The sequence below is a fragment of the Paenibacillus sp. FSL W7-1279 genome (assembly GCF_037969845.1).
In the GTDB taxonomy this organism is placed as follows: domain Bacteria; phylum Bacillota; class Bacilli; order Paenibacillales; family Paenibacillaceae; genus Paenibacillus_AQ.
On record NZ_CP150215.1, the window covers coordinates 1,385,858 to 1,501,200 of the forward strand.

Genomic DNA, 115,343 nt, shown 5'->3' on the forward strand with positions numbered 1-115,343 from the left:
TGGCGTAGCTGCATCCGGCGACGACGCGAACGTCGAGGATGAGGAATCCGATAGCGAAGTGGACAAGGACTTGTCCTTGGGACGCTAGCACTGCCAAAGTGAGGCTCCATAGCATGAGTGCGGCATTTGCGCATTCGGTTTCATAGCTGTGACCGCTCCCAAGTGGAGCGGTCATTTTGCGTTAATCACCCAGTCGAATTCAAAGATGTTTATACAAGTTAATCCTATGTGGTGGATTAATCAGTTTGTGATATGATTTAAAAGAGAAACGGTATTCAACGACAATAAGTTGGAGGTTGTGGCTATGACAAAGGATAAACAATTAACCAAACTTATTAGGCTGACTGGCGAAAGAGCAAGACTTGAGGCCAAAGTAAACGAATCTTATGTTGTATATAAAGATGATTTTGGCAAACTGGTAAGGGAGTATTCTAATGGGGAGAAGGAATATGTCTCGGGAAAAGACAGTTGAACCAACAACGATGTTTGTTTTTGCCGGAAACAACGGGAGTGGGAAGAGTACGATTCGTAATCTCATCATCGACCGAATTGGGGTGAGTGTAAATATTGATCCCGATGCACTGGCTAGGCGTCTGAGCCCGGAGCAACCTGAATCAGCCCGCGTTTCAGCAGGAAAAGAGGCAATAAAATTAGCTCGAGAATGCCTACAATTTCAACGGGATTTCTCCATAGAAACGACGCTCTCGGGTGGGTACGCCATTAGGCTTATGAAGGAAGCAAAAGCAAATGGTTTCCAGGTCACCATGTTTTATTGGTGATCCAAATCTTAATGTTGAACGAGTAGCCGGCAGAGTTCGTAATGGGGGTCACCACATCCCTGCCAAAGATATCATGCATCGGCATCATTCTTCTATGCAAAATCTTCTCCAATACTTGGGCCTGGTTGATCATCTACTAGTGATAGATAATAGCGCACTAAGTGGAGAAATTGTTCTGGAAGCAGAATTCGGAATAATTAAGCATAGGGAAATTAATTTGCCGAATTGGGTTTTACCTATCGTTAATCAACTGAAAGCGTTGGAAAATTAAATCAAAAAAATTGTACTAAACAAATACCATACGCTCAAGCCGCTCCCATTCAAACGGAGCGGTCATTTTGCGTTAATCCATAAACCGGCGTTTCCGTAAGGCTGCTATCCGGAGTTAGGCTGAAGCTTTGCGTGAACCCGTCAGCAGCCAGCCCAATGAAATGCCGTATAACAGATGACCGGCCAGCCAGAATAGGAGGGCAGCGAGGTCAGTTAATTCCGGCGTACGGTTCGACAAAACGGTAGTCGGATACAGGAGAAGTCCTACGGCCAGACAGACCAAGGAAACCCAAGACAAGCTTCTCCCCCTAGGCCAGTTCTTTGATTTCAGAAAGATGGCTAGAAGAATGCTCAGCAGGACGGAGATGACGAGGTGCAGCGCAAACTCGATCAGTTCAGGAAGCTTCAGCTCCTTCAGAACGGGCACGTAATCGACGTTCAGGAGCAGCGTATAGACCTTCAGCGTGGTGATATGCTCGATGATCTTGAGGAACAGCCCAAGAAGAATGCCCGCCGTGATGCCTGCCCAGACCGGTCCGTTCAACCTGAATATACTCCACATGAACGACGCCCCCTTTTTTTTGTTCATTGTATAATACCTGTCGATCCGATGTGAAACGAATATTCGCAGTACAACATGGAACGAATTGAGCGAGTACGAGGGCAGGCGGATAAAGGTGAATCCCCCTTTCCGCTCTTCCTGAAGCCGCCTGGCGAGGTGAGGAAGAGCTGGCTCTCCTCCGGCGAAGAAAGCAAACCTTGAAGGCTGCCGGCAGCTCAGCTATGCAAGAGCCATCGGCTTAACGTGCAACCCAGTCTTGTTTAGAAATTGTATAGTTCGGTCCTATATTCTAGTTCTATAGACTTATACAGCTGGAGTGATAGGATGACAGACGAGTATTTTGACGAGATGCGCAAGTTCGGCCACGAGGATGAGATGAGGTACCGGATATTGATGCGAGGGGTAAAGAACCTGCTGGAACAGAGAAAACGTGAAAAGTCCAAGCTGTTCAAAGTACTCCCGCATCGCCAAAGGAAAAAAGACCTGCGTGTAGGTAAATGGTCATGATGTATCGATAACGGAGCAGTTGTGAGCAATGGCAGACAAATCCATGTTTTAGACTTATTCCAAATACAGTGACTGCCCTGATGGCTAGGGCGGTCTTTCTTTGTGTCGGCAAGTTTCCAGAACGCACGTTGTCGGTTGTTGTTTTCAAAAATGATCGGTGAGTTAAAGCCGATACACTTATTCAGTCTCTCCGCCGTTCCGGCTGCCCTCATGTCTTGGTTTGCAAAGACCTGTTTTAGATAATAGCACCATACTGCGAGAATAGCCCAAATAAAAAAAGCCGGCTCCTCCCGCTTGAATGCGGAAGGGAGCCGGCTTAATTACATGTATGCTACACTGGTGCCAGTTCAGGGGCGGGTGGCGTAGTTAGTTGTTTTGGTTCCGCTGGTTCTTGCTTGACGGCTGAAGGCCTGCGCATGCCTTTTCCGCGCGGGACGCACATCGGGGTCCCGTACAGCGGGTCCGGAATAATCTCGCACGGCAGTTGGAACACGGTTTGCATCAGCTCGGAATTAATGATTTCTCCCGGTGCGCCCTTGGCCTTGATGCTTCCGTCGCGAATGGCGACGATATGATCGGCATAGCGGCAGGCCAGATTGATATCATGCAGCACCATGACAATGGTCCGTTGCTCTTGAACATTTAATTCATACAGCAGATCGAGCACTTCGATCTGGTGGGTTAAATCCAGATAGGTGGTCGGTTCATCAAGCAAAATGAGCGGCGTCTCTTGTGCCAGCGTCATCGCGATCCAAGCCCGCTGGCGTTGGCCGCCGGATAACGAGTCAACCGTACGGTCAGCCAGTTCAGTCAAACCTGTGGATGCCAGCGCCGCCGCGACGGCTTCCTCATCCTCGCGCGACCATTGACGAAGCCAGCTCTGGTACGGATAGCGTCCTTGCTTTACCAGCTGCATCACTGTCAATCCTTCCGGGGCGGTAGGTCCCTGAGGCAAAATTGCGAGCTTACGCGCCACGTCCTTCGTGGACAAGCTTGCGATATCGGCTCCATTCAGTACAACCGAGCCACGCTGCGGTTTCAGCAGCCTGGCCATGGAGCGCAGCAAAGTGGACTTGCCGCAGCCGTTGCTGCCGATAAATACGGTGATTTTACCTATTGGCACGGTTAAATCCAGATTTTCGAATATAAAGTCTCCCCCATAGGACAGACCCAATCCCTTTGCTTCCAGCGTATTCATGACGCCAGCTCCTTTCGGTTCTAGAATCGATTGCGGTTACGATACAGCAAGTAGAGGAAGAACGGCGCGCCGATCGCGGCGGTGAATACACCTGCCGGTACGTCTCGCGGCAGAAATGCCGTCCGTGCTACCAGGTCGGCGACAAGCAGTAGAATCGCACCGATCATGGCGCTGACCGGCAGTACGCTTCCGAAGTTGGGGCCTACCAGCCTGCGGGCCATATGTGGTGCCATCAGTCCGATGAAGGCGATGGCGCCGCCGATCGAGATGGCAGCTCCGGCCAGAGCTACACTGAGTCCGATTAGGATCAGACGCTGCTTCTGAACCTGGGCGCCTGTGCTGCTGGCAACGTCGTCTCCTAAGGCTTGAATGTTCACATTGCGGGCCTGCAGCCAAGTAAGCGGTAGAAGTACGGCTACCCAAGGCAGCAGGGTCATAACGTCCTTATCCCAGGACATGCCGTAAATGCTGCCTGCCATAAAAGTAAGGGAGCGGTCGGCCAGCTGCAATGGTCCGGATATGATCAGCATGTAGGAGATCGATTTGATGGCAGCCGATACTCCGATACCGATCAAGACAAGCCGCAGCGGCGATACGCCATTTTTCCAGGCGAGCACGTACAATAGACCGGTAATGAAAAAGGCACCAAGGATGGCGAATAGCGGCATCCAATGGATCGATACGGTGCCCGTAAATATGAAGATGAAGAGAACCGCCCCAAGCGATGCTCCCTCCGTTATGCCGATGACATCGGGGGAGGCCAGGGGATTGCGGATGACGCCCTGCAGAATAGCCCCCGCCACCGCGAGAGCGGCGCCGATCAGCACGGCGATAATAATTCGAGGCAGCCTCAGCTGCATGACGATGACCTGCTCCATGGGCGGAGCATCGCCGAACAATGCCTTTATGACATGAAGCGGCGAAACAAACTGGCTTCCCGTTCCTGTGCTAATAATCATGGCGGCGATGCAAAGCACGAATAGGATCAGGCATACCCATAGTGTTCTTCTCTCCAGCATAAACGATACTTTCGCGTTCCTGGAGCGGAATATGCGGTGTTTACTCATTGTGCTCGTCTTCCTTTCCTGGCTATATACACGAAGAACGGCACGCCGATGATTGCGGTCATCACGCCAACCGGGACTTCCTTCGGCATGGCAATATATCGGGAACCGAGATCGGCCGTCACCAGCAAAAGTGCGCCCAGCACCGCGCTGTAAGGCAGAATCCAGCGATAATCATTTCCTATTAAATACCGAACGATATGCGGGATGATGATTCCGACGAATGCTATAGGTCCAGCAGCGGCAACGGAACCTCCAGCCAGCAATATAACGGCCGCTGCCGCTAACAGCTTAATGAGGGCTGTTTTTTGCCCAAGGCTCTGGGCGATGTCGTCACCCATGGAGAGGGCGTTCAGATGACGGCCCAGCAGGAGTGCAGCCAGCATGCCAACGGTCATGTACGGCCACACGGCTGCGAGTTGGTTCAAATCGCGTCCGGCTACCGAACCGACCAGCCATACCAGCACCTGGTCGAACATTTTGCCATCGGAGAGCATCAATCCCTGCGTCAGGGAATGGAAGAAGGCGGCTATGGAGGCACCCGCGAGGGTGATTTTTACCGGCGTCATGCCGTCCCTGCCGATGCTGCCCAGGAAAAACACAATACCGCCGCTTACCGCGGCTCCGATCAGCGCGACCCAGGTAAGGGATTGGAGTCCGCTGATGCCCAGCCAACCCGCCGACATAATAATGAAGAAGGCCGCACCGGAGTTTACGCCCAGCGTGCTGGGCGATGCAATCGGATTGCGCGTGATGACTTGCATGAGCGCACCCGCAACAGCGAGGGATGCTCCTACGGCAAGCGCAATGAGCGCCCGGGGCAGTCTTGCTGTGAGAATGATCAGATGCTCGTTGCTCCCGTTGAAGTGAGTGAACGATTCCCAAACCTGATGAAGAGGTATGTTCGTTACTCCAAATGCGATGCTGCCCATGACGGCAGCAGCCAGCGCCAATAGCGATATGAATAGTCCGAATACGCGCATATATACTCACTTTCTTAAGTCCATGAATAATTAAGTTCATATGAATTTTAGGTGAAGGGACCCCATCTGTCAATGAGCTTGATAATCATTCTCATAAATATCTTGATATTTTTCATGAAACCCTTTATAGTTTTGAATCAGTGATTGATAATGATTTTCAAGTAGAGGGATATGACACAAGGGGGATTTAGATAGGAATGGGAAAAAAAGTGGCACATAAACCAACGAGAGGCCTCAAGTTTAGCTTGCTGGCTCTGATCATGATCGTGATTCTTGCCGGGTGCGGAGCAAGCCCCGCAAAAGAAAATGCAAACAACGGGGGCAGCGACACAACGAAAACCGCAGAGGGCAACAGCGGCGCTGCAGCCGGCGGCGAATCGTATGAAGTTACGCATGCCATGGGGACGGAAACGATCAAGGGAACGCCTCAAAAGGTTGTCGTCCTTACGAACGAAGGAACCGAAGCGCTTCTCGCATTGGGCGTGAAGCCTGTAGGTGCCGTTAGATCCTGGACAGGCGACCCATGGTATCCGCATATTAAAGACCAGATGGAAGGCGTTACCGTTGTCGGGGAAGAGAGCCAGCCGAACATCGAGCTGATCGCCGGCCTGCAGCCGGACCTGATTATCGGCAACAAGATGCGTCAGGAGAAAGTATACGAGCAATTGAAGGCGATCGCGCCGACTGTTTTTGCTGAGGATCTTCGCGGCGAGTGGCAGAACAATTTTGAGCTGTATGCCAAAGCGCTGAACAAGGTATCCGAAGGCGAAGAGCTATTGGCTGCATACGACAAGCGGATTCAGGATTTCAAAGAGAAGGCTGGAAGCAAGCTGGATGAGACCGTCTCCGTGGTCCGTTTCATGGCTGGCAAGACACGGGTATACCACACCAATACGTTCTCGGGCGTTATTTTCGATAAAATCGGCATCGCCCGCAACGACATGACCAAGAACGCCAAGGACGATTTCGTTGACGAGATCACGAAGGAGCGTTTACCTGAGGTGGAAGCCGACAGACTATTCTACTTCACTTATGAAACCGGGGATGGCGGCGCCAACCAAACCGAGCAGGAATGGATCAACGATCCACTGTGGAAAAACCTGAACGTCGTCAAGAACGGCCAGGCCCACAAAGTGGATGATGCCATCTGGAATACAGCAGGCGGCATCCTGGCAGCGAATCTGATGATTGACCAGCTTCAGGAGTTTTACGGCATTCAGTAATGAATGAAGACGAATGCAGCAGGCTAGTATTGTCGTATAGCGGATGATGCTAGGAAAAAGCAAAAAAAGGAGGCATCCCTCAAGATCTAAGATCTTTTGGAATGCCTCCTTTTTTGTATCGCCGCGTGGATAGTATCGCAGCGTGGATAGTATCGCAGCGTCGGCAACATTGTAGCGTCGGCAGCGACGCGCGTAGGTAGTACCACTACGTTGGCAATCACAGCCTAGCCAACATCGTCGCATTGCAGCGTGGTCAGTATCGCAGCGTCGGCAACATTGTAGCGTCGGCAACATCGTCGCATTGCAGCGTGGCCAGTATCGCCGCGTGGTCAGCATAGCCAACATCGCCGACCGCATAACAGCGTCGGCAGCATCGCCGCTATGCAGCGTGGCCAGTATCGCTGCGTGTGCAGCACCACCGCCTCACCGCTTATGTAGCTACGTGCACACCACTCACCGGCACAGCTTTGCCAGCTCCGTTCTTCGTACCGCTTCCCCTGACCTGTTAACGGACACCAGTTCCCTTATTTGCCTGATTCGGGCCCGATTCTTAAATCTAACGGACACAGGATCCCTTATTACCGCAAAAAGGTATCTATTTACCATCATATTCTAGAAATAACGTATCTGGTGTCCGTTAGCTCTCGAAAATTACGCCTTTTCAGCTAAATAACGTACCCTCAGTCCGCTTGCCTCGAGCAAGTCGCACTAAGACTAGTAGTCACATCAAGGCCAGTAACACCAATCCCAGCAGTAGCTCCAAGATCAGTAGTCGAACCAATACCAGCAGTAGTACCAGGATCAGTAGTAGCACTAAGATCAGCAGTAGCACTAAGACCAGCAGTAGCCTAGAAGTAGCCTCAATACCTGCAGTTAGTAACAAGGCCACCTGTTAACGGACACCAGATCCCTTATTTGCCTGATTTGGTCCCAATTCTTAAATCTAACGGACACAGAATCTCTTATTACCGCAATAAGATGCCTATTTGCCATCATATTCTATGAATAGCGTATCTGGTGTCCGTTAGCTCTCGAAAATTACGCTTTTTCAGTTAAATAACGTATCCCCAGTCCGCTTGCCCTCCGAGCAGTCGCACTAGACTAGTAGCTGCATCAAGATCAGTAATAGCACCAAGCCCAGCAGTAGCACCAATACAGCAGTAGCATCAATACCAGCAGTAGCACCAATACCAGAAGTAGCACCAAGATCAGGAGTAGCCTAGAAGTAGCCTTAACGGACACCAGTTCCCTTATTTGCCTGATTCGGTCCCAATTCTTAAATCTAACGGACACAGGATCTCTTATTACCGCAAAAAGGTGCCTATTTACCATCATATTCTAGAAATAGCGTATCTGGTGTCCGTTAGCTCTCAAAAATTACGCCTTTTCAGCTAAATAACGTATCCTCAGTCCGCTTGCCCTCGAGCAGTAGCATCAATACCAGCAGTAGCACCAATACCAGCAGTAGCACCAATACCAGCAGTAGCATCAATACCAGCAGTAGCATCAATACCAGCAGTAGCATCAATACCAGCAGTAGCATCAATCCCAGCAGTAGCATCAATACCAACAGTAGCATCAATACCAGCAGTAGCACCAATCCCAGCAGTAGCACCAATCCCAGTAGCATCAATCCCAGCAGCAGCTACATACTCTGTGTTCACCCAGTTTCTACCTCTAAACCATAGCTACTCTGAGTTACCCGGTCCCTACATCGATCATAATCGACAGCCATCCAAGCATACCCCTGGGGAACCGAACCACCCATGTTCTCCCTGAAATAACGCTTTTGCTTCCCTTCACCTTGTTACGAAATCTTCACCACGATTTCCGCTCCGGCAACATAGGTCATTGCTTTCATGTAATCCGGGTCTTGGGCGCGTCGTTCCATCTCTTCGGGCGTGAGGTCCTCCATTCGCGTCTGAATCCACCATAAGTTGCCGAACGGGTCCCGTACCCGTCCCACCCGGTCGCCGAAGAACAAACTCGTTGGCTCCGTCACCGAGACGGCTCCTGCGGCGAGCGCTTGCTGGTAAGCAGCATCGCAATCCTCAACATATAAGCGGAGGTACGCCGGGCTATCCGGCCATTCCGGCTTCGCGTCAAACATCATGACGACGGCATCCCCGATTCGCACCTCGGCATGGCCGATGACACCATCGTCAACATAGACGCGGGCTAACTCTTCGGCTTGAAAAGCCTGCTCCAGGAATTCAATCAGCGCTGCGGAGTTTCTTGAGATGATCCACGGTGTCACGGAGGTGTAGCCATCCGGAATGGGGTTAACCGCTTTTGATGGGTTCGTCATAAATAAGCTCGCTCCTTTAAACTTCATTTTTTTGAATAACGTTTATGTACTCATTATGTAGGGGAATACATGACAACCCAGCGTCAGTGTTTCTGAAACAAGTGTTGGGTAGCCGGCGTTTTTTATTCGCGAAAGACATCTGCCACCGTACAACATCATGATCCACCGATCACGGAAGATTTCGCACGTGGGGTTCTGTCCGCGAACCGTTAACGTTTGACAGCATCTACAAACCTATGTACAGTATTAGACAAAAGAATAGGAAGTCCACTAGGGGAGCCGTTAGCGGCTGAGACAAGAGCGTATCTTGGACCCTTTGAACCTGATCTAGTTCGTACTAGCGTAGGAAAGTGGAGCCTTCGTATATAAGGTCTTGGTGCGTTTTTGGCGCACTCGGGCTTGTTGACGAAGCCGCTCCAGTTTTCGGGGCGGCTTTTTAGCGTTGCCTGGAAAGTCGTGTCTTATGGACTTCCTGCTCTTCAATATGTTGGAGGAGGGGACAAAAATGAGTTTTACGCAAGAGCTCCGTCAGCAGGCGGGAGGCATTTTTCAAGCAATCTTCGATCATCCCTTTGTAAAAGGCATTGCCGAGGGGAAACTGGCGCGGGAACAACTGATCCACTATGTGAAGCAGGATTTTGAGTATTTGAACGCCTACATGCGAATTTACGGCATCGCCATATCCAAATCGACCAGCCGCGAAGAGATCGCAACCTTTAACGAACAAATCTCATTCATCCTGCATAGCGAGGTGCATCCGCATCAGAATTTTTGCGCAGCCGCCGGGGTGACTTACGAAGAGCTTCAAGGCTATCCGCTGGCTCCGTCCGCGCATCACTATATCCGTCATATGCTGACGGTGGCGCATGAGGGCAGTCTGGGCGAGATTATGGCCGTACTGCTGCCTTGCCCGTGGACCTACCTGGAGATTGGCCGCAAGCTGCTGGATGAAGTGAAGCCGGATGAATCCCATCCGTTCTACGACTGGATTTATTTCTACGGCAACCGGGGGGAAGACGCGACAGCCAAGTTCTGCAGCCGTGTCGATGAATGGGCGGAGCGTGCGACGGCAGCCGAGCGAGAACGGATGAAGGAGCATTTTATGCTGAGCTGCCAGCTGGAGTATATGTTTTGGGATATGGCTTATAAGCAGGAGGAATGGCCGGTGCCGCTGCAGGCTGCGGTGCTGTAAGGAGACCTAACTAGCTCATAAATTCCAATATAGCGAAGAGAGGCTGATTCATATGCATACATGGGAAAATGAAGTTTCGGCGCTTTTAACAAAGGTACGGCAGACGAGCCCCCTCGTTCACAACATGACGAACGTGGTGGTTACGAATTTTACGGCTAACGGCTTGTACGCGCTGGGCGCGTCGCCGGTCATGGCTTACGCGCCGGAGGAAGTGGCAGATATGGCCGCCATCGCAGGCGCGCTCGTATTGAACATCGGCACGCTGAACCGCGAGCTTGTGGATGCGATGATCATAGCTGGACAATCGGCGAACGCACAAGGCGTGCCGGTCCTGCTGGACCCGGTCGGTGCGGGAGCAACCCGTTTTCGGACGGAGTCGGCGCTGCGGATTCTAAGCGAGGTGAAGGTGTCGCTCGTGCGCGGGAATGCGGCTGAAGTCGCTCACCTTGTCGGGGAGGCCCGCGAGATCAAAGGCGTAGACGCTGGCAACAGCACGGGCAGTGATCATGCCGAGCTGGCCGTGCGGGCTGCGCGCGAAGTAGGCACGATCGTGGCCATTACCGGTGAAGAGGACGTGATTACCGATGGAAACGAGGTACGTATCATTACCGGCGGGGATGCTCTCCTCACGAAGGTAACCGGTGCAGGGTGCCTGCTGACCTCGGTGCTGGGTGCCTTTGCCGCAGTGGAAGCAAACCTGCTGCTTGCCGGTACGGCGGGCCTGGCCTTCTACGGGGCCGCGGCGGCGAGAGCTGCAGAGCGAACCGCGGACCAGGGACCTGGAAGCTTCCAGATTGCTTTCCTGGATGAGCTGGCAAAGCTTCATCCGGGCTCGCTGGAGGGCTATGCCGCTGTCCGGGAAGCGGAAGCGTCCGCTGCAGGTGGCGCACGATGAGCAGCAAGTCTCACGTTCCTCGGGCACTGACGATTGCGGGGTCTGACAGCGGCGGCGGTGCCGGCATTCAGGCTGATCTGAAAACCTTCCAGGAGCTCGGCGTATACGGCATGTCAGCGATTACGGCGATCACGGTGCAGAACACATTGGGGGTTCACGGCGTATATCCGCTGCCTCCCGAAGCAGCCGCGGAGCAGATTGAAGCGGTTGGCTCGGACCTCGGAGTCGATGCATTGAAGACAGGCATGCTGTTCAATGCCGAGATCATTCGCCTGGCTGCTGACCGGATCCGGGCATTCGGCTGGGAGAAGGTCGTTGTGGATCCCGTGATGATCGCCAAGGGCGGAGCAGAGCTGCTGCAAAGCGAAGCAGTGCAGGCTTTAAGAGAGGATTTGCTGCCGCTGGCGTTAATTGTCACCCCCAATATACCGGAGGCCGAAGTATTGGCGGGGATGCGTATCCGCACGAAGGAAGATCGGAAGGAAGCGGCGAGACGTATCCAGGATCTGGGGCCCAAGATCGTTGTGATCAAAGGCGGCCATGACGAGGGAATGACCGGCGGCGGTGAAGTTGCGGATCACGAAAGAGACAGGGGATCAGCTATGGCGGCGGGTACGCAGCAGGAAGAGTTGTCTCAGTCCGAAAGTACGTATCGCCAAACAAGAACCGCCAGCCATAACGGGGAGTTTTATGAGGGACGCTCCCCCATGATCAAGAACGATGACAGATTCGGTAATCCCGACAGTCCTTCAGTCATGGACCTCGTATACGATGGTATCGCCTTTACAGAATTATATGGACAACGAATTCATACCGTTCATACGCATGGTACCGGCTGTACTTTCTCTGCCGCGATTACCGCAGGCCTGGCCAAAGGCTTGAGTGCATTCGATGCCATTCAGAACGGGCGCACATTCATCCAGGCGGCCATTGAGGACGGCTTAAACCTGGGACAGGGACACGGCCCAACGAATCATTGGGCGTATCGTCGCCGCCATCAGGAGGTGCTGCGATGACGGGCAGAGTGACACCCGAGATGATGAGGCAGCATCTACGGATGTATCTCGTACTTGGCAGCGTGAATTGCATCGTCGAGCCAAGCCGGGTCGTGCAGGATGCATTGGCCGGCGGCACGACCATGGTCCAGTTCCGCGAGAAGGGACAGGGCGCACTTGTTGGCGAGCCGATGATCCGGCTGGCTCGCCGGATCCAGGATCAGTGCCGCCAAGCGGGCGTACCCTTCATCGTCAATGATGATGTGGAGCTGGCACTGAAGCTGAACGCCGACGGCGTTCACATCGGCCAGGACGATGAATCTGCGGCTTCGGTACGTGAGCGGATCGGCAATCGGATTCTGGGCGTCTCGGCCCATTCTGTTGAGGAAGCCAGGCGCGCCATTCTCCACGGCGCCGATTATCTTGGTATCGGCCCGATCTATCCGACCCGCTCGAAGGATGATGCCAAGGCTGTGCAGGGCCCAGCGATCCTTCGAGAAATGCGCGAAGCTGGCATCCATCTGCCGATTGTAGGAATTGGCGGGATTACCGTGGAGCGCGTGGAGGAAGTGATGGGGGCGGGTGCGGATGGCGTCGCCGTGATATCCGCCGTGACGGGAGCGGAGTCGGCGCGAGAGGCTGTGGAGGCTTTTATAGGAAAGATACGCTGTGCAACCGAACGAATTTTTTAAAATGTAAGAGGATCATGATAAGGATCATGAACAAGAGTGTCGAATTTCTTCGGCACTCTTTTTTTGTTTACGTCAGATTTTATATTACTGTATATGTTCAGCTTATCCCTCAACATGCCATTCTTTGGGTCCATTCTCGCGTTCCATACCAGATCAGATTGCCATAGCGACCCGGATATGATATACGTAGGACAATGTACCTGCTCCACGAATAGTGAGCTCTCCAAATAAGTTGAATAGGAGATCGGAATGAATAATAGGCAAAAAGAGATTTTTCGTAATTTATTAATGGAACCGAACCGGCTGTGGCTCGTTCAGGATCTGGCGGATCAGACCGAGTGCTCGGAGAAGACGATCCGAAACGATCTGAAGGTGATTGAAGAATATATAGTTCAGCACTCCAGTGGCCATCTGGTGAAAAGGCCGGGACTTGGCGTTTATCTGGAGATCGGAGAAGCGGATCAGGCTGATTTATTCCACCGCTTGTATTCCAACGAGCGTACCACCGAGGATGAATCCGACGAGGAAAGGGTGCTGCACCTGGCCTATCGGCTCTTGATGAACGCGAAGCCCGTAACCCTGCAGAACCTGGCTTCGCCGTTTTACGTGAACAAGGCAATTATCCGTCGGGATATGGAAAAGATTGGGGACTGGCTGCGCAGCTTTGATCTGAGCTTAATGACGAAACAGCGTGTAGGTTTCATGATTGAGGGCACGGAGAAGAACAAACGGATGGCGCTGGCGCGGTTGAACCAACTGATCAACCGTCCGGAGTTGACGGGACAGATGATGCGTAATCAGTATGAACCGCATGAGATTGCAACCGTATACAATGAGTTGAAGGCGTTGCAAAAGCAGCATCAGCTCCGCTTTACCGATGAAACCTTTGAAAGCCTGATGCTGCATATTCTGCTCATGGTCAAACGGACCAAGCTGGGACAGCCGATTTCGCTCTCCGAGCAGGACATGGCCTTTTTGGAGAACAAAGCGGAATTTGAATGGGCGATAGACTTTTTGAGGCAGCTGCAAAAGCTGTTCGCTGTACCTTTTTCCAAGGAAGAAACCGCATATCTAACCCTGCACCTGCTTGGAGGGAAGTTCCGATACACGCAGGAGGACGGAGGCGCTGGGCGGAGCGATCTGGCAGACAGCCACCCTCTGCTGCCCCAATTGGTTGAACAACTGATTCGGCGGATGTCGGAGCTGAATATGATCCCTTTTTCCAAGGACCAGGTATTATTGAACGGGTTGAAAGTGCATTTGTACACGACCATGAACCGTCTCCATTACGGTCTGGCTGTGTCCAATCCGATGCTGGCTGAGATCAAAAAGATGTATCCCTATATGTTCGATCGGGTCATCATGGCACTGGAAGAGGTAGGGGGAGCGCTCCATCTGCACTTTCCCGAAGAGGAAGCCGCATATTTGACGCTGCACTTTCAGGCGTCTGTGGAACGGCTTCACCAGAATGAAAGCCACCCTCAGAAGGTCATTATTGTGTGTCATATGGGCGTTGGGATGTCCCAATTGCTTCTCGCGAAGGTGGAACGGAGATTCCCGTCCGTGCATGTGGAGGCAACGATGTCGAGAGCGGAAGTGCAGGATTATCTGGCTGCTCATGAGGTGGATCTTGTCATTACGACCGTTGATCTGCCCGAGCTAAAATCACCACATATCCTCGTCTCCCCTTTGCTCGAGGCCGGTGACGAGCGGAAGCTGGAGCAAGCGATCCGGCGGATCGATGAGCCGGACAGCAGGACGGCTGAGGAATCGGTCTTTTTGAAATATACAACTCCTTTTCTGGTCTTTCCTCGGCAGGAGGTAAAGCGTCCAGAACAGTTAATCGCCAAGTTTGCGCAAATGCTGGAGGACAAAGGGTATGTCGAGACAGGGTATACGGAAAGTGTGCTGGATCGTGAGTATATGTCTGCTACGACGATTGGGGGTGGCATTGCCATCCCTCATGGCAGCTCGGAGCGGGTTAAACAGTCCTGCATCGTTGTTGTGACTTTGAAGCAGTCGATTCCCTGGGGAACCGAAAAGGTAGAGCTTGTGTTCTTGCTTGCGATTAAACATGATGAACTGAAAGAGATGCGGCAGCTATTCAGAGAATTGTCGCTGATCAGTGAGCAGCCGGCTTTGGTCAGTGCGTTGACTAAGGAGACGGATGTGATGCGATTGCTGAGTACGTTGAAAGGGTAACATTCGTATTAGAAACTGTGAAGATGAAGCAGGACGGTATACGTCCTGCTTTTTACATTTTTTTGGGATCCTTACAAAGTAATTGGAATAAGCATCGCAGCATAGGCTCCGCTATGTGGGGATATTTTATTGCGAAATAAACCTGTTTTTCCGGAAGTTCCGGTAAAAAGTTCATCCGATAACAGCGTTTTCAGCGTGTACACTATAAATGTAAGCGGGAACATGACAGCAAAGGAGAATGACGATCATGAAATTATTAGCGATTACTTCATGTCCTAACGGAATTGCACATACGTATATGGCCGCTGAGAATCTGCAGAAGGCAGGCGCTAAGCTTGGCGTTGAGTTGAAGGTTGAGACCCAAGGTTCCATTGGCGTGGAGAACCAATTCACGGAGCAGGATATCCGCGAAGCCGATGGCATTATTATCGCGGCGGATAAGACGGTGGTGAAGGACCGGTTTGTGGGTAAAAAACTGCTTGTCGTTGGTGTGCAGGATGGTATCCGTCGTCCAGAAGAGCTGATCCAACGGATGATGAAAGGGGATGTGCCCGTCTATCAAGCACAGTCCAAGTCTGCTGCTGAAGATATGACAGGAGAGAACAAACCTAAACAAAATCCGGTCTACCGTCACTTGATGAACGGCGTATCCTATATGGTACCGTTTATCGTAATCGGTGGACTGCTCATTGCAATCGCACTGACGATGGGCGGCGTAAAGACGCCGGGTGGGCTGGTTATCCCGGAAGGTTCGATCTGGAAAACGATTGAGAGTATCGGCGCGGCTGCGTTTACTTTCATGGTTCCGATCCTTGCCGGTTTTATCGCAATGAGTATTGCGGACAGGCCGGGTCTTGCACCAGGTATGGTCGGCGGGTTCATTGCTGCCAACGGCAGCTTTTATGGAAGTGAAGCGGGAGCTGGATTCATCGGGGGGATTATTGCCGGTTTCCTGGCGGGTTATGTTGCACTTGCTATTAAAAGGATCAAGGTTCCTCGCTCGCTGCAGCCGATTATGCCCATTATCGTTATCCCTGTACTGGCTTCACTAGTTGTAGGGTTAATCTTCGTCTTTGTGATTGGTGCTCCCGTTGCGGATCTGTTTGAAGCGTTAACCGTCTGGCTAGCAGGAATGCAAGGTACAAGTTCGATTCTGCTCGCGCTTATTCTGGGCGCGATGATTTCATTTGACATGGGGGGTCCCGTGAATAAGGTTGCGTTCCTGTTCGGTTCGGCCATGATCGGTGAAGGAAATTATGTGATTATGGGCCAAATTGCCGTTGCCATCTGTGTTCCTCCGATTGCCATGGGACTGGCAGCAATGATTAACAAAAAGAAGTTTACACCTGCGGAACGTGAAGCAGGCAAAGCAACATTTACGATGGGACTGTTCGGTATTACCGAAGGAGCGATTCCATTCGCGGCGCAAGATCCTCTACGCGTCATTCCGAGCATCATGGTCGGATCGATGACGGGTTCGGTGGTTGCCATGTTTGGCAGTGTCGGTGACAGCGTAGCCCATGGCGGCCCGATTGTAGCCGTGCTCGGTGCCGTTGATCATGTGTTGATGTTCTTCCTCGCTGTCATTGTCGGCGCAGCCGTATCGGTTATCATGGTGAGCCTGCTCAAGAAAGACGTTTCAGCTGTGACTCCGGCAGTTGTTGGAGAAGGAGCGATAGAGGATCCTGCCGAAGCAGGTGGAGCGTCCGTAGTAAATGTGGATGCACCTTTGGCTGCGGACTCAGCCGAAGCGGTTCCAACCGTAATGAATAACGGTACAGCAACGGAAGTTTCTGCTATCCGCGTTGAGAAATTGACGGATATTGTTACACCGGATCTCATTAACCTGAATCTGGTCGGAACGACACAGGATGCGGTGATCGACGAAATGATCGGTGTATTGGAGCGGAACGGGGCGGTAAGAGCTGACGGAGATTTTAAACAGGCCATATTAGCCCGGGAACAAGAAAGCTCCACAGGCATCGGCATGAATATTGCGATTCCTCACGGTAAATCGGATGCTGTCTTGAAACCAAGCGTGGTCTTTGGTATCCAGCAGGATGGTGTAGACTGGAAGAGTCTTGACGGCAGCGAAGCCAAACTGATCTTTATGATTGCCGTGCCGCGTAATAGCAAGCAGAATGCGCATTTAAAAGTGCTGCAAATGTTGTCCCGCAAGCTGATGGACGATGATTTCAGAGAAGCGCTCTTGGCGGTGACAACGAAGGAAGAGGCCTATCAATTGCTCGATCAGGTGCATTAATTCAAGATGCTAAAGTGACTCCACCTAGCCATTGGTTGGTGGGCAAAAGTAGCCAAGGAGCTTGGCTTATCGCAGAAGGATAGTGGCTGATCTATTGGAGATAATCCTGCCGTTATCTCATCATATTAGGGATTTATGAAGCGATTCCAATGAAGCCAGCCCCGCACAGAAATGAGCGGGGCTGGCTTCAATTTTGCGCATGCTTGAACCGGAGTAGGCATTTCTCCTTTCCATGTATTTGGCACTCATATCTGTATATCTGTCATCTGATCTATTATGGGTATGTTATGCTGTCATATTTTGCATAATGACAATGATATCCAGAATATGATAAAGTTTGTTCGTTCCGTGTCCAATGGATTTTGTCCGTTTAGAGTGGACAATAAACGAAAATAACATCTGTGGGTGATAACAGCATGAACATGAAAAAACTTGGCTTACTTCCGAAAATCCTTATAGCCATTTTGCTCGGCATTGCGCTCGGATCGTTCTCACCGGAATGGCTGGTTGCCGGATTAGCTACCTTTAGCGGGTTATTTGGAAACTTTCTTGGGTTTGCCATACCTTTAATTATCATCGGATTCATTGCTCCCGGGATCGGGGAGCTGGGAAGAGGAGCCGGTCGCCTGCTGGGCGTAACCACGGGCCTTGCTTATCTCTCCACCATAATCGCGGGACTGCTGGCATTCTTGGCAGCGACGCTATTGTATCCGTATATGTTGGAGGTTGGCGGTCTGGTTAATTCCTACACCAATCCGGAAGAGGCGCTGCTGGAACCCTTTTTTAAAGTTGACATGCCGCCTGTATTCGGGGTGATGACTGCCCTGCTCCTTGCCTTTACACTGGGGCTGGGAGCGGCTGTAATCAAGGGGCAAGCCTTGCAGAAGGTCATGGTTGATTTCCGCGAGATTGTTGAGAAGCTGATTGCCTCGATCATCATTCCGCTGCTGCCATATCATATTCTCTGCGTGTTTGCTAACTTAACCTATGGCGGGCAAGTGACCATGATCCTGTCGGTATTCGCCAAAGTATTTATTATGATCATTGTCCTGCATGTGCTGTTCCTGATCATACAATACTTGGTTGCTGGTCAAGTCGCGCATAAGAATCCGTTTGCCATGCTGAAGAATATGCTGCCAGCTTATTTTACGGCGATAGGTACGCAGTCTTCTGCCGCTGCCATCCCGGTTACGCTGCGCCAAACCAAGCTGAACGGAGTCAGTGGGAAGGTCGCTGATTTTGTCATCCCGCTATGCGCAACTATTCATCTATCCGGCAGCACGATTACGCTGGTAAGCTGCTCGATGGCCGTCATGCTGCTGACAGGGATGCCGACATCCCTTGGCATGATGTTCCCTTTCATTCTGATGCTGGGCATTACGATGGTTGCTGCTCCCGGAGTTCCCGGAGGCGCCGTTATGGCGGCACTCGGCTTGTTGGAGTCCATGCTGGGCTTCGATACGACGCTAACGTCGCTCATGATCGCCCTCTATATTGCGCAAGACAGCTTCGGAACGGCTTGTAATGTAACCGGAGATGGAGCTATCGCCGTGATTACGGACCGCGTGAGCAAATCTGAGCCTGCGTGAATAACGTAAGCACGGATTACTACTTTACATCGCGAATGTATCAGAATCCAGCACCCTATATGAGTTCAGGAGAAGCCTGCCCATTCCTAAGAGATGGGCAGGCTTCTTATTGATTTTTTCTGTACGATCGTCCTAAAATATAATCATTAATACTAAAAATAAAATGGATGACCAAAAGGAAATGTCGTTTATTGAGAAGGCTCGCCGTGCGCAGATCGTGGCATGCGCGATCGAAACCATTGCCGAGGTCGGTTATGCCCAAGCTTCGATAGGTCAAATCGCCAAGCGTGCCAACGTTAGCAAAGGGGTGATTTCCTATCATTTTGCGGGCAAGGATGAGCTCCTGGAGCAGGTGGTGACGGAGTATTATATCGCCTATGAGTCCTTTATGCAGCCGATTCTGCGTAGCGAAGCTTCTCCCAGAAACAGGCTCAAGAAGTATATTGAAGCGAATTTGGAGTTTATCGCGGAGCATCGGAAGATGGTTTTTGCCGTTGTGGAAATCGTGACGGGCATGTGGACAAAGGAGGGGAAACCTCGTTTTTCGGCGGATATGGATGAAGGTGTGTTTCAACCAATCGAGGCGATTCTGCATGCAGGGGCGAAAGAAGGAACCTTTCGAGAATTCACCCCGTTATCCTCCCGAGTCATGGCGCTCGCTATCCGGCATGCCATCGATGGATTCAGCCTGGAATTGATTAGAAACCCCGATCTTCACATAAAGGCATATGTGGAGGAGCTGATTACGATCTTTGATCACGCCACGCGCAAATAAGAACGCTCCCAAGGAGGTGAAAGCATATTGATTTATTATGAGGTGGAATGCTTTTGCTGCAAGAAGACATTTCGGCTGTACGAAGGAAGCGTGGGATATAAAAATTTCAAGGAAAACCAGAAAGGGAAATATTCCTGCGAGTCATGCAATCACAGCGTACGGCTGGAGGCGATTTTTAATCTCCTTAGGAAATAAGAAGGAAGAAAAACAATAAAAAGATTAAGCTCGTGAACTGTTTGAATGGGGGGAGTCAAACGACGCCTACAGTTAGACGTACAGTGCGCAAGACTAGCGAGTGTCGGCTGAACCGACACTCTTTTTTGCATACTTTTGCAGATCTATGCATCGCTAGGGAATTTTCGACTGAGTCGTTACTCCACATAAAGAGTACCTGGAACCTTTTCTAAGTTATTTAAATTGAAGTGGAATGACTATCTAACAAATGACGAAGAGGTTGACCTATGTCTAAGATACTTGTACCTACTGATTGAGGTGCTGCAGGCAGTGTCGGATCAATTCGACAGGGCCTCTGATCAGCTGGAAGCGAACAAAAACACGCTGAATCAACAGATTCAGATGCTGACGTCGTGTTGGGATGGGACGACATGTTCGAGATTTTATTATGAGTTCGAGCAGGCTTATCGCGACATGAAATTGACGATCGAGCATATGCAGCTGACCAGTCAGGAATTGAAGAGAATTGCCTATAAATTCATGCAGGTGGACAATGAGCAGGGCCAATTAGATCCCAGATGTGCGGCTCCACAGATCTTAAACCCTGCAGGGACGAGCAATGTCCACTATGGTAAGGCCATTGAGGTAAAGTCGTTTGGTGACCAACTTAAAGATCTGGGTGATGAAGCCAAAGACTTCGCGAAAGGTGCGAAATCGGGGGCCGCCGAGATGTGGGGGGCGGTTGAAGATAAGACAAACGCCTTGGTCGAAGACCCGATCGGAACCGGTAAACAGATGGCTTACGATGTTACAATAGGGACTGCCGAGGAGGTCTTGAATACGACCATATGGGGTGCCAAAATGGCATTTGACGTTGGCGACACCCGAGAGAAATTCGATGAAAGGATACAGGCCGAGCAAGAGCGAATGAATGAGATGGGGAAATCAGCCTATCTAGGGCAGCAGGGAGCCATGGCTTTAGGCGCTTTTGCTCTTAACCGGATTGGGATAAAGAACATGCCCAATCTCATGCCTGATTCGGGGGGAGATGGGGGTAAGGGTCAGGGAGCTGACATTAAGGCCAATCCGAATGGTACTATAGTTAAGGATGGAAATAAAACGATATATACGAATCCAGCAGGTAATGAACTAACTTGGGTTGATCAACATCCCAAAAATATTAATCGTGATATTGATAATGCATTACAAAGTTCAAACGTGGGTAAAGCAACCGAAGCAAAGGTTGCGGATTTTGTAAGAAAAGAAGTCGAAGTAAAAGGATTTGGACAAAAAGTCTTAAAGGATAATGGTGAATCTGCTGGTGATTTAGATGTGGTTACTAATAATGCAATTATAGAAGTTAAGGCATCAATTAAATCAGTAAAAGAAGATCAATTTAATAAACTAATTGACGCTGGTCAAGATAACTTCTTTAATTCAGATCATAAAAAGGTTATTTTGTATATTGATAAGCCGATGAATAATCTTAGGCCAGAGCACAAGACCATGCTTGAAGAAATAGAATCTAAAGGTGTTATTATTGTTAATTCATTAGTTGATTTAAAGGAGGTTATAAAATAAAGTGGGAACTTCTGCTTCTATATTAATGAGCCCCCAAAAGTATACGCCTGATCGACTATTAGCGGATACTATAATTTCTGCTTATCATGCTGATGTCATGTTGAACTTTCATAATAGTAAAAATTATGCTAACAATGGGCAGCTGCTATCTACAACATTGAATATCAACGATAAAAATGTGCGAGATAATAATTACTCATTTATACTTTATGTGGACGCAATAGATAATCCCAACCTTAATTTTTTCTATTATGAAGATGTTGGTTTAGAACCTGATAAGAAGTTATATCAAGTTGGAACTATTGAAGAAATTTTCGGTGTTGAAGAATTAGTATTCCGATTTATATATGAATATCTTAAATTGAATCCTGATGATTATTTCTGGGTTGCTGAATATGATTGGGTTTATAGTTGGGGAGATATGCAAAAAATGAAATCACTACCATATGATCCTGATTGGTGTTATAAGAATCCTAATACGATATAGTCATTGGGGATTTTCTTGCGAAAGTTCATTTATAAAGAATAAGTTCGTGGATCGTGTTAATGGGAGATAAAAAAGTTTATTTGAGAATCTACAGTGTTATGAACATTGCGAGTACCGAGTGTCGGCTGAACCGACACTCTTTTTTGCATACTTTTGCAGATCTATGCATCGCTAGGGAATTTACGACTGAGTCGTTACTCCACATAAAGAGTACCTGGAACCTTTTCTAAGTTATTTAAATTGAAGTGGAATGACTATCTAACAAATGACGAAGAGGTTGACCTATGTCTAAGATACTTGTACCTACTGATTGAGGTGCTGCAGGCAGTGTCGGATCAATTCGACAGGGCTTCCGATCAGCTGGAAGCGAAGACTTTAAAACCATGTGAGGATGAAATGAAATGTATGAGTATCACGGATGGGCAACCATTAGAGAAAGTTCCTCATTTGAAGATGATGAGGAAAAGTACTCGTTCATTGTTCAAGATATTCGAAAGTATTTCGATGAGATAGAGTGGCCCTCCGGAGTATTGGATTTAAGAGCAGTAAATGGTGATTATCAAGTTTGGATAGCAGGCCTTAATAATCACAAACCTGTGACAAAGCATAATCCAATTGAGGTTTTAAGGAAGATTGGGGAGCTGGCTCCAGGATCATATGGTGTTCTGTATATAAGAGATAGTGACGATGCAGAACTTTTCAATGAATTCAAGGTCTACACTTTAATTCGCGGAGAAATCATGGAGCATAATGATCCTTTTCTATCCCCATTTATACCTAAAATAGAGGATGCTTACGAGGATTAACACAATTAAGGAATAGCTTCCAGATGACACGCTTTATGTATGATTTGAGGGAAAGTGATGTTGAAAGTATCCTGATTGGTGTTATACGAAGCAGATATAGTCTAAAATAAAGAAGTTGAAACTGTTGATCACACTGGAAAACCAATTGGTGAATTAGATGAGATAGACTTGAATAATGGTATTTTCTATGAAGATAAAGCAGCTAAGGGATTGGGTAAACCAACAAGAAGAATTGAAAATATTGCAGAAGCTGCAGCCACCAGAGCTAATAAAAATGGGGATCCGAACATACCAACACAGGATCGAATAAAAGATATTCGGACTTTCATCTTTAGACTTGATGGTAGGGATGGAATCGTTGTTTTTATAGGGGAGTACGATGCACAAACACATTCACATTCGAATGTGTTTTTTATTTTCTATAAATATGGTTGCAACTCTAGTTTATTTACATTTTTTTGTGCAATATTTACTCTAGGAGAATATTACCTTAATATTTCCGGTTTACTATAAAATAGGAACTTATAGCGTTTTGCGGACCATATTCTGAAAGTGACGATAACTAGGAGGAATCATAGTGAAGAAGCTACTACCAAGTATTATGGCAGCATCTATTGTTTTCAATGCAGGTGCTTTTTCAGGATCAGCTCAAGCAAAACTGGATGAACATCTATTCTCCAAAGATCCAGGTCTTACTTTTGATGTCATCAGTGACATTCAAGGGGATTACAATGACTTTAAGCATGTACTTAACGATATGAAACAGGTAAACCCTGCTTCGAAAGCATTAATCGTGAACGGTGATATTACGGACCGAGGTTGGGATTTTGAATATCATGCCGTACAACAGGTGTTAGATCATAATCCTCATCCAGAACATGTTTGGTACAGCATAGGAAATCATGAGTTTTATAAACCGAAATGGGCAACACCGAACAAATTAGCGCAAAACACGTGGCCGAATAATACGCCGGAATCCGAAATGCTCCAAAATTTTTATAACTTTACTGGCGAGGAGAAAGTCTACCATAAAAAAGAGTTAGACGGATATCCGTTCCTTTTCTTAGGAACCGAAAAATATATGCACTACCATGATGCGTCTTTGTGGGATGAGGTTTATCTTAGCGATGAGCAGCTTGATTGGTTAAAGCAGAATCTTGAGGAATATTCCAAGAACGATCCAAATAAACCGATCTTCCTCTTTAGTCATCATATCCTTAAGGACAGTATTTCAGGCTCCAATCAATCGCCGTATACAGGTGATTACTTAGACCAGGCTAAATTAGAAGCCATATTAAAGGACTATCCGCAAGTCATTCTTTTTACAAGCCACAGCCACTGGGATCTGAATCTTCCGGATTGGGCAGGTAAAAAGGTAGTAGAAGGTGGAGATCAACGTGGTTTTACTGTTGTGAACACAGCTGGGATTCAAGCGGGCTGGGCATCGGCAGGGCCTAATGGTGGTGAAGTGTCGACGGGCAATGATTTTAAACAGGGACTTCAGGTTGAAGTGAACGGAAATGATGTAAAGATCAAAGCGTATGATTATAAAACAGATAAAGTCATTAAAGAGCTGGGTGTGCATCATGGTACGGTTGCTCAATTACCACCTCATGTTAAAGCCGATGATGAAAAAAATGAACTCATTGGTGCTACCCAATACATGGAATACTCTGGGAATGGGAATGGGAATGGTCGCTGGGTTGACTATGATCCTAAGAACCCTCCGAAATTTGAAGGAAACCAAAATGTATTCGTTCGCCATAAAGGTGAAATGAACCTGGAAGATGGATTATCTAAAAAGGTGACTTTCAAAAAATAATGTTGAAAAGAAAGAACAGAGCGTTGATTCTATCAACGCTCTGTTCTTTGGGTACACCAATGTCGTTAAGCCCTCTGAATGATTTTTTTATCCTCGATTTCATATACGGTATCGGCTACATTCTCTATCAAACGGATATCGTGCGATATGAAAATGATCGTTCCAGCATAGTTCTTCATCAATTGTTCCAGCGCTTCCACTGCAGGGAGATCCAGAAAATTGCTGGGTTCATCCATCAACAGGATGTTATATCTCCCTAACAACAGTTTGGCAAGCTGCAATTTCATGAGTTCTCCGCCGCTTAAAACGGATAAATCCTTGCGAACATCTTGCTGAGAAAATCCCATGGATGCCAAGACAGCGCGAATTTCCGATACCTCATAATCACAGTTTTCTAACATGAACTCCATAACACCCTGATCACGGTCAAACTTGTAACCCGTTTGGGCAAAATAGCCGATTTCCGCTTTAGGGGATACGGAAATACCATGCTCACGGTGGAGAATCATCTTGAAGAGCGTCGTTTTACCTGATCCGTTCGCGCCGGTGATCACGATCTTGGCACCTAATGGAAACTGGAAGGAAGCCTTCTCGAATATCGCCTTGCCCTCAAACTGTTTGCAAATCTCTTTCCCGGTGATCGGAAACGGATGATGAAGCTCTAAAGCTTTGCTTTGCCGAAAACGGATGGATCGCATGGCTTCAGGAGGTTTCACATCACCGAGCGCTTCGATTCGGTGCTCCATATGTTTAGCGGCATTATGGAGCTTTTTTTGTTTGCTGCCCGTTGATTTTTGATGAGCCAGGCGACCGCCGTTATCGGAGCTGTTTTTTCGCGATGCGCCCTTGGCCTTTTGATCCACCTTCCGAGCTTGATTGTGCTTTTCAGTAATGGCTTTCTCTAGCCGCTCCCGTTCAGCAGTAAACTGCTTATATTTTGCAGCCTGGCTATGCCGTTCCTCTTCCTTCTGGCGCAGGTAATCGGAATATCCGCCCCAGTACTCCGTGATTTTCCCCTCATTCAACTCCCAGATCTTATCAACGACTTGGTCAAGGAAATAACGGTCGTGACTGATGATGAGTAATGCGCCCGAATAATATTTAAGCTGGTGGATCAAAAAGTCTATGCCATCTCGATCCAGGTGACACGTCGGTTCATCGGCAAAGATTCCGTGCACCTCACCGGACAGGGCCTGTGCTATTTTTAGCCGTGTTTCTTCACCGCCGCTCATATTCTCCGCTTCGAAGCTTTCAATTCCCAGCTTGCCGATTAAAGCGTAGTCCTTGATCTCTTGCACCATGACATCATCCAACTGGGGAATATAACTGAAGTTGCCTTCCCGAATAAGTTTACCGTGGGACAAAGGAATTTCCCCCAGCAGCACTTTTAGCAGTGTGCTTTTTCCTGCTCCGTTCGCGCCAACCAGACCGATTCGGTCATAGTCGTAAAGCTCCAGTTCGTCAATGTCCAGAACATCGCGCCCCGAATATTCCACCAAAATATCTTTTGCTTTTATCAATAATTCCATCATTATTGCCTCCTTCAAAAATCGCAGTTTTCTGTTCGCAGGATCGCCTGCGATTGAAGAAGAGAGGTTTAAATAAAGAAGTACCAATGCATGGATCTCATAAGAATTGCCCCTTTTCATATTTACTTGTCTAAATTTCGGATAGACGGAAGCAGCACGCATAGAACTGCAATTCCTATGGTGCACACCCCAGATAACATAAACCACGTATGAATTCCAATTCGATCTGCAAAAATACCCGACACGATTAATCCGATCGGCATGGCGAAGGACATCATGCTGCCCAATAAGCCGAATACACGCCCTAAATACTCAGGTTGAATTTTCTCTTGGATCAGAGCCATCTGTACACCATTGTAAAATGGACTTGAAAAGCCCATCAACGCACTGCACAGAACGAAGATCAGGAAGCCGTGGATCGGCAGCAGGCCGGATATGAACAAAGCAATTCCCATCAACGATATGGAAAAAATGATGCTCATCGCTCGGTTCTTGAAGCCGCCCCACACACTAAGCAACAAGCTGCCAATCAACATTCCAGCGGCAAAGACGATTTCTACGATCGAAGCGTGGGTTGCCGTCCCTCCAAAATAACTCATGCTCATTAAGGGAAACAATGCGTTGATTGGCATGAAGACAAACATATATAGCGCACCAATCCATAGCAATGAAAATAACCCCTTAGATTCCCGGAAAATACGAAATCCTTCTTTTGCTTCCTCGAAAAACTTCCCTTTCACATCTTCGACCAGCCTAACTTGCTTCGGAATAGCAATCATCGCCACAGTGATGCTGGCAATCACTGCACCCAATACATCCATGGCAATAATGGCGTTTAATTCCCATGTTGCATATAGGAAAGCTCCAATAGCTGGGCTCAGAATATAACTTACAGATTGTACCGATTGGCTGTAACCAGCGCATTTCGTTAATTGATCTTCCGGTACCAGTAAAGGCGTTACGGCACTCAAAGCAGGCGTGTGAAAAGCCGTTCCGATACTACGGACAAACAATACGATCATCACGACCCATACCGGCAGCTCGATGAAGAGTGCGACCATGGCCAAGGCAGCACCAGCGGCTGCAACCATGAGGTCTGCACCGATCATAACCATTTTTCGATTCCAACGGTCAACCAAAACACCGATCATGGTTCCCAACACGGCCTGAGGTAAAAAACCAACCATGGTCGCCATGGAGAGCACCATAGCTGATCCTGTAGTCTCGGTTAGGTGCCAAATGATGGCCATTTGAAGGACGGCACTCGTAATTAGTGAAACCGCCTGACCTGTCCATATCGTAAAGAAATTTCGCTTCCAATTTTGTTGTATCATGTCTATACTCCCTGTATTTTTTATTGTCCGGCTGTTTTTGGCAATAAAAAATACAGATCCGAGTCCACAACGGGGCTTAAATCTGCATGGATAATGAGAGAGAAGATGGCGATATAAAGGCATAGCAAAAAAAAGCTATCCGGATCGCGATCTATGTCTACATACGCAGGAAATAAGCAGCTCAAAAAAAGCCCACATTTGTGGTTGGAAAATCCGCTTTTTTATTGCCAGCTTATCTTATACGCATGGAATGTAACATAGATAACGAGCCTCCTCATAAATGATACGTTGAATGATAACATTGGCTGCCACACCTGTCAATAAAATAGTTGTAAAGGGAAGACCGGATATTCCAATCCAAATTGATGTTGATTTTACAGCACTCCAAAGACGATCATTACCCCTAAAACCCCCACGTTCTCCCAGCTCCCCCCATCGTAAAACGATCACAAAAAAGGCCAACCAGAAGATTCTGGCTAACCTGATGCTACGAAAACTCCCGTAAATCAGGAGTTAATTATCATATTGAATGCCGACTCAAAAGCTGTCTGTGATGAGCGTGGCGATTATGAGCAGGCATTACGATATGTGGCGTTATATTCTGACTTGAGCTGGGTTAAAGAGGTCTCGGAAGAGGCACTTGCAATTAAGGAAAATTTTAAAATGTGGGCTATAGCAAATACATATTTATATAAGGTAATGATGGGTGATTTTGAAATTATTGATGAATATGTGGAATTTATTGAAACGAAAGAAGATGAGATTTTGCCTGCGTTAACCAAGATTGTTCAAGCTGCTAATCGTTTTCAATTCAATATAGATCATGTTCTACTAAAGTTTGAAGATCATATTTCGTCATTAAATCAAAAGGACAACGGCACATATAATTATTTAGTAAGGGCAGAGCGATATGTGCGATTTCAGGCTGAATTGTCACGTTATTATTTTATAAAAGGAAGATATGATGAGGGAGCTAAAACTGCTTTGGATGGGCTTGCGTCCGCTATTGAAATTCGCAATGAAAACGCGACACTGCAATGTGTAAAATTATTTGAACAGTTCAGACATGGAGTATCTGATGCAGCTCAGCAACGATACAATGATTTATGGGAACAGTTGGAGTACCGTGGCCTTTACGGTTGGTAATTCCCATGAGGTAATTTGGTGGGTATAGTAGAGTCCTTGGACTAAAAGCACATTAATGGATGATAATAAAAACCAAGCATTCACAGGGATTGTCCCTAAATGCTTGGTTTTTTTCTGTTCATTGCTTCAGCGGCTTCTCCAACTGTTCTTGCACCCAGATATGATCATATTCATGGGTCCAGGTTGCCCCGCCCACCTCAACAAAACACAACCCCAACCCAAAAAAACAAAGAGGCTGTCATGGTATAACTTCTATAATGGAGGTTATTAGACGGTTGGGCCGATGGCCGGCCAGCGAGGAGGGCGTGTATGAAGCGGGACGAATACATGGATGGGGCCGGTTTGGTGCAGGAAAGGTCCAATGTTCTCGCAAGCAATAAGCTGCAAAATGATCATGATCGTAACCGTCGGATAGCCTGGTGGCGGGAAGCTCGCTTTGGGCTGTTCGTGCATTGGGGGCCTTATTCGATGCTGGGCGGGAAGTGGAACGGCCAACGGGTGGATGCAAATTATGCGGAGCATATCCAGTTAAGGGGAAAGATTCCGGTGGCCGAGTATGCGGAGGCAGCGGCCGGGATGAACCCGGAGGCTTTTGATGCGCATGAATGGGCAGCGCTGGCCAAGCGGTCCGGGGCAAAATATATGATCGTGACGGCGAAGCATCATGATGGGTTTGCGATGTACGATTCCAAGGTCAGCGAGTATTCGATTACTCGCCACGCTCATTTTCCAAGGGATCCGATCAAGGAGCTGGCAGAGGCCTGCGAAGCGGAGGGGATTCGCCTTGGAATCTACTATTCCCATGCCATGGATTGGCATCATCCCGATTCACAGGGGAACACGCTGGATTACCCGGATAACATCGGCGCGTGGGATCCGCTGGAGGATTTGCTCGAAGATGAAGATAAGCGGCGACGCTTTGAGCGTTACCTTCACGAGAAAGCTCTTCCTCAAGTAGAGGAGCTGCTGACCGACTACGGTCCGATTGGTTTGATGTGGTTTGATTGCGGTCATAAGATCAGCGACGAACATGCCGTGTGGTTCCATGATCGGGTACGCCGGCTGCAGCCGGATTGCTTGATTAACAAGCGGCTGCGGGATGACCGGTTTGCGGATTACGGCAATCCGCATGATAACCAGCTCCGGTTCCATCCGGTGCAGTCGGACTGGGAATCGATTCATACGCTGAATGATTCCTGGGGGTTCCGTTATGACGATGCCAACTGGAAGAGTCCGGATGAACTGATCGAACAGCTGCTGCGCGTGGCAGCTGCGAACGGCAATCTGGTACTGAATATCGGGCCGCTCGGAAGCGGAGCGATTGACGGTACGTCGAGACGCCTGCTGGAGACGGTGGGCAGCTTTCTGGAGCGGAACGGCGAAGCGATATACGGCACGAGCGGCAGTCCGATCGGTAAGCCGCAGTGGGGTTATTGTACATGGAAGCCGGATGAGAATCTCTTGTACCTGCTGGTGAGAGAATGGCCGCAGGATGGTTTACTGGTACTGCCCGGTATCGCTAGCGGAGTTCAATATGCGAGCCCTATCGGAACGAGAGCGAAGGAGGACAACCTGCCGATTCGACAGCTTGGGACATGGGATTGGCAGATTGATGTGCGTTCGGTACCTCAGGACGCCTATGCGACGGTGATCAAGCTGAGGCTGGATGGAGCGTTGGAGACGAATCTCACTCCAAGGTTTATATCCCAGATGGCGAATACGTTCTGGGCTTATGATGGTGTTATCGAGGGCGATGGTCTGCGATACGATAACGGAAAATGTGGTCATGACGGCGTTACCGGCTGGACCACACCTTCTGCGGCTGTTCTATGGACGTTTCGATCGGAGGAAGAGACACCGATTCTCTGCCGGGTCATGGTCACTTATTCTGCAGGAGCCGATCAGGCGGGTGGACGGTTTGAATTGTCCCTGGATGAACGGAAGCTCGCTTATACCGTTTGCGATACGGGTGGCGACGGATGCTGGGGAGAATTTGAAATGGGTCAACTGGCCATTCTCTCGGCAGGCGTACACCGTCTTGAAGTACGGGGGCTATCGCTGGTATCGGATTCCTTAATGAATTTGCGCAAGGTTACGCTACTACCCGTGAAGAGGAGTGAGGATTCATGAACATCGTATTTGCTCCTGCACCGGTTGCAGGAGGCTTTCGAATGCCGGGTTATTGGATATGGTGCGGCAGCGTCATCAAGGGTGAGGACGGACGGTACCATATGTTTGCTTCACGCTGGCCGAAATCCTTGCCCATGCATCCCGGCTGGCTTGCGGCCTCGGAGATCGTCCGTGCGGTCTCCGACCATCCTGCCGGACCGTATGTATACGAGGAGACGGTGCTCGGGGCCAGATCGCCGGCCTATTGGGACGGATGCAGCGTGCACAACCCACATATCGTGAAGGTTGAGGGCTCGTACGTGCTCTATTATATGGGCACGACGTTTCCGTTTCCGCTGCCTGAAGAAGGGGTGCCGCTGCTTCCGAATGATCCGCTCGTCGTGGTTGCCAGGGCCAACAAACGGATCGGCGTGGCGACTGCCCCTTCCGTAACCGGCCCGTGGACTCGAAGGGATCATCCGGTTCTGCTGCCCCGCCCGAATTATTTTGACAGCTTCTTGGTGTCTAATCCGGCCCCCTGTCTTCATGAGGATGGTTCGGTGAAGCTCATCTATAAATCCCGTCCCTATGAAGGGCATTCCTATGGCAACATGCAGCTGGGTTTGGCCTGCTCGGAATCGGTATACGGGCCTTTCGCTCGCCAGCCTGAACCGCTGTTTCCCCCAGCCATTCATATTGAAGATCCCTTCGTTTGGCGCACGGCTCGCGGGTACGAGATGATTGCCAAGGACATGGACGGCTCTATCTGCGGAGAGCGTTATAGCGGAGTCCACGCTTGGTCGGCGAACGGGGAACAGTGGGAGATGACAACCCAACCAGGAGAACCGGTTTACTCTCGCAGAGTACGGTGGGATGATGGCACGGAACGGCTAATGGGTAACCTCGAACGACCGTTTTTACTCATGGAGGACGGTCGTCCAGCCTGGATGTTTGCCGCGACCTCGGACGGAACCAACGGATTTCACGACTGTACGGAGACCTGGAATATGGCGATTCCAATTCGGGAAATCGTGGAGAACGACGACGAGTAAGAGCGAAACGTATCCGAAACGGGGCATCACATAAAAAGATCCTGAAGCGGATGTATTCTTGTATCCCATGAATCGCTATTTAGGGGGAATTATAAACTTAAATATATAGGCGCGATCCATATTGTTGGGGAAGCCCCGATCATTGGAAGCATGCGCGGTGCAGCGGCCATGCCCGTGTACGGCTGCGTGTACACCCCTTGCAAGCCCTACTGCTTAACATGGCGGGTTTAGACATAGACCATGTTAAGCAGCAGGGCTTTTTTCTCTATTTCCGCCCCGCTACCCGCGATCACCTAACACAATCGTAAAAAAACACATCGACAAACAAATGCCGCCATTGTTGGTATGGGCCTCCGCTTATACGATGAATACGAAGGAAAACTTACAACGGGAGGTCCTTATGGCGAACATCAACCCAAGCACGCGGCTAACACCGTCAGCGCGGAGCCGGGAATGGTTATCCAGCTTTCGCAAGTACAAGGCGATATACCTCATCTCGATTCCGGGCATCCTCTATTTTCTGGTATTTAAATATGTCCCTTTATTCGGCAGCGCCATGGCATTTCAGGAGTACAACTTATTCAAAGGCATATGGGAAAGCCCATGGGTGGGGCTGGATCAGTTCTACCGAATGTTTCAGTACGAGGAGTTTCTGCGGATCTTCTGGAACACCCTGCTGATCGGGATGTACAGCATTGTATTTGCGTTTCCGGTACCGATCCTTCTGGCCTTGCTGTTAAACGAGATTCGTCTTGTCCTGTACAAGCGGGTGCTGCAGACGGTCATTTACATGCCCCACTTTCTGTCCTGGGTCATTATCGGGGGGATTGCGGTAGGCATTCTGTCTCCGACCACGGGGATCATTAATCAGATTCTGATGTGGGTGGGACTCGAACCGATTTACTTCCTTGGCGAGGAAAGCTATATTCGCAGCATTCTGATCGGATCCGGCATTTGGAAGGAAGCTGGCTGGGGAACGATTATTTATTTGGCGGCGCTGGCCGGGATCAACCCGGATCTGTATGAAGCTGCACGCGTAGATGGTGCGAACCGGTGGCGCCAGACTCTGGCGATAACGATTCCGTCGATTCTGCCCACGATTATGATTCTGTTCCTGCTGAACATCGGCAATTTCCTCGATTTCGGGTTTGAGCGCGTGTTTGTGTTCCTGAATGCCTTGAACGAGAATAAAGGCGACATTCTGGATACGTACATTTACCGCGTTGGTCTTCTCGGACAGCAGTACAGCTACACCACGGCCATCGGCCTGTTCAAATCTCTCATCGGGCTGCTGCTCATCGTGGGCGGTAACGCCATAAGCCGCAAAACGACCGGAAATTCCTTATACTAGGCAGGTGACCGAAAACATGATAAAACGATCAAAAGGCGAATCCGTATTCGAAATTTTCAACTATATCTTTCTGGCGGTTGTGTCGGCTGCCATGATATTCCCAATCCTGCACGTTGCGGCGCAATCGCTCAGCAGCGATGTGGCCATTTCGCGGGGAGACGTCGGCCTGTGGCCGGTTGAGTTCACCCTGTCCAACTACGCGATTGTCTTGAACGATACTTCCGTATGGCGTTCTTTTATGATCAGCGTATTCGTGACCGTCGTGGGGACCGGGATCAACCTGATCGCAACGGCCTCGCTGGCCTATCCGCTGTCGCGCAATGAATATCGGGGACGAAAAGTCATCCTTATGCTCGTGTTGGTTACTTTTATTTTCAGTGCGCCCCTGATTCCGAATTATCTGCTCATTAAATCGCTGAACATGCTGGATACGGTATGGGCCCTGATCATTCCGGGCGCGATCAGCGCGTACAACCTGTTCATCATGCGCTCGTTCTTCATGAATCTGCCGAACGAAATTATTGATTCGGCCCGGATCGACGGGTGCGGGGAGCTGCGGATCATATCGAGCATTGTGCTGCCTTTGTCCAAGCCGGTCATGGCGACGATGGGGTTGTTTTACGCCGTTGCGCATTGGAATTCGTACTCGTCGGCTCTATACTATATCAATAGCCGTCAGCTGTTTCCGCTCCAGGTTCGTCTGAGGGAGATCGTCATAACCGATCAGATGGGAGAGATGGACACCACGTTTGAAAATCTGGCGAATATGTCCCCGGAGGGCATCAAGATGGCCACGATTGTGATCGCTACGCTGCCGATCATCCTGGTTTACCCGTTCCTGCAGAAATATTTTATTAAGGGCATGCTCATCGGTTCGATCAAATCTTGATCGTAAAAGAACACAATCCCATAATAAGAACGCCAATACTGCATATGAGGGTTATGAGCTACGATGAAATGGATTTAACGAAAGCGCTTACCTCATGAATGAGCCACTTGTCTATTTTTCGTGAAAAAGGGGAGAGGTTGATGAAAAAAAGTTGGACGGTCTTACTGATCAGCGTCATGGTGATGTCACTGCTCGCGGGGTGCGGGGGAAAAGCGGAAGAGGGAGCTGTCAGTCCCAAGCCGGAAGAAACGAAGCAAGGCACAGACTCCAGCAAGCTGGCCTTCTCGATTTCTTTTTCCACGGGCGGCAACACCTACATCGAATCGTCACCCGATATCAATAAGGACAAATGGGTGCTGAAGCTGGAGGAGATGACGAACACGGATCTCGATATTCGCTTGATGTCCCACAAGGAATTTGATCAGAAGATGAGTCTGATGTTTGCAGGCAACGAAATCCCGGACGTTGTGGGCAATATGCGGGGAGGTCCAACGACAGGGTCCATGTCAGGCTCGGTGGAAGCCGGGGTGTTCATGCCGCTGGATGACCTCCTTAAGGAGCATGCTCCGAACTTGATGAAAATGGTCACTCCGGCAGCGTGGGAGGAAGTATCCTATAACGGCAAAATCTACGGCATCCCGGCCTGGCTGGAAAATCCGTCCCGCCGTGCCACTTTCATTCGCACGGATCTGATGGAGAAGGCCGGCATCAAGGAAGCGCCTAAAACCGTGGAAGAGTACCTGGATATGCTGCGTGCCTTTAAGAAGCTGGGTGTAGAGCACCCATACCAGTACCGTGAGGGCTTTAAATATGCGGATACTTTCCTTGGGGCATACGATGTGCTGCCGTTCCAGTTCATGGAGCTGAATGGGGAGGTCGTACCGAAGTTCTTCGATGTTGAGAACATGACTAAGGCGCTTCAGACGTATAAGACGATGTACGATGAGGGTCTAATCCCGAAGGATTTCGCTTCGCTCTCTCAGGAGGATTACGGACGCAATATCAATGCCGGCAAATCCGGGATGTGGGCCTCCAACGGCGAGGGACTGATCGGGTTCCGCACCAAGCTGAAGGAAGTGGATCCTTCGATGAAGGTGGATATTTACCCGTCCCCGACCGGACCGGACGGCAAGGGCGGACTCGGCTTATACAGCTCGGTATCGACCACGTATTATATCAATAACAAGGTTGGAAAAGAGAAGGCCATCGAAATCATTAAATTCCTGGATTGGATGCTGACGGAGGAAGCCGATATGTTCTTCTCCTTCGGGATTGAGGGCGAGAATTACACGATGGAGAACGGGAATGTCAACTATAAGTGGCCTGTGACCAAACAAGAGGTCGATGAGGCGGGCTTCCGGGCCAACCAGCTGTGGTTCGTTCATGAGCTGACTTACAACAAGAAGCAGACGGCCCTTACCGAGGATGGTCAGGACGTGATCAAGGCATTCAGCGATGTGCTGGGCAATGAAGGCCGCGGCGGCATTACGTTCATGGCCAATCTGAACAGCTTCTCCAAGTTCCCGGATTTGGCTTCGACCGGTGATACGGGACCTAAATTCATCCTGGACAGCATGGTGAAGATGATTTACGGCAAACAGCCGATCTCCGATTGGCCGAAGGTGCTGGAGGAATACCGGGCCAAGGGCGGGGATGAGATCATCAAGGAAGCGACGGAGCGCTGGAAGAACAAAGAGAATGTGGTAGACCGTACGAGATAACATCCAAGATAGGAAGCAGGGCATCTCCTGTTTGTCCCTTAAATCGTGTACAATAGATCCAATATGTAAGCGTTTAAACAAAAATGAGCGAAGGATGAAAAATCAAGGTATCCGCCGGTCTTACCATCACAGGTATCCGCCGCGGATACCTTATTGTTCCATTGATGTTTGCCTCATACTTATTCTTTTACATACAGGAGGCTAAAATGATATGCGGTTGCTTATTGCTGACGACGAACCTGTAATCCGAAGAGGGCTGGTCAAGATGGCGGAGACCTACCGTCTGCAGTTTGATGCCATCGACACGGCCGTGAACGGTGAGCATGCGCTCTCCCTCATCAAGGAATTCGAGCCGGATGTACTGCTTACCGATATCCGCATGCCACGTATGGGCGGGTTGGAGCTGTGTCAGGAGCTTCATGAGCAGTACGGGCACATTCAAATAATCGTTATATCGGGTTATGGCGAATTCCAATATGCGCAGCAATGCCTGGCTTATGGGGTTAAGCATTATCTGCTAAAGCCGGTCACTGGCGTAGTGCTGCACCAAACGTTTGACGCGATTGTCAAACACCGCAATAAAGGTATTGTATCGCTGGCTTCCTATGTCGATTGGATTGAAAATATCGGGCAGGAGATCTGGATGCTGCAGACTGAACAGCTCGATCGGCTGTTGCTCGATTGGAGGGCGCATCTGCAGGCGGCGGGACTCAGTGTTCCACAGCTTCAGCAGCTGCTGGATGATGCGGTGGGCATGATTTTCCGTCGTCTCGTCTCGAAGGGGTACATGGAGGTTTCGGTAATTGAACCCATCGGTCACCACACGGTGCAGGAGCAGCTGTTGAACGAGTTCGAGCTGAGGGTCAAGCAGATGACCGCCGATCTGGTAACGCAGCGGTGGGGGAATTTCAAGAACCCGCTGGATGAAGTGAAATCGTATATCGACACGCATCTGTCCGAGGAGATCACCCTTGAGGAAGTGGCGGAAATGGCCGGTTATACGCCGACGTATTTTAGCGCGATGTTTAAGAAGATGACGGGCGATACCTTTGTAAGGTACCGGATTCACCGGCGAATGGAGCGGGCGAAGGAGTTGCTGGCCCTGCCGCATATGCGGATCATCGACGTGGCGGCAAATGTCGGTTACGAGGATTACCCCCATTTTACGAAAATGTTCAAGAAGGTAACGGGACATACGCCGACGGAATATCGGACGATGCTGGGCTTTAACGGATGAAAAATAAACTGTATCGCAAGTTGTTTCTGTACTTTGTATCCATCATTGTGCTGACTACCTTGTTGATCGGCATCGTTACCTACACGCGCTCATCAGCTGAGCTGGACCGCCAGCTGGACCGGCATATGTCGCAAATCGTACAGAATGCCTTGAACCATACCGATCTGTACATTAAATCCTACGACCGCACGATGATCTCCTTATTGACCAACCGGGAATTGAAGAAATTCGTGGATTTGCCTAACCCGGCGGACCATTACGAGTACTATCAAATCAGCTCGACGATCAAGGATACGGTATTCCGTCCCCTCATGGATCGGGGGCCCGAGCTTCTGACCATGTATCTCCTGTCTTACAACGGAAATGCCACGTACAGCTTCGGCTCTGATTTTACGGCCCCGGTATTCAGTGCAGAGGAGAAGGCGAAGCAGCTGACGGACCTCCGCAATACGACGAAGGATGAAAGCGGTCTCATGATTCATACGGAGAGCATTATACCAGGACGCAGCGGCAGCGTTGTACGCATGACGAGACTGATCAAGGGTCTATCCTCCACAGCGGAAAAAGGCGTGCTCGCCATGGAAGTGCGTTCTCAGGAGTTATCCTCCCTCTGGAAGGGAATTGATCTTGGCGAACGCGGATACTTCTATATCGCGGATGCCAGCGGCCAAGTAGTCTACCAGCCTGAGGGGCTGGTGCATAACGCCTCGTCTCCGGCCGAGGATCCGAAGCTGACTGCCGCCATTATGGGCGCAGACGAGGAATCCTTCAGATATACGACGGCTGATGGAGATCAGAGGGTGTTTATGACGCGGATGTCTCCCTATTCCGGATGGCGTCTGGTGGCTTCGATGCCGCTGGAGGAGTGGCGCAAGCCGATTGCCAGCATTCGTTCTACGGTCTGGACGATCGGCTTTATCAGCCTCATTGCCGCTTGCCTGCTTGCTTACCGCTTTACTCGGTCCATTACGCAGCCCATCCAGACGATTATCCGCGGGATGCGCCAGACGGAGCAGGGGCGGTGGATTCCCTTGGAGCTTCCTAAACGCGAGGACGAGCTGACGGAAATGATGCAGCGGTACAATCTGATGGTGACCCGGCTGTCGGAATTAATCGAGCGGGTATACGAGACCGAGCTGCAGCAGCAGAAAACGATTATCGAACGGCAGAAGGCCGAATTCCAGGCGCTTCAGCTCCAGATCAATCCGCATTTTATGTACAACACGCTGGAGACCATCGTATGTTATGCCGAGGTCGAAGGTTCATCGGAGATTACTGAAATGGTGTCCTCGCTTGGCTTTATGATGCGGTATTCCTTGCTGACGTCGCTGGAGGAAATCACGATCGCGAATGAGCTCAAGCATGTGTTGAACTACATGACGATCATGAAGCATCGGCACGGCCTGGAGTTCGATCTTCGGGTGGAGGTACCCCATGAGCTGCTTCTATATAAAATGGTGCGATTGACGCTCCAGCCCTTAATCGAAAATGCATTCCAGCATGCCTTTCCGGACGGAATCGAAGCATCGCAGTACATCATGATCTCTGCCGGATGCAATGATGATTCCTTCTGGGTCAGCGTGACGGATAACGGCATCGGCATGACGGATGAACAGCTGCGCGAGGTTGCGGCACGGCTGTCCTATGAGTACAACCACGTGAATCATGTGCCTGAATCCTCCCTGAACCTCAGTGGTACCGGAGGCATCGGCCTGCTGAATGTGCATCGGCGGATTCAGTTGGTATTCGGCGAGACCTACGGACTCCGCGTAACCTCGGCAGGCGAGGGAACGGGAACCACTATCCGCATGGTCATGCCACGTCCGCCGCGGGCATAATGCAAGGCCTGCTTCCGGATTGGAGGACAGGCCTTGCATTTGTGTAGAGATGTGAAAGGTTAACCTTCGGAGACTTATCCTCCTTATCTCCAAGAATGATTGGCTTTACTTGTTCTCCGCTTGCGGCGTGAGATGGATGGAAACGCCGCCGTACACATTGAGACGTATCTTGATGGTATCCTTGGCGCAGCACGTTTCCGTATGGACCTCAATGGGAGGAAGAATGGAACGATATCGATATTCGTCCGCTTCCGCCTGTTCCTGATAGATCACGGCTTGGTAGGCTTGGTTATCTTCAAGGAAATCCAGCGGGATCTGGACGTCTCGACCTCCTGCGGCGCAGATCGATGCGACAAACCATTCCACTCCAGAGCGTCTTGCTATCGTAACGAACCGGCCTGGATAACCTTCCAGCAGCCGAATCTCATCCCAGGCGGCTGGAACGGCGGCCAGAAGCGGTTTGCCGGGATGATCCGCGAAGACCGAGATCGCATCCGCATAATGCTGGATGCCGGATTCGAAGAGGATGGCCAGGGCCAGCTGCTGCCCTTGGGTCGTCGTGGTCCGCCTGCTGATCGTGACCGGCGTAAAATCCATGGACCCGATCACATTCCTCGTGAACGGCAGCGTACAGAGATGAGCCGCGTTAGGCCCTTCACTCTGCGCTCGGTAATATTCCGCACCGTAAACGCCTTCTCTTGTCATCACGTGAGGCCAAGTCCGATGCTCGCCGCTTGGTTTGGTCGATCCATGGAAATTGACCATCAGCCGATGCCTGCCAGCGGATTCGGCAATGGCATCATAGACCTGGAGCGTCTCCTGGTTGTCGCTGTCGAAGAAATCGACCTTGATGCCAACGGCGCCCCAGGATGCCCACAGGCGCAATTTCTCTTCACGGAGCTCCTTCGTATTCAGCCCTTTATAATGCGTCCACAGCCAGATGCCGACGCCACGCTGTTTCGCGTAAGCGATGAGCTGCGGCACGTCCAGCTTGCCTTCCCATCCGCCGTCCACGACGCTGTATTCCCATCCCATCTCGGCGGCAAAATCCACATGCTGTCGTTGAATATTCATATCGCCGCAGGAATCGCCTTCCGCGTACCAGGACCAGGCTGCTCGGCCCGGGGAGATCCAAGAGATATCTTGCAGGACGGACGGGGGGCATAGGTGAGTCGTTACCGAAGACGAGACCAGCTCCCCGAGCGATCCGATGATCATAACACGCCAGGGAGTCGAGAGTGGAAGCTGCGCAGCAATCGGCGTTTCCTGATCCGGGGCGTACGAGATGCGGAGCTTCCGGCCATCTTGCTCATCCGCTGCGAGATGACTGGCGCCATAACCGCCATCCACGGCAGCTTCTGTCAGCAGCAGCCATTGATCCTCTGCCGATTGGACCAGCAGCGGGAAACCAAAGTGTCCTCCCCGAAGATGCCCCGGCATGGCATGGTCATAGGTTCGTTCATAACACCGCATGAACGGCTGCGCCCAAACGTTGAGCATCCGGTCTTCCGGAAGATGGAATCCGGAGAGCTCGTTCTCGATGCGAATATCTCCTTCTCCGTGCAGCTCATACCGGTATGCAACGCCGTCTTGAAAAGCACGGAAACGAATCTTCACCTGATGATTCTCCACCGAAGTCAGCAGCAACATCTCGCTTGCTTCGTAAGACTGCGATTTTTGCTTGCCGGTCACAAGCTCGTAATGCTCCGTGATCGTGTTGTACTCAACCCCTTGAATGATGCCTTGCTGAAATTTGTATTTGTCGGTTATCAGTCCGAGCGGTGACTTCTCGAGAACCCGGAATTGCTTGTTCATAACCGTATAAAAGAGAGGGCTGTTATGTTCTTGTTCCAGTGTGATCTGCAGATTCCCGTCAGGCGAATGAAGCTGTGCGTGAAAGGGGGCTGACGGAGGCCGGGATAACTCATGATCCATAAACGAAACTCCTTCCTTGTCGCTGCAAGAATGTCGTATCCACTGCAGTTTCATTGTAACGGACACAGCGAAGCCTTAGCATACGGTTCCGTTCGCTCCGGGTTGTGTTTTCTTACGTTGTGTTACTCCATAAAAAAACACGGCCATTCCGCAAGTTACGGCATGGTCTGGCGGGCAGTCGCTGTTTTATCATGGAAGCATCATCAAAAGGTGTTTGATAGGAGGGAATCATGTAATCGCGGGTGGATCGTAATCACTACATATGACAAAGGATGGGTGATGATTGATGAGACAGGTACGCAAGCGTAACAGGCAGGCAAGAAGAGGAAGTTTCATACTGCTGCTGGGTATTCTTCTGTTTTCGTTCGGCAATCCGCCAATACAGGGGGAAACGGCTGTTCCGGATGCCATGGAGCGGGTCAACCTGGCTTTGAATAAGCAGGCGACGGCCAGTTCCGAGATCAGCGGGCGTGAAGCTGTGAAGGCCATTGACGGTAGTCGTGATACCTACTGGCAGCCGGCGAGCACAGACCGTGAGGACATGAGCGTACACATACAGGTGGACCTGGGAAGCGAGCAGTCCTTAAACCTGGTCGTCCTGGATTTGAACCGGGGAGATAATTTGGGAAGTATCGAGGTGGATTACTCCCGTGATGGTGAGTCCTGGACCAGAGCCTACACGAAGAACGGGGGTATTCGAGCGGACGGTCAGGAATCGATCACGTTTGATTCCGTAAGCGCTTCCCAAATTCGGTTATCGCTGCAGCTAAGCCGAAATCTTAATGTTCAGCTTAAGGAGTTGGAGCTTTATATGCAGGATGGAGATCAAGGAATCCCGTCCGATGTAACGGAGCTGGCCTTCGTGAAGCCGGATGGAACCCCTTATAACAACAATGATGAACTTACCTTGGACATAGGAGGTACATCTGTCGTGGAGGCGCGCGGCAAACAGGTGAACGGCGAGTGGATGACACTGCCTCAAGGCCAGGTACAATACCATGTAGTGGGAACCAGCGCTGCGGTTACTTCCGAAGGCTCGGTAACCGGTGTCAAGGTAGGCGCCACCCGGATGTATGCGGAAACCAGCATCAACGGCCAAGCGATGCGTACGCCGGATTTCTGGATTGTCGTGAAGGACGACCAGGAATTCCAGGATGCGAAATACATTGCTTTCAGTTCGTTCACGCATCCGTCATTGGTCCAAAAGATTGGCGAGGCGGCGATCTTGGGGGAGGGCAAGGAGCTGCCAGTTGTAACGATCGCTCCGAACTTGGATGGAACCGTATCCGCCAGATGGTTCAAGGACGGTCAATCCAGAGGCTCGCTGGGCACGAAGGCGCTGCAGGCAGGGGTAACGCAATCGTTAACGCTTCCGGGTGGGATGAAGGTGCCGGGCACGTACGAGGTGCGGATGACTTTCCAAGCCGCTGACGGGGAAACGTACTATGACAGCTTGTTTTATACCGTCATGCCCAAGAAGGGAATTCCTGATGGCCAGAGCCGAATCGCCTATACCGGAAAAGACGGAAGGATGGTGTACGTTCCCGATTATAAGGGGAACCGGATCATCGATTTCTCAAACGTCGGTTATTTGGGTGGCGGTATGAAACTGCCCGACGTTCAGGCGAGAATTGCCGTACAGCCAACCGGCGGAGACGATACGGCGATGCTGCAGGCGGCGATTGATGAGGTGTCCCGGATGCCGCGTGACGCGGATGGTTTCCGGGGGGCGGTGCTGCTGAAGAAGGGCACATATTTGGTCGGCGGTTCCCTGAACATTCAGGCCAGCGGGGTCGTGCTCCGGGGTGAAGGCAAGAGCGAGGACGGCACCATCATCCGCGGCACGGGAACAACGGCGAGAAACTTGATTGTCGTGGGCGGAACGAATGGTGCGGCAATTGTTGACGGGACGGAGACGGACATCCAGGATCTGTACGTTCCGGCAGGATCGCGATCATTCCATGTGCAGAATGCCTCCGGTTATCAGGTTGGCGATTCTGTCATTGTACGAAGAATCGGCAATGATCGCTGGATTCATGAGATCGGCATGGACCATATTTACATGCGGCCAAGGACCGGGGGAACGCAGCAGTGGTCCCCGTTCAATCTGGATTTTGATCGCGTCATTACGGCCATTGACGGCAACCGGATTACGGTGGATGCTCCATTAGCGAATGCCATTGAACGTCAATGGGGCGGAGGCAAGCTGTTCAAGGCGACGGATGAGTCACGAATCGAACAGGTTGGGATTGAGAACATGCGAGCCATATCCGATTTTGATCCGAGCAAGACCGATACCAAGATGGATAACGATGTTCTGGATACCCCGTATTATTCCGATGAGGCGCATGCGGAACGATTCATTATGATGAACAGCGTGAAGAATGCCTGGGTGCGCGAGGTGGACGGCTACCATTTCTCCTACGCCTTGGTGCAGGTAGGACGGCAGGCCAAGTGGGTCACCGTGCAGGACAGCGAAATGTACGATATGGTCAGCGTGATTACCGGCGGTCGTCGTTACAGCTTTTTCATCCAGGGGCAACTAAATCTGGTGCAGCGCAATTATACGGAAACTTCACGTCATGCTTATGTTATTGAGAGCCGCGTACAAGGACCGAATGTCATGTACGACAATAAGGCCACTCGCGAATACAATACAAGCGAGCCGCATCATCGCTGGTCCACGGGCGGCCTGTACGACAACGTCAGTGCGCGTATCAGCGTCCGCGACCGCGGCTGGCTGGGCAGCGGACATGGCTGGGCGGGAGCGAATTACGTCATGTGGAATACCGAAGGCGGGCTGGTTGCCCAGAAGCCCCCAACGGCACAAAACTATGTCATCGGCCATATCCCGACCGAAGACGGTCTGAATGTGAAACCGCTCGTTCCGAATGATTATGATTCAAGACCGCGCGAGGACGGCTATTGGGAATACGCTGACCGGCATGTAGCGCTTCAGAGTTTATTCGTCCAGCAGTTGAAGGATCGCCTGGGGCAGCAAGCAGTGGATAATTTGGCACGTACGCCTGTGGGCGGCGGTTCGTTAGATATACCAGAGCAGCCATAATTATATGGAGCGAACAGGGGATTATCAGGGGAAACGCTGATCATCCCCTTCTTCGCGAAGAAGGGGACGTGTATGAAGGTGGAGAAGGTGGAGAGGGAGACAATTGGAAGAGATACGGAACGTTCTCTTGGGGGACATCATGCCGAGCCAGATCGTGCAAGACAGCACGGCAAGATTGAAGCGGCAGGTCATGAAACCGCATGGCGGCAGCCTGATACATCCGCAAATCGGCGCTTGCGGTTATGGTACGCTTCTCCGGCGGCCGAGTGGAACGAAGCATTGCCCTTGGGGAATGGACGCTTGGGCGGCATGGTTTTTGGCAAGCCCTCGCTTGAGCGGGTGCAGCTTAACGAGGATTCCCTCTGGTATGGTGGTCCGGGAAGGGGAGCCAACCCTGACGCCACCGAATATTTGAGCGAGATCAGGCAGATGCTGCGGGATGGACGTCAGGCCGAGGCTGAGCATTTGGCCCGGATGGCGATGACTTCATCCCCGAAATACGAGCAGCCTTACCAGCCGCTGGGCGATCTGCTGCTCAAGTTCCTGGATGCCGAGGAAGCGGTGGAGCATTACGAGCGAGAGCTGGATTTGGAGCGGTCCATGGTGACCGTATCCTATTCTTCGGGCGGCACAGGCTATCGCAGGCAGTATTTTGTCACTGCGCCGGATGACGTGATGGTGATTCGCCTAACTGCCGATCGGCCGGGGGCGCTGACCTTTGCGGCAAACCTGATGCGTCGCCCTTATGACAGTGGAACGGATTCGTTAGGGCATGATACCTTGCTGATGAAAGGCGAATGCGGTACGGACGGCATTTCCTTTTGCACGGCACTACGGGCTGTCGCTGAGGGAGGAAGGGTCCGAGCCATCGGTGATTTTCTCTCGGTAGAAGGGGCGAATTCGGTTACGCTGCTGCTGTCAGCCCAGACAACCTTTCGGTGTCAGCAGCCGGACAAGGTATGTCTGGATCGGCTGGATCATGCAGCAGGCATGTCGTTCGAACAGCTGGAAAGCCGCCATCTGGAGGAATATCGGGAGAAGTTTGAACGGTTCTCGATTTTTCTCGGTTCCAGCAAGAAGGGTGTGAATAGAGCAGGGTTAACTGAAAGGGAAAATGGCATTCCGAATGGGACAGACCGTATTTCCGGGTCAGACCCAGTTGGAAATTCGGATTGTGCAGAGGATGATTGTTCATTCCTGCCCACCGATCAGCGGTTGAATTTGTTGAAGGAAAGAGTCAAGGCAGAAGGGGCTTCTGCAGAGAATAGCGATCTCGAATTGATCGCGTTGTATGTCCAATACGGGCGTTATTTGCTTATCTCCTGCTCAAGACCCGGATCTCTCGCGGCAAATTTGCAAGGGATATGGAATGACAGCTTCACCCCGCCCTGGGAATCGAAGTATACGATCAATGTGAACATTCAGATGAACTATTGGCCGGCAGAGCTGCTGGGTCTGGCGGAGTGTCACGAGCCGCTGTTCGACCTGATTCACCGCATGCTCCCGAATGGCCGGGACACGGCTCGCGAGATGTATGGCTGCCGGGGTTTCGCAGCGCATCATAACACAAATCTATGGGGAGAGACCCGGCCTGAAGGAATATTGATGACCTGTACCGTATGGCCGATGGGAGCCGCGTGGCTGTGCCTGCATCTATGGGAGCATTACCGGTTTGGCGGGGAAACGGATTTCCTGCGGGAGCGAGCGTATCCGGTCATGAAGGAAGCGGCGGTATTCCTGCTGGATTACATGACGGTGGATGAGGAAGGAAGACGGATAACCGGGCCTTCCGTATCGCCGGAGAACCGATTTGTGCTTCCGAACGGAGCCATCGGCAGCTTGTGCATGGGGCCCGCCATGGATGCGCAGATTGCGACGGCCTTGTTCCGGGCTTGTCTAGAGGCAGGCCATCTCTTTGGTGATGAAGCTGCCTTCCTTGAAGAGCTTCAAACCGCACTGCAAGAAATTCCGGCACCGCGGATTGGAAGGCATGGGGGGATCATGGAATGGCTGGATGATTACGAGGAGGCTGATCCCGGACATCGGCATATCTCGCAGCTGTTCGCCCTGTATCCGGGCGAGCAGATTGATCCTGAGAAGTCCCAGGAGCTTGCCGATGCGGCTTACAAGACCTTGGAACGGCGGCTTGCGCATGGCGGTGGTCACACGGGCTGGAGCCGGGCCTGGATTATCAATTATTACGCCAGGCTGCAGCGCGGCGCGGAAGCGCACGAGCATCTGGTGCATTTGCTGGCTTCCTCGACTTATCCGAATCTGCTGGACTGCCACCCGCCTTTTCAAATCGACGGTAATTTCGGCGGGATTGCGGGTGTCGCCGAAATGCTGCTGCAATCGCATACGGGAGAGTTACGGCTGCTCCCTGCGCTGCCCCACCAGTGGAACAGAGGTGAGGTGAAGGGGCTTCGTGCCCGCGGCGGCTTTGTTGTCGACATGCGCTGGGAGGAAGGCGAACTGACCGAGGTGAAGATTGGCGCCGACAAGGCGGGGGAATGCAGGATATGGTCCCGTTCACCGCTGGTCCTGATGGAGGAGATACAGCTTGAGGAAATTACGCTGACAAGTACCACGATATCCGGAGGAGCGTATTGTTACTCGTTCTCGATGCAGCAGGGTGCAAGCTGTAGCTGGGGAAAGTCTGTGAGGGAGACATATAAAGCGGTTGAAGAATAAATTTAATTTAAAAGAATAGAGAAATCTATCTGTGAGGGAACAAATAGAATGTTATAATTTGGATTGTACATACACACCTTGAGTGGGCGCACTCCTCTTAAAGGAGGTGGTGCGATGAACGTTTCGTTCGGTGAAGTGATAACCTTCGGGATTTTCCTGCTGGCATTGCTGACTTACATCGATAAACGACGAAAGTAACCCACTCCTAAGGTTGGCGCCTAAGTGGGTTACTTTCTCATTCCTGACTTGATCTTGGAGGAGAAATCCTGCTCAAGATGTTTGTACAAAGGAGTAGCCATAGGCCGGCTGCTCCTTATTGCTATTCTTATCTTATCATACCCCTTTCTAGACCTCAATAACGGATCGATTGCACAAAATACTAGTGAAGAGTAAGGATACTTGCTGCGATTGAGTCCTCAAGACTACACTAGTATCATAATGAAACAGACAAACATCAAAGGAGGGACTGCCTTGTATCATGCAATTGGAAAGACGCAATTGGCGACATTTGCTGGCGGTTGTTTCTGGTGCATGGTGAAGCCGTTTGACGAGCTTCCTGGTATTCTATCCCTGGTTTCGGGTTACACGGGCGGCCATACGGAGAATCCAACCTATGAAGAAGTGGGAACGGAAACGACAGGTCATTACGAAGCTGTGCAAATCCGGTTTGAACCCGATGTGTTCCCGTATACAAGGCTCCTGGACATTTACTGGCGCTTGATTGATCCAACGGATGCGGAAGGCCAGTTCATGGACCGTGGGGCGTCGTACCGGTCAGCGATTTTCGTGCATGACGGGGCGCAGCGCGAGCAGGCGGAAGCCTCCAAGCGCAGCCTGCAGCTTAGCGGCCGGTTCAAGGGGAAGATTGTGACACCGATTCTGCCTGCGGGGCCCTTTTATCCTGCGGAGGATCTTCACCAGAATTACTATAATACCCACCGTTATGACTATAACCGGTATTATGAGGGCTCCGGTAGAGCTTCTTTTGTCGAGCGGCATTGGGATCGGAAACAGGACAAGGAAGAGCTGCAGAGGCGTCTTACCGCGCTCCAGTATGCAGTGACGCAAGAAGGCTTGGATGAGCCCGCTTATGATAATCCGTATTGGAATAACACAAGCCGGGGGATTTACGTGGATGTGGTGAACGGAGACCCTTTATTCAGCTCAACCGACCAATATGATGCCCGAACGGGATTGCCGGCTTTTATGAAACCCCTGCATGAGGGATATATCAGAAAAAAAGGAGATCTTCGCGGCGGCAAGGTACGCACCGCGCTCTATGGCAGATTGTCCGGCTCTTACCTCGGTCACCTATACCATGACGGACCTCCGCCTGGCGGCTTGCATTACCAGATAAACTCGGCGGCGCTGCGCTTTGTGCCGGAGGGGGAGATGGTTCGGGAAGGGTACGGTGAAAAGCCCGATCTCCAGATAGAGAGCTGCCGAGAAATTAATGCTTCGAGGATAAGAATGTAAGGTTACGTCAGTGACTCCATAGAATTCAGTCCGTTTAAGAGCGTACATTCACTTCCTCTGGAGCAGTGGGAAGGAACATAGATTCTCCAGAAGGATGTCGCAAGGTTATGGCGTGATGACGCTGGGATCATCTAGGGATGAATTAGCCGTTCCTAAGAAGCTTTACGATTTCATTGTAAAACAGATTGGCGATCAGGCCTTGTCCATCTCCATTCGGATGCACCGTTCCTTCAGGTGTATTGATGTACGTATTGCCGGTTGTAGCCGCATATAGGTCAGCGCATGAAATCCCTTTGTTCAGGCAAGCTGTTTTTACCTCGTTTACCTTTACCATATTTTGTTCATTCGTATAGTAAGTGTTGTATTGGATAGTCGAAGCTATGATATTGGCATCCGGCAACAGTTCACGTATTTTATCAAATCCCCGTTCCAAATCGGCGCGGGGATTTGTATTATTCATCCCCGCAAGCCATAGGATCAGATCCGGCTTACTCGGAGCGACGACCGCATCTAGGATTTGGGTGATAGTATGGATCGGTGCCCCGGACAGACCGTGAATGCTTACCGGAATGGAGAGCATCTGCTGAAGTCTTCGTCCATAGAGCGAGTCGGGCCGGGAGGCGACATTGGCGCCGAAGGTGATGGAGTCTCCGATGCAGACGATGTTTCTTATACGCTCCGTTTTCGGATGAACGAAATCGGGCAGAAGATAATCGATATCAACATAACAGGCTGTGGATGCGGCGTTTTTGATCCCCTTTTTCCGAATGGATATGGTGTGGTAGCCCTCCGTTAGACCGGTTATGGAATAGACGAGCACGCCGTGCTGTGCAGTGGCGCTGTAGAAGTCGATTTTCCCGTGGAACACGTCGTCGACATATACATCGGCTAGGCCGAAGCTGTTCCCCTTCGTGGCATATATGTCTATCCCTCTGATGTATCCGCTCCAGGAGGCCGACGCGTTGGCAGCAGGCGTTCCATCCGAATCATGCCTGCTGTGCAGACTGGCGTTGGCCGTATGCTGGACGGTCCAATTGCCCGTATAGGCAAGTGCCCCATCCTCTACCTTTAATTTAGTCATTGGCAGATCCTCCTTGTTCAAGTATGGATGGGCAAGACCATACGGTCCAACTGCCCGTAAAATTCGAGACCTTATAAGGTGGATAGAAGAGAACATAGCTTAGTCTTTATTTTAGGATAGGGAGGCAAGGAGGGGATACGGGACGTTTTTGACTTTGTTGCCTGATATTAACGACTTTGAACGCCGGGCTTCGGATCGTAGAATCCTTCCAGAAATCATAGCTGCGTTCATGGCTCGGAGGATAGATGCGCATTAAACTTAAAGCATGAACCGGTTCAGCACACAGACATTTCAACAGGAGAGTTGTTATGGGTTGTACGGGAGGGGTGCAGAAGCTTCGAATAAGCGATAACGGACGAATTGTTGATCCGTGCGGACGGATTGCCGTTTTTTGGCTGGGTGTTACGACCTGGAATTTATTCCATAAATTTAGCGTTGATAATTTTAAAGGCTCGAATGATATGGCGGCCAAGGGACATAGATGCCGTTTTACTTTGTTTTCACCCAAATACGCGGCTTCTCCTTGACATAGACGGACGGCAGAATGCCGGTGATTTTTTTGAACACTTTATTGAAATAGGAGGGCTCACAAAAGCCGAGATAGTCCGAAATCTCGCTGACGTTCATCTGGGAGCCTGTCAGCAGGTCGCAGGCGGCTGAGATGCGGATCTGCTGGATGTATTCGGTTAATGTAACCCCCGTTGCTTGCCGGAACAGGCCGCTTATGTAATTGGGTGTCAATTCGACATGGGCGGCAAGATCCTGAACGGATATGGTCTCCCGGTAGTGCTCCAGAATGTACTGCTGCAGCTGCATGACAATGCCGTAGGACTTGGCCGGGATGGAGCGGTTGCCGACGTCCTCGTTAAGGATAGCCAGCATCTCCAGCATCATGCCGTGGCAGAGGGTCCGTGTATAGGGTGACTTGCGGAGCCAATGCTGGGTAAGCAGGGAAAAGCGGTGCCTCATATAGTCCGCATTGACCAACTTGGCCTTGATGCTCTGCGGTTCCGACAGCAGGGGCAGGCCTTCGCCGTTTCCTTTATAACGGAAATGGGCGGCATACATGTCATGTGGGTGTCCGCTTTGGTTGACGGCCGACCGGTGTGCGCCTTCGGGAATAAACAGCATATCGCCTTTTTCCAACGATAACTTGGCTCCACTTACGTTGTAAACGATTTCACCGGAAGTCAGGAGCAGCAAAATATAATGGTCTGCCGGAGCGGGCGGAACATGCCACCCCGGCTCGCAGTGCTCGAAATAAATGGCAACGGGTTCAATCATGGGACCAGCTCCTTTTCCTGAGATAAGTGATTAAGGGTCATTATATGCGAAACGCGTATTTTTTCCAACGGGTTGTTTTATACATGTTTTGCCTGACTTGAAGTTTTAAATCGGCAAGTCTAAATCAAATGAATCAGGTGGTGTTCGATATGAGTGGATTCATCCATCGTGCCAAGGCTCGAGTGGGTGTAATAACGGTGGGGCATGAGCCTTACTGGGGGCAATTCTCCGGACTTAAGGAAGAGCTGCAAGGGAACGGAAAAAAATTTGAGAATATGCTTCGGAATCTGGATGTTGAGGTGGTATCGGCAGGTTTTGTGGATAATGTGGATCAATCCTTTGCAGCGGCGGCTCGTTTAAAAGCTGCTGACGTGGACTTTTTGTTTTGCAATTTAAGCACTTATGTGACCTCATCGTCGGCCGTAACTGCGATTCTTAACCTTTCGGTGCCTACCGTATTGGTAGCTTTGCAGCCGTTAAAAAAGCTGGACTATCGCCATACAACGACTTATATGCAGCTGGCCAACGACAATATATGCTCCCTTCCCGAAATCAGCGGCGTTCTTGTGCGGGCCGGTAAGCCGGCTGCCGGCATGATTGTCGGCACGCTCGACAATGATGAAAGAGCAGCGCGGGAACTTGCGGCGTGGTGCCAGGTTGCGAATGCCCGCAGAGCCTTCAAATATGCCCGGATCGGGTATCTGGGCCACACGTACGAGGGCATGTATGACATGAACTCTGACCCTACCGCTTTTACGGCCGCTTTCGGTTCGCATATTCAAATGCTGGAGATGTGCGATCTCGCCAAATTGGTCAATGGGGTAACTTCGACCGAAATGGCCGACAAGCTGGATGAAATCCACAGCGTGTTTACCATGGCCGATCCGTTTATCGATCCGATTACGAGGCCGATCCGTCAAGAGGATCTCGATTGGTCCGCCAAGGTAGCGGTCGGGCTCGATAAGCTGGTAGCCGAATACGGGCTGACCGGATTGGCCTATTATCGTGGATTGGACAACAACGAATATGAGCGGATCGGCTCGAATATGGTGCTCGGCAATTCGCTGCTTACCGCCAAGGGCATTCCTCTGGCAGGGGAGGCGGATTTGAAAACGTGCGCGGCCATGCTGATCATGGACCGACTCGGCGGCGGCGGGTCCTTTGCCGAGCTGCATCCGTGCGACTTCGAGGACGATATCGTGCTGGTCGGACACGATGGACCGCACAATATTCGGATCAGCGACGGAAAGCCGGTTATCCGCGGATTGGATGTGTTCCACGGCAAGAGCGGATCGGGCATCGGGGTGGAGTTCAGCATAAAGACCGGCCCCGTGACACTGCTGGGCATTTCACAGACGGAGGACGGGCGATTCAAAATGATTGCGGCCCAGGGCGAATCCGTACAGGGGGAGATTCCCCAAACCGGCAATACCAACACGCGCTGCAGCTTCGGATGCCGTGTTGCCGAGTTCGTGGAGAATTGGTGTGCGGCAGGACCGACCCACCATTTTGCCCTCGGGGTCGGCCACCTGAATGCCAAGATTAGGAATGTGGCCAATGTGCTGGGCATTGAGTTTGAAGTGGTACAGGGGGGCATATAAAGGATGAGTCAATCCAGAGAACGTCAACGAAGGCTGAACCGGGTCACACTCGAAATGAGTCTCAAGCCGTTTACGAACTTGGAACAGACGGCGATTGACGTGATATGCGCCGAGGCCATCCGTCAATGGCTCCCGCTGATCGGCATGGCCGACAAGGCTTCGATGCTGTTGTGGGTAGCCGATGGCAGCGAAATTTTAACCTGGGACGGGAACGAGGAGACGGAATTCGAATGGGCCAAGTATATCGGTTTCGCCAATGAGCACTGTTTTAGCCACATTCAGGGAGAGGACGACCCAAGAATCGCTCGCCCCTACAGGGATAACCCTGTCCGTATGACTTACGGCGATCTCGGAAGGATTGTGAGCAGCTTCAAACGAGTGGCTGCCGAGCAATTTGGGGTGAGCATGGAGGTGGGGGCTACGTTTGATGCTGGTCCAGAATTTGCTTATTCCGATTTTAAATATCGGGATCATCCGGAGATTAATCGGGCAGAGCTTGGAGGACAGTATATATCGCTCAAAGCCGATTATACGGTCGTTTGTACTTGGTCCAAACTTCACGCAGACGGTGCCGGGTATGCGGCTTATCTGAACGGGATTCCCGAAGGGACTCCTTTCGGCGAATTTCTCGGGCGTCAATGCGCGAGCTTTCTGCCTGCCATGGGTTTTGATTATATTTGGTTTTCCAACGGTTTTGCGGTTTCCTATTTTCCCTGGACGTATTTGGGTGCCAATTATAACGGCTCGCAAATGCCTTTGACCGATTACAACGAGCTGTCAACTAAGGTGATGTCCTTCTGGGACGATTTCAAACGCGAGTGCCCGAATTATCGTACCGAAATCCGGGGCACGAACTTCGGGACGGGGATGGATCTGGCAAAAGATTACATCCCGATGCTTCCCTTGTATGAAAAAGGATACATTGAGCTCCCTCCGCCCAATTCTCCGTGGGGAGCCCTCAATTATGACTTTGGACTGGAAATGACGGGGTACCTGTCCAGAATCGCCGAAATCCCCGGCGTTACCTATCCTTTCCGTTTCTATCCGAATGATCCATGGTTCTGGCAAAATCCGTGGCGGGATTTATATGACCGCGAACCACACGACATCTACTGTCCGCTGGCCGCAGCCAGGGTGAACCATGCGGGGGAGCTTGAGGGACCCGGGATTGTGGAGATTCTGACGATTGATACCGAGAAGGGTGAGCTGAACGAAGAGGATGCGCAGGAAATCATCCCGCATCTGCGAAGAGCAATAACGCAGGCGCCGGACCAGCCGGGCCTCTTGACCTGGGTTTATCCATTCCGTGAGCTGCATGATAGGATAGCGGCATCGAGCAGTCATTCCGGGAGCATCTTCTTTCATGACTGGTTCATCCGCAATGCCATCAATCAGGGATTGCCGCTGAATACGGTGATCGGAACAGACAGCTTGTTTAGGATGAACCAAGACGCGGCTGGGAAGCTGAAGGATACGATCCTTCTCGTGTCGGCTTCTTGGCTGACCGGCGCGAATGCTGATTACTTTACGAATTATGTCCGCTCGGGCGGCCGGCTACTGCTTTACGGTGCTGTTAACGACTCCACGTTGCTGGACCTCCTAAATTTAAAGTTAGGCGAGGCCCTGGAAGGCGATTTTGAAGTGGGCGGCTTTGATTTTCTGGAAGATGGACTGTCCGTTTCCCAACCGTTGTTCCGGTCACGGAGGCTTCGCCATCAGGCTCGTATTGGCGATGGGGGATTCCGGGAACAACTCAACAATGCGAACGATGCATTCACGACCTCGGCGGTGAATCTTCATCAAGATGGCGAGGTGCGGGTGTATGCGATAAGCAGACAGCATCCGACCTGGGGTGGCGGCCGTGTCGGCTGGGTGAGAGGTTCCCTGCCGTTTGAAGATTCGGGTATTACCCATCTGCCCGTAAGACAGGATGCTTCGCTGCTTGACGGTTCCGTTGTCCTGCGATACATGCTTCAGCACTTCGGATACACGATTGTGCAGGATAAGTACGAGGAATCATCCACGCCTGCGCTCATGTTCGTAAAGCGGCATGATAATGCCTTTATATACACCGGTTGCAAGAAGGATTCCTCGGTGACCTTCCGCCTCCGGATGCCTGAGGGCATTCCGGTCATCATCGGCCAAGCGACCATGGGAGGCGTTGCGGAAGCTGCTTATGCACTGGACCGGACCTTCCATGACGAATGTCGGGTATTTGTCGACCAGAAGGAGCCTGGACAAATATGGTGCCGCGAGAACAGCCCAGTGTCCACCAGAAAGGTGAATCCGGTCCGGACGATTACCGTCGGCGGCCTCAAGGAGGCCGCTGTGACCGTATACCCGCCTTTATGGGCGATTGAAGGAGAACGTTTGGATATAAGGTGCAGCTATACCGCGCATGAGGAAGTCCCCTGGACCCGGCAGGGGAACAAGGTTTTGCTGGAAGAGATCAGCGGTACGATCAACATTTCCTGGTAGGAGAGGAGCGTGTCACGATCATGATATACCGGATACAAGCTGAAGCGGACATTTCGAATGGGCATTGGTGATGAAATTGCTCGATACCGAACCGAAAAGGGAAGAGAGGAGACGATCAAGCCGTTTGTTTATGGAAATGGAACAGCTTCGATCGAGGCTTAACAAATTCGATTTGCTCGAGAATTATTTGGATAACGGAGAGAAGGGAGAATTTGTAGCATTCTTTCGTGAGCTGTTCACTGTAGAGGTTCCTCTCTTCTCTGAAGAGGAAGGCAGGTGGTGCGAGCTTGAGTTGTTTTCCCGTCTGTCCGCGTTCTTCCTGTCATACATAAATAGGCGAAGATTGTTGGAAGAGCTTGATTCCTCTACGATTCAGGCCGAGAAAATGCTAAGTCCCGATGAACATGCCGGATGGAATGAAATGATCGATTATTTTTGCGAGCTGGGGGCCGTACTGGCCGATTACAATGGGCAGCAGCAGATTGAGAGAACCCATGAGATGATTGCTAAGGTTCATGATTACATTCATCAGTTTTTGCATGAAGAGCTGTCCCTTACCAAGCTGGCTGAGCTTGTTTATTTGAGTCCGCCTTACTTCTCCAGGCTATATAAGCAGATGACCGGACAGGGGCTGCTGAGTTATATCAACAAAACCCGGATTAACAAGGCTAAGCTGCTTCTGAAGACGACAGACCGGAAGATTCATGAGATCGCCTCAGAAATAGGTCTGGAATCTGCCCCTTATTTTACAAGACTATTTAGGAAAAGAACCGGTTTCACCCCGCAGGAGTATCGTGACAGCAGTAAATCGTGGTGAGAATGAGCTTCACTGGGGGTGGGGCACGCTTCGAGGGGGCTGCAAAATAATAGGTCATGAATAAACCGACACCGCAAATTCCGGGTGTCGGTTCTTTTAGCTGGTGAGGCTTGCCGTTACATGCTGTCAGAAGAGCGTTCTTCCAAGAGACTGACGTACATAAGAATCAAGCATCTTGTTTGGACAATCGTTCATACAGAAAATCAACCACATGCTTTACTTCTATCGGTTCGCCGCGGCCATGCTGTTCCACCCCAAGCTTCATCTGCAGAAGACAACCGGGATTGCTGGTTAGAATATACCTGGCACCGGTCACATTGACGTTATCCATCTTGTGCTCCAGGATCTGGCCCGCCATCTCGGGCTGCGTCACATTGTAAATGCCTGCGGAGCCGCAGCAGCGGTCCGCTTCCTTCATTTCCTGAAAGGTGACATTAGCTACTTGGTTTATGAGCTGCCTAGGCGCCGATCCGCTGCGCATGACATTGCGCAAATGGCACGAATCCTGATACGTGACGATCACCGGTTCGGCTGTTGTCGCTGCAGATTCGGCAAATGCAGGGATCCGCCCATGCTCCACGAGCAGCCTGCTGATATCCACGACCCTGCTCGCGAACCAGGCGGCTTGTTCATTCCAATCCTCATCCCCGTGGAGCAGATGGTCATACTCCACGAGCAGGGCCCCGCAGCCACCAGCATTGGATACGATATAGTCCACGTTCAATTCCTTGAACACCTTGACGTTGATCCTTGCCAGATTTCTTGCGAGCTCAAGTTCCCCGCTGTGGGCATGCAAAGCCCCGCAGCAAGTTTGTTCCGGGGGGATCACAACCTCAAACCCGGCTTCCGAGAGCAGTTTGACCGTGTTGACATTGGTGCCGGCAAACATCACGTCCATAATGCAGCCCCTGAACAAAGCCACGCGCGCAATTGGAGCACCTTTGGCTGGATGGACGGTTCCGAGCTGCTCGATGACTCCCTGTGCGGTGGCATCCGGCAGAATCCGCTCCATATCGCGCAGTGGCTTGGGAAAGAGCCGCATAATTCCGGTTCCTCTTGCCACGCGTCGCAAACCGGATGTTTGGTAAAAGTTTAGCGTTCTGCCCAACGATTTCAATCGGTTGCGGTGAGGGAATACCCCCTTGAAAAAGAGCTTGCGGATCCCCCTAACGGGTGGCGAATGCACAGAGTGATCCTCGATTGCATCCCTGGCCTGTTCGATCAGTTGGCCGTATTTGACGTCGGCCGGACATACCGGCTCGCAGGCTCGGCATCCCAGGCAATGGTTCATCTGATCGCGAAACATGTCATCGGGTTCCATTAGTCCGTCAGCAACGGCTTTCATCAATGCGATGCGCCCCCGGGGAGATTCCGGCTCGACCCCGGTTTCCCTGAACGTGGGGCAGGCCGGGAGGCAAAACCCGCAGCGCATGCAGTTGGTTAATTGATCGTAATCAAGTTTCTCCAGCAAGGTCCGAGCCAAGGGATTCGCGTGGTTAATCTGGGGTTTCTTGCTTATGTTGGTTTGTTTATCCACGGCCTATAACCACCCTTCTCCTTGTTTCTTTGGCAAAAACCTTGCCCGGATTTAACAAATTGTCGGGATCGAACACCTTCTTAATCCCCTTCATGAGCTCCATGCCGGAGGCGCCGATCTTCCATTCAAGGAACGGAGCCTTCACCATGCCTACCCCGTGCTCGCCGGTAATCGTTCCGCCAAGCTCAAGGGCGGCGGCGAAAATTTCCTCGAAGGCCTGCTCTACCCTGTGTATTTCCTCGGTATCTCTGGCATCGGTCGTCGCCGTAGGATGCAGATTGCCGTCGCCGGCATGGCCGAAGGTAGCAATCGTGACGTTGTATTTGATTGAAATTTCATTGATCCGGCGTACCATGTCGGCGATCTTGGACCGGGGAACGGTCGCATCCTCAAGAATGGTGGTTGGGCGAAGACGTGCCAGCGCCGTAAAGGCGCTTCTTCTCGCCGTCAGCAGCCGCTCTGCTTCCTCCCGGGTGGCAGCCACCTGAATTGTGTCCGCCTGCTCGCGTGTACATATCTGACGAATCTGTTCAATATCTCTGGTCACGGTTTCAGGATCACCGTCCTGCTCAATCAGCAGAATGGCTTCCATATCCAAAGGAAGGCCCAGCTTGGCAAAATCATCAACGACACGTATGGTCGGGTTATCCATGAATTCCAGCGTCGCCGGAATGATTTTGGATTCGATAATGGCGGATACGGTGCGTGCCGCCCCGTACAGATCGCGGAACATGGCGAGCATCGTCATTTTGCTCTTCGGTGGAGGGATCAGCTTCAAGGTTGCCTCCGTTATGATCGCAAGCGTGCCCTCAGAGCCGACCAGCAGCTTGGTCAAATCATATCCCGCCACATCCTTCATCAGCTTTCCGCCGGTACGGATGATTTCGCCGCTGGCGAGGACGGCTTCCAAACCGATCACGTAGTCCTTCGTCGTGCCGTATTTCAAACCACGAAGCCCGCCGGAGCATTCGGCGATATTTCCACCGATCGTCGAGATTCGCATGCTGCTCGGATCGGGAGGATAGAACAGGCCTAAGGACTCGATATGATGGATAAAATCCGCGGTAATCATGCCGGGCTGAACCGTAGCCGTTAGATTTTCTAAATCCAGCTCAAGCAAGCGATTCATCCTATGCATCACCATAACCACCCCACCTTGGACCGGAACGGTTCCGCCGCATAGATTGGAGCCGGAGCCTCTGGAAACGAGAGGTATCTTATAGAATGACAACGCCTTCATTATGGCGGAAACTTGTTCCGTGCTTTCAGGATAGACTACCCCGTCCGGCAGCGCCTGCAGCATCGGGGTCCCGTCATAGGAGTGGGTAATCAATGCTTCTTTATCGTCCCGAAAGTGGGCATCACCAACGATGGCACGAAGCTGTGCGGTGAGAGCCGGATCTAACATATCGAAATTTCCCCCTCTATTGATCAGGTCATCTGATGACTTTTGTTTTATTATATGACATGATTATAGTAATGAATAGTTAAAAATTTAAAAGGGGGCGAAATTGCCGTGCGAACGATCAAAGTGGAAAACCAGAAGGGGCACGAAATCGTAGGAGAGCATCTCCTTCAGCAAATTCGGGAAGGGCATCTCCTCCCGGGCCAAAAATTGCCTTCCGTCGTTGAATTGGCCGCCGCTTACGGCGTCGGGCGGTCCACGATCCGCGAGGCGGTCAGCGCGCTCAAGGCTATGGGATGGCTCGATGTGCGCCAAGGAGGTGGAACGTATGTGAAGCCGGTCCTTCCCAGCGAGCCCAAAAGCGGCGCCGATGTGCTGTTTCAAGGCGCCGAATCCCTGGTGGAGCTGCTGGAGGTCCGCAAGGTGCTGGAGACCGGCGCCGCCTCCTTGGCTGCAAAACGGCGTACGGACCAGGATCTGGAGCGAATGCGTGCCGCCCTTTTGCAGATGGAGCATGGGCTTAGCGCCAAGGATACCCGTGAAGGCGAACGGGCTGACATTGCTTTTCATATGGCCATAGCGGCTGCGTCGGGCAACACGTTGCTGATTCAGCTGATGGAGTCGTTATCCGACCGTTTAACGGAAACCATCCGGAAGACCAGAGAACTATGGTTTTATAAAGAGCAATCAACCGCTTCCCGGCTGTTGATCGAGCACCAGACCATATTTGACGCAATTGAGCGGCAGGACCAAGAGCAGGCAGCCGCACGGATCGAAGCCCACCTGATCAAGGTAGAACAGGTGCTTCGGGGAGCATTGGAGGCTGGTGGCGACAACATATCAGATTGACAATCGCGATGGGAGTTCGGAGAATGTCCCGTATTTCACCCCAAGAAAAACCCCTCCAAGTAGACTTTAATGCGCTTACTGCACGTTGTCTACTTAAAGGGGATCATCACGGTTGCTTCGTGTCGATTATGGGAGCCTAATCAATTCGACCTTCATGTCATAACCGGCGGGTGCTTCTGTCAACACCTCTACATGTGCCGGAACTTCCAGGCGCATGTGAAGCAGACCCTCGTCTTCGAATCGCCACGAGACATCAATTCGCCCATTGTCGGGAAGCGGAACCGTGCCTCGCGCCCAGGCCAATCCACTGGGCTGAGGTGCTACACGGACCTTATCCCAACCCGGAGTAAGTCCCTGCACACCCAACACCTGATGGCCGAGGAAATAAGCAGGTGCGGCTGACCAGGCATGACAATGGCTACGGGTTAGCACCCTTGGGTTATTATGGTAACCACTCCATGGGAACATCTCCCAGCAGGACGTGGCGCCATGTTCGATCATATAGCCATAGTTTTTACGCATATCTGCAACCAGTAGATCCGGGCGACCGAGCTTCGTTAAAGCTTCATAGTAAAAGAACAACATAAAGGGGCTGCCTGCCTGCACAAACCGTTCCGGAGGATCTGTAATATACCGCTCGAGTGTAGATTTGCGATCTCCATTCGCAATATCGCATAGATACGCAACGATCTGTGTTTGCATGCTGGTCGTGGCGGAATATCTCCCGTCCGCATGAATACAGTCCACATAGGCTGCCCGTTCCTCATCCCACAGATGCAGATCTATGGCATCGCGCAGCTTGTCGGCAGCTTTCCTCAACTGATCCGCGACAGCCGATTCACCGGCGGTATCTCCGATCTCGGCAGCATCGCGCAGTGCTTTGACCATAAACATATTTTGCGGGGTCACCACACCTTCTCTTGGCTGCTCCATCGGTGCCCAATCGAGCAGGTTCCAGCCCGAGCGTTCCAGTAGTCCCATGTCATTCTGAAGCTTGAGATATTGCTCCAGCGTTCGGTTGACATGCGGCCAGATGTCCACGATGAATGGTTCTTCCCCGTGATAATGGTAGTATTCGAGACAAGCCGTTACCCAGAAAAAAGTCCAGTTCGGAATCACACTGTTCCAACCGCTCGGCACTTGATCCACATATAGAGGGGTCTGGCAGGAGGAACCGGGCACCAATTTCAGGCAGCGACTGACGATCTCTTTGGTCCCGAAGGTGTAGTAGCTAACTAAAGCCTCGTTACGTGCATCGCCTACCCAGTATACTTGCTCGAAGGCGGGGCAATCGACAAAGGTGTCCTCCATGCACAGCCGGGTCGTGTCCCGACTAATAGCCCAAATATCGTTCAGCAGCGGGTCGCTGCTGCGGAAGCTGCCTACATTCGCAACCGGATAGTTGCTTTGTATCAATTTTATTTCGTGCAGCTTTACAGGACGGGACGCTCCACGCAAAGTAAGAGCCAGGTAGCGCAGCCCTCGCCGGACTACGGAAACATAAGATTGACGGCCGTCCTTGCAAACATAACGGAATGTATTATCCACAAGGTAGGTATGTTGACGCCAGCCGTCGCTCATGTACTCAAATCCGTAACCATCCACGATAGTGCCTGAGGAGGCATCCAGCTCAATGGCGATATAACCTGACAGTTCCCGGCCGAAATCGATGACGATCTCCGTGTCCAAACCGGCGTATACAGGGATAGACGCTGAGTGCGGAGTAGCCAGCACTGCCTGCTGCATGGCCGATGGAACCGGATAAACCTGCTCGTTGACCTTCCAGACGCAAGAGGTAAACACATCATTGAGATTTACAAGCTGATTCTTAATCGGGTGAATCCAGCTTGTGAACGTTTTCAAATCCGCCAATGAAGCCACGCTGCAAATCTTTGCATAGTCAGGGTGATTTCTTTCCAGGAGACGGCGCGGTTGATGATCAATGTCCTCAATAACATCAAAGGGCCCGATGGAGACAAAGGGGGCGGATGATACATACTCAGGCCCCAATGCGGGTGCGTGCACAGTAAAGGAGGCGCTGCTGTCAAAGCCGATATGGAAGCCGTGACCATGACAGCTGCCTGTTACATCTATAAGCAGAAGATGCTCGCCCGATTCCAGCTCAAAAGTGGTATAACGTTCCGGAACTTCACCGACATAGCGGTCTTCGGACAACCAATGTCCATCTACGCTTAGACGGGCATGCGTTCTACCGCTGTCTACCATGCCAACGGTCAATGGGGCTGCCTGTTCCATTCGGATCAGGGTAGCGATGAGACCGCAAAACTCGATAACATTCGCATGATCCGAGCTCTCAGGGAATAAAATACTCCGCAGATCAAGTACAGCGCTCCAAGCCGCCGGTCGTACTGCACGGAGACTCTCCACGTGGGAGGGATAGAGAGGTTCCTCAGTTAAGTATGGGATATCGCGTTCCACCAGACTCGTCCAGGGAGCCATACCTGCGGGGCCAATTGCGGTTGCCGACTCCCATCCACTATCATCATATCCAGTCTGGATCCAATCCTCTTCCCATCCTCTTGCGTCCAAGATCTCAGTAAAGCCCAGCTGACAAGATATTCGTGATGAAGATGAATCGTAACCGGAATGAACAGCGGTTTTCCAAGACTCATCCGAAATGGTAACCGATTCGGACGGTGATGTCAGTCGCTGTCTATCCAGCTGTACCAGCAATCCCGCCCTTCCTCGAAGATACTGAAAGGTGGAAATTCCGTAATGGATGACAAGTACAGCAATGACATTTTCCTGACCTGCCCGCAGCAAATGACCGATCTCATATTCATCATAGGCGAGTTCAAAGGGCCAAGACCGTACGGGGCCACGTCCAACCTGCTCCCCGTTAACATACAAGACATAACGCGAATCAGCGGTAAGCTTTAGCAGCGCTTGGTCCAATGTACCTTCCGGGACAAAGGAATGTCGAAAGCAGCGCCACTCATTACGGGGACTCTCACAGCCGGCACCCCAGATCCAGGACGCTCGCCAATTTGATACTGAAGGTTGATTCATTAGAAACCTCCCAGAAATAATAATGGCCGTATTTTTATATAGTGAATGAATTAAAAAGAAGGAAGGGAATTGGACTAAATAGAAGGGGAGGGGAGTCGCCGATCGGCAAACCCATTGTATACCGAAATTGGAAGGTTGTATAGTGAAACGTAGCCTAAACATAGGTATACACATACCGATTGGGATTGAAGTGCAAACTGTCAGCATCTTCGGAAGCGGCTCAACGAAAACTGTGGAAGGATCAACAAGCCCTTGCTATACTTGGGCTATGTTAAACACGGCGTCATTATAATAAGGGGGGTCGGTTATGTATAAGGTGATTATCGTTGAAGATGAAATGCTCGTTCGAATTGGCCTTAGAAACTCCGTGGAATGGAGTAAATTCAATATGCAGGTCGCAGCAGATCTTTCAGACGGACAGATGGCTTGGGATTACTGCCTGAATGAGGGGTTCCCTGATCTGGTTATCACCGATATTAGAATGCCTAAGATGGATGGTATGGAGTTAATATCGAATATACGTAAAGAAAATAGGGCCACCCGGATTGTGGTGTTGTCTTGCCTGGAGGAGTTCGAGCTTGTACGCCGGGCGATGTCACTTGGTGTATCCAACTATATTCTCAAATTAACCATGACGGAAGAGGAAATCGAAAATGTATTGAACGGGACACGCATGGAGCTGGATGCCCAAGGATCTACGGCTTATTCCCAAGGTAAGGAACAACAACTCCTGCCAGCTAACATGGATCTGATCATGGAAAAATATATCAAGGATTTTTTGCTCTACGGCATATACTCCGTCGAAGAATTCGAGCAGTTTGCAGCACAAAGCGGGATCCGTCTTTCGCCCGTACGAATGGTGGTATGCACGATGGAGCTGGACCGTTATTTCGAGTTAAAGCATAAATTCCGGGACGAGCATGGACATTTAGTGAAAATGACTTTATTGAATATACTGTATGAAATTACCAAATCCTTCGATAGGGATCCTGCGACGTATCTGGATGAAACCCACTACCTTCTCCTATTCAGCTTTGATGATCTTTTCTCTGAACAATCAATCATGCAAGAAATTCATACGATTCTCAGCACAATTCAGGATGCGATTTATACGTACTTCAAGGGCTCGGTTTCATTTGGGGTGAGCGGTGTGCAGAGCGGGTTTGGGTCTTTGCGCAAGTTGTATTTCGAGTCCAGGCGTGCTCTTGAAAAGAAGTTTATTACAGGTCCTGGACAGAAGCATACCAACAACGATCCCCTTGATCTTAGCAAGGTCCTTGCGCAAGTGGAGAAAATACGCGATTATCCGCCGCTGCGTAATATGCTTAGCCCGATGAAGGAGAAGGAATACAGTGACTACATCACCAATTTTGTAAACGCTTTATTAGAGGGGAAAAAGTCGGTACGAATTATTTTGTATCAATTCATCCAATGGATCAACACGAATTTATATGACGATCATCAGAATGAAAAGATGCTGTTATTCAATATAACGGAAACGTTGGACCAGTGTGATACCTTGCCGGAAATGCTAGAGGAGATCAGTGAGTATTTATCTAACGTAGTGGAGCAGTCGAGGACAAATCTGAATATGAGCGGAGAAATCTCGAAGGCCATACAGTTCATCAAACAGAATTATGATCAAAACATCAGTCTGCAGCAGGTGGCTGACCATGTAAACTTAAGCTTTGGCTATCTAAGCAATCTCTTTAAAAAGGAACTTCAAATTACGTTCGTTGAGTACTTAAACTGTTACCGAATTGAACGAGCAAAGGAATTGTTGACACGGACCCATTTGAAATCATACGACATCGCCGTTAAGGTGGGGTTCTCTCCGGAATACACTTACTTCAGCAAGGTCTTCAAAAAAATCACAGGATTAAATCCAAATGAGTATCGTAGGCAGTTTTTATCCGGAAAAAGAGGCGTGACATGAAACTTAGAGGACGATTTCAGAAGCTGGGCACGCAGCTGATTTTATTCTATATGATTATTAGCCTGATTGTGCTGTCCTTCGCATCTTACTTTATCTACACCTTTGTGCTGAAAATCATCAAGGAGAATAACGAGACTTTATTGCTCCAACAGTTTCAGCAGTTGGATCATAACATTGCCGGGCTGATCGATGATGTGGATTCTTTGTCCAAGTTCTTTCTCCTGGATCCCGCTGTTCAAAGGTTTCTTAATTACACGCCGGATAAGGGGGAATTCGAGTTCATGGAGATGAAAAATGATCTTCATGAGAGCATTGCTCCCTATATCAGCAATTATGATTTTATTGATTCGATTTATATCGTAGGCGGGGTCCAGGGATTGATTGGCGGCACCAACAATACAACCCTTGTCCATTCAAGCGACCCGTGGCTGAAAGAGTTCATGCAAACCGATATTTTCGAGCGCTCCCATCAGGTTTTTCCCGAGATGATTATCCAGGGCGGAATTGACAAGAGCCATTACAATCCCTACAAACTGAAGCCTAATGACGGAATGGTCGTCAGCATGGCGCGCGGGGTCAGGCCGCTATATCAGTCTGTGACCAACGCCGTGCTGATTCTAAATGTGGATGAGGAATACTTGTCTTCCATTTATTCAACCGCCCTCCAAGCTGAAGAGGGAAAGATGTATATCGTGAACGAGAAGGGGATCGTGATCTCCAGCAGCAATCCTGATGATGTTGGTTCCATCAGCCCTTACAATCCGTTCATTAACCACGCCGGAGATTACGGAAGCTACGATAACGGCAGTACGAATTCACCGGTTCAGGTTATGTACTATCGTCTGAATGAAGCAAATTGGTACATGATGAAGGAAATACCGCTCAATTCCTTATCGGTGGATATTTATTCAGCACAGACACTGCTGGTGTTCGTGATCTTGGCCAGTCTGCTTGTGATGTTCATCATTTCCTATTTCTGGCTCAAAAAGATGACGCGGCCGCTGCGTATTCTTTCGCACAAGATGAAAGATATGAGTCGTGGGGAAATTGGAATTACGTTTGCCAAAATTCCAAACAATGAGTTTGGTATGGTGATTCGGCGATTCAACGAGATGTCGCTGAGCATTGTGGATCTGATTCATAAAACAAATGAGATGCAGGAGAAAAGACGGGAACTCGAAATGGAGGCGCTTCAAAATCAAATTAACCCGCATTTTTTATACAATACGCTTAATATGATCCGTTGGATGGCTTCTTCGATTAAAGCGGACAACATCGTGAACAGTGTCGTAGCGCTGGGGAATATTCTACGTCCAGCCTTCACGAGTAAAGAGCCGCTGTGTACTCTTAGGGACGAGCTTAGCTATCTGGAGAACTACATTAAGATTATCAATTGGCGGTTTAACAGCAGTGTCATCTTCTCTATCGATGTAGATGAAGCTTACCTGGATCATAGGGTTCCGCGGTTTATTTTACAGCCGTTAATCGAGAACTCCATTACGTTCGGAAGACAAGAAGACGGACAACCCATCCATATTCAAGTCAAGGTCCATGAAGAGGCGCATGATCTGATAATAACTGTTACGGATTCAGGTGTGGGCATCCCTCCTGCCAGATTGGAACAGTTGAACCAGAAAATGCGCAGCGGCGAAGATCATACTGAGGTAATCGTGTCCGGCAACGGAATCGGCCTGTACAATGTGAACAAGCGGATCCAGTTGAATGATGGGCCGGCATACGGGGTTTGGTTGGTACCTCAGCTTACAGGGACAGAAATACAGATCCGGCTTCCAAAGCATAGTTAGGTTTGATGGCATTGTTCAAGTTCATCTCAAAATTGTTCAGTTTAAGAAACGGTCATCTGTAGATTATTCAAAAGAATCCTAATATTATGCGTGTTTCGGCACAATCACAACCATTAAGATCAAGGAGGAAGGGAATTATTTCATAGGACCAGGAGGGAATACAATGAGTAAAAGGGGGATCGTCAGACCGGCGATGGCGGTGCTGATCATCTTATCGATGCTGCTTGCCGCTTGTACGAGTAATACCAAAACAAGCAATACACCAGATTCTCCGGAAAAGGTGGGGACGGATAGCAATGAGGAAGTCGTGACGCTCCGGCTGCTTATTATTGAAACCGGATCGAAGTGGAACACCTATCCGGACAGTGCTATAGCGGAGGAGATCGCGAAGAAGGTTGGAGTGAAGATTGAATATGTAGAAGCGGACGACAGCAAATTCAACGTTTTACTTGCTGGGGGAGACCTGCCTGATATCGTAAGGACAGAGCCGGCAAAGTATGGTAAGCAGCTGATTGACGGTAATCTGATTATCCCAATGGATGATATGCTGAAGGAACATGGAAAAGACATTACGGCGAATATTCCAACCGTTGTAGAATACAGCAAAGAGAACTGGAGCGAAGGGAAAAACCAGCTTTTCTTCCTGCCGCCGCAAGTTCAGTCAGAGCCTAGTCCGATCTATCCGCCGCTGACGATCGGACCAACGATTCGTTGGGATTACTATAAGGAGATCGGCGCGCCTGCGTTCAATACGCCGGATGAGCTGCTTGATGTATTGGAGCAGATCGTCCAGAAGCACCCGCAGACGGAAGACGGGAAGAAGATATACGGTGTTTCCATGTGGCAGGATTGGGGACTTTGGCCGTATATTGTCCCATTCGCGTGGTATACCATGCAGACAACCAACAATAGTGATATCATGGCAAGAAAACTTGATGAAACGCAGTACAGAAACATATTGATGGAGGAAGATTCCACGTTCTGGGTTGCAGTTGATTTTTACAACAAAGCGAATCGCAGAGGATTGCTGGATCCCGATGCCCTGACGATGAAGAACAATGATTATTCCGCCAAGGCTACGGCCGGACAAATTGTAATTGGACCAGCTACATGGGCCATGGGTGACTTTAACTCCAAATATGCTAAGGATGGTAAAGGGTACGTCGTATTGCCAACAGGTAAGCGGGCATGGAGCGGCGGAGTGAATCCATTAGGCTGGACAGGAAAAAGCTACGCGATCTCCAAGAGCTCAAAGCACCCGGAAAAAGCTATGCAGTTTTTAAACTATTTATATTCCTATGAAGGAGTACGAACGCTATACAGCGGAGTTGAAGGCGTTCACTGGGAGATGATCGACGGTAAACCGCAAATAAAAGACGAAACCTTTGAGTTAAGGAATGCAGGCGGTACAGCATGGGAGAATACAGGAATTGCCTTGGACACGAATCTGATGGGGATTGGTGGGGCCGTGTTGGATCCTGTCACAAATTCACCTCTGGATCTATTCCAAACACAAGAGGCTTTAGCGCAAGGAATAACCGAGCTGGAAAAGGATTTCAGTGACCATTACGGTGCTATGCATCCGGGTGAGGTCCTGGGTAAGTTAATTGCGGAAGGCAAGCTGCAGGACGCGAACACGATAAGCAAGGATTTAACAACAGAGCAACGGATCAAAGAGGGTAAGGTTGGGCTCCCGGCTATTCCCGAAGATATGCTAAAGATTGAGGCCCAGGTGAAAGAGCTGGCAGCCCGTTATGCAGCAAAATTGATTTTGGCCAAGACCGACGATGAATTCAATCGGATTAAAGAAGAAGCGCTGAAGGCATTCAAAGATGCTGGCGTGGATAAATTCACAGAATTCTATACCAAGGATATTGCAGACAGACGGGAAGCGGTCGGAGCATTACCGGCAAAGCTTAATAACTAGCTAAACGTTGAGAAAAGGAACAAGGAAACCTGGAAACAGGGCCCCTTGTTCCTTTTTATAAATCTGATTTCAAGAGAATCTGTAAAATGTTCAAGAAACCAGACGTAAACGTTAGAATATTCAATTCAATCATTAGATCGTTCATTCAGAATATAGAAGCTTCCATGTAATGTTGAGATATGGTTGCAGAGGCTATATAGAAAAACATTTGATCAAAGGGAGAGAAATGAAAGTGGACACTGCTTATCAATCAGAACAACAACCGCTTCTTAAGAAGGAGCGCCCGCGGATCCGAAAAGAAGGTATCATTTTGTTGTGTATGGCGATTCCTTTTATCATCGTAGCATTCGCCTTCCATTATGTTCCCCTATTTGGCTGGTTGTACGCGTTTTTTGATTATCGCCCTGGGATCCCTTTGAGCCAAACCGCATTTGTAGGGTTTGAGCATTTTCGGGAAATGTTAACCGATCCCAACATGGTCAGAGTGTTGACCAATACACTGGCCTTGAGTTTGCTGGGGCTTCTGACCGCACCAATCCCCGTTCTGCTTGCCGTGATGATCTCCGAGGTTAAGAGCGAACGGTTTAAGCGGATTTTTCAGACCACGTCTACACTGCCACACTATATTAGCTGGATCATTATTTATTCGCTCGCGTTCAGCATGTTTAGCTCCGAGGGAGCGATTCAAACCATTTTTTTACGTTTGGGTATGGACACACAGATAAATGTATTAGGTAATTCCGAGCATGTATGGCTTGTCCAAACCTTGATCCTTCTGTGGAAGTCCTTAGGCTGGAGCGCGATTATTTATTTGGCCGCCATCGTAAGCATTGACGGCGAAATGTATGATGCCGCGAAGGTGGATGGCGCAGGTAGATTCAGGATCATCTTCCACATAACGATACCCAGCATCATGCCCACCTTTATCGTTCTGCAGCTGCTGGCGGTGAGCAATTTACTATCCGCAGGATTTGAACAATACCTCGTGTTTAACAATGTGATGGTGGCGGATAAAATCGAAGTCTTAGATTTATATGTGTACAGGGTTGGCCTGGTGATGAATGACTTTCCGTATTCTACAGCGGTGGGGATGTTTAAGTCTGTTATCAGTATCATCCTACTGTTTCTGGTCAACGGATTGTCTAAGAGAATTAGAGGTGAGAGCATTGTCTAAGAAGTGCTGCATTCTAGGGAGGGACTATATATGCGTATAAGAAAGCAAAGTACATCGGATCTGATTTTTAATACGGTTAACTATTTATTCCTCATGTTGCTGTTAATTTTGACCGTCTATCCGTTTTATTATATTTTCATCTACTCGATTAGCGATTCCTTCGAAGCACAAAAAGGGGTGTATCTTTGGCCGGCAGGATTCTCATTGGAAAGCTACAGAGCCGCCTTTCAATTAAAGGGGATTACCGATGCAGCGATCATCTCCGTGCTTCGGACCATACTGGGAACGATGATCACGGTGTTGTGCAGCGCCTTCTTCGCTTATTTGATCACCAAGCGGGAGATGCCATTCCGCAAGCTGATTTATCGGTTCATATTAATTACCATGTACTTTAATGCCGGTTTTATCCCCTGGTATTTAACAATGAAAACATATGGACTGCAAAATAGCTTTCTCCTCTATATTATACCAAGCGCATTGGTCGGTTTTTATATTATTCTTATCAAGACGTTTATGGAGCAATTACCTCCTTCGTTGGAGGAGTCGGCGAAAATGGATGGCGCGAGTTATTTCAAAATTTTCACGCACATTGTATTTCCCTTGTCCATGCCGATTATCGCCACAATTACTGTATTTGCAGCCGTCGGACAGTGGAATACGTGGTTTGATAACTTCTTTTTGGTATCAGATCCAAAGCTCCAAACGCTGCAACTCTTGCTTTATAACTTCCTCAGCCAGACGAACAGTATAGCGGGAATGACAAGTGAGGAACTGACGCGTAACGGACAAGCAAGAGTGATGACGCCCCAATCGGTTCAGATGACGATTACGATGCTCGTTACCATGCCGATTGTGATTGTCTATCCTTTTCTGCAGCGATTTTTTGTTAAAGGGATTATGCTCGGCGCGGTAAAGGGTTGATGTAGCTGTAAGGTCCCGGGCGGGCCGATACAAATGTGATAGAAGGGGTGTCCTAAAAGATCTTAGATCTGCGGGATGCCTTTTTTCTGTTAGGGGATTCCTCCGTATTTGAATCGTTTCACTGAAACCCTCAGCGGACCTGTGATCCTGTCCACGAATTTCAACTCCATCACAATAAAATTCAACCCGTAAATCACTCTAAACCTAAATAGTTCAACTATACCGTAAATTTCACCATTCTGCCTTATCGGCTTTGTTTTTAACATGGAATGAGCAGGAGACCTAGTCAACCTTCTAGCGAAAGGACTTACTCTCGGTTTATTGTGAGCGCTTTCCTGGTAAAGGGAAAGCAGAAGCGAGGCAGGGAGGGATAGGGAGTTCATGCAAATGCAGTTCTAAGTAACGAACAATTCAATTATGGGGGGAAGCGCTTATGAAGATTGCAAAGCAAGGGATCTTACTGCTGATGATCGCGATGTTTGTATTTACCTTGGCTGCCTGCAGTGGAGGAAGTACGAAGACGGTGGAAAAGGATGCTCCGATTGTTGAGGAAAACAAACCGGGCACCGATGTAGCAGTAGAACCTAAAGAGGAGCCTGTCCAAGAAGAAGCGGTTGCCGAAAATCCAGACGAGTGGACGATGGATTTCGATCTGGGCGGACGTGAGATTGTAGTTACCGCTTGGTGGGACATTGCATTCGGAGATTCACCGCCGCATCAGGAGATCAAGGCAAATATCGAAGAGCTTCAGAAGAAACACAATTTTACAATCAAGTTCGTGACCACGCCGTATGCGTCAATGAAAGAGCAGGCCACAAGTTCGGCCTTATCGGGCGAACCCTTTGCTGATGTCGTTCGTTTGGAACGAAGAGCACTGTTTCCGGGGATGGTGAGTTCAGGACTTATCACTCCGCTTGATGAGGTCATTGATTTTAGCGGACCGGCCGCAAATTACATCGATCCGATGATTAAGGATCATGTAGGTACGTTTGGGGGACATCTGTATGGTTTTGAAAAAACGTACACGGACTTTTCCGGAATTTATTACAACAAACAAATGCTGAAAGACGCCGGCATTAAGGATTTGCATGAATATGTGGCGGAAGACGATTGGAATTGGGAGGCCTTGCAAGAAATTGTAGGCAAAGTGACGAAGGGCGACACTTACGGACTCGCGGGAACAGAGCTTGCTGTGACGACACACGCGGTGGTATCCAACGGCTCAAACTTATTGGATGTGGATAAGGGGAAAGAAATGTTGTCCGATCCGCGCACGGTTGAGGCATTGACATTCGCCCAGGAGCTCGCCGGCAAATCCATGATCACAAACGATCAAGCCGCAATAAAAACCTTGTTTACACAAGGCAAAATCCTAATGTATGTAGGTTTTCAATGGGAAGGGGAGGGCTTCATCAATGATTTGGGCGAAGACCTGGGGTTTGTTCAATTTCCGGTAGGCCCTAAGGGGGACGGATACAAATCAGTCTCGAATCCGCCGAACTACTGGACCATTCTGAAGGGCACCCAAAATCCGGAGGAGATTTTTTATATTATGTCTAAGATTTGGGATATCACCCCAACGGAGGAGTACAAAGGCCAGGATCGGCTGGAAAAATATTTCGCCGACGAGAAGGACATTGAGGCTGCAAAAATGATGATGGAATCGCCTCAGTATACGGTGATGAATCATGATCTGTTCCCGGACTGGAATGTGTACCAAATGCTTACCGAGCTTTACACCGAAAAATTAGCGCCCGCGACCATTGTAGAAACACATCGCCAAGTGCTGCAGGCGGTTCTGGATGATGCTCTGTAACTTGTTTTGGTGGTATTGAGGAATGGAATAGCCGGCAACAACCGCTTCCTTTCGTTGCCGGCTAACCTTGCGTGAACGACATGACGAAATGGTGAAGAGGGTGGATGCACTTATGCTCGGTTACTTATCTAGATTTCGAGGTCTTCTTATATTCCTCGTAATCCTCCTCGGGGTGGGTTGGTGGTTTCTCAGGGATAGTACAGCCGATAGCCACCCAGGTCAGCGGATCGAGTTAGAAGGATTGCAGACCTTTGCAGAAAACAGCTATCAAAACTATATGAATTTACATCGCCGTAACGCGCGGCCTAATACGAGCATACAAATTGAGGGCGAACATTACAGCCATGCACCAGACGGATCTTCAATCGTTTCAAATCTTATGGATATGAACGGGAAGGCGTTAATGTCAGAAGAGACCGGGGAGGTAACATGGACATTTCATGTGGAAGAGGAAGGCTTGTATAACATAGGGATTCGTTATTATACCGTGGAGGGGAAGAGCTCTGCAATTGAACGGGAACTACGGATCAACGGCCAGCTGCCTTTTCAGGGAGCGGAATCTTTCATTTTTGATCGTGTTTGGATGAACGAACAAATGGAGTTTGAGCGGGATAACCGGGATAACGAATTACGTCCAAGCCAGATCGAATTTCCAACCTGGCAAGAATCATCCTTCAAAGATCCGAATGGCTTATACGAGAAGCCGTTTTTGTTTTATTTTCCAAAAGGAGAAAACACGCTAACCTTGGTATCGCTGCGCGAACCGATGGTGATTGATTATATCAAGATTTACCAAGAGGAAGAAGCACCGACTTATGCTGAAGTCCAGAGCACCTATGAGGATATGAAGAGCAATTCCCCCGCAGATGAGGTGCTGATTAAAGTGCAGGGGGAACATGCTCTGTATAAATCTTCCCCGACGCTGTATCCGTTTCCTGATCGTACCTCACCATCCTCGGAACCCTACAGCGTCTCCAAGACCCGTATGAATGTAATCGGGGGTCAAAACTGGCGAATGCCAGGTCAATGGATGGAATGGCAGGTAGACATCCCGAAAGACGGTTTATACCAAATCGCTTTCAAGGTTAAGCAAAACTTGGTGAGAGGGATGTATTCAAACCGGAGGCTTTATATAGATGGAGAAGTGCCGTTTCAGGAAGTGAACAGCATCCCTTTTTATTATGATGCGGACTATCAAACCAATACCCTGGGTGACGAAAAGGAGCCCTACCTGTTTCATCTGACCAAAGGGCTGCATACCATCAAGCTGGAAGTGAACCTGGGAGACGTAGCCTCTTTAATCCGTACCACGGAATCCAGTGTCCTTGAACTCAATGCCATCTACCGGAAAATCCTCATGATTACTTCGGAGAATCCCGACCCTTACCGAGATTATCAGCTCGAGCGAAGAATCCCCGGCATGATCGAGGATTTTAAGAAGCAGCGCGATATTTTATATACCGTTGCAGAGACGTTACGCGATATAACAGGGGAAAAAAGTGATAAGACCGCAATCCTCTACACACTGTCCAGGCAATTGGATGAGATGGCACAAAACCCTCATACGGTTGCGCAGCGGTTAGATCAATTCAAGATTAATATCGGCTCTCTGGGAACCTGGCTGCTGACGATCCGTGAAATGCCGCTGCAGATGGATTATATGATCGTTGCATCCAAGGATGCGAAGCTGCCCGCTGCGAATCGCCCGCTACACGCCAAGATCGGCCATGAGTTGGGTTCGTTCTGGTACTCCTTTATTGAAGATTACAACACAATCGGTAACGCGGGTGAAGAAGGCCAGCAAAGCATTACAGTCTGGATTGGAACTGGACGTGATCAGGCCCAGGTAATGAAGGAAATGATCGATGATCGATTTACTTCAAAGACGGGCATCCATGTGGATTTAAAGCTGGTTGATATCAAATCGCTTCTATCGGCTACTCTGGCCGGACAGGGACCGGATGTCGCTATGGAAATCGGCATTGCAGATCCGGTGAATTATGCGATGCGCAATGCAGCTTACGATATCAGCCGATTCCCGGACTTTAAGGAAGTTAGCGAGCGGTTCCGACCAAGTGCGCTCGAGCCATTTCAGTTTAATGGGGGTGTCTATGCGCTGCCCGAACAGCAGTTGTTCAGTATGTTATTTTACCGCAAGGATATTCTGGCCGAACTTAATTTGAACATACCGGATACATGGGATGATGTATACGCCATGATTCCCGAGCTGCAGAAGCGGAATATGAATTTTGGCCTGCCTATTCAGGAACAGATGGCCACGATGACGCCAAATGAGACGTTCTCCATGCTTTTGTTCCAAACAGACGGAAACTACTACGAGGGGGAAGGCGAAAGAAGCGCCTTGGATCATGAAAACTCCATGCAAGCCTTTAGTCGATGGACCGATTTTTACACCAGCTATAAGTTTCCGCTTCAGTATGATTTCATGAATCGTTTTCGTCTTGGCGAAATGCCGATCGGCATTGCCCCCTATAATATGTATAACTTACTGACGGTGGCTGGTCCTGAAATCCGCGGACTATGGGACTTTACCGTAGTTCCTGGCACTCCGGGAGAGCATGGAGAAATCCGCCGGGAGGTCGCTAGCAGCGGAACATCGGTTATGATGCTGGAACAGGCCAAGAATAAGGAAGCTTCCTGGGCGTTTATGAAATGGTGGACGGAGAAAGATACGCAAATCAGGTTCGGCCGCGAAATGGAGAGCCTTATGGGGGCCGCTGCCAGGTATCCGACTGCGAATATCGAGGCGCTCGAGGAGCTGCCGTGGCCGGTTAAGGATTACAGGAATCTGGAGAAACAATGGCAATGGGTCCGGGCCATTCCTGAAGTGCCTGGAGGATACTTTACCGGACGGCATCTGGATAATGCCTTCCGTAAAGTGGTCAATCTTGGGGAGAACCCACGCGAAGCGCTTTATGATCACGTGTCAGTTATTAATAATGAAATCGCAATCAAACGTTTGGAATTCGGATTGAGTGAAGGAACAGGAGGGCCTACCAATGCAACCAACGACGAATCAGGAAGTCGAACCAAAAGGACGGATCAGCCGTAGGCCGGATGCTCCATCCTTGCTGAATCGTATGTGGGCGATGCGGCACTCCTATATATTAATGGGACCTTATATGCTGCTATTCTTTCTGTTTACGGTTCTGCCTGTAACGCTCTCGCTGGCGGTAAGTTTCACCAGTTTTAACCTGCTTGAATTCCCCAAGTGGGTCGGCTGGAGCAACTATACGCGTTTATTTCTCGATGATGAGGTCTTTCTGATTGCGATCAAGAATACCTTTTTGTTCGCGTTTATTACGGGCCCCGTAAGTTATATCGCCTGTTTCCTGTTTGCGTGGTTAATTAATGAATTGCCAACCAAGCTTCGTGCCCTAATGACCTTGATTTTTTATGCTCCGTCTATTTCAGGTAACGTTTTCTTTATTTGGCTGATTATGTTCTCAGGAGACGGCTACGGCTACGTGAACGGGTTTTTAATGAAGCTGGGTGTTATTCTCGAGCCTATTCAATGGCTGCAGGATGAGCGTTATGTACTGTGGATTGTCATGCTCGTTCAGCTGTGGCTCAGCTTGGGGGTAAGTTTCCTCGCTTTCATCGCCGGCCTGCAGTCGATCGACCGGACATTATTCGAAGCGGGCTCGGTGGACGGTATCCGCAATCGTTGGCAGGAACTGTGGTATATTACCCTGCCATCCATGCGTCCACAACTTCTGTTCGGCGCGGTGATCCAGATTTCATCCTCTTTTGCCATTGCTGAGGTGTCTATTGCATTAGCTGGTTTCCCTAGTGTTAACTATGCAGCTCATACCGTTGTGACCCATTTAATGGACTATGGCTCCATTCGGTTTGAAATGGGCTATGCATCAGCGATTGCAACAGTTTTGTTTGTCATCATGGTAGGCACCAATGTAATCGTTCAGAAACTTCTTAGGAAAGTGGGGGAGTAGGTCCTAAATGAGCGCAATGGCAGCTAGTTCCAAAAAAAGGTTGAGCCGCTCGCTGGTCGGTGACGTTACCATTTTTATTTTTCTCGGCATATTCGGGGCTTTTATGGCACTGCCCCTTGTATACACGATTAACAATGCCTTCAAACCTTTGGATGAGTTGTTCTTGTTCCCGCCGAAATTTTTGGTGCGCAACCCCACGCTGGATAATTTTTTCGATTTATTTCATCTGATGGCCGATTCCTGGGTGCCGTTCACACGTTATGTGTTTAATACGGTGCTTATCACAGCAGCAGGAACAGTGGGGCACGTCGTACTGGCTTCCGCAGCGGCTTATCCGCTGGCTAAACACAGATTTCCAGGGTCCAAGGTGCTGTTCACCATTGTCGTCCTGTCTCTAATGTTCTCACAGCATGTTACCGCGGTTCCTAACTATGTCATTATGTCCTGGTTAGGCTGGATAGACAGCTACATTGCTATTATCGCGCCGGCGCTCGCAGCTTCCCTCGGACTGTACCTGATGAAACAATTCATGGAACAAATTCCTGATGCCCTGCTTGAAGCAGCGAAGATCGACGGTGCCAGCGAGTACCGTATTTTTTGGCAGATCGTGATGCCCTTAGTAAAGCCGGCATGGCTGACGCTTGTCATATTGCTGTTTCAGGTATTATGGGGAACCGACGGCGGTAATTTTATTTACAGCGAAGAGTTAAAAACGATGAATTATGCCTTAAGTCAAATACTGGCTGGCGGTATTGTGCGGGCGGGTCCGGGTGCTTTTGTCGCTTTGCTGATGATGTCTGTGCCCATCACCATCTTTGTGATTTCCCAGAGCAACATTATTGAGACGATGGCCAGCTCAGGAATGAAGGAGTGAGAGCGTGAAAGGATATTTCCCCAAGGTCAGGTTATCCGCCGCGCTGTTATTGATCCTATCTATGGTGACATCGACAGGGACGGTCTCATATGCCCAAGCCCCGTACGTGGGGTACAATTATTCCTCCAAGGGAGAAACGATCCCTGCCCCTGTCGCCTATAAACCGGATCGTGTCATAAGCGGCACCGCGGCTGGAACCGGAAGTTTCAATCAGCCTAAAGATATATTCGTGTCTCAGGACAGGCAAATCTATATTGCGGATACTGGAAATTCGCGGATTGTGGTGTTGAATGAACGATTTGAATACATTCGGGAGGTATCCGAATTCGACCATTCCGGGAGAACGGATACGTTTCAAGCGCCGAGCGGGATCTATGTAACGGAGAACAAGGACATGTATGTTGCGGATACGGAGAACCATCGGGTTGTTCATTTGGACGACGCAGGAAAGCTGGTTCAGATCATAGAATCGCCTGAATCGGAAATTTTGATCGATAACTTTGTGTTTCTTCCCCTAAAGGTGGCTGTAGATAAGGCAAAGCGCGTATATGTCGTGGCGCAGGGGACATTTGACGGAATCATGGAATTTGATGGGGATGGCAAATTTACCGGGTTTACCGGCACGAACCGGGTCCGCTTCAATATGGCAGACTACTTCTGGAAGATGATTGCGACCCAGGCGCAGCGTGACCGGATGCGGCTGTTCATCCCGACAGAATATACGAATCTGGATCTGGATGAGAACGGGTTTATCTATACAACAAACTCCGACGCAAATACGGCGGTACCGATCAAGAGATTGAATCCCACCGGGATCGACGTGCTGCGCAGAGAAGGGTATTGGGTGCCGTCGGGCGATCTAAAATTCCTTCCTGTCGGTGAACACAGCGGGCCCTCCCTGTTTACGGATATCGCGGTCGGAAACAGCGGGATGTACAGCGCTTTGGATGTGAAGCGCGGGAAAATATTCACATACGACTGGGACGGGAATTTGCTGTATATCTTCGGCAAAATGGGGGAGCAGGTCGGTACATTTCAAACGCCTTCGGCCATCGATTATTTAGGGGATTCGATTCTTGTGCTTGACCGTGCGTTAAACCATATAACGGTATTTCATGAGACACCGATCGGTAGGTTGATTAATCAAGCTGTGAAGGGACATTTCAAGGGAGACGATGAGTTGTCAGCAGAGCTGTGGAACCGGGTTGTGGAATACGATGCGAATTATGAAATTGCATATATCGGGATCAGCAAGGCGCTGCTCAGAAAAGGATTGAATAAAGAAGCAACGGAGTATGCCAAGCTTGGCATGGACAAAGGCAATTATTCCAAGGTATTCAAGCGGCACCGGAAGGATGTTCTAAGAGAGCATCTCGGCAGCATCTTGTCCCTGTCCATCGCCGTTATCGCCGGAATCATCATCCAAAGAACCATCAAAAGAAAGAGGAGGAAGACCTATCATGCGTAAAGAACTGCTGCTGTTCCCATTCCATGTTATGGTCAGACCCTTCTCCGGCTTTTGGGATCTCAAATATGATGATATGGGGAACTTGAGGATCGCGGGCGCTATTGTGTTTTTAGTTTTTATGAGCGTCGTCATTCAACATCAGTATGGGGGCTACATCTTCAATGATCTGAATGCTGATGAATTTAACAGTCTAGTACAAATGCGTAATGTGCTGCTTCCTTATTTTCTGTGGTGTATCGCGAACTGGTCCTTAACCACATTGATGGACGGCGAAGGGAACTTTTCGGAAATTTGCATGGTCACTGCCTATGCCTTGCTGCCCATTGCAGTGATACTCATACCTAATACAATCTTAAGCAATGTAATTACCCAGGAAGAAAGTGTGTTTTACTATTTCTTCAACGGGGTTGCGGCTGTATGGTTTCTCTTCTTGCTCTTCGTCGGTACCATGACGGTTCATCAATACACCGTTACCAAAACGCTGGTTACCATCTTTCTTACATTGGTAGGAATGGCTTTTCTCTTATTCCTTGGGTTACTTTTTTTTAGCCTGATCCAGCAAATGTACTCATTCGTGTTTACCATCTATCAAGAGATACAATTTCGGAACTGAGGGAGTGCAGCAGATGAAGAAAATATTAATGTTTAGCTTAACTGTGTTACTCCTCGGTAGTGCTGCCATATTCGTTTGGGGTCTTCAACCGGAGATTGCGGATGTCCCGGCATATACAGAAGTAAATATAGAAGAAGCAACTGCGCAGGTTTTTTCTAAACCTCAGGTTGAACTTAAGGGGATGGAGGGCGTGACTTCCAACGGCTTGTTGTCGCTGTACTATGATGCATCCGATACGGGAATTGCCGTACGGAACAATCTGACGGGAACAGTGTGGTATTCAAATCCGCCAGGCCGCGCAGAAGATTCGGGAGCTACATACGCTATGTATTCGCCCCTATCCCTGACCTACGATAATCTGTCGAGACAGCAAGTACGGATGACTTCGTTTGAAGACAGCGTGGCACATGGTCAAGCCAAGGCTGAACCGATCAATGGCGGACTGAAGGTAACCTACCTATTTGGAGAACCCGTATCGAATCTGGATAGGCTGCCGCAGAAAATCAGTAAAGAACGTTATGAGAAGATTATGGAACAAGCAGGCGATTCCTTCAGGCGCCACTTGACCCATGCCTATGTTATCAGGGACAACTCCGAGGTCTATGAGCGCTATGACGATGCGCTTAAAGGAACGATATTGCGGAGAACGATTGAAGCGTTTGAGCTGGCCCAATATACGGAAGAGGATCTGGCTCGTGACCATGAGGAGCATCAAATTGCGCTTGCTGCGGACGATAGTGAAAAATTCAAAGTTTCAATTGAATATGTGCTTGATGGGGCGGATTTTCTAGTAAGAGTCCCGGTGAATGAAGTGGAATATTCAGCAGCCACGCCGATTCGGCATATCTCGGTTCTGGAGTACTTCGGTGCCGGCGGGCCCAAAGACCAAGGCTACTTGTTCGTGCCTGATGGTTCGGGAAGCCTGATTCATATGAACAAAGAGCCAGTTCCTTTTCCATATGAGCAAAGAATCTATGGAGAAGATCCCGCTGTGTATGATCAAAACCAGCAATCCGTAACAGAGACGATCCGTTTGCCCGTATTCGGAATCCAAAAGAATCATAAGGCGCTTCTAGCGATTATCGAACATGGTGCTTCGGTGGCTTCCGTGAAGGCAATGACGAACGGACAGCTGAATTCCTATAATCATGTATTCGCGGAATTTGAAGTGCTTGCCCGAGAGGTGATTCGCATAGAGGCGGGAGAGACGTCTCGCGAAATTCCAACCTACCAAGAGCGCCCTACGGCTGCGGATTATGTGATCCGTTATGTGTTCCTTGAAGATGAGGCTGCAAATTATACGGGAATGGCCCTGGCGTATCAGGAATATCTAGTGGAACGGAATATGCTGATCAAGCGTGAACCGGAGGCTGATTTGCCCTTCTATTTGCAACTGATCGGAGCGATACCCAAACGGAATCATTTTCTTGGCATACCGTATGAGTCGATGCAAGCCCTAACGACATTTGAGCAGGCTCAATCCGTGATCAAACAATTGCAGGAGCGATCATTGGACAATATCAAAGTGCAGTATACCGGATGGTTTAATGGCGGGGTGAATCATACCGTTCCTACACAAGTGTCTCCCGAGAAGGTGCTTGGAGGCAAACGTGGATTAAGAGAATTAAATGACTTCAGCCAGAAAAACGGAGTGGCCTTATACCCGCATGTTTCAATGACAGCGCTTTATCCGTTTCATTCGCTAACCTATACTCCGACCAAGGCTGCCGTCCGACATTTAAACCGGAATGTTGCCGGGTTATATCCTTATGATCCTGCCACAGGGGATTACGATCGGGAAGGGGACCTGCAATATATGCTTGCCCCCCAGCTCTTACCCGGCATGATGAACCGATTGCTGCAAAGCTACAGCCCATATGAATTGAAGGGTATAAGTCTGGGGGGACTGGGCGACAAGCTGTATTCGAACTTTCGCAGAGGGCAATTTATCGATCGTACGCAAACGGAGACGATCTTTGCGGAACAGACAAGCGAGATTCGTACTCGGCTGCCGGAAGCCGAGCTCATGGTGAGTGGAGGGAATGCCTACTTGTTCCCCTATGCGCGACACATTGTCCAAGCACCGATGTCAGACAGCGGGTTTCATATCACGGATGAATCGGTCCCCTTTTATCAGATTGTACTCCATGGATACGTAGATTACGCAGGAATGCCTTACAACTTGGCCCAAGAGGTGGATCTTCGCGAATATGTACTGCAATGTCTGGAGTACGGCTCGAATGTATATTTTACTTGGATCTATCAAAAAAACTCGCTCGTAAAAGATACTTCATATAACCACCTCAATTCTGTTCATTATAAGACATGGATTGAGGAGGCTGCCGCAGCTTACCTGGAAGTCAATGAGGTGTTAAGGGATGTATCGGACAGCAGAATCGTATCGCATGAGATCCTTGCGCATGATGTACGCAGAACCGAATATGACGGCGGCAAAGTAGTCATGGTGAACTACAACCCGTATGACGTGACCATAGAGGGGATTACGATTAAAGCCCGGGATTATTATGTTGGAGGTGAGGGGGCTTGAAACGTACAGGACCGCTTAGCTTTGAGAAGAAGAAGAGGATTATGGCGATGTTATTTATCACGCCATGGTTTCTGGGGTTCTTATTCTTCTTTGCGACCCCGCTGTTCACCTCATTGCGGTTTAGCTTTAGCGAGTTGAACATGACGAGCAGCGGCTATGAATTAAACGGCATAGGGTTTAAAAACTATACCTTTGCCCTCGGCGTGCATCAAGACTTTAATCGATTGCTCACAGAGGCTTCAATTGACATGATCATCAATGTGCCATTAATCATCGTTTTCAGTTTATTTCTTGCCACCATCTTGAATCAGAAGTTCCGCGGCAGAGCAGCCGCCCGTGCCGTCTTTTTCCTGCCCGTTATCCTTGCTTCCGGGGTCATGACAAGCATTGAGGATGCTAGCTTCATGTCTGAGCTAATGGCGGGGAGCAAAAATGCAGGCAGTATGCAGCTCCTTCAGAGTTTGAATTTGGAGAACATGATGCTCGAAAGCGGATTTCCCCCCACTTTCGTGGAATATCTGACTGGCGCGGTAGATCGCATCTATTCCATCATCAGCAAATCAGGCGTGCAGATCCTTATATTCCTGGCAGGCCTTCAATCCATTCCGTCATCATTGTATGAAGCTTCGAAGATGGAAGGCGCTACGGGTTATGAGACATTCTGGAAGATTACGTTTCCCATGGTCAGCTCGTTGATACCCATCATTGTTGTCTATTCCATTATCGACTCCTTTATTGATAACAAAGTGACAACCTTAATTCATAATATCGCATTCAGCAATATTGATTTTGGGATCAGCTCGGCGATGTCCTGGATATACTTCTTGATGGTCGCTGTCATTCTTGCCGTCAGCATGGCGCTCGTCTCTAAAAGAGTATTTTATAATAACTAAAGGGGGCAAAAAGATATGACACCGGCGACATGGACGAAGCTGAAAACCGCAGTTTGGGTAGTGATCAGGGCGATACTTCTCATTGGATTGGTCTTTGTAGTGCTTTACCCGATTCTGGTTAAAATTGTGACCATGATCAAGGATAAAGCCGATATTTATAATCCTGTGGTCGTGTGGATTCCTGAAAACTTCACCTTTAGCAATATCAAAATCGTATATGAGATTATGAATTACTGGCCGACGTTGTTAAATACATTCACCTTATCGACGGCGATGATGATTCTCCAGTTAGTATCCTGCGCACTAGCCGGATATGGATTTGCCAAATGGCAGTCCAAGTGGGCGAAGCTGTTATTTGCAGGAGTTATAGCTACCATTCTGGTTCCGCCGCAAACGATTATGGTGCCGCTATATTTAACTTTTCAAAATTTTGATTTCTTCGGATCATACCAGTGGATAACGGGGAGAGATGGACTGAATCTACTGAATACTTACTGGCCGTTCATCCTGACGGCACTGACTGGGAATGCGTTAAAGTCCGGCCTATATATCTATATATTCAGGCAATTTTTCCTGAATATGCCCAAGGACCTGGAAGAAGCGGCATTCGTGGATGGGGCGGGCATGTTGAAGACATTCACCCACATTATCATACCGAGTGCGATACCTTCGATTATAACCGTTTCCCTGTTTTCCTTCGTATGGCAGTGGAATGACACCTTTTTTACGGGGAATTTCTTGAGCGGCGTGAAGGTATTATCCAATGAGCTTGTTGCTCTGCCGGCCAACGTGAATAACTATCTATTGTTCAGCGTACCCGGAGCAAGCTTGGAGACCGCCACCAGCATTGATCCATTCTATGCTTCGATGCTGGTGGATACCGGGCTGATGCTCTCTATTATGCCGTTGATCATTCTGTATTTATTTGTGCAGCGCTATTTTGTAGAAAGTGTGGAGCGTACAGGAATTGTTGGGTAACTTTATTAGAACGTTTAGGGGGCAATCCACGACAATGAAAACACTAAGGATTAGCGAGAATCAACGATTTTTGTCTTATGAAGACGGGGCGTCCTTCTTCTGGCTGGGAGATACCGCTTGGGAACTGATTCACAAGCTGAATCGCGAAGAAGTGGATGAGTATTTATTGCATCGCGCCGACTTTAAATTTAATGTTATCCAAACTGTCATATTGGCCGAGTCGAATGGCTTGTGTACAGGCAATGCTTACGGAAAGTTGCCGCTTAAACAGAACGCGGGTGGTTTTTATGACCCGGGGTTACCAGATACAGACGGAACGAACCATTATTGGCATCACGTGGATTATGTGATTGATCGCGCTGCGTCACTGGGTTTATATGTTGCTTTACTGCCGACTTGGGGGGATAAGTTTCATCTTAAGCATGGAACGGGACCGGAGATCTTCAATGAACAGAACGCAGCGATTTATGGGCGTTGGGTCGGGGAACGGTATAAGGATCGGCCGAACGTTATATGGGTGCTGGGTGGGGATCGCCCCTTGGTAACGTTTGATCATTTTGCGATCATACGTGCCATGGCGCAAGGCCTGAGGGAGGGAGATCAAGGTCGACACTTAATGACATATCACCCGGCAGGATGTCAGTCGTCCTCACACCAGCTGCATCATGAAACCTGGCTTGATTTTAACATGATTCAGTCGGGACACGGCGAGCGTCTTACCAGTAGCCATAGAATGGTGACGGAGGATTATCATAAGACACCTACAAAACCGACGCTAGATGCAGAGCCTTGTTATGAGGATATACCCATCGGCTTTCGACCGGAAAACGGTTATTTTGATGCTTCCGATGTTCGAACAGCTGCCTACTATGCGGTATTTTCAGGCGCTTTCGGACACACGTACGGACATCACAGTATTTGGTCCATGACATTAAAGCCAGGTGATCATTACCTTATGCATTGGCGTGATGCGTTATCGCGACCGGGTGCAGCACAAATGCAGCATCTGCGGTCATTGATGGAAGCTTACCCCGACCTCGATCGAGTGCCAGATCAAAGCCTTCTCGAAAGCAACCATTCCGGCGCCAACTACATGGCGGCAACCAGAGGAAGGGATTTCGTGATGATATACAGTCCCAATGGGGTGGCGGCAAGCGTTGTAATGGGAAAAATTGCGGGTGATCAGGTGAGAGCTGCATGGTATGATCCGCGAAATGGCCAGTTTATAGAAGCTGGAAGGTTCCCCAACTCCCGAATACAGGTCTTCCAGCCACCTACCAGCGGAAGAGGCAACGATTGGGTTTTGCTATTGGAAACGGTGTTGGAATAAATCTCTTTAGGATCGTTTTCCCCACAGGCATCGGAGGGGAAAATGATCTTTTTTTCAACTTCACCTGAAGATATTTCAATATGTGCCGAAGTCCCTAAGATTCTTCAATAAAAACAACGAATAGATCATGTTGACCTGAATTTTAAAGATGTAACATGAAAAAGTCATTTTATGATTCTCAACATGTCCAAACCATTTTTGATGGAGGTGAAATCCGTATTTCTATTAAGCATTCATTAGGAGGGATATGGTGGTGTTAAAGCGAACTGGAATCAAATTTCTCGCTGCATGGTTGTGTGTAATGTGCATGGTCTATGGAGGAGGCTTGCCGCTGATGGAGCATACGTCCAAGGCATACGCTGCTGATGCTACGCTGATGGTTGATGCCGATACGGTAGTGGCGCCGATGAAAGATGAGATCCGAGGAACGAATATTGGTCTGTGGACAAGAAATGAGTTCCATCCGGTGAGCACTCGATCGGAACAGTATGTAAATTTGATTAAAGAAGCAGGCATTAAAATGATACGATTCCCTGCTGGCGTCGAGGCTGATATGGCCTATTGGGATCGCACGAACTCATACGAATGGCATACGGGTCCCAATCCGTACACGAGAACGATCACGGCGGATGTCTTGGACAGCTTTATGAGTTTGGTGCAGGAAGTTGGAGCCGAGCCACTTATCACGGTTAATGCCAAAGTGAATGACAAAGATATGGCCGCCGATATGGTGAGGTACGCGAATATTGAGAAGGGCTATAATATCAAATATTGGGAAATCGGAAATGAGCCAGAGTTTTTCCGCGATGCCTATGCAGTTACACCACTTGAGTATGCAGCCAGAATCCGGGAATATTCGGATGCTATGAAGGCTGTGGATCCCACCATTACGATCATGGGTCCCGCAAATGCGCAGCCTATGCAGATGACCAGCTGGACAAAGCCGGTTCTCTCTACTTTGGCTGACCTTAACAAGCCACTGGATGCTATATCGATCCATTGGTATCCGCTGTGGGGCGGTCAGACCAATCCCAATTCGTCCTCTTTTCCTACGATCGACAATTTATTGACCTACGAAGGGACGGATTATCCAAATTCCTACATCAATTGGGCGAATCAATTTACTGACACGACACCGACGGATAATCTCGTCAGTTATCGTGACCAGTACGCACCAGGAGCTTTACTGGGCATCACTGAACTTGGTCAAGTGACTGGAGGTGAGGAAGGTGCAGGGATTGGTGACACGATGGCCGGAGCGTTATGGCTGGGCGATGTTCTGGGCAGGCTGGCCTACCACCAAATGGATTTTGTTACCCAGTTTCTCCTGCAGGGCAATCAAGCATACGGCTTGATGGACATCAATAAGAACGTGCGGCCAGCCTATTACCTGTACCCGATGCTAAATCGTTACTTTGGTGATCAGATGGTAGCGACAAGCTCCAGCGACAACCAGAATTTAACCATATGGGGCAGTAAACGCACAGGCGTCAATAACAAGCTCTATCTCATGGTAATCAATAAAAATCAGACCCAAGACCTGAGCGCAACCATTAATCTGTCCAATTTCACACCCGAGTCAACGGCTTCCTCTTGGGTGTTAAACGCACCGGCCATCAACTCTCAATCCGGAGCCAACATTAACGGTATCCAGGTTGCCTCGAACGGTACGCTGCCAACAATACCCGGCAATACGATCACGGGTGTATCCAATAGCTTTACAAGAACATTCCCAGCTCATTCGATTACGATGGTGGAAATAACGGGAACAGAAGAAACACCAGAGGCCCTATCCCGTTATCTTGGCCAGTATGCAGTCGGCATGAATGAGAGAAAGACCGCATCCGACTACCCCGGCACCCAAGCAGCAACTCCGCAAGGCTGGGGCAAAATCTGGCGGACGGGGTCTGCGCAATGGTCCGTGCATTTTCCGACCACGGGAAATTATGATTTCACGATTAAAGCTTATGGCGAAGGAGGCGGGCCTGCCTTCCAGGTGAAGCTGGATGGACAGAACGTTCCGAATGCGGCATTCAGCCCTGGCAGCAGCTGGGCCGATTACCAAGGAAGTCTCGGAACGGTCACAGCCGGTACACATACCATTCAGATATACAACAACAGCCCGGTTGCGCAGAGCAACATCGATGTAGCGCATATGGATATCGAGGGTGCAGCACCGGGTCCGTTTACGCTTAAATCACCGGCGAACAACGCATCCGTGGAAGGCACCAGCGTTACTCTGGATTGGACGCAGGTTATCGATGGCAAATCTTATGCACCTTTCGGTTCGGATCATTACACGGTCATTGTTTCGAGCCATGCAGCGTTAACGAATCCGATCGTCAATACAACGGTTACGGGAACTACGCATCAAGTCAACAATCTGCAAAGTAACACGACGTATTATTGGAAGGTTATTGCGAATAATGCCAGCGGTTCCACACCGTCCGCAGATGTGTTTAGTTTCATTACACCGGCTGGGCCGGCTGCTCCCTCTCGTTACCTGGGAGTCGAGGCTAATGGCATGAACGAAATCAAGGGAGCAGGCGATTGGCCGGGAAGCGCTGCCCAAACTCCTGATGGATGGGGGAAAATCTGGCGGACGGGTACCGCAGGATGGACGGTGAATATCCCCGCCGCAGGCAAATATGACTTTACGATTAAAGCTTACGGCGAAGGGGAAGCTCCGTCCTTCCAGGTGAAATTGAATGGGCAGAATGTATCGAATGGCACGTTCACACCGGGCAGCAGCTGGTCAAACTATCAAGGAAGCCTGGGAACGCTGTCTGCAGGCACACATACGATTCAAATTCATAACAACAGTGCCGTAGCTTTCAATAACATCGACGTGGCGCACATCGATATCGTTCCATCTCCCTGATGACGCAATATAAGTTTCTCTAAAGTCTTACATCAGAGGCTGTCCCTTTCATAGATATGATCTATGGAGGCGACAGTCTCTTCTTTTGTTCTTTGGTGAAATGCGGACGCGAAGCCCACCACCATTACTTTTTCAACAAAATCTAAAAATAGTTCAATATTCACGTTGCGAGGTCATGAATATTTTCAATAAAAACAACGATTTCATCATGTCGAATTCAAATTGGAGTCGGTAACATGAAATCATCATGCGGTCTGCTGGAATAACAGGATGAAAGAGGTGTAGTAAGGATGTGGATGAAAGAGTATCCGTTAGCGGATTCCTATGATGTTGTTGTTGTCGGTGGAGGGTCTGCAGGTTTTACGGCTGCGATTCAAGCAGCACGTGCAGGGGCAAAGACCACCCTTATTGAGAAGAATAGTATCCTTGGCGGCACAACGGTGGTGGCAGCGGTCGATTTCCCCGGTCTATTTCACGCATGGGGGAAGCAGGTCATTGGAGGCATAGGTTGGGAAGCCATTGAGCGTACAGTGGCCAAAGGAGGAGCGACCCTGCCGGATTTCACCAAATCGGTGGGGAATAGGCATTGGGAACACCAAATAAGGGTCAATCGATTTGTATATAGTACCATCCTTGAAGAAATGTGTCTGGAAGCCGGTGTCGTGCTTCGTTACCATGAAATGCCGGCAGCTGTCTATGTGCAGGGTCAGGAGCGCCGGCTGATGACAGCAGGAAAATCAGGACTTTCAGCTATTGGATTCAAGAAGATGGTGGATGGAACCGGCGATGCCAATATGGCAGGACTGATGGGATATGAGCGGGTAAAGGGGGAAGTGCTACAGCCGGGAACACTGGTCTATAAGCTTGGCGGATATCAGATGGAACAGGTCGATGTCACCGCATTGAAAGAGGCTTACTCCACCGCCTTGCAAGCTGGAAATATCAGGAGGACCGATCATCTGCCAGGAGAAATCCCGTTGTACAGGGAGCTCCAAAGCAGGGGAAGCAGTTCGCTGCATATTACCGATATTGATGGTTCAACTTCGTTGACGAAGTCCCATGCTGAAATTGAAGCAAGAAAGGCGCTAATGCGCATTTACAGTTTGCTCAGGGGCATTCCCGGCTGCGAACAGCTGTATGTTGAGTATTTTGCCAATGAATGCGGGATTCGGGAAACGTGGCGTATTGCCGGAGAAGAATGGGTAGACGCGGACCGTTATATCAGTGGCTATCGATGGCCGGATGCGGTTTGCTACAGCTACTATCCGATCGATATCCATCAGCACGATTCCAATACGACGGATGTTCGGCCTTTGGCCGAAGGTGTGGTACCAACCATTCCTTATGGGGCATTGGTACCTCGCGGAAGCGATCATTTGCTTGCAGCTGGGCGATGTGCTTCCGGTGACCGGGTTGCTCATTCGGCCTACCGGGTTCAAGCCAGCTGCATGGCTATGGGGCAGGCAGCTGGCGCCGCCGCTGCAATTGCTGCTCGGGATGATATATCGGTCCGGCAGGTGAACCTGGAGGAAGTAAGAGATGTGCTGCTGGCGCACGCTGCGATTGTGCCTTAGTAATGATGCAGATTAAGGAGGGAATAGAAGCGATATGAAATTTACAATTAAACTCTCACAAGCAGCAGCGGAAGTCGTGGATTCTTTAACAAACCGGGAGTTGCTGGACCAAGTATGCTGCCCGACGTATACGAGAGTGGGCCCGGACCGGACGGAAACCTTTGGAGCGATGTTTTTCCATCCTACGGAGCGGGAGGAGCTTGAGCAGCAAATCGAACGATTCCAATCCAGATGCAAGATCCCCCCGTTTATTGTCAGTGATCTTGAATGCGGTGCAGGTAATATGGTGCTTGGTGCAACGAAATTTCCGTCGATGATGTCGATCAGCCAAACCAATTCAGTAGAACTGGCTTATGAGGTTGGAGCCATTGCTGCCAAGGAAGCCGGTGAGCTCGGATATAACTGGACGTTCTCGCCGGTCGCGGATCTGGCATACGACCCGGACAGCCCTGTCGTCGGCATACGAAGCGCGGGTAAGGATCCGGAACATACGGTAAAAATGGTGTCGGCTTATATGCGGGGTCTTCAGGACCATGGCATGATGGCAACGATCAAGCATTTTCCAGGGGATGGATTTGGAACATATGATCAACATTTGACGACCCCAGTGAATCCATTATCGAGGGAAGAATGGAGAGCTGGACCTGGCAAAGTGTTCAAGGATCTCATTGACGATGGCGCGATGGCGATCATGCCAGGTCATATATCTTTGCCGGCTTTTGATGAGATCGATGAGGCGACGGGAACCTATCCGCCTGCCACGATATCCAGGAAGCTTCTGGTTGACCTGCTCCGCGGCGAGCTTGGGTTTGATGGGCTGATCGTTACCGATGCGGTGGAGATGGGGGGACTTGTAGGGTACATAAATTATTTTGACGCCTGTGCTCTGGCATTAGAGAATGGCTGCGACATCCTGCTCTTCACAAGAATGGATGACATATTCTACAGGGAGATGGAACAGCGTCTTGAGACCGGTATGCTGTCGATCGACACGTTGAAAAAGCGGGCTCTTCGAATTGTGTCACTCAAGTTTCAGTTGGGACTGATGGATGGAACGCACCGAGTCGTCGAAGCATCCAATCCGATTCGTAATCTTGAAGCATCTAAGGAAGTCGTAGCTAAGAGTATCACTGTCGTAAGAGACCGAAAGCAGTTGATACCGTATCCGATCACCAGACAGACCCGAGTTCTTCATGTAGTGATCATGAACCATGCTGATCGATATGCGGAGCTCTACGACAAAATGAAAGATGAACTCGGAAAACATACAGACCAGCTGACTCAGTGGGTTGACCCGGGACCCGACAATCTATACCGTGCGATGTGCGAACAGGCCTATGATCTTGTTATATGTTCGATTGGAAGCAAGCTTAGTTACGGACTGAACGTCGTTCGTCTGCACGATGAGGTTGCCAGAAATATGATGGCCGGGTGGAGCAAGCTGGGTACGCCGATCATCTTTGTGTCTCATTTTCATTCCTATGTGCATAAAGAATACGAGACTTCCATCGATACGATCGTGAACACATACGGTGACATTGACTGCACAATTGAATATCTAATTGAGGGCATATTCGGGAAGAGGGGGCTGAATCGCAGCCTGTATGCACATGATTAACTCCAAATCCTGGAGTAGAGGTGGGTTCAGCATGAAGAAGATCACGGCGTTGAACTGGGAGGTGGGCTGGAGTGATCATGCGGGGCAATTTCCGGATCGCTGGGTCCCTGCCACCGTACCCGGCGCAGTCCAATTGGATTGGGCCCGGGCTGAAGGATGGGGAGATCACACCTATGGTGAGAATTGGCGTCAATATGAATGGATGGAGGATAAAACCTGGACGTATCGGGCTTGGCTGCGCCCCCCGGCAAGTTCACCAGGCGAGCGGCTCTATTTCATATCGAAAGGAATCGATTACAGCTTTTATATTCGCCTGGACGGCACCGAGCTGCTGCAGCAAGAGGGGATGTTCACGCCGGTAGAACTGGATCTGACCGAGCACTTACGCGGGGAGGACGGTCTGCTTGAAATCGTGATCGATCCTGTCCCCAAGCGTCCTGGCGCACCTCCCGGCAGAGGTCGTTCACAGGCGGACCACTCCTGCAAGCCGGCGGTGAGCTACGGGTGGGATTGGCATCCACGCCTGATCCCGCTCGGAATCTGGGACGATACGTACCTTGTCGTCAGGCCGGAAGCGCATCTTGCGTCTTCTGAGGTGCGTTATGAATTAACAGAAGCGCTGGATGAAGCGGCATTGGAGCTGCAAGTGCGTCTTAGCCAACCTGCAGCGGGGGAGCTGCAATGGAGGCTGATCGGTCCCGAGGGAGAGACGGTATTTGAGGAAGCATGGGTTGTAAACGGTGAAAGCCCGGTCCATGCGATACAGAAGAGGCTTTCGAAGCCTCGGCTATGGTGGCCGCATGATCATGGTGAACAGCCCCTGTACCGCTCGGAGGTGAGTTTCAAGCCGGCGGATGGTTCGGGCTCATCGACATCCAGCAGGCATCAGAGGATCGGCTTCCGACGCGCAAGGCTGGTGATGCACGAAGGGGCATGGAAGGAGCCCTCCCAGTTTCCCAAGAGTCGAAGCAATCCGCCGATCACGATGGAGATCAACGACCGGCAGATATTTTGCAAAGGCACGAACTGGGTAAACCCGGACATTTTCCCGGGGCGAATTCACGCAGAGGATTACGGAATCCTGCTGGACTTGGCCAAGGCAGCCCATATGAACATGCTCCGGGTGTGGGGAGGAGGGATTGTCAACAAGGAATCCTTTTTCGAGCGATGCGACGAAATCGGGCTGATGGTCTGGCAGGAGTTCCCGCTGGCATGCAACCAATATCCGGACACCCCTGCTTATCTCCGGGTGCTGGATCAGGAATCGCGCTCGATCATCGAGCGTCTTCGGAGGCATGCGTCGGTGGTGCTGTGGTGCGGCGGCAATGAACTGTTCAATTCTTGGTCCAAAATGACGGATCAATCGTTGCCGCTCAGGCTTTTAAATGCGAACTGTTACATGCTGGATCCCCATACCCCTTTTTTGATGACATCACCGATCGAGGGCATGGCTCACGGGAATTACGTGTTTCGTTATGAATCCGGCGAGGATGTCCTGCAGTCCATGCCTAAGGCGAGGAATACGGCTTACACCGAGTTCGGCATACCCTCACCTGCATCTGTTGAACAATTAGAGAGCTTTATCCCGGCCAAAGAGCTGTTCCCGCCTAGACCTGGCACGACATGGGAGTCTCATCACGGATTCGGCGCTTGGCAGGGGGATACTTGGCTGATGCCGGAGCTCATCCAGCATTACTTCGGGCCAAGCGAGACCTTGGAGCAATTGGTGGACCGCGGTCAGCTGCTGCAGTCGGAAGGGTACAAATGTATCTACGAGGAAGCCCGCCGTCAAAAGCCGGTATGCTCCATGGCCCTGAACTGGTGTTATAACGAGCCTTGGCCGACCGCAGCCAATAACAGCATCATCATGTATCCGGCCAGGCCGAAGCCGGCATATTACGCAGTGCAAGCTTCATGCAGGCCTGTCCTTGCAAGCGCTCGCATTCCAAAGTTTGTGTGGAGGCCAGGGGAATGGTTTGAGCTAGAGCTATGGCTGCTGAGCGATAGTCCCGACAACATCAAGCCTGGACGAATAGGAGTGTATGTAACGTTCGGTGCGGGTGAGAAATTGTTACTGCAGGAGTGGGATTTTCCTTCTATCCCGCCTGGTATGAACCAGATCGGCCCGACTGCAAGATGGTTGCTGCCTGACATGGCCTCCGGCAGAATGAAACTCGAATTGGTCGTGACTGACAGGCCCGAGTGGGATTCCGAGTATATTTTGTTATTCAAGAACGGCGAGAGCACGGAAAAAGCATCTGGGCACACACTGAATCTGAATCTATGATCGTGCAATGATTAGATAATGGAGGTTGGATATGGTCACCAGACAGACAATGGAATGGGAAGTAGGCTGGAGTGATCATGCGGGGCAAGCTCCGGATCGCTGGGTCCCTGCCACCGTACCCGGCGCAGTCCAATTGGATTGGGCTCGAGCTGAAGGATGGGGGGATCACACCTATGGTGAGAATTGGCGTCAATATGAATGGATGGAGGATAAAACCTGGACGTATCGGGCTTGGCTGCGCCCCCCGGCAAATTCACCAGGCGAGCGGCTCTATTTCATATCGAAAGGGATCGATTACAGCTTTCATATTCGCCTTGACGGCACCGAGCTGCTGCAGCAAGAGGGAATGTTCACGCCAGTGGAACTGGACCTGACGGAGCGCTTACGCGGGGAGGGCGGTCTGCTGGAGATCGTGATCGATCCTGTCCCTAAGCGTCTTGGAGCGCCTAGAAGCCGGGATCAGGCGGATCACTCCTGCAAGCCGGCGGTGAGCTACGGGTGGGATTGGCATCCTCGCCTGATCCCGCTCGGAATCTGGGACGATACGTACCTTGTCGTCAGGCCGGAAGCACATCTTGCGTCTTCTGAGGTGCGTTATGAATTAACAGAAACGCTGGATGAAGCGGCATTGGAGCTGCAAGTGCGTCTTAGCCAACCTGCAGCGGGGGAGCTGCAATGGAGGCTGATCGGTCCCGAGGGGGAGACGGTATTTGAAGAAGCATGGGCTGTAAACGGTGAAAGCCCGGTCCATGCGATACAGAAGAGGCTTTCGAAGCCTCGGCTATGGTGGCCGCATGATCATGGTGAACAGCCCCTGTACCGCTCGGAGGTGAGTTTCAAGCCGGCGGATAGTTCGGGCACATCGACATCCAGCAGGCATCAGAGGATCGGCTTCCGACGCGCAAGGCTGGTGATGCACGAAGGGGCATGGAAGGAGCCCTCCCAGTTTCCCAAGAGTCGAAGCAATCCGCCGATCACGATGGAGATCAACGGCCGGCAGATATTTTGCAAAGGCACGAACTGGGTAAACCCGGACATTTTCCCGGGGCGAATTCGCGCAGAGGATTACGGAATCCTGCTGGACTTGGCCAAGGCAGCCCATATGAACATGCTCCGGGTGTGGGGAGGAGGGATTGTCAACAAGGAATCCTTTTTCGAGCGATGCGACGAAATCGGGCTAATGGTCTGGCAGGAGTTCCCGCTGGCATGCAACCAATATCCGGACACCCCTGCTTATCTCCAGGTGCTGGATCAGGAATCGCGCTCGATCATCGAGCGTCTTCGGAGCCATGCGTCGGTGGTGCTGTGGTGCGGCGGCAATGAGCTGTTCAATTCTTGGTCCAAAATGACGGATCAATCGTTGCCGCTCAGGCTTTTAAATGCGAACTGTTACATGCTGGATCCCCGTACCCCTTTTTTGATGACATCGCCGATCGAGGGCATGGGGCATGGACATTATATGTTCCAATACCGGAACGGCGAGGATGTGCTCCAGTCCATGCCTAAGGCCAGGAACACCGCATATACCGAATTTGGTGTTCCTTCCCCGTCGTCCGTAGAGCAGTTAAAGAGCTTTATTCCCGCTGATGAACTGTATCCGCCACGACCCGGGACGGCTTGGGAAAGTCATCACGCATTCCATGCGTTGTCAGATAATATGTGGCTGATGGCCGACCAGATTGAGCATTATCTCGGTCCCTGGGAGACGCTGGAACAGCTGGTGGAGTACGGTCAGCTGCTGCAGTCGGAAGGGTACAAATGTATCTATGAAGAAGCCCGCCGTCAAAAGCCGATATGCTCCATGGCCCTGAATTGGTGTTATAACGAGCCTTGGCCGACTGCAGCCAATAACAGCATCATCATGTATCCGGCCAAGCCGAAGCCGGCTTATTATGCAGTGCAAGCTTCATGCAGACCTGTCCTCGCAAGCGCACGCATTCCAAGGTTTACTTGGAAAGAAGGCGAATGGTTTGAGCCTGAACTATGGATGTTGAATGACAGCGCGGAGCAGGTCCCGGCAGGCCGGATCGAAGCCTGGTTGACCGTTGGATCGAGTGAACGACAATTCGTGTTGGCATGGGATTATGCCGATCTGGCATCTAATGAGAATCGGCGCGGACCAACAGCCAGAATCAAACTCCCTCGTTCGGAAACCGGCAGAATGAGGTTAGAATTGATCGTCGTCAACCGACCAGAGTGGAATTCGGAATACGTCCTGTCTTTTAAGGGGCATCATCCGCGTACTGAACCTGATCGGAATACGCTGAATTTTGGTTCATAGAACCTCCCTGGCGTCTAGAGAATCTATTCAAGCAACGGAAATGGGAGAAACGAAAGCTCCACCCAGAAATGACAGCACTTAAAGCACTTTATGAAAAAGAACTAGACCTGTTTAAGGTTGTGAAGAAATAAATGAATTGGAGATGGGTGACCATGAGGGCAGATGCAAGGTTACGAAGAATGTTCAGTGAGGCGGGTAAGTGTTTTGACGTAGCCATCGATCACGGTTTTTTTAATGAGTATTCCTTTTTGCAATCCATAGAAAACATGAAACAAGCGGTCGAAACCGTCGTAAAAGCCAACCCGGATTGTATTCAGCTTAGCCTTGGCCAATCCAAGCTGCTGCAGCATATTCCTGGTAAATGCAAACCTGGCTTGGTTCTGCGTACCGATGCAGCAAATATCTATGGTCCAGAATTACCTCATTATTTATTTAGCCAAGTAATAGATCATGCCGTCGAGCATGCGGTTCGAATGGATGCTGTAGCTGTATGTGTGAATTTGCTTCTTCTACCGAATCAACCAGAGCTGCATTACCAATGTGTGAAAAATGTCATGAAGTTAAAAACGGATTGTGAACGCTACGGTATGGTCCTCATGGTGGAGCCGCTTGTGATGCTGCCTAATGAAGCGAAAGGAGGCTACATGGTAGACGGTGATATTGAGAAAATCATTCCCCTTGTCAGACAGGCCGTTGAGCTTGGGGGCGATGTAATCAAAGCGGATCCATGCGATAACATCCTGGAGTACCATCGGGTTATAGAGACTGCCTCTGGAGTACCCGTGCTTGTTCGGGGAGGCGGCCGAGCCTCCGATGAAGAGATTGTGAACCGTACCGTGAGTTTGATGGATCAAGGAGCATCCGGCATTGTATATGGGAGGAACGTGATCCAGCATCCCCATCCAGCACGTATGACGCAGGCCTTAATGGAAATTGTGCACAGAGGCTGCAGCGCAGAGATGGCCCTTGCGATCTTAAACGGGGAGGACATGGCGGATGAGGCATAAAAAAACCATTCGTTTCGGTGTCATCGGATGCGGCCTCATGGGAAAAGAGTTTGCCAGTGCTGCTGCCAGATGGTGCCATCTGACCGATGTCGATTTTATACCGTCCATTACCGCCGTTTGTGATGCAAACCGAGCAGCCACGGCCTGGTTTGAACAAGAGATCCCCAGCGTTAAACATTCGTATACCGATTACAAAGAACTGTTAACAGACCCGCAGGTAGACGCCGTTTATTGTGCCGTACCGCATCATTTGCATGCACAAATATATACCGATATTATCCGAGCGGGAAAACATCTGCTTGGAGAGAAACCGTTTGGAATCGACCGGGAAGCGAATCTCGCGATCCGTACAGCATTAGATGAGAACCCGTCTGTCCTCGTGCGTTGTTCTTCGGAATTCCCTTTTTTTCCGGGTGCCCTGCAAATCTCCCAGTGGGTGCAAGAAGAGAAATTTGGAAAGATCATTGAAGTTGAAGCAGGCTTTTGGCATTCGAGCGATCTCGATCCTAATAAACCGATGAATTGGAAGCGAAGAATCTCCGCTAATGGCGAATATGGATGTATGGGTGATCTTGGAATGCATGTACTGCACCTGCCCATGAGATTCGGCTGGTATCCGCAGAATGTAAGAGCGTTGTTGAGGAACGTGATAGAAGAGCGGCCAGATGGTAAGGGGGGGATGGAGCCTTGCGAGACATGGGACAATGCGATTCTGGCCTGCGACGTACAAACATCGCTTCAACGCTTTCCTATGCTGCTTTCGACTAAACGAATAGCTCCCGGTCATGCGAACACATGGTTTATCCGTATCCAAGGGACGGCGATGTCCGCTGAATTCACGACGAAAAATCCGAAGCAGGTATCCTGGCTTCCGTATGAGCCAGGCGGAAGCCAGGCATGGCATGTCATGGATGCGCCTTACAAATCCGCTTACTCGACCATCACAGGAGGGATATTTGAGTTTGGGTTCTCGGATTCCATCCTCCAGATGTGGGCGGCTTTCTGCGATGAACTGGTTAACGGATCGGACGGCATGCTCCAACCTTTCCGATGCGCAACGCCTGAGGAAGCGGAAGGGAGCCATCGGGTGTTTACGGCTGCATTGGAATCGAATCGATCCGGTAACACCATTCCGATCCCGTGGAGGGCGTAAAATTGATTGAAAAACATTCTCTTCCTTATCATGTCATTGTTGGTGGTCATATTTGCCTTGATATTATCCCCTCCATTCAAGACGGACCATTTCATATGGTGCCGGGGAAGTTATTAAACGTCGGAGAGGCGATGCTGGCTACCGGTGGAGCGGTTGCCAATACAGGTATTGCGCTTCATCGGCTTGGTATGCCCGTACGGCTCATGGGCAAGGTGGGTACCGATATTTTCGGCGAAGTGATCCTCTCCTTGATTCGCAGAGAGCATGAATCGTTAGCAGAAGGCATGATCGTATCAGAGGGAGAATCGAGCTCCTATACAATCGTTTTGAGTCCACTGAAGGTGGATCGAATGTTCCTTCACTGTACAGGCGCCAACGATACATTCGGAGCTGAAGATGTCAGTAAGCGTACATTGGAAGAAGCGGGTTTATTCCATTTCGGTTATCCCCCCCTGATGAGGCGCATGTATGAGCAAGGGGGCTGCGAGCTGGCAGCCTTGATGCAGCGGGCGAAAGCAGCAGGTATCACGACATCGCTGGATATGGCGAAACCCGATGCGAACTCATTGGCCGGACATGTTGATTGGAGGGAAGTGTTGCGAAATGTGCTTCCCTCCGTGGATTTATTTTTGCCAAGCGTGGAAGAAATCCTATATATGCTTCACAAAAAGCGCTATGAGGAAATGGTCGAAAAATACGGAAGCGAGCATATCATGGACCGGATCGGTCCCGATCTGCTGCAGGAGCTTTCCGCTGAATTACTTGGCATGGGGGCCGCAGTAGTCGTGCTTAAGCTTGGCGAGCATGGTCTATATATGCGCAGTACGGCTGAATCAGCCCGGCTGGAGAACATGGGGCGTTATCGCCCTGAACGTTTAACAGATTGGTTAGGGAGGGAACTTCTGGTTCCTTGCTTCATAGTAGAGACAGCGGGGACAACGGGAGCTGGAGACTGTACGATTGCAGGCTTTTTGTCCGCATTCATGCAGGGAATGACGCCGGAAGAGTCGCTGATTATGGCTGTCGGCACGGGGGCGTGTAATGTCGAACGACCGGATGCGACAAGTGGAATCCCGACATGGGAGGAAGTTGCATCCCGAATTGACTCAGGCTGGCAGCAGCATGTATCAAAGATAGCACGTTCGGGATACCATCCCAAAGTGCATGGAGCGGCGTCAGTGTTTCATGGGAATGGAGACACAATACGCGTGAATGATTGACGTCAAAGGAGGCGAAATGTTAATGCTGACTCACAGTCAAGTGAAGGCCGCGCAGAAACGTACGGCGGAAATTCTTCATAACGCCGGAATCATCCTGTCGCCAGACGAGATGAACGAGATTGAGGTGGCTTCCTTCGGATTGAATGATCTTGAGACGCAGGGTTTAGAGCTCATTACTTACATTAATACCGATCGATACTGCGCGAAAGAGCTTGTGTTATTCCCAAGCCAAACCTGTCCCGAGCATAAGCATCCTCCAGTGGGAGAAGACCCAGGTAAGATGGAAACGTTCCGCTGCAGAGCAGGAAGGGTATATCTTTACGTCGAGGGGGAACCCTCTGCTCCGATCCAAGCGCTAGTACCGCCAAAGAGTAAGGATTACTATTCCGTATTTCAGGAAATCGAACTGACACCTGGGCAGCAATACACCATTCCGCCAGACACACTGCATTGGTTTCAGGCAGGAGAGGAAGGTGCGGTCATATCGGAGTTCTCCAGCACGAGTCGTGATGAATATGATATTTTTACCGATCCTAATATTTGCCGGGTGCCTAAAAAATAGTTGAATGACTAAATCTGCTCATGCAGAAGTTTAAAATTCGTATAACAAAAGGGTTAGGCAGAGGGCATGAGTGCCCGATCTGCCTAACCCTTTTTTCACAACCCTCATCCACCATATAAGTACGACTTTACGTCCCGCCCGATGTAGGCTCTCCATACAATCAGATTGTAAGGATCATCCCAGTCGATGTTCTGCGGCTCCTCGAACATGCGGTGCAGGCGGTTGTTGTTGAAGATGATCGAGCCGCGCTGATCAAAAGCCACCCCGTCTACCCACAGCATTCTGTCGTCGGACAGCAGCTTGTTGAACGAGCGTGTGTACGGTGAATAGTAACCGATTCCCTTGCCTTCGAGCATGGTGTAGAATACACGGCCTTGATTGTCGGCATGCATGCCGTCGGTTGTCGTTCCCTTGCTGCCCAGGGTCTGAACGGAGTCCCGGATGATCGAATCGGGAATATCGAAATTTCGCAGAAGCCGCGTATCGACAGCGTACAGATTGCGCCCCGTTACCTGGCAGTAGAATAGAGTTCCGCGATCCGCGGACAGAGCTATGCCATCGGCGCCGATCCGAATCGGCTTGTTGCGGTATACCGGCTCGGTATCGATCTCAAACCGGAAACGGGGGACGTCCTGCGTGCTGTAATGACTGTCGAGGACGCGCCGAAATTTCTTCGTTCTCATATTGTAGACGATGATTCCGCCATACAGCGGATGGTCCGGCCAGCCGGAGCCCGAATCGGTAATATAGGCATAACCGTTGCGGTTATCCACCACGATGTCGTTCAGGAACGATGTTCGGGGCGGGGCAATATCGTCCGGAATGACAATAGAGTCGAGCAGGCGGTTCGCGCTCAGATCCCAGATGAGCAGCTTTTGCGAGCCTACGGGCGAGGTATCGTATGCGATTTTTCCTTGATCCAGAATCCACATCCGATGATGTTCATCAATCTCGTAGCCAAGGACGGATTGCAGCACCCGAACATCCCCCGGCGTATTCCACTCCCAGCTTGGAAAAGCCTCCAGTACGGGCTTGCCGTCCACCATCGCAATGGTATTCAGCGTAGCGGGAACCCCTTCAGCCCAGCGCGGAACCGATACATAGAAGCGTCCCTGCCGGTCTACCTTGACGCCTGCAGGCATGCAGTGCTTCCAATCCTGGCGCTCCTCGAATCGCTGCTTCATCGCGAGAGTCGGGAAGTTCCAGTCCAGGCGGCTCCAGTGAAAGAGCATCTGGTACGGACTTGTATAGCTATGGGTCTGTTTACAATGAGGGACAGTAGGCTGCTGCCACTGGCCCTCCATTGAATGATGCGGTACAACCATTTCAAGACCTCCCATAGGCAGTGCAGATCATCTTTCGCGCTTATTCCTCTAAGTTAGTTATATGCCCAGAGGGATGGATTGGCGCCGATTAAATCACCGGGAGGTCTTTTTAGGAAAATACAAGTTACACTTGCAGAATCTTAATCAGATTCGTGTTACCGGATTGACCTATCGGCACGCCGGCAGACAATACGATAATGTCGCCTTTTTCGATGTAGCCTGTCTTGATGGCATTACGGGTCGCGGATTCGAACATTTCGTCCGTCGTTGTGACTTTGTCGCCTTTTACCGGAATGACACCGGAGAGCAAGCAGATCTTGGCCAGCACTTCTTCATGCTGCGTGACCGCGATAATCGGTGCCTTCGGACGGTATTTCGAAATCATCCGCGCCGTAAATCCGCTCTCCGTTGCCGTAATGATCGCTTTGGCATTCAGCACGAGGGAGGAGCTAACCGCACCCTGGCTAATAACCTCGGTAATATCGGCTACCTGCTGTCTGGATTTGAAAGCGAATTGGTCTTTATAATCGATCATCGTCTCGGCGCGGCGGGCGACTGCCGCCATCGTGCGCACGGATTCTACCGGATATTTGCCGGCAGCGGATTCGCCCGAGAGCATGACCACGTCAGCGCCCTGGATCACCGCGTTAGCCACGTCGCTCACCTCGGAGCGGGTTGGACGGGGATTGACCTGCATCGATTCCAGCATGTGCGTTGCCACGATAACCGGTTTGCCTGCCAGGTTGCATTTATCGATCATTTCTTTTTGCATCATAGGCACTTCTTCGATTGGTACTTCGACGCCAAGGTCTCCGCGGGCAACCATGATTCCGTCGGATGCTTCAATGATGTCGTCCAGGTTCTCCATGCCCTCTCCGTTTTCAATCTTGGAGATGATCTGTACATGCTCCGCGCCGCGTTCTTTCAGGATGCTGCGGATTTCGCGGATGTTGTCGCCATGACGCACGAAAGAAGCGGCAATGATCTCAATGTCGTTCTCCAGGCCGAAGCCGATATGCATGACGTCACGCTCGGTGACGCCGGGAAGCGTCGTTTTGATCCCAGGGAGGTTGACGCCTTTACGTGGTTTGAGCACCCCGCCGCTGATGATTTTGCAAAGAATGTCCGGTCCGTCGACGCGGAGAACGTTCAGGTCCACGAGGCCGTCATCGATCAAGATGCGGTCTCCCGGTTTAACCACTAGATTCAGCTCGGCATAATTGACCGAGATGCGCTGGGCATCGCCAAGAATTTCTTCGGTAGTCAGGATCAGCTCCTCACCTGGTTTCAGAAGGCAGGAAGCCTCCTTCAGCTTGCCGATCCGTACTTCAGGTCCTTTAATGTCCATCATGATCGGAACATACGTGTTTAATTCGGCTGCGGCCCGGCGAACATTCCGGATCCGGGTGACGTGATCCTCCAGCTCACCATGAGCCATATTCAAACGGGCAACGGTCATTCCCTCCTGAATCATGTTCTTCAACAGCTCAATGGAATCGCACGCGGGTCCCATCGTACAAATGATTTTAGTTTTTAGCATGGCTGTTTGTTCCTCCTTTGTATTTGTTCTCTTCTGCTTTTATACAGCATTTCGACTTCATTCAAACTTCCCTAATGATCACATTGTAGCCTGTCTTGTCGAATCATGATATGAACTATAGTACAATAGATGGATTATAGTATCGCAGTTGAGGTGAGTTATGGTCACTCCGATAGAAATAAGGCAAATTAGCGGTGTCGATTGGTATGAAGAAGCTGATCATGAGCAAAGAGCATGGCGCTTAAGCCTTGTGACATATGGAAAATGTGTATATTGGGTGAATGGCGATAAGCAAATTATGGAGAAAGGGGAATTGCTGCTTATTCCAGCCGGCGTTTCGTATTATGGCAAAAGCATCCCTACCGTGACGCACACGCAAATCGTCGTACAATGGACGGAAGGCGCCTCGACGGACTTATCCGTGCTGGATCGGAAAGAAGCCTTGAAGTTTAAACCGGGTGTTTATGAGTTAATCCGCGAACGGTTGAAGGTGATCCATCAGCAGTGGCAGGAACGCCCATCTTATTATGTCTTGATGATCGAAGCATTATTGACAGAAGTGTTGATTTATATCAGCCGTGAGCTGGACAAGGGCGTCATCACGCCGGAGAAGCACTTGCACGTGGACCGGATGAAGTCTTATATCGAGCGGCATTACCGTGAGAAAATAACGAAAGAGGAGCTGGGCGATGTCATCGGCAAAACCCCCAATTACGCAGCGGTACTCTTTAAAAGCGTTACAGGGCAGACCATCAGCCAGTACGTGCACGCTCAGCGAATCAAACGGGCAGTGTATTTGTTAACGGAATCGCAGCTGACGGTACAGGAGATTGCCGTATTTCTCGGATATCAGGACCTCTCCTACTTCTATAGAATCTATAAACGAGTCACGGGCACCGCTCCATCAGATTTATTGCATGAGCGTCCACGAACGATATAGGAGATTTAACGCAAAAAAAGAGGGCTATCTATGCCCTCTTTCGATGATCGCTATTTTATCCGGCGTCATTTTCGAATAACTGCTTCACATACTGCTGCAATTTGTTTTTATCTACGCCGAGCACCTGTGCCCGACCGACCTTCTCGTTGGTCAGCAGCGAGAATGGGGGGAGCTGCTGCTGGTCGATTTTATCCAGATTCACATCAAAACCCAGAGCCATCAGCTTCAGCATTTCTTTAGGGCTTAGATCGGTTTCGATGTATGGTGCAATTGAATCCAGGATGCCGGGAAGCTTAATTAATGAGCCCGTGGTCTGCATCTTCTTGGCGACTTCCGTCATGAGAATCCGCTGCCGTTCCGTACGGGCAAAATCGGACCTCGCATCGTGCCGAAACCGGACGTATTGCAGCGCCATCTTGCCGTCGAGATGCTGCAGTCCTTGTTTTAAATCGATGTCGTACATATGCTTGTCGGCTTTACTTGTGTAATACATGTCTTTCTCCACCTCGATGTCGACTCCGTCAATGGCGTCGACCAGGGCTATGAAGCCGACAAAATCGGTGTAAACATATTTATGTATGGGCAGGTCCAGCAGATTGCTGATGGTTTGTCTCGTCAGCTCGATTCCGCCGTAAGCAAATGCCGAATTCAGTCGTCCTTTGCCATGGCCGGGGATGTCCACATAGGTGTCCCGCAAAATCGAGAATAAATGGGCTCTTTTCGTCACAGGATCGATGGAAGCCACCAGCATGGTGTCGGATCTGCCGGCATCGTCTCCCCGGGAGTCTCCTCCAATCAGAAGAATATTGATGCGTTCCTTACCCTCCCACTTGGGTATTTCAATGATTTCTTCCGTTGCGGCACCCGAAGCTTCCACTGGCTTCGCCGGATTCGAAGCGGTCGAAATTTGGTTTGAGAACTGAATGATAGCGTAGGTATAGTACGAGATAATCCCCAAAATTCCAACAGATACTAAGAGCATGGTGTATTTTAACCATTTCCTTTTCATAGTTCCTATACATCCTTTCTGTTTACTACTGCATAATGGACCATTCTAGCAAAATAATGAGCAAAAATCATATTTTCCCGCAGGAAACGATTCTCAAGTGGCAACAAACCTTAGATAAATAACGTGTTTGACTCTCCTCCAAGGGGAGGCCTTAGACTGGAAGTCGAAGGAGGGAACAGCATAATGTTATACACGGTAAAAGAGGTTTCGGAGCTGTCCGGGGTGACCATTAAAACGCTGCATCATTATCATAAAATCGGTTTGCTTCTGCCGGCCGAGATCAGCGAAGCGGGTTATCGCTTGTACGGTGCAGCCGAACTGGAGCGATTGCAGCACATTCTGTTTTACAGGGAAATGGATTTTCCGCTGGAACAAATCAAGGTGCTGATGGAGGAAACTCCTGAACGGCGGCAGATGCTGTTACAACAGGAGAAGTTGCTGATGGACCGCGCGGATCGATTGAATGCGATTCTGAAAACCTTAAGAATATCCATAACCAGTACGGAGGAGGGCAAGCGCATGAAGCCTCAGGAATTGTTCAAAGGTTTTGAGAGCGAAGAAGAATGGGAGGCAGCTTTAACGGAGCAGAATGAACACCTGAAAGAGCAGTATGATATGGATTTGCTCGAGGGTGAGCCCGTCGATGTTCCAAGCATGAACGAGCAGGCAAGGGAAGCGGCTGCCTTTATGGCAGGCATGGCAAACGCATTGAAAACGGGGATCAAGCACGATGATGCGCGAGTAAGAGATTCGATTCGCGATCATCTGCAGTTTATGAATGAGCAGGGTCACGCCTTTACGGCTGCGGATTTTGCGGGTCAAACGAAGTTTTTCCTGAATGACGACTTTCATCTCCGGATGCTGGAAGAGCAGCAGACGGGGCTGGCTTATTATCTGCATGCGGCTGCGGAGGCGTACGCACAACAGACATAATACAGACCGTTCTCCATCGATCAAGACCGCCGAAATCGCGGTCTTTTTTGCTATGTCTATGATTTATTGTCCAAACCTCGCGAGATGGCATTCCATATGATGTCTGGGAGACAAGTTTATGGGGGGCTGGACATGATCACGATTAGTTTGTGCTTGATTGTAAAGAACGAGGAGCAAGTGTTGGATCGGTGCTTAAACTCCGTTAAGGATGTCGTTGACGAAATTGTCGTCGTAGATACGGGGTCATCGGACCATACGCTCGGAATTGCAGCCAAATATGAGGCTCGAATCTTTCATTTTGATTGGATCGACGATTTTTCCGCTGCAAGGAACTATTCGTTCTCTCATGCGACGAAGGAGTATATCTTATGGCTGGATGCAGATGATTGGCTGCAGCCGGCCGATCTGGAAAGGTTCAAGGCACTCAAACAAAATTTGGACCCGGCGGTGGACTCCGTATGCATGGATTACTACCTTGCCTTCGATCCGTTGGGGAAGCCCACGGCGGTTGTTAAAAGAAACCGGCTGGTGAAGCGTTCTAGGCATTTTCAATGGCGTGATCCGGTGCATGAGCATTTAGAGGTTGAGGGAAATATCATGTTATCCGACATTGCCGTTAGTCATGGACGCGTACACACGGACTCCGGACGGAATTTGCGTATTTATGAGGCCCATCTTGCGAAGGGAGGCACCCTCTCCAAGCGCCAGTTGCTGCATTATGCAATGGAATTGTCTGCGAGCGCCTATTATGACAAGGCCATTGAAATATATGAAACGATTATTCATGATCCGGTCAGCTATTTTGAGGAAAAACTGGATGCGTGTGATCGCATGGCGCATTGTTACCACGAGCTGGGACAAAAAGAACAAGAACTGCAATCCCTGTTAAAGACGTTTAATTATGACGTGCCGCGGGCCGATTATGTATGCCGGATCGCGTACTATTTCCAAGAGCTCAACGATTATGAAAAAGCGGTTCACTGGTACGAATTGGCGCTCAAGCTGGAGATGCCAGAGGGTCGATTATACGGCGTTAATCAAGCGGCCTGGACATGGTTTCCCCATTTGCAGCTGACGTATTGTTACGGAAAACTAGGTCAGCTGGAGCAGGCTTATGAACATAATGAAAGGGCCCTTTCTTACGCTCCGGATGATCCGGACATCCTATACAACAAGCAATTGCTGGAGGAGAAGCTCCGCTTCAAGTGATATGCGCCTCAAACCGCCGCCCTGTCGTTCTGTCATGTCGGAGTACTGGATCGTGCCTTTTTTATGTCGTTTGGGTATATACCGTTTCTGCCAAATCTATGAATCGATATACTACTATGAAACTAGTTTCGTAGAGAATATGGATAGAACGACAGGAGGAGAGTGAAATGGCGTTCAAACGATCAGGGTCCAGAAAGCTTGTCTACAAGAAAACGCTCAGTAAGCATACCGCATCCAAGAAGAAGCGTGTCGGCAAAATAAGAAAATCCGCGTTTAGAGCAGTCTCCGGCATCGACCAAGAAATCAATGACGGCGTATTCAGCAAAGTCCAATACCAAGTTGAAGAACTGGATCTCAACAATGAGTACAATTCATCCACATCGACCTTCACTCCTAAGCAAAGAGGTATCTACTCCCTGTTGGCCAGCGTTTCTTTTACAACGATCACGCTTACGCCTGTTCGAATGGATTTGGAGATTCGGGTTAACGGCGTCCCGAGAATATCGGAGGAAGAAAACTTTGAGCCGAGAACAGGGAAAATTGATGCCGCCGGACTGATACCATTAATGGCTCGCGATCGAGTGGAGGTATTTGCAAGGGCAACCGGAGAAAACGGCACAATTCTCAGCGGATTCGCTACCCGGTTTGAAGGGGTCCGTATCAATTGATATAGCAGTATAGATTGATGATTCAGCCGCGCGGGTCGCGGCTGTTATCATGTTAACGGTACATAGAAGCTGGGAACATTATGAGTTACCGCTGTTTAATATCGATCGGACCGGGTAAAAAATAATCGGACTTACCATGACGCATACGAGGAGGACGATATGGATGTTTATTCACATGAAAGAACTTCAGTTCCGGGCCAAACCTGAGAAGCCGGATCCGGTATACGCGAGAAAGCTTCAAGAGGTGCTGGGTGGCCAGTATGGTGAAATGTCCGTCATGATGCAGTATCTCTTCCAAGGATTTAACTGCCGGGCAGACCGGAAGTATCGGGATATGCTGCTGGATATCGGGACCGAGGAGATTGGCCATGTCGAGATGTTGAGCACGATGATAGCCCAGCTTCTTGACGGCGCTCCTGCGGATCAAGTCGATGAAGCGGCGAAGGACCCGATGATTGCCGCCGCACTCGGAGGCATGAATCCTCAGCATGCAATCGTATCGGGACTCGGGGCAACCCCGACGGACAGCAACGGATATCCATGGAACAGTAAGTACATCATAGCGAGCGGAAATCTGCTGGCTGACTTCCGTGCGAATCTGAATGCCGAATCGCAAGGTCTGCTTCAGGTCGTCCGTTTGTATGAGCAGACGACGGATCCTGGCGTTCGGGACATGCTGTCCTTCATGATAGCTCGTGATATCATGCACCAGAACCAGTGGCTGGCCGCGATTGAAGAGATCGAGGCCATTGAAGGTCCAATTGCTCCTGCTTCGTTTCCGCGCGAACGCAGCGTAGAAGAAGCTACACGCCAATTCATGAATTTTTCGGTTGGGGAGGAGAGCAGTGCGGGACGCTGGGCGAACGGACCGCTGCCGGACGGTACCGGCGATTTCGAATATGTGGCTAATCCGACAGCCTACGGCGACGCACCCGTATTAAATCCTCCGGCAAAACACCAGCATTCTACGCTTGGCACAGGTCCATATGTGGTGAATGAAGGATTTGAAAAGTAATGTTTAATTGTTTACGGATGGGTTAAATACATGACATAGCAGCAACAAAAAACAACTTAGGAGTGATGAACAATGGCTAACAACAACGGCAACAAAATGAGCAGAGAAGAAGCGGGACGCAAAGGCGGCGAAGCAACGGCCAAGAATCACGACAAGGAGTTTTATCAGGAAATCGGCCGTAAAGGCGGAGAAGCCACATCAGAGTCCCATGATAAGGATTTCTATGAGGAAATTGGCCGCAAGGGCGGAGAATCCCGCGGCAATCAAAACAATAACGATTAAATGTAATCTACAAATCAAAAAAATAGCAAGCTTAAAAAAGCAGCGGCGGTTCCGGTTAAACGGAATCCGTCGCTGCTTTATTTTTGTGCTGATCGCTGGTTCCAAGCACGGTTGCAAAGATACATCAAGCCAATTTGAAGTCAAGTCCACCGCGCAGCCCACAGCTTCATTTCCTTGCAGATGACATGCAGGTCCATGCCTTTCGGCGTCAGCGTGTATTCCACCGTAACCGGAACGGTAGGGAATACTTCGCGTTCAAGAACGCCCTGCTCTTCCAGATGGCGGAGCGTCGTGGTCAGTGCCCGCGGGCTGACATTCGGGATTTGCCGCTGCAGCTCGCCAAAACGCTTCGTGCCGCCAAAGAGCTCGCGGATGACGAGAAATGCCCATTTTCCGCCTAAGACCAACAGTGTTTTTTCGATATTACATTCGATATGTTCGGGTGTTTTCGGTATGTAACTGCTCGATTTATTTCCCATATGGGTAGGCTCCTTCCGGTATTCTATTAACTATACTCAAGTATATCAACTATCCTCTCTATAATATAGTGAAGAACATTTCACTTCTTCCCTGGGAGTAGGAACTACATTAGAATAGAAAATGCAGCATCCAAGTTATTCGATTGAAGGAGGAATTGCCATGAAATACAGAAGATTAGGACGCACAGGTCTCAAGGTTAGTGAGATCAGCTTGGGAAGCTGGCTTACATACGGTGGTTATGTGGAGCGCGAGAACGCGGTAAACGCAATTAAAACGGCTTATGATCTGGGCATTAACTTTTTTGATACGGCGAATGTATATGAAAAAGGTGCAGCCGAAGTGTTGGTTGGCGAAACCCTGAAAGCGTATCCGCGCGAGTCTTACGTGCTGGCGACCAAGGCTTTTTGGCCCATGGGCGATGGCCCGAACGATCGCGGCTTGTCCCGCAAACATATTATGGAGCAGGCACATGCCAGCTTGAAGCGGCTTAACCATGATTACGTGGATATTTTCTACTGCCATCGACATGACCCGGAAACGCCGCTTGACGAGACGCTCCGCGCGATCGACGACCTTGTTCGCCAGGGCAAGGTGCTTTATGTCGGCGTCAGCGAGTGGCAGGCATCGCAAATCGCGGAGGCATTGACGGTAGCGGATCGTTACTTGCTCGACCGCATCGTGGTCAATCAACCCATCTACAATATGTTTGAACGTTATATTGAAAAGGAAATCATTCCGCTCAGCGAGCGTTCCGGCATTGGGCAGGTCGTATTTTCCCCGCTGGCGCAAGGCTTGCTAACAGGCAAGTATACTTCGGCTTCCGATATTCCAGAGGGTAGCCGTGCCGCGAAGCTGGAGTGGATGCGCAAAGGCATTACCGAGGAGAAAATCGCGAAGGTTCGCGAGCTGGAGAAGATTGCGGGTGAGCTTGAAGTGTCGGTGGGCAATCTGGCACTTGCCTGGATTCTGCGCCAGCCGAACGTAGCCAGTGCGCTTGTCGGCGCAAGTCGTCCGGAGCAGGTAACCGAGAACGTGAAGGCATCCGGCATTGAGCTCAGCGAAGATGTTCAAACTCGTATTGAAGAGATTTTGAAATAGAGCAGTAAATCGGCTAAGAATTAAGACGTATATCGCATGGATTCTTGGGAGTAAGAGAATTCGAGCCTCCCTCTATCTGCGGATGCTTTTAGCATCAGGGATGATTGATGATGTACCATCTAAATAAAGGCTTCTACTATTGAAGAAAAAAAGAGCTGTGCAGGGGAATCCATGAGTCCCTGGCGCAGCTCTTTACTATTTAGATTAAACGCTGTTTACCCCAGTCGATAAGTCGCGAACGGCTTGGCATAAACAAAGTCGTCGCTGATTTCATCCAGGCTGGAGCCTAGTGCCTCATCGATCTCAATCTCCAGGCTCTTCAAGTTATCGTCCAGCTGCTCGGTTTTCGTAGCTCCGACAATGACAGTGGAGACAACAGGACGATTCATCAGCCAGGCCAGGGATAGGGCGCTTGGAGAATGACCATGCTCTGCAGCCAACTGGCTGACCTGCTGCCCAAGCTTCAGATTGCGATCTTCCAGGAAGCGATTGAAGTTCGGGTCCGTCTCCGCACGGGAGCCGGAAGGCGTGCTGGCGCCTTGACCGTATTTACCGGTGAGAATGCCCCCGGCCAGCGGGAAATATGGGATGATGCCAACGCCCTGATCGACGCAGAGGGGAACAAGCTCCAGCTCCGGCGTACGGTCGGCAAGGGAATAACTCGTTTGGGTGGATACATACCGGGCGTATCCGCGAAGCTCGCTGATCCCGAGCGCCTTCATAATTTCCCAGGCGGCATAGTTGGAAGCGCCGATATATCGGACCTTGCCCGACGATACCATATCATCCAGCGTGCGTAAGGTTTCCTCGAGGGGAGTATTCGGATCAAACGTATGAATCTGATACAGGTCCACATAATCGGTTTTTAGCCGCTTTAAGCTGTCCTCCAGTTCTTGCTGCAGATGATAGCGGGAAGAACCGCGTTCGTTCGGCCCTTGGCCGCTTACGAGCCCGGCTTTCGTGGCTAATACGACGTTATGGCGTTTGCCGGCGAGCGCCTCTCCGATGATGCGCTCGGATTCCGAGCCTGCATAAATATTAGCGGTATCGATGAAATTGATGCCGTGGTCCAGTGCATGGTCAATGATGCGGGCGGATGTCCCTTGATCAGCCCTTTTGCCAAAAGCGTTCGTGCCCAGACCGAGCTGCGAAACCTTCAGTCCGCTGTTGCCAAGACGGCGGTAGTTCATCTTGATCCACTCCTTTATGTATTGATTTTCCTATAGTATAAACATGATTCCGGAATCGGTTCAAATGAATCGAACGCAAAAGAATGATATAGATGTAAGATTGTTATATCTTATAGCCTAATCGAAAGCGGTATGTACGCAAATACTAAAGGTCGTGTGAATGCCTTAGGACTCCTTGCGATAGGCTCAATATTACGATAGGATAGTTACGAACCATTTGGAAGGGGGATTATCATATGAATGAAGCGATTTTTAACCAATTGGATTTTGCCAGAGGCGGGACCTTAAAGTCGGTGGAAAATGTAACGGAGCAGGAGGCTGATATCATCCCGGAAGGATTTGCGAACAGCATTCGCTGGAACCTGGGACATATCTACACCGTTCATGAGCAGTTCGCTTTTGCGACTGCGGGCGAGCAGCCCCGACTTCCAGAAGGATTCGAGGCGTGGTTTGCAACCGGAACCAAACCGGCCGATTGGAAGTCGAAGCCGCCTGCGATTTCCGAACTGGTAGAGCTTTTGCAGGAGCAAACGACCCGAATTCGTGAAACCTTCTCGAATCGCCTCGACCAGGCTTCAGCTCATCCGCTGACCATCGGTCCCCTGACGTTCGAAACCGTGGGGGAATTTCTTGTGTTCAGCTTGTATCATGAAGGAATGCACACGCAGACGATTAAGGCATACAGAAAATTAATAAAGTAACGATGAGAACGAAGCGATAGAAGAGTGCTCCCGCGCATCCCTTCTATCGCTTTTGTTTGTCGCTGCGGTGATCGATCCTTATAATGGAATCAGGCACAGATGGGGATCATCGATTGGAGGATGTAATTATGGCGATTGAAATCGAACGCAAATACCTATTGGAGGCTTATCCGGAAGACTTGATATCGGAAGGAAGCATCGTGGTCGAGAAGGAGCAGTTCATCGAGCAGACGTATTTGGCGCTGGATGGGGATCAGGAGCTTCGTGTCCGCAAAATAACGGATCTGACATCGGGACAGGTTGAATTCACCCATACGTTCAAAAAAGGGTGGGGAATTGCCAGGGAGGAAGTAGAGTTCGCCATTTCCGAAGGACTCTATGACCAAGTGGTGAAGGCGCATGGCGCGATTCCGCTGACCAAGAGACGGGTTACCGCCCGCTTAGGGAACACGATCATCGAAATCGACGATTATGCGCAGATTCAATTGCTGGTGCTGGAGGTAGAGTTTCCTTCCATAGAAGCTGCAGACGGCTTTGTACCGCCGGCGTGGTTTGGACAGGATATCAGCACGGAGAAACAATACAGCAACAAGAAGGTATGGCGGGAACTGCAGCAGCAAGCTGGCAGGGAATCGTAGCAGAAACCAAGCCCTGAAATCGGCCCCTAGTAAGGTTCAATAAAAAACTGCCGGGCACTAAGCCCGGCAGTTTTGTTTGTGCGAGAAGGGTGTATCCTTATTATTTCGTGCGCCCATAATGCTTTCCGTAAGAGAGAACCTTATGGTACAGACTCCGATCCTTTAACGTTTTGAGCGGATAAATTTGCGGTCTGGTGTTCACCTCGAGAATCCATGGTCTGCCATTGGAATCCACGGCTACATCGAGTCCCAGCTCTTTGAAACCGCGATAATGGCGGTCGAAGTTTTTGCCAACGGCCACGCCAAGTCCTTTGAGCTCGGACTCCAGCTGCTGGGTGAAGGCCGAGTTGAAATTGGTGCCGCTCATCGTTTTGCGGAACGTTCCAATGGTGCCGCCTTGATTATAATTGGTTGCGACTTTGTTAGGGTTGCCGACTTTGGTGAATAAGGCGGTGCTCACCCAGGCTCCCTGCTTAGTCTTCTGGACCATCACCCGGATATCGAATGGCTTGCCATTGCTTTTGGCCAAACGAATTCCTTTTTGCAGCAGGTAGGGTCTGCTCCCGGCAAAGCGGTTCAGATCACGGTACAATTGAGATGAGCTGGAGTACGACGTTTTCTTGGTATTCAGCTGGCTTTGGTAGCCCCCGTCCGTTTTGCGGATTCGGACGATGTTTACACCGCCTGAACCATCCGTAGGTTTGAAGAAAACCGTGGTGTAGTCCGCCAGCATAGCGTTCAGGTTTTTTTTGCTGAACGGCAATGTGTGCGGTACGTATTGTCTGAAATAAGAATCTTCGTTTAACCATTTCGTTTTCTTCCATTTGCTCTTGATGGTACTGCTTTTATATTTCATAGTTAAGAGGCTCACCTCTCTCTTTTTTGTTCAGCATATGCCGAAAAAGTAGAGCAAGCCTCCACGTTGGCCTTGAACCAAGCTATGTACTTGAAAGAATTTTTTTATCGAAAATAATAAGATGATAAATAAGACTGCTGCGACTGGATTGAACAGGGAAACATCATCTACTATAATCAAATAGATCTGATGAAAGAAGGAGAGAATTTCCAGGTGCGAAGCCCACTCATTGCTTACTGTCTTTCCAAGAAAGCTGCATCCGAAGACTATCCGTTCGGACCGCTTCCGGTCGTCATGAAAGTCGAGGGCAAAATGTTTGCCCTGATTACCACAACGGCAGGAGAGAAGGTCAGCCATATATCCCTGAAATGCGATCCGGTGATCGCAGAGAATTTGCGTCAGCAGCATGACGCGGTGCAGCCCGGATATCATCTCAACAAGAAACATTGGAATACGGTTGCCGTGGACGGTTCCTTAACGGAAGCGGACCTGCACGATATGATTGATCATTCCTATGATTTGGTGTTCAAGAGCTTACCTAAAGCTCAGCGCGTTGCAATCGCTCAGCGGCTGGTCTGAAGCCTGCTGAAATGATTCATCGCCCTGTGGCAGAGTGGAGGCAGGAAAACATCCATTTGCCAGAGGGCGATGATTAGAGGATACCATCAAACCTGTTCCAACCTATCCGCAGGAAGGTTTCGTATCAGAATGGTCTCATTCCCAACGTATCTACTTTCTCTCCGGTAATATCAACGCCCATACGGCTTGTAATATCGCGGTAATGGCCGGCGCGCCGCTGCACCGGGCTGCCCTCGGTTTCACCGAGGTTGGCTTCCAGGCCGTTCAAGACCATTACGGTCGTACCGAAGCCGGGATCGCCAAGCCCTCTGAACTTCTCGAGCGGGGAAGGCTTCCATCTGCCAACCATGACGTCGTGGGCGGAAGGCTTCGGGTCTTGCGGCGTCATCCAGAACAGGATGGCGGTCATGTAGCCGATCTTACCGTCAGCGGCAACGATCTCCGGATGGTCCAGCAGCACGCTTTTGTCTCCATAGATGATGGAACTGAACAGGCCGTAGTTAAAGTTCCAGCTGAGCATGATCGGTCCCCGTCCATAATAGCGTTTGTCTGGTGTTCCGGGATACAGCTCAGCGCTGGCAGGATCGACGAAGGCGTCTTTATTAACGCCAGTCCGGCCGGCGATGTTCTCGTTCCAGAACAAACCCCAACGGAGCGGTCCTCCCGGGGCGGTAGCCCAGCCTCCGCCCGTCTCGTGGGACAGATTGGCGAGGAAGGCTGCCAGTTCGCGCTTACGGTCCTTCTTGAACCCTTCCTTCAGGAAAGTGCCGCCATCAATGATAACGGTTTCAATCGTTTTGTTAAGGTTCTCAGACGAATGGAAGTCAGCTGAACGCACAACGAGTGTTTCAACGCGGGCGTCCTTGTCTAATCGGTAAATCTCCTGTGCGGAAGGAGTTCCTTGCCGCGTGCTGATCTTGATCTTAAGATTGGAGACCTCCGCGACCGCGTTGATGAGATTATCGTATGAGAAATAGTCCGTCTGATCGGCTTTGTAGTATTCTTTGCCACTGGCGACTTTAAACCATTCCGCCGAACCTAGCCGGTAAGGGAACAACGCCTCGAAATCTTCCTCTGATAGCAGCGCTTTAACGGCTGCAATCGCCTTCTCCGGTGTGTAATCCGGATCGAGGCCGTCCCAGTCCTGGTCGATCTCCTTGCGGCTGATCAGCCTGTGCTCCCCGATCACCAGGGAATCGATTGGATTCTCCGTGATTTGTGCTGGAGCCGAGGTGCCGGATCTAGTACTGGCTGCCGAATGAGTGGAAGATGCATCGGCTTGGGGCGCTTCATCGGCTGCAAAGGCATGAAGCGGGGGCATGAGGAGGGCAGCGCCGAGCGCTGCAATCATACTTCGCTGGATCATCTTGCGAGATAACGGATATTTCCACACGGTCATACACATTCTCCTCTGCATCATTGGGATTGGATTACACTGCCATCATATATACGGTATGTAATTTTGTACATAGTCAGGAATTCCCACGATGTAACGCACAGTTGACACTGAAGGGAATCTCTGGCGGGACCAAGCCGGGGGAAATATGACGATAGGCAGGGGATATGCTGTGGAATGGCCAAGGATGCCGTCGAAGTTCGAATACCGGCATTCGCAGCGCCCTCCAACTTGATGACTAGTTTTTTCACGTAAAAACATTATAATGTTATTATGTTTTTGATTCTATGAATCTATGATTCTAATGAAAGGATCCTTCATTTTGTTCTGTTCATTTGCGTAATTTCATATATATATATTAGAGATTCATCATCTTATAGACGAAGAAGGGTTAACTGACATGAGTTTATTTGTTCGCGAAAAAGGGTTCTACAAAAGTTTTTTCTGGCTGACGCTTGTCATCGGGATGCAGAACCTGATATCGGTCGGCGTGAATTTGTCGGACAACGTCATGCTGGGAGGATACAGTGAATCGGCGCTATCGGGCGTTGCCCTCGCGAACCAGATCCAATTCCTGCTGCACATGCTGGTTTTGGGCGTATGCGAAGGATTGGTCATCATGTCATCCAGATTCTGGGGTGCGAAGGATTTAGGCTCGATCAAAAAAGCGGCAAGCATCGGCATGCGCATGGCGATCTTCCTCAGTATTGTGTTATGGATCATCGTGTTCTTTTTCCCGCATGAGGTATTGTCTTTGTTTACGAAGGAAGAGAATGTCATCGCCGCCGGCGTGGACTATTTACGAATCATCTGTTTCTCT

Annotated in this window: 89 protein-coding genes and 1 riboswitch (2 of these 90 running past the window's edge); of the genes, 68 read left to right on the forward strand and 21 right to left on the reverse strand. The window is 50.1% G+C overall.

The genetic code is table 11. The features are described 5' to 3' along the window. The 3 genes from MKY82_RS05915 to MKY82_RS05925 all read left to right on the forward strand — a co-directional run. Positions 1-88: the final stretch of an SEC-C domain-containing protein gene (locus MKY82_RS05915; protein ID WP_071221327.1), read on the forward strand. It extends 491 nt beyond the left edge of the window; 88 of the gene's 579 nt are visible here — the last part of the coding sequence; its start codon lies beyond the left edge, outside the window; it ends in the stop codon at positions 86-88. Between the two features lie 216 nt (positions 89-304). Continuing rightward, the gene (locus tag MKY82_RS05920) at positions 305-472 is read left to right on the forward strand and encodes a hypothetical protein (protein ID WP_194541151.1); all 168 of its coding nucleotides are present in this window, start codon (positions 305-307) and stop codon (positions 470-472) included. Further along, complete coding sequence (locus tag MKY82_RS05925; protein ID WP_339295716.1) at positions 450-779, forward strand: zeta toxin family protein; 330 nt, start codon at positions 450-452, stop codon at positions 777-779. Before MKY82_RS05920 ends, MKY82_RS05925 begins: the two co-directional genes overlap by 23 nt. A gap of 385 nt (positions 780-1,164) precedes the next feature. Here the strand turns inward: MKY82_RS05925 and MKY82_RS05930 are convergent, their stop codons facing one another. Then, a complete protein-coding gene (locus MKY82_RS05930) occupies positions 1,165-1,611 on the reverse strand; it encodes a hypothetical protein (protein ID WP_194541152.1) in 447 nt (148 codons plus the stop codon). A gap of 324 nt (positions 1,612-1,935) precedes the next feature. Between MKY82_RS05930 and MKY82_RS05935 the strand changes: the two genes are divergently transcribed. Further along, on the forward strand, positions 1,936-2,118 hold the full coding sequence (locus MKY82_RS05935) for a hypothetical protein (protein ID WP_113060721.1): 183 nt from the start codon (positions 1,936-1,938) through the stop codon (positions 2,116-2,118). Positions 2,119-2,449: 331 nt separating this feature from the next. On the opposite strand, the gene MKY82_RS05940 is transcribed toward MKY82_RS05935, so the two are convergent. From MKY82_RS05940 to MKY82_RS05950, 3 genes are read right to left on the reverse strand one after another with little or no spacing between them, the layout of a single operon-like run. Next, complete coding sequence (locus MKY82_RS05940) at positions 2,450-3,316, reverse strand: ABC transporter ATP-binding protein (protein ID WP_339295717.1); 867 nt, start codon at positions 3,314-3,316, stop codon at positions 2,450-2,452. Positions 3,317-3,336: 20 nt separating this feature from the next. Then, on the reverse strand, positions 3,337-4,383 hold the full coding sequence (locus MKY82_RS05945; RefSeq protein ID WP_339295718.1) for an iron ABC transporter permease: 1,047 nt from the start codon (positions 4,381-4,383) through the stop codon (positions 3,337-3,339). Then, positions 4,380-5,363, reverse strand: a complete 984-nt coding sequence (locus MKY82_RS05950; protein ID WP_216533128.1) for an iron ABC transporter permease — start codon at positions 5,361-5,363, stop codon at positions 4,380-4,382. Before MKY82_RS05950 ends, MKY82_RS05945 begins: the two co-directional genes overlap by 4 nt. 197 nt (positions 5,364-5,560) lie before the next feature. Between MKY82_RS05950 and MKY82_RS05955 the strand changes: the two genes are divergently transcribed. Beyond that, entirely contained in the window at positions 5,561-6,586 is a 1,026-nt protein-coding gene (locus MKY82_RS05955) for an iron-siderophore ABC transporter substrate-binding protein (RefSeq protein ID WP_220686397.1), read from the forward strand. Between the two features lie 1,406 nt (positions 6,587-7,992). On the opposite strand, the gene MKY82_RS05960 is transcribed toward MKY82_RS05955, so the two are convergent. Together MKY82_RS05960 and MKY82_RS05965 are read right to left on the reverse strand one after the other, a co-directional pair. After that, positions 7,993-8,250 (reverse strand): hypothetical protein, encoded by a 258-nt coding sequence (locus MKY82_RS05960; RefSeq protein WP_339295719.1) that lies wholly within the window; start codon positions 8,248-8,250, stop codon positions 7,993-7,995. 143 nt (positions 8,251-8,393) lie between these two features. Further along, positions 8,394-8,894, reverse strand: a complete 501-nt coding sequence (locus MKY82_RS05965; RefSeq protein ID WP_339295720.1) for a VOC family protein — start codon at positions 8,892-8,894, stop codon at positions 8,394-8,396. Between the two features lie 262 nt (positions 8,895-9,156). After that, positions 9,157-9,260: riboswitch (TPP riboswitch) on the forward strand. A 139-nt stretch (positions 9,261-9,399) separates the two neighbouring features. Between MKY82_RS05965 and tenA the strand changes: the two genes are divergently transcribed. The 13 genes from tenA to MKY82_RS06030 all read left to right on the forward strand — a co-directional run bounded on the left by tenA (position 9,400) and on the right by MKY82_RS06030 (position 24,367). Beyond that, the gene (tenA, locus tag MKY82_RS05970) at positions 9,400-10,086 is read left to right on the forward strand and encodes a thiaminase II (RefSeq protein WP_220686393.1); all 687 of its coding nucleotides are present in this window, start codon (positions 9,400-9,402) and stop codon (positions 10,084-10,086) included. A 52-nt stretch (positions 10,087-10,138) separates the two neighbouring features. After that, a complete protein-coding gene (gene thiM / locus MKY82_RS05975; RefSeq protein ID WP_194541176.1) occupies positions 10,139-10,981 on the forward strand; it encodes a hydroxyethylthiazole kinase in 843 nt (280 codons plus the stop codon). Continuing rightward, complete coding sequence (gene thiD, locus MKY82_RS05980) at positions 10,978-11,997, forward strand: bifunctional hydroxymethylpyrimidine kinase/phosphomethylpyrimidine kinase (RefSeq protein WP_220686392.1); 1,020 nt, start codon at positions 10,978-10,980, stop codon at positions 11,995-11,997. Before thiM ends, thiD begins: the two co-directional genes overlap by 4 nt. After that, entirely contained in the window at positions 11,994-12,668 is a 675-nt protein-coding gene (gene thiE / locus MKY82_RS05985; protein WP_339295721.1) for a thiamine phosphate synthase, read from the forward strand. The genes thiD and thiE overlap by 4 nt, the downstream gene beginning before the upstream one ends. 249 nt (positions 12,669-12,917) lie before the next feature. Further along, positions 12,918-14,870 carry a BglG family transcription antiterminator gene (locus MKY82_RS05990; protein ID WP_339295722.1) on the forward strand — a complete coding sequence of 651 codons (1,953 nt, stop codon included), beginning with the start codon at positions 12,918-12,920 and terminating at the stop codon, positions 14,868-14,870. A gap of 247 nt (positions 14,871-15,117) precedes the next feature. After that, positions 15,118-17,133 (forward strand): fructose-specific PTS transporter subunit EIIC, encoded by a 2,016-nt coding sequence (locus MKY82_RS05995; RefSeq protein WP_220686389.1) that lies wholly within the window; start codon positions 15,118-15,120, stop codon positions 17,131-17,133. A gap of 422 nt (positions 17,134-17,555) precedes the next feature. After that, the gene (locus MKY82_RS06000; protein WP_194545063.1) at positions 17,556-18,722 is read left to right on the forward strand and encodes a dicarboxylate/amino acid:cation symporter; all 1,167 of its coding nucleotides are present in this window, start codon (positions 17,556-17,558) and stop codon (positions 18,720-18,722) included. Between the two features lie 181 nt (positions 18,723-18,903). Next, positions 18,904-19,497 (forward strand): TetR/AcrR family transcriptional regulator, encoded by a 594-nt coding sequence (locus MKY82_RS06005; protein WP_339295723.1) that lies wholly within the window; start codon positions 18,904-18,906, stop codon positions 19,495-19,497. 504 nt (positions 19,498-20,001) lie between these two features. Next, the gene (locus MKY82_RS06010) at positions 20,002-21,252 is read left to right on the forward strand and encodes a WXG100 family type VII secretion target (protein ID WP_339222085.1); all 1,251 of its coding nucleotides are present in this window, start codon (positions 20,002-20,004) and stop codon (positions 21,250-21,252) included. Position 21,253: 1 nt separating this feature from the next. Next, positions 21,254-21,739 (forward strand): hypothetical protein, encoded by a 486-nt coding sequence (locus MKY82_RS06015; RefSeq protein WP_339222087.1) that lies wholly within the window; start codon positions 21,254-21,256, stop codon positions 21,737-21,739. A 401-nt stretch (positions 21,740-22,140) separates the two neighbouring features. Next, entirely contained in the window at positions 22,141-22,545 is a 405-nt protein-coding gene (locus MKY82_RS06020) for an Imm7 family immunity protein (protein ID WP_194541182.1), read from the forward strand. A gap of 168 nt (positions 22,546-22,713) precedes the next feature. Next, positions 22,714-23,058 (forward strand): hypothetical protein, encoded by a 345-nt coding sequence (locus MKY82_RS06025; RefSeq protein WP_339295724.1) that lies wholly within the window; start codon positions 22,714-22,716, stop codon positions 23,056-23,058. A 64-nt stretch (positions 23,059-23,122) separates the two neighbouring features. Continuing rightward, the gene (locus tag MKY82_RS06030; RefSeq protein ID WP_339295725.1) at positions 23,123-24,367 is read left to right on the forward strand and encodes a DUF4073 domain-containing protein; all 1,245 of its coding nucleotides are present in this window, start codon (positions 23,123-23,125) and stop codon (positions 24,365-24,367) included. A 65-nt stretch (positions 24,368-24,432) separates the two neighbouring features. Here the strand turns inward: MKY82_RS06030 and MKY82_RS06035 are convergent, their stop codons facing one another. Both MKY82_RS06035 and MKY82_RS06040 read right to left on the reverse strand, forming a co-directional pair. Then, entirely contained in the window at positions 24,433-25,896 is a 1,464-nt protein-coding gene (locus MKY82_RS06035; protein ID WP_339296638.1) for an Msr family ABC-F type ribosomal protection protein, read from the reverse strand. Positions 25,897-26,018: 122 nt separating this feature from the next. Beyond that, complete coding sequence (locus tag MKY82_RS06040) at positions 26,019-27,230, reverse strand: MFS transporter (protein ID WP_339295726.1); 1,212 nt, start codon at positions 27,228-27,230, stop codon at positions 26,019-26,021. A gap of 525 nt (positions 27,231-27,755) precedes the next feature. Between MKY82_RS06040 and MKY82_RS06045 the strand changes: the two genes are divergently transcribed. From MKY82_RS06045 to MKY82_RS06080, 8 genes are all read left to right on the forward strand, one after another. Next, a complete protein-coding gene (locus MKY82_RS06045; RefSeq protein ID WP_339295727.1) occupies positions 27,756-28,376 on the forward strand; it encodes a hypothetical protein in 621 nt (206 codons plus the stop codon). A 309-nt stretch (positions 28,377-28,685) separates the two neighbouring features. After that, positions 28,686-30,506: an alpha-L-fucosidase gene (locus MKY82_RS06050; RefSeq protein WP_339295728.1), complete on the forward strand. Its 1,821-nt coding sequence runs from the start codon at positions 28,686-28,688 to the stop codon at positions 30,504-30,506. Further along, on the forward strand, positions 30,503-31,537 hold the full coding sequence (locus tag MKY82_RS06055) for a glycoside hydrolase family protein (RefSeq protein ID WP_339295729.1): 1,035 nt from the start codon (positions 30,503-30,505) through the stop codon (positions 31,535-31,537). Before MKY82_RS06050 ends, MKY82_RS06055 begins: the two co-directional genes overlap by 4 nt. Before the next feature lie 400 nt (positions 31,538-31,937). Then, a complete protein-coding gene (locus tag MKY82_RS06060) occupies positions 31,938-32,888 on the forward strand; it encodes an ABC transporter permease subunit (RefSeq protein WP_071221298.1) in 951 nt (316 codons plus the stop codon). A 16-nt stretch (positions 32,889-32,904) separates the two neighbouring features. Continuing rightward, a complete protein-coding gene (locus tag MKY82_RS06065; RefSeq protein ID WP_220686376.1) occupies positions 32,905-33,777 on the forward strand; it encodes a carbohydrate ABC transporter permease in 873 nt (290 codons plus the stop codon). 140 nt (positions 33,778-33,917) lie between these two features. Beyond that, a complete protein-coding gene (locus MKY82_RS06070) occupies positions 33,918-35,498 on the forward strand; it encodes an extracellular solute-binding protein (protein ID WP_220686375.1) in 1,581 nt (526 codons plus the stop codon). A 211-nt stretch (positions 35,499-35,709) separates the two neighbouring features. Further along, positions 35,710-36,735 (forward strand): response regulator, encoded by a 1,026-nt coding sequence (locus tag MKY82_RS06075; RefSeq protein ID WP_071221295.1) that lies wholly within the window; start codon positions 35,710-35,712, stop codon positions 36,733-36,735. After that, positions 36,732-38,573 carry a sensor histidine kinase gene (locus MKY82_RS06080; RefSeq protein WP_339295730.1) on the forward strand — a complete coding sequence of 614 codons (1,842 nt, stop codon included), beginning with the start codon at positions 36,732-36,734 and terminating at the stop codon, positions 38,571-38,573. The genes MKY82_RS06075 and MKY82_RS06080 overlap by 4 nt, the downstream gene beginning before the upstream one ends. A gap of 105 nt (positions 38,574-38,678) precedes the next feature. Here MKY82_RS06080 and MKY82_RS06085 read toward each other — a convergent pair whose 3' ends face one another. Beyond that, positions 38,679-40,508 carry a glycoside hydrolase family 97 catalytic domain-containing protein gene (locus tag MKY82_RS06085; RefSeq protein WP_339295731.1) on the reverse strand — a complete coding sequence of 610 codons (1,830 nt, stop codon included), beginning with the start codon at positions 40,506-40,508 and terminating at the stop codon, positions 38,679-38,681. A 286-nt stretch (positions 40,509-40,794) separates the two neighbouring features. Between MKY82_RS06085 and MKY82_RS06090 the strand changes: the two genes are divergently transcribed. The 3 genes from MKY82_RS06090 to msrA all read left to right on the forward strand — a co-directional run bounded on the left by MKY82_RS06090 (position 40,795) and on the right by msrA (position 47,742). After that, on the forward strand, positions 40,795-43,575 hold the full coding sequence (locus tag MKY82_RS06090; protein ID WP_339296639.1) for a discoidin domain-containing protein: 2,781 nt from the start codon (positions 40,795-40,797) through the stop codon (positions 43,573-43,575). Between the two features lie 72 nt (positions 43,576-43,647). Next, positions 43,648-46,266 (forward strand): glycoside hydrolase family 95 protein, encoded by a 2,619-nt coding sequence (locus MKY82_RS06095; protein ID WP_339295732.1) that lies wholly within the window; start codon positions 43,648-43,650, stop codon positions 46,264-46,266. A 471-nt stretch (positions 46,267-46,737) separates the two neighbouring features. Then, on the forward strand, positions 46,738-47,742 hold the full coding sequence (msrA, locus tag MKY82_RS06100; protein ID WP_339295733.1) for a peptide-methionine (S)-S-oxide reductase MsrA: 1,005 nt from the start codon (positions 46,738-46,740) through the stop codon (positions 47,740-47,742). A gap of 142 nt (positions 47,743-47,884) precedes the next feature. On the opposite strand, the gene MKY82_RS06105 is transcribed toward msrA, so the two are convergent. Continuing rightward, the gene (locus tag MKY82_RS06105; RefSeq protein WP_339295734.1) at positions 47,885-48,823 is read right to left on the reverse strand and encodes an SGNH/GDSL hydrolase family protein; all 939 of its coding nucleotides are present in this window, start codon (positions 48,821-48,823) and stop codon (positions 47,885-47,887) included. A 489-nt stretch (positions 48,824-49,312) separates the two neighbouring features. Further along, a complete protein-coding gene (locus tag MKY82_RS06110; protein WP_339222120.1) occupies positions 49,313-50,107 on the reverse strand; it encodes an AraC family transcriptional regulator in 795 nt (264 codons plus the stop codon). Between the two features lie 149 nt (positions 50,108-50,256). Here MKY82_RS06110 and MKY82_RS06115 point away from each other — a divergent pair, with 149 nt between their 5' ends. The 3 genes from MKY82_RS06115 to MKY82_RS06125 all read left to right on the forward strand — a co-directional run bounded on the left by MKY82_RS06115 (position 50,257) and on the right by MKY82_RS06125 (position 55,003). Beyond that, on the forward strand, positions 50,257-51,708 hold the full coding sequence (locus tag MKY82_RS06115) for an L-fucose/L-arabinose isomerase family protein (RefSeq protein ID WP_339295735.1): 1,452 nt from the start codon (positions 50,257-50,259) through the stop codon (positions 51,706-51,708). Between the two features lie 3 nt (positions 51,709-51,711). Then, positions 51,712-54,186, forward strand: a complete 2,475-nt coding sequence (locus tag MKY82_RS06120) for a hypothetical protein (RefSeq protein WP_339295736.1) — start codon at positions 51,712-51,714, stop codon at positions 54,184-54,186. Between the two features lie 130 nt (positions 54,187-54,316). Continuing rightward, positions 54,317-55,003 carry an AraC family transcriptional regulator gene (locus tag MKY82_RS06125; protein WP_339296640.1) on the forward strand — a complete coding sequence of 229 codons (687 nt, stop codon included), beginning with the start codon at positions 54,317-54,319 and terminating at the stop codon, positions 55,001-55,003. A gap of 166 nt (positions 55,004-55,169) precedes the next feature. Here MKY82_RS06125 and MKY82_RS06130 read toward each other — a convergent pair whose 3' ends face one another. Both MKY82_RS06130 and MKY82_RS06135 read right to left on the reverse strand, forming a co-directional pair. Beyond that, a complete protein-coding gene (locus MKY82_RS06130) occupies positions 55,170-56,435 on the reverse strand; it encodes a (Fe-S)-binding protein (protein ID WP_339296641.1) in 1,266 nt (421 codons plus the stop codon). Positions 56,436-56,532: 97 nt separating this feature from the next. Further along, entirely contained in the window at positions 56,533-57,948 is a 1,416-nt protein-coding gene (locus MKY82_RS06135; protein ID WP_339222126.1) for an FAD-linked oxidase C-terminal domain-containing protein, read from the reverse strand. Between the two features lie 108 nt (positions 57,949-58,056). Between MKY82_RS06135 and MKY82_RS06140 the strand changes: the two genes are divergently transcribed. Then, positions 58,057-58,794: a FadR/GntR family transcriptional regulator gene (locus MKY82_RS06140; protein ID WP_194541192.1), complete on the forward strand. Its 738-nt coding sequence runs from the start codon at positions 58,057-58,059 to the stop codon at positions 58,792-58,794. Between the two features lie 126 nt (positions 58,795-58,920). On the opposite strand, the gene MKY82_RS06145 is transcribed toward MKY82_RS06140, so the two are convergent. Continuing rightward, positions 58,921-61,824 carry a family 78 glycoside hydrolase catalytic domain gene (locus MKY82_RS06145; protein ID WP_339295737.1) on the reverse strand — a complete coding sequence of 968 codons (2,904 nt, stop codon included), beginning with the start codon at positions 61,822-61,824 and terminating at the stop codon, positions 58,921-58,923. A gap of 307 nt (positions 61,825-62,131) precedes the next feature. Between MKY82_RS06145 and MKY82_RS06150 the strand changes: the two genes are divergently transcribed. From MKY82_RS06150 to MKY82_RS06265, 24 genes are all read left to right on the forward strand, one after another. Beyond that, positions 62,132-63,760, forward strand: coding sequence for a response regulator (locus MKY82_RS06150; protein ID WP_220686363.1), 1,629 nt, complete (start codon positions 62,132-62,134; stop codon positions 63,758-63,760). Then, on the forward strand, positions 63,757-65,565 hold the full coding sequence (locus tag MKY82_RS06155) for a sensor histidine kinase (RefSeq protein ID WP_194541195.1): 1,809 nt from the start codon (positions 63,757-63,759) through the stop codon (positions 65,563-65,565). The genes MKY82_RS06150 and MKY82_RS06155 overlap by 4 nt, the downstream gene beginning before the upstream one ends. A 163-nt stretch (positions 65,566-65,728) precedes the next feature. Then, positions 65,729-67,492: an extracellular solute-binding protein gene (locus tag MKY82_RS06160; RefSeq protein ID WP_194541196.1), complete on the forward strand. Its 1,764-nt coding sequence runs from the start codon at positions 65,729-65,731 to the stop codon at positions 67,490-67,492. Positions 67,493-67,718: 226 nt separating this feature from the next. Then, the gene (locus MKY82_RS06165; protein WP_339295738.1) at positions 67,719-68,666 is read left to right on the forward strand and encodes an ABC transporter permease subunit; all 948 of its coding nucleotides are present in this window, start codon (positions 67,719-67,721) and stop codon (positions 68,664-68,666) included. A 30-nt stretch (positions 68,667-68,696) separates the two neighbouring features. Then, a complete protein-coding gene (locus tag MKY82_RS06170) occupies positions 68,697-69,587 on the forward strand; it encodes a carbohydrate ABC transporter permease (RefSeq protein ID WP_194541198.1) in 891 nt (296 codons plus the stop codon). Positions 69,588-70,020: 433 nt separating this feature from the next. Further along, positions 70,021-71,403 (forward strand): extracellular solute-binding protein, encoded by a 1,383-nt coding sequence (locus tag MKY82_RS06175; protein WP_339295739.1) that lies wholly within the window; start codon positions 70,021-70,023, stop codon positions 71,401-71,403. Positions 71,404-71,806: 403 nt separating this feature from the next. Continuing rightward, complete coding sequence (locus tag MKY82_RS06180; RefSeq protein WP_339295740.1) at positions 71,807-74,476, forward strand: extracellular solute-binding protein; 2,670 nt, start codon at positions 71,807-71,809, stop codon at positions 74,474-74,476. A gap of 28 nt (positions 74,477-74,504) precedes the next feature. Beyond that, positions 74,505-75,377, forward strand: coding sequence for a sugar ABC transporter permease (locus MKY82_RS06185; protein WP_233355162.1), 873 nt, complete (start codon positions 74,505-74,507; stop codon positions 75,375-75,377). A gap of 7 nt (positions 75,378-75,384) precedes the next feature. Beyond that, positions 75,385-76,251: a carbohydrate ABC transporter permease gene (locus MKY82_RS06190; protein WP_220686360.1), complete on the forward strand. Its 867-nt coding sequence runs from the start codon at positions 75,385-75,387 to the stop codon at positions 76,249-76,251. A 4-nt stretch (positions 76,252-76,255) separates the two neighbouring features. Next, on the forward strand, positions 76,256-77,719 hold the full coding sequence (locus tag MKY82_RS06195; protein WP_220686359.1) for an NHL repeat-containing protein: 1,464 nt from the start codon (positions 76,256-76,258) through the stop codon (positions 77,717-77,719). Next, entirely contained in the window at positions 77,712-78,332 is a 621-nt protein-coding gene (locus MKY82_RS06200; protein ID WP_339295741.1) for a YIP1 family protein, read from the forward strand. The genes MKY82_RS06195 and MKY82_RS06200 overlap by 8 nt, the downstream gene beginning before the upstream one ends. Before the next feature lie 13 nt (positions 78,333-78,345). Then, complete coding sequence (locus MKY82_RS06205; RefSeq protein WP_339295742.1) at positions 78,346-80,880, forward strand: DUF5696 domain-containing protein; 2,535 nt, start codon at positions 78,346-78,348, stop codon at positions 80,878-80,880. Continuing rightward, positions 80,877-81,773 carry a sugar ABC transporter permease gene (locus tag MKY82_RS06210; protein ID WP_233354771.1) on the forward strand — a complete coding sequence of 299 codons (897 nt, stop codon included), beginning with the start codon at positions 80,877-80,879 and terminating at the stop codon, positions 81,771-81,773. The genes MKY82_RS06205 and MKY82_RS06210 overlap by 4 nt, the downstream gene beginning before the upstream one ends. Positions 81,774-81,788: 15 nt before the next feature. Further along, complete coding sequence (locus MKY82_RS06215) at positions 81,789-82,751, forward strand: carbohydrate ABC transporter permease (protein ID WP_339295743.1); 963 nt, start codon at positions 81,789-81,791, stop codon at positions 82,749-82,751. Positions 82,752-82,785: 34 nt separating this feature from the next. After that, positions 82,786-84,081 carry a glycoside hydrolase family 140 protein gene (locus MKY82_RS06220; protein ID WP_339295744.1) on the forward strand — a complete coding sequence of 432 codons (1,296 nt, stop codon included), beginning with the start codon at positions 82,786-82,788 and terminating at the stop codon, positions 84,079-84,081. Between the two features lie 253 nt (positions 84,082-84,334). Continuing rightward, the gene (locus tag MKY82_RS06225) at positions 84,335-86,962 is read left to right on the forward strand and encodes a carbohydrate-binding protein (RefSeq protein WP_339295745.1); all 2,628 of its coding nucleotides are present in this window, start codon (positions 84,335-84,337) and stop codon (positions 86,960-86,962) included. 290 nt (positions 86,963-87,252) lie between these two features. After that, positions 87,253-88,536 (forward strand): FAD-dependent oxidoreductase, encoded by a 1,284-nt coding sequence (locus tag MKY82_RS06230; RefSeq protein ID WP_339295746.1) that lies wholly within the window; start codon positions 87,253-87,255, stop codon positions 88,534-88,536. A 34-nt stretch (positions 88,537-88,570) separates the two neighbouring features. Continuing rightward, positions 88,571-90,154 (forward strand): glycoside hydrolase family 3 N-terminal domain-containing protein, encoded by a 1,584-nt coding sequence (locus tag MKY82_RS06235; protein ID WP_339295747.1) that lies wholly within the window; start codon positions 88,571-88,573, stop codon positions 90,152-90,154. A 31-nt stretch (positions 90,155-90,185) separates the two neighbouring features. Next, the gene (locus MKY82_RS06240; RefSeq protein ID WP_339295748.1) at positions 90,186-92,441 is read left to right on the forward strand and encodes a hypothetical protein; all 2,256 of its coding nucleotides are present in this window, start codon (positions 90,186-90,188) and stop codon (positions 92,439-92,441) included. A 31-nt stretch (positions 92,442-92,472) separates the two neighbouring features. Further along, complete coding sequence (locus MKY82_RS06245) at positions 92,473-94,722, forward strand: glycoside hydrolase family 2 TIM barrel-domain containing protein (RefSeq protein ID WP_339295749.1); 2,250 nt, start codon at positions 92,473-92,475, stop codon at positions 94,720-94,722. Between the two features lie 131 nt (positions 94,723-94,853). Further along, entirely contained in the window at positions 94,854-95,729 is an 876-nt protein-coding gene (locus MKY82_RS06250; protein WP_233354772.1) for an aldolase, read from the forward strand. Next, positions 95,719-96,882, forward strand: a complete 1,164-nt coding sequence (locus MKY82_RS06255; RefSeq protein WP_194541213.1) for a Gfo/Idh/MocA family oxidoreductase — start codon at positions 95,719-95,721, stop codon at positions 96,880-96,882. The genes MKY82_RS06250 and MKY82_RS06255 overlap by 11 nt, the downstream gene beginning before the upstream one ends. A gap of 2 nt (positions 96,883-96,884) precedes the next feature. Further along, positions 96,885-98,102: a carbohydrate kinase family protein gene (locus MKY82_RS06260; RefSeq protein WP_339295750.1), complete on the forward strand. Its 1,218-nt coding sequence runs from the start codon at positions 96,885-96,887 to the stop codon at positions 98,100-98,102. A 22-nt stretch (positions 98,103-98,124) separates the two neighbouring features. After that, positions 98,125-98,664: a D-lyxose/D-mannose family sugar isomerase gene (locus tag MKY82_RS06265; protein ID WP_194541214.1), complete on the forward strand. Its 540-nt coding sequence runs from the start codon at positions 98,125-98,127 to the stop codon at positions 98,662-98,664. A 104-nt stretch (positions 98,665-98,768) separates the two neighbouring features. On the opposite strand, the gene MKY82_RS06270 is transcribed toward MKY82_RS06265, so the two are convergent. Together MKY82_RS06270 and pyk are read right to left on the reverse strand one after the other, a co-directional pair. After that, positions 98,769-99,989: an L-dopachrome tautomerase-related protein gene (locus MKY82_RS06270; protein ID WP_194541215.1), complete on the reverse strand. Its 1,221-nt coding sequence runs from the start codon at positions 99,987-99,989 to the stop codon at positions 98,769-98,771. Positions 99,990-100,113: 124 nt separating this feature from the next. After that, positions 100,114-101,529, reverse strand: coding sequence for a pyruvate kinase (gene pyk, locus MKY82_RS06275; protein WP_194541216.1), 1,416 nt, complete (start codon positions 101,527-101,529; stop codon positions 100,114-100,116). A 160-nt stretch (positions 101,530-101,689) separates the two neighbouring features. Between pyk and MKY82_RS06280 the strand changes: the two genes are divergently transcribed. Continuing rightward, positions 101,690-102,469: an AraC family transcriptional regulator gene (locus tag MKY82_RS06280; protein ID WP_194541217.1), complete on the forward strand. Its 780-nt coding sequence runs from the start codon at positions 101,690-101,692 to the stop codon at positions 102,467-102,469. A 55-nt stretch (positions 102,470-102,524) separates the two neighbouring features. Here the strand turns inward: MKY82_RS06280 and MKY82_RS06285 are convergent, their stop codons facing one another. Further along, on the reverse strand, positions 102,525-103,478 hold the full coding sequence (locus MKY82_RS06285) for an LCP family protein (RefSeq protein ID WP_339295751.1): 954 nt from the start codon (positions 103,476-103,478) through the stop codon (positions 102,525-102,527). Positions 103,479-103,661: 183 nt separating this feature from the next. Here MKY82_RS06285 and MKY82_RS06290 point away from each other — a divergent pair, with 183 nt between their 5' ends. The 5 genes from MKY82_RS06290 (at position 103,662) to MKY82_RS06310 (ending at position 107,585) form a co-directional block, all read left to right on the forward strand. Continuing rightward, complete coding sequence (locus MKY82_RS06290) at positions 103,662-104,411, forward strand: MerR family transcriptional regulator (RefSeq protein WP_339295752.1); 750 nt, start codon at positions 103,662-103,664, stop codon at positions 104,409-104,411. Positions 104,412-104,543: 132 nt separating this feature from the next. Beyond that, a complete protein-coding gene (locus tag MKY82_RS06295) occupies positions 104,544-105,620 on the forward strand; it encodes a glycosyltransferase (protein WP_339295753.1) in 1,077 nt (358 codons plus the stop codon). Positions 105,621-105,787: 167 nt separating this feature from the next. Then, positions 105,788-106,288, forward strand: coding sequence for a hypothetical protein (locus MKY82_RS06300; RefSeq protein WP_339295754.1), 501 nt, complete (start codon positions 105,788-105,790; stop codon positions 106,286-106,288). A 163-nt stretch (positions 106,289-106,451) separates the two neighbouring features. Then, complete coding sequence (locus MKY82_RS06305) at positions 106,452-107,303, forward strand: manganese catalase family protein (RefSeq protein WP_194541222.1); 852 nt, start codon at positions 106,452-106,454, stop codon at positions 107,301-107,303. A 72-nt stretch (positions 107,304-107,375) separates the two neighbouring features. Next, entirely contained in the window at positions 107,376-107,585 is a 210-nt protein-coding gene (locus MKY82_RS06310; RefSeq protein ID WP_009594383.1) for a general stress protein, read from the forward strand. 140 nt (positions 107,586-107,725) lie between these two features. On the opposite strand, the gene MKY82_RS06315 is transcribed toward MKY82_RS06310, so the two are convergent. Continuing rightward, the gene (locus MKY82_RS06315) at positions 107,726-108,064 is read right to left on the reverse strand and encodes a helix-turn-helix domain-containing protein (RefSeq protein WP_071221283.1); all 339 of its coding nucleotides are present in this window, start codon (positions 108,062-108,064) and stop codon (positions 107,726-107,728) included. A 160-nt stretch (positions 108,065-108,224) separates the two neighbouring features. On the opposite strand from MKY82_RS06315, the gene MKY82_RS06320 reads away from it, so the two are divergent. Next, positions 108,225-109,163, forward strand: coding sequence for an aldo/keto reductase family protein (locus MKY82_RS06320; protein ID WP_113060697.1), 939 nt, complete (start codon positions 108,225-108,227; stop codon positions 109,161-109,163). Between the two features lie 215 nt (positions 109,164-109,378). Here MKY82_RS06320 and MKY82_RS06325 read toward each other — a convergent pair whose 3' ends face one another. Continuing rightward, positions 109,379-110,353 carry an aldo/keto reductase gene (locus MKY82_RS06325; RefSeq protein ID WP_339295755.1) on the reverse strand — a complete coding sequence of 325 codons (975 nt, stop codon included), beginning with the start codon at positions 110,351-110,353 and terminating at the stop codon, positions 109,379-109,381. Between the two features lie 236 nt (positions 110,354-110,589). Between MKY82_RS06325 and MKY82_RS06330 the strand changes: the two genes are divergently transcribed. Then, positions 110,590-111,054, forward strand: a complete 465-nt coding sequence (locus MKY82_RS06330; protein WP_339295756.1) for a DinB family protein — start codon at positions 110,590-110,592, stop codon at positions 111,052-111,054. A gap of 128 nt (positions 111,055-111,182) precedes the next feature. After that, complete coding sequence (locus MKY82_RS06335) at positions 111,183-111,692, forward strand: CYTH domain-containing protein (RefSeq protein WP_194541226.1); 510 nt, start codon at positions 111,183-111,185, stop codon at positions 111,690-111,692. 100 nt (positions 111,693-111,792) lie between these two features. On the opposite strand, the gene MKY82_RS06340 is transcribed toward MKY82_RS06335, so the two are convergent. Then, a complete protein-coding gene (locus tag MKY82_RS06340; protein ID WP_194541227.1) occupies positions 111,793-112,548 on the reverse strand; it encodes a YheC/YheD family protein in 756 nt (251 codons plus the stop codon). 213 nt (positions 112,549-112,761) lie between these two features. Between MKY82_RS06340 and MKY82_RS06345 the strand changes: the two genes are divergently transcribed. Further along, positions 112,762-113,127, forward strand: a complete 366-nt coding sequence (locus MKY82_RS06345) for an MmcQ/YjbR family DNA-binding protein (RefSeq protein WP_339295757.1) — start codon at positions 112,762-112,764, stop codon at positions 113,125-113,127. A 124-nt stretch (positions 113,128-113,251) separates the two neighbouring features. Here the strand turns inward: MKY82_RS06345 and MKY82_RS06350 are convergent, their stop codons facing one another. Then, on the reverse strand, positions 113,252-114,526 hold the full coding sequence (locus tag MKY82_RS06350) for a chitinase (RefSeq protein ID WP_339295758.1): 1,275 nt from the start codon (positions 114,524-114,526) through the stop codon (positions 113,252-113,254). Between the two features lie 397 nt (positions 114,527-114,923). On the opposite strand from MKY82_RS06350, the gene MKY82_RS06355 reads away from it, so the two are divergent. Then, positions 114,924-115,343 carry the 5' portion of an MATE family efflux transporter gene (locus MKY82_RS06355; protein ID WP_194541229.1) on the forward strand. It continues 933 nt past the right edge of the window, so only the first 420 of its 1,353 coding nucleotides appear in the window; the start codon lies at positions 114,924-114,926; the stop codon falls past the right edge of the window.

Bases quoted from the DNA above. Each gene is read 5' to 3' on its own strand.
- MKY82_RS05920 (WP_194541151.1), top strand. From the start codon at position 305: ATGACAAAGGATAAACAATTAACCAAACTTATTAGGCTGACTGGCGAA.
- MKY82_RS05925 (WP_339295716.1), top strand. From the start codon at position 450: ATGTCTCGGGAAAAGACAGTTGAACCAACAACGATGTTTGTTTTTGCC.
- MKY82_RS05930 (WP_194541152.1), bottom strand. From the start codon at position 1,611: ATGTGGAGTATATTCAGGTTGAACGGACCGGTCTGGGCAGGCATCACG.
- MKY82_RS05935 (WP_113060721.1), top strand. From the start codon at position 1,936: ATGACAGACGAGTATTTTGACGAGATGCGCAAGTTCGGCCACGAGGAT.
- MKY82_RS05940 (WP_339295717.1), bottom strand. From the start codon at position 3,316: ATGAATACGCTGGAAGCAAAGGGATTGGGTCTGTCCTATGGGGGAGAC.
- MKY82_RS05945 (WP_339295718.1), bottom strand. From the start codon at position 4,383: ATGAGTAAACACCGCATATTCCGCTCCAGGAACGCGAAAGTATCGTTT.
- MKY82_RS05950 (WP_216533128.1), bottom strand. From the start codon at position 5,363: ATGCGCGTATTCGGACTATTCATATCGCTATTGGCGCTGGCTGCTGCC.
- MKY82_RS05955 (WP_220686397.1), top strand. From the start codon at position 5,561: ATGGGAAAAAAAGTGGCACATAAACCAACGAGAGGCCTCAAGTTTAGC.
- MKY82_RS05965 (WP_339295720.1), bottom strand. From the start codon at position 8,894: ATGACGAACCCATCAAAAGCGGTTAACCCCATTCCGGATGGCTACACC.
- tenA (WP_220686393.1), top strand. From the start codon at position 9,400: ATGAGTTTTACGCAAGAGCTCCGTCAGCAGGCGGGAGGCATTTTTCAA.
- thiM (WP_194541176.1), top strand. From the start codon at position 10,139: ATGCATACATGGGAAAATGAAGTTTCGGCGCTTTTAACAAAGGTACGG.
- thiD (WP_220686392.1), top strand. From the start codon at position 10,978: ATGAGCAGCAAGTCTCACGTTCCTCGGGCACTGACGATTGCGGGGTCT.
- thiE (WP_339295721.1), top strand. From the start codon at position 11,994: ATGACGGGCAGAGTGACACCCGAGATGATGAGGCAGCATCTACGGATG.
- MKY82_RS05990 (WP_339295722.1), top strand. From the start codon at position 12,918: ATGAATAATAGGCAAAAAGAGATTTTTCGTAATTTATTAATGGAACCG.
- MKY82_RS05995 (WP_220686389.1), top strand. From the start codon at position 15,118: ATGAAATTATTAGCGATTACTTCATGTCCTAACGGAATTGCACATACG.
- MKY82_RS06000 (WP_194545063.1), top strand. From the start codon at position 17,556: ATGAAAAAACTTGGCTTACTTCCGAAAATCCTTATAGCCATTTTGCTC.
- MKY82_RS06005 (WP_339295723.1), top strand. From the start codon at position 18,904: ATGTCGTTTATTGAGAAGGCTCGCCGTGCGCAGATCGTGGCATGCGCG.
- MKY82_RS06020 (WP_194541182.1), top strand. From the start codon at position 22,141: ATGTATGAGTATCACGGATGGGCAACCATTAGAGAAAGTTCCTCATTT.
- MKY82_RS06035 (WP_339296638.1), bottom strand. From the start codon at position 25,896: ATGGAATTATTGATAAAAGCAAAAGATATTTTGGTGGAATATTCGGGG.
- MKY82_RS06040 (WP_339295726.1), bottom strand. From the start codon at position 27,230: ATGATACAACAAAATTGGAAGCGAAATTTCTTTACGATATGGACAGGT.
- MKY82_RS06050 (WP_339295728.1), top strand. From the start codon at position 28,686: ATGAAGCGGGACGAATACATGGATGGGGCCGGTTTGGTGCAGGAAAGG.
- MKY82_RS06055 (WP_339295729.1), top strand. From the start codon at position 30,503: ATGAACATCGTATTTGCTCCTGCACCGGTTGCAGGAGGCTTTCGAATG.
- MKY82_RS06060 (WP_071221298.1), top strand. From the start codon at position 31,938: ATGGCGAACATCAACCCAAGCACGCGGCTAACACCGTCAGCGCGGAGC.
- MKY82_RS06065 (WP_220686376.1), top strand. From the start codon at position 32,905: ATGATAAAACGATCAAAAGGCGAATCCGTATTCGAAATTTTCAACTAT.
- MKY82_RS06070 (WP_220686375.1), top strand. From the start codon at position 33,918: ATGAAAAAAAGTTGGACGGTCTTACTGATCAGCGTCATGGTGATGTCA.
- MKY82_RS06075 (WP_071221295.1), top strand. From the start codon at position 35,710: ATGCGGTTGCTTATTGCTGACGACGAACCTGTAATCCGAAGAGGGCTG.
- MKY82_RS06080 (WP_339295730.1), top strand. From the start codon at position 36,732: ATGAAAAATAAACTGTATCGCAAGTTGTTTCTGTACTTTGTATCCATC.
- MKY82_RS06085 (WP_339295731.1), bottom strand. From the start codon at position 40,508: ATGGATCATGAGTTATCCCGGCCTCCGTCAGCCCCCTTTCACGCACAG.
- MKY82_RS06090 (WP_339296639.1), top strand. From the start codon at position 40,795: ATGAGACAGGTACGCAAGCGTAACAGGCAGGCAAGAAGAGGAAGTTTC.
- MKY82_RS06095 (WP_339295732.1), top strand. From the start codon at position 43,648: ATGAAGGTGGAGAAGGTGGAGAGGGAGACAATTGGAAGAGATACGGAA.
- MKY82_RS06105 (WP_339295734.1), bottom strand. From the start codon at position 48,823: ATGACTAAATTAAAGGTAGAGGATGGGGCACTTGCCTATACGGGCAAT.
- MKY82_RS06110 (WP_339222120.1), bottom strand. From the start codon at position 50,107: ATGATTGAACCCGTTGCCATTTATTTCGAGCACTGCGAGCCGGGGTGG.
- MKY82_RS06115 (WP_339295735.1), top strand. From the start codon at position 50,257: ATGAGTGGATTCATCCATCGTGCCAAGGCTCGAGTGGGTGTAATAACG.
- MKY82_RS06120 (WP_339295736.1), top strand. From the start codon at position 51,712: ATGAGTCAATCCAGAGAACGTCAACGAAGGCTGAACCGGGTCACACTC.
- MKY82_RS06125 (WP_339296640.1), top strand. From the start codon at position 54,317: ATGGAAATGGAACAGCTTCGATCGAGGCTTAACAAATTCGATTTGCTC.
- MKY82_RS06130 (WP_339296641.1), bottom strand. From the start codon at position 56,435: ATGCGCTGCGGGTTTTGCCTCCCGGCCTGCCCCACGTTCAGGGAAACC.
- MKY82_RS06135 (WP_339222126.1), bottom strand. From the start codon at position 57,948: ATGTTAGATCCGGCTCTCACCGCACAGCTTCGTGCCATCGTTGGTGAT.
- MKY82_RS06145 (WP_339295737.1), bottom strand. From the start codon at position 61,824: ATGAATCAACCTTCAGTATCAAATTGGCGAGCGTCCTGGATCTGGGGT.
- MKY82_RS06150 (WP_220686363.1), top strand. From the start codon at position 62,132: ATGTATAAGGTGATTATCGTTGAAGATGAAATGCTCGTTCGAATTGGC.
- MKY82_RS06155 (WP_194541195.1), top strand. From the start codon at position 63,757: ATGAAACTTAGAGGACGATTTCAGAAGCTGGGCACGCAGCTGATTTTA.
- MKY82_RS06160 (WP_194541196.1), top strand. From the start codon at position 65,729: ATGAGTAAAAGGGGGATCGTCAGACCGGCGATGGCGGTGCTGATCATC.
- MKY82_RS06165 (WP_339295738.1), top strand. From the start codon at position 67,719: ATGAAAGTGGACACTGCTTATCAATCAGAACAACAACCGCTTCTTAAG.
- MKY82_RS06170 (WP_194541198.1), top strand. From the start codon at position 68,697: ATGCGTATAAGAAAGCAAAGTACATCGGATCTGATTTTTAATACGGTT.
- MKY82_RS06175 (WP_339295739.1), top strand. From the start codon at position 70,021: ATGAAGATTGCAAAGCAAGGGATCTTACTGCTGATGATCGCGATGTTT.
- MKY82_RS06180 (WP_339295740.1), top strand. From the start codon at position 71,807: ATGTCAGAAGAGACCGGGGAGGTAACATGGACATTTCATGTGGAAGAG.
- MKY82_RS06185 (WP_233355162.1), top strand. From the start codon at position 74,505: ATGTGGGCGATGCGGCACTCCTATATATTAATGGGACCTTATATGCTG.
- MKY82_RS06190 (WP_220686360.1), top strand. From the start codon at position 75,385: ATGAGCGCAATGGCAGCTAGTTCCAAAAAAAGGTTGAGCCGCTCGCTG.
- MKY82_RS06200 (WP_339295741.1), top strand. From the start codon at position 77,712: ATGCGTAAAGAACTGCTGCTGTTCCCATTCCATGTTATGGTCAGACCC.
- MKY82_RS06205 (WP_339295742.1), top strand. From the start codon at position 78,346: ATGAAGAAAATATTAATGTTTAGCTTAACTGTGTTACTCCTCGGTAGT.
- MKY82_RS06215 (WP_339295743.1), top strand. From the start codon at position 81,789: ATGACACCGGCGACATGGACGAAGCTGAAAACCGCAGTTTGGGTAGTG.
- MKY82_RS06220 (WP_339295744.1), top strand. From the start codon at position 82,786: ATGAAAACACTAAGGATTAGCGAGAATCAACGATTTTTGTCTTATGAA.
- MKY82_RS06230 (WP_339295746.1), top strand. From the start codon at position 87,253: ATGTGGATGAAAGAGTATCCGTTAGCGGATTCCTATGATGTTGTTGTT.
- MKY82_RS06235 (WP_339295747.1), top strand. From the start codon at position 88,571: ATGAAATTTACAATTAAACTCTCACAAGCAGCAGCGGAAGTCGTGGAT.
- MKY82_RS06240 (WP_339295748.1), top strand. From the start codon at position 90,186: ATGAAGAAGATCACGGCGTTGAACTGGGAGGTGGGCTGGAGTGATCAT.
- MKY82_RS06245 (WP_339295749.1), top strand. From the start codon at position 92,473: ATGGTCACCAGACAGACAATGGAATGGGAAGTAGGCTGGAGTGATCAT.
- MKY82_RS06250 (WP_233354772.1), top strand. From the start codon at position 94,854: ATGAATTGGAGATGGGTGACCATGAGGGCAGATGCAAGGTTACGAAGA.
- MKY82_RS06255 (WP_194541213.1), top strand. From the start codon at position 95,719: ATGAGGCATAAAAAAACCATTCGTTTCGGTGTCATCGGATGCGGCCTC.
- MKY82_RS06265 (WP_194541214.1), top strand. From the start codon at position 98,125: ATGCTGACTCACAGTCAAGTGAAGGCCGCGCAGAAACGTACGGCGGAA.
- MKY82_RS06270 (WP_194541215.1), bottom strand. From the start codon at position 99,989: ATGGTTGTACCGCATCATTCAATGGAGGGCCAGTGGCAGCAGCCTACT.
- pyk (WP_194541216.1), bottom strand. From the start codon at position 101,529: ATGCTAAAAACTAAAATCATTTGTACGATGGGACCCGCGTGCGATTCC.
- MKY82_RS06280 (WP_194541217.1), top strand. From the start codon at position 101,690: ATGGTCACTCCGATAGAAATAAGGCAAATTAGCGGTGTCGATTGGTAT.
- MKY82_RS06285 (WP_339295751.1), bottom strand. From the start codon at position 103,478: ATGAAAAGGAAATGGTTAAAATACACCATGCTCTTAGTATCTGTTGGA.
- MKY82_RS06290 (WP_339295752.1), top strand. From the start codon at position 103,662: ATGTTATACACGGTAAAAGAGGTTTCGGAGCTGTCCGGGGTGACCATT.
- MKY82_RS06295 (WP_339295753.1), top strand. From the start codon at position 104,544: ATGATCACGATTAGTTTGTGCTTGATTGTAAAGAACGAGGAGCAAGTG.
- MKY82_RS06300 (WP_339295754.1), top strand. From the start codon at position 105,788: ATGGCGTTCAAACGATCAGGGTCCAGAAAGCTTGTCTACAAGAAAACG.
- MKY82_RS06305 (WP_194541222.1), top strand. From the start codon at position 106,452: ATGTTTATTCACATGAAAGAACTTCAGTTCCGGGCCAAACCTGAGAAG.
- MKY82_RS06310 (WP_009594383.1), top strand. From the start codon at position 107,376: ATGGCTAACAACAACGGCAACAAAATGAGCAGAGAAGAAGCGGGACGC.
- MKY82_RS06315 (WP_071221283.1), bottom strand. From the start codon at position 108,064: ATGGGAAATAAATCGAGCAGTTACATACCGAAAACACCCGAACATATC.
- MKY82_RS06320 (WP_113060697.1), top strand. From the start codon at position 108,225: ATGAAATACAGAAGATTAGGACGCACAGGTCTCAAGGTTAGTGAGATC.
- MKY82_RS06325 (WP_339295755.1), bottom strand. From the start codon at position 110,353: ATGAACTACCGCCGTCTTGGCAACAGCGGACTGAAGGTTTCGCAGCTC.
- MKY82_RS06330 (WP_339295756.1), top strand. From the start codon at position 110,590: ATGAATGAAGCGATTTTTAACCAATTGGATTTTGCCAGAGGCGGGACC.
- MKY82_RS06335 (WP_194541226.1), top strand. From the start codon at position 111,183: ATGGCGATTGAAATCGAACGCAAATACCTATTGGAGGCTTATCCGGAA.
- MKY82_RS06340 (WP_194541227.1), bottom strand. From the start codon at position 112,548: ATGAAATATAAAAGCAGTACCATCAAGAGCAAATGGAAGAAAACGAAA.
- MKY82_RS06350 (WP_339295758.1), bottom strand. From the start codon at position 114,526: ATGACCGTGTGGAAATATCCGTTATCTCGCAAGATGATCCAGCGAAGT.